The sequence below is a fragment of the Halopseudomonas pelagia CL-AP6 genome, from assembly GCF_000410875.1.
Taxonomy (GTDB): domain Bacteria; phylum Pseudomonadota; class Gammaproteobacteria; order Pseudomonadales; family Pseudomonadaceae; genus Halopseudomonas; species Halopseudomonas pelagia.
On sequence record NZ_AROI01000007.1, the window covers coordinates 1 to 107,314 of the forward strand.

Genomic DNA, 107,314 nt, shown 5'->3' on the forward strand with positions numbered 1-107,314 from the left:
GAGCGGCCGCCTGGCCGCGATGGGCTAGCCTTGCTCGCCCAACATCGCCTCCGGCCGCACCGCCTGGTCAAACTCGGCTTCGTTCAGATAACCCAAGGCCAGCGCCGCCTGTTTCAAGGTGGTGCCTTCCTGGTAAGCCTTCTTGGCGATGTCTGCTGCCTTGTCATAACCGATCACCGGATTCAGTGCCGTCACCAGCATCAGGCTGTTATCCAGATGCTCACGCATGCGCCGGGCATCGGGCTCCATGCCCTCAATACAATGCTCGCGGAAGCTGTTGCAGCCATCGCTCAACAGCCGAATCGACTGCAGCAGCGTATGGATGATCACCGGCTTGAACACATTAAGCTGCAGGTGGCCACTGCTGGCGGCCATGCTCAGTGTGACATCGTTGCCCTGGACCTGGCAGGCGATCATCGACAGCGCTTCGCACTGGGTCGGGTTGACCTTGCCCGGCATGATCGAGCTGCCGGGTTCGTTGGCTGGTAGTCTGACCTCGGCAAAGCCGGCACGCGGGCCGCTGCCGAGTAGGCGCAGGTCATTGGCCAGTTTCATCAGCGTGACTGCCAATTGCTTACAGCTAGCATGCAACTGCACCAGCGGTTCGTGTCCGCTGAGCGCGGCAAACTTGTTCTCGGCGCTGGTAAACGGCTGCCCGGTGAGCTCGGCTATTTCCCGGGCAAAGGCGTCGGCAAAACCGGCCGGGGTGTTCAGCCCGGTGCCCACTGCGGTGCCGCCTTGGGCCAGCGCATGGACGCTGGGCAGGGCCTGTTCCAACGCCTGCAGGCCCATATCCAGCTGGGCGACAAAGGCTGATAATTCCTGGCCAAAGGTGACCGGCGTAGCGTCCATCATGTGCGTGCGCCCGATCTTGATCAGCTTGGCATGTTTCCCTGCCTGTCGGTTCAGCTCGTCACGCAACGCGGTGACTGCCGGGATGAGCCTATTGCGAGCCTGCATAGCGGCGGCGATATGCATCGCGGTAGGAAAGGTGTCATTGGAGCTTTGCGAGCGGTTAACATGGTCGTTCGGATGGACTGGAGATTTGCCGCCAGGCTGACCTCCGGCCAGTTCGTTAGCGCGCCCGGCAATAACCTCGTTGGCGTTCATATTGCTCTGCGTACCGCTGCCGGTTTGCCATACCGACAGCGGAAAATGCCTGTCCAGGCGGCCGTCAATCACCTCGTCGGCGGCCCGCTCGATCAGCTGTGCAGTGTTTGCGTCCAGTTGCTTGAGCTTGAGATTGGTACGCGCGGCGGCCTTCTTGATCAGCCCCAGCGCATGCACGACCGCCAATGGGATGCGTTCTTCGCCTATGGCAAAATGCTGCAGTGAACGCTGGGTCTGCGCACCCCAATAGCGATCAGCGGGGACATCGATATTGCCCATGCTGTCGGATTCGGACCTTGTGCTCATGCTGACTCTCCGCGTTGGTGTATGGTGTCTCTGGCTGTCATTATAGGCCCTTGACCCTTATGACTCATGAAAACGGGAAAAGTCCATGCGAAGAGCGTTTCTGTCAGCTGCCGGCTGGCTATTGAGCTCGACACTGTTTAGCGCACTGCTGGTTATCGCGCCGCTGGTGCAAGCCGATGAGGCGTCCCATCGAGCCAGTGCCGAGCGCTTTCTCAAATTGGCCAATGCCGACGAAATGACCGCGCCGGTGTACCAGCAGGTGGCGCGCATGCTCACTACGCAGTTTTCGCAAATGGGCGGGTCGATGCAGTACGAGTCGATTCTGCGCAAGTATCAGCAGCGTGCGCGCGCCGAGCTGGATGAAGTCCTCGCTTGGGACGTGATGCGCGATGAGTTGATTGATCTTTACCTGCCGCTTTTCAGCGAGCAGGAGTTCGAGCAATTGGCGGATTTCTATGAATCCGCTGTCGGGCGCAAGCTGATGGAGCACTTACCGGATCTGACCCGCGACTCAATGGCGATCAGCCGAGCGCGGGTAGAGGAAAAGGTCGGGCCGCAGGTACAGACGCTGATCGAAGAGATGGGCGCAGAAGTCGAAGAGCAACAAGCCGGCCTGCGCTGAAACATCGTGCCGCGTTACACTGACGGCTTGTGCAGAGAGTAATCTGATTTCGGAGAGATATTATGACTAGCACCACAGCGCCAACCCAAAACGCGCTTCAGCAGGCCCTACAGAGTCTGGCACCTGAGTATCTGGAACTGGTCAACGAGAGCCATATGCACAGCGTGCCGCCGGGCTCGGAGTCGCACTTCAAGGCAGTGGTGGTCAGCCAGCAATTCGTCGGTCTGAATGCGGTCAAGCGTCACCAGGCGGTCTACCGTTCTCTGGGTGATCTGATGGCGAGCATCCATGCGCTGGCGCTGCACACCTATACCCCGGATGAATGGACGGCCCGAGAACAAGCGCCGGCCTCACCCAACTGCCTGGGCGGCGGCAAGGCTGATGCCTGACTTGGACCGCCCGCTCTGCTAGAATGCGCGCCTCAAAGAGTGCGCCCTTTACGGGGGCGATAACTGGTTTGCCGAGGTAATTCATGTCGCAGATTGTTGTAGTGGCGCTGTACAAGTTCGTCACGCTGGAAGATTTCGAAGCTAAACGCCAACCCTTGCTCGATGTACTGACCCGTTCCGGCGTCAAAGGCACCTTGTTGTTGGCGCGCGAGGGTATCAACGGCACCATTGCCGGCCCGCGAGAAGGAATGGATAAGGTGCTCGACTGGCTACGCGACGATCCGCGGCTGAGCGATCTGGATCACAAGGAATCACTGTGTGAGGAGATGCCGTTCTACCGCACCAAGGTCAAGCTGAAGAAAGAGATCGTCACTATTGGTGTTCCGGATGTCAGCCCCAATGAAACCGTCGGCACTTATGTGGAGCCAGGTGACTGGAATGCGCTGATCAGCGATCCGCAAGTGTTGCTGATCGATACCCGCAACGACTACGAGGTGTCGATTGGCACCTTCGAGGGCGCGGTCGATCCCAAAACCAAGAGCTTCCGCGAGTTTCCCGAGTACATCAAAGCCCATTATGATCCGGAGAAGCACAAGAAGGTGGCGATGTTCTGCACCGGCGGTATCCGCTGTGAAAAAGCGTCCAGTTATATGCTGCAACAGGGCTTTGATGAGGTTTTTCACCTCAAGGGCGGCATTCTGAAGTATTTTGAGGAAGTGCCCGCTGAGCAGAGCAAATGGAACGGCGAGTGTTTCGTGTTCGATAACCGCGTCACCGTGCGCCATGATCTGGCGCCGGGCTCATTTGACCAGTGCCATGCCTGCCGGCATCCGATTTCCGCTGAAGAAAAAGCCTCCCCGCAGTATCAGGAGGGCGTCAGTTGCCCGCGTTGCTATGACAGCCTGCCGGAGAAAACCCGGCGCCGGGCTGAAGAGCGGCAGAAGCAGGTGCGCCTAGCAAAGCTGCGCAATCAGCCGCACCCGATCGGTCAGCCACAGGCGACAGCCTCCCCGGGCGGGGCGCCCAACAGCAATTCTTGACGGAGTATGGCCATGACCCAGCGCCTGCTGTATGTAATGGATCCCCTGTGCTCCTGGTGCTGGGGCTTTGCGCCAGTGCTCGATGCGATTCAGGCGGCGCACCCCGACCTGGCTATTCATATGGTCGCAGGTGGATTGCGGCCGGGGCAGCGCGATCCGCTAGATACCGCTAGTCGGGAGGCCCTGGCCGAACACTGGGAGGCGGTTGAGATAGCTTCTGGGCAACCTTTTCTGAACCCTGAGGATCTGCCTGTTGGGTTTGTTTACAACACTGAGCCGCCATGTCGCGCCCTGGTGGTCGGTCGCGAACTGGACGTCACCCGCGTATGGACTCTGGTCAAGGCTATCCAGCACGCGTTTTACGCCCGGGCGCTGGATGTAACTCAGACGGCGCTGCTGGTTGATCTGGCTGAGCAGGCGGGTTACGGCCGGCGGGCATTCAGTGAAAGCTTTGATGCCGAAATCACCCGTGCGGCGATTGCGGCGGATTTTTCCTGGACGCGTGACCTGGGTATTGCTGGTTTTCCCACCTTGCTGGCCCAGCGTGATGGACAATTGGCACTGCTCACCAACGGCTATCAGTCGGTCAGTGAGGTGATGCCGCTGCTCAATCGCTGGCTGGCTGCGGGTGAGGCACGGCAACCGGCATGCTGAGCACTGCGCTACATCTGGCGTTACATGCACTGCTGCCCTTAGCGATGGCCTTGCTGTTTTTTCGCAGCCAGTGGAAAAAGGCTTGGCTGGTCATGATGCTGACCATGCTGGTTGATCTGGATCACTTGGTAGCGGACCCGATCTTTGATCCCGGTCGCTGCTCGATCGGCTTTCATTTTCTGCACAGCTATACCGCCATCGGTGCCTATCTGCTGATGACTCTGTGGCAGCCGCTCAGGCTGGTTGGGTTGGGACTGCTGATCCATATGTTGGTGGATGCCAGTGACTGCTGGCGAATGGCGGGGTTTCCAACGTTCTAGGCAACAAAAAAGGCCGGGGATTCCCCGGCCTTTTTATGTGTGCTGGTACTAACTAACTCAGTGGCGTGACAGCAGCGCTGGCTTGGGCTTGTCTTCGGGGGCGTGAAAGAGCAGGAACAGTTGGGTGAGAATCTCGGGGATGTGCTGCATCATGTCCTCGACCATATCCTCATCCTGAGCAATCTCGGCGAACTCGGGCTGATCATCGAACAGACCTGAACCGACCATGATGGGCAACAACAACTCGCTGACCGTCTCTTCATCCTGGCTGAACCAGTCTTCCTCACGCAGAAAGACACCTTCCAGGAAGCCCACACACCAGCTGCGCAAGTCGGACAGGTCCGGCTCCTCGCCGAGTGTCAGGTCACAGGGTGGCTCCAACTCTTCATCACTGGACAGGTCACGGGCGATCTCGGCTTTGAGTTCACGCAGTGAGCCTTCAATATCCGCTTTCTGAGCTTCATCCTGATAATTGGGTTCTTCAGCAAAGAGTTCGGCGATCCATTCCTCTTCAGGAACGTCGACAGGGCTGATGCACAGCGCGGTGAGATAACCATGGCCGGCAAGATAATCAAGCGCTTCATCGTGCAGGTCATCGGCATCGAGAAACTGCTGCAAGCGCTCGAGTTGGTCGGCAAAGGACATGGGACACCTCATAATCAGAATTGTTAACCATTGTACGCGCACGCCGGTTTTTTTGCCAAAAGCGTAGCGTATTTGTGCGCAGAAACACGGATGCGCAGCGCGGGGCTGTTATAATTCGCCACCAGCAAAAGGCCAGTCCACTTCGATCAAGGGAGACTCATGCGCGAGCAAGCTCTGGAACGACTCAAGGAAATCTTCGGTTATGCCGAGTTCCGTGGTCAGCAAGCGGATATTATCGACGAAGTGGCACAGGGCCGCGATGCTTTGGTATTAATGCCCACAGGCGGCGGCAAGTCATTGTGCTACCAGATCCCCGGTTTGCTGCGTGACGGCCTGACGGTAGTGGTTTCGCCGCTGATTGCACTGATGGACGACCAGGTCGCCACGCTGAATGAACTGGGCCTCAAGGCCGCCGCGCTGAACTCCACCTTGACCGACCAGGCCCAGCGCGAGATTGCCGAGCAGATGCGCACCGGTGATCTGGATTTTCTCTACCTCGCACCGGAGCGGCTGCTTAAACCGCGTACGCTACACTTTCTGCAGAGTCTGAAAATCAGCCTGTTCGCCATTGATGAGGCGCACTGCGTATCGCAGTGGGGGCATGATTTCCGCCCGGAATATCTGCAATTGGGTCAACTCGCCGAGCTGTTTCCCGATGTGCCGCGTATGGCCCTGACGGCCACCGCCGATGAGCGTACCCAGGGCGACATCACCCAGCGTCTGAAACTGGAAGCCGCGCGCTGTTTTATTTCCGGTTTTGATCGGCCGAATATCTTTTATCGTATTGTGCCCAAGGACAAGCCCCGGCAACAGTTACTGAGTTTGCTGGCCCGGCACAAGGGCAACGCCGGTATCGTTTATTGCCTGTCACGCAAGAAGGTGGATGAAACCGCTGCCTGGTTGAGCGGCCAGGGTTGGCCGGCGCTGCCGTATCACGCTGGCTTGCCCTCGGAACTGCGGGCCACGCACCAGAAGCGCTTTCTCAACGAAGAAGGCCTGATCATGGTCGCGACCATTGCCTTTGGTATGGGCATCGACAAATCCAATGTGCGTTTTGTCGCGCATATGGATTTGCCGAAAAGTGTCGAAGCCTATTATCAGGAGACTGGTCGAGGTGGGCGTGACGGGCTGCCAGCCGATGCCTGGATGGCTTACGGGCTGCAGGACGTATTGATGCTTAACCAGATCATGGCCAACTCCGAAGGCGATGAGCGGCACAAACGTATCGAGCGGCATAAGCTCGATGCGATGCTCGGCCTCTGTGAAATCACTACCTGCCGGCGACAGATGTTGCTCGACTATTTTGGCGAAACCATGCCCGAGCCCTGTGGCCACTGTGATAACTGCCTGGAGCCGGCAGCCACCTGGGATGGCAGCGAGGCTGCGCGCATGGCGTTGTCTTCGGCCTACCGAAGCGGCCAACGTTATGGTGTGGGGCATTTGATCGATATTCTGCTTGGCCGGGATAACGAAAAAATTCGCAGCGCGGGTCATCAGCACCTGTCCACCTATGGGATTGGCAAGCAGCTTTCCGAACAGGAATGGCGCTCGGTATTTCGCCAACTGATTGCTCGTGGCCTGGCTGAAATTGATCTGGACGGGTATGGCAGTCTGCGCCTGTCGGACAGTTGCCGACCGCTGCTGCGGGGGGAGGAAACGCTGGCCCTGCGCAAGGATGTCAGCCGCTCATCTGCGATACCCACGCGCTCGGAAAAAGCCGTGGTCGCCGACGCCGACAAGCCGTTATGGGAGGCGCTGCGTGCCTTGCGCAAGCAACTTGCCGAGTCGCATGGAGTGCCGCCCTATGTCATTTTTCCTGATTCCACCTTGGTTGATATGCTGCGTCAGCGCCCAGGCAATTTGCAGGATATGGGTTTGGTCAGTGGTATTGGTGCGCACAAGCTGGAACGCTACGGCGCCGATTTCTTGCAGGTCATGCTGGGGGAGACGGGTGCGGTTCGGGACGCGCCACTGGATGTCGCCCAGGAAGCTCAGGCGCTGGCAATGGCCGGCATGGGGGCTGAACAGATTGCTCGGCATCTGAGTCTGCCGGTCAAACAGGTTTATATGCAGTTGGCTCAGGCCGTGGGGCTGGGCAAGCTGCCGTTGAACCGGGCGATAGACTTGCCGCCTGGCCAACTGGAACGTATTCAGGATGCTTTCTTGAATCTGGCAGAGGAAGATCTGCCAGGGGTGCGCACGTTGGCCAAGGAACTTGACGAGCCAGTGGAGGAGGGCATCCTCCACTGCATACGTGCTGCCCTGGTTCACGAAATTTCCGGGGCCTGAAACCTTAGAAGGTTTGCCCCAGCTTCATATACAGCGCTCGCTCACCTTCCTGGTTGGCGCCCAGACCAAAGAACAGCGGGCCAAGGAAGGTATCCAGGCCAAGCAAAAGACTGCCGGCGGTGATATAGCCGGTATCGAAGCTGTTGTCTTCCTTGTTGTAAACCCGGCCATATTCAAAGCTGGTGCCCAGATAAACCGGAATACCGACTGGCACGTAGTTGCCGGGGTTTAACCGACGGTAATACACCACCCGTCCCAGGTTATAGTTCTGGCCAGCCAACCCGTTCTGACGGAAGCCAGAGAACTGACCAGGTCCGCCAAGCAGGAAACTACTCTGCGCCACACCCACGCCGCCGTCGGTGCGGCCAAGGAAGCCACCCACCTGGAAGCTGTTGGCACCGCTGGAAAAAGCTTTATTGGCGCGCAGTTCGAACTGTTCGTAACGCTCGTCCGCGCCCAAATCGGGCTCGGACTGACGCCAGACCAGTCGTGCCTCGTCACCCGTACGCGGGAAGTTCACGTTGTCCAGCGTATCGCGGTCTACCTGCAGGGTATAGAACGCTTCCTCGAAACTGAATGACGGCAACTGCGGATCACCTACGCGGACCCTTGATTCGCCCTTGTAACGTGACAGGCCAAAACGGACTTCACCGTTATTGGCAATCTGGCGGCCCAGGTTGAAACCGGTACCGTAACGGGTTTGTCGGTAATCGACGATCGGGTCGTTGTCGACGATGACTTCTACGTTGCGCGATTCGGCATCGATAAAGGGCGCGACGAAGTAGCGCGAGCCAAAATCCAGCGGTTGATAGAACTCGCTGTAAAGCACCTGATTTTCACCTAGCTGTAGCCGCGTCAACCACTCTGCACCGAGCGGGTTGACACCGTTAACGCGGAAGCTGGCACCAATATTGAACTGACTGCCGCCCTTGAAATCATCCACCAGGTTCAAACCCAGGCGTAAATAGTCAGTACCGGTTTCGCGGCCGCTGGTGCGCACCAGTAGGGTATTGGACTCCTCACCGTGGACAATTTCGTAGTTTACTCGACTGAAGTAGTCGGTACCGTAAATGGTGCCCATGTCCTCTTCAAGGCGCGCCAGGTTGAGTGGCTCGCCCAAGGGTTGGCGCAGAATGCTGCGCACTACTTTGTCAGACACCTTGCCACTGTTCTCAATCTCTATCGCATGAATAACCGGCTGGCGGAGTGGTCGCGTACGGGCCAGATTGCCGCCGGGTTCCGTACGCAAGAAGCGATCGGAAAATGTCTTGGCCTGCGGTGACTCACTGAGGCTGGCAGCGCCAGCGAGGACGGCCATGGCCGTTTGGTCAAAACTGCTGAAGCCCATCGAGCCGAGTTCCGGTTGCAGTAACAGGTCGTCAGGGCCCAGGGTGTCGAGCTGTTCCTGGGTGTTGGTGCGTGTCAGCAAGCTGGTGGTCTGATCCATGATGTCGATGATAGACGCCAGTTGCTCAGCCGATTTCAGCGGTGTGCCGCTGTCCACCACGATAACGCGATCCACGCCCATGCTACGGGCGATATCTACCGGGACGTTCTTCACCAATACACCGTCGACCAGCATGCGACCATCCACATTGACCGGGGCAAAGAAGCCGGGTAGGGCGATGCTGGCACGGATTGCCAGGGGCAGATGACCATGGTCGAAAACCACCGCTTCGCCGGTGGCAATATCGGTGGCCACAGCGCGGAACGGAATGGGCAGTTGGTCAAAATTGTCTATGTCGTTGGTATGCACCAATAGCGCTTCCAGGGCCAACCCCAGATTCTGACCCTGCAGTAAACCGAGTGGAAGACTTAACCGGCCACGATCAAAGCTCAGGCGTTGTTTGACCAGAAAATCGCGATCATCCTGCTTACGGCGAAAGGGGATATCTTCGCGTAGCGGGTTATCACTCAAAATGTTCTGCCAGTCCAGTTCCAGTGCGATGTTTTCTATTTCATCCGCACTGTAGCCCGCGGCATAGAGACCGCCGATCACCGCACCCATGCTGGTGCCGGCAATCGCATGAATGGGGATATTCATTTCTTCCAATTGCTTGAGTACCCCGATGTGCGCCAACCCCCGGGCGCCTCCGCCCGACAGCACCAAACCGGTGCGCAGTTCTTCAGCGTGGGCATAGGGTAGGAGGGTAACAAGCAGGAGCAAAAAAAGGCGTTTGAACATGGTGGCGGCTCGGCTACGCAAAGATGATCGGAGTCTGTTCGATATTGTATACGAGCCGGCGCCGGAATAATGATCCCCTCCTTGAGTTTCACTCCCTAACTGGGTGTCACGTTACTGTCATCGGAGTGTCACGCGAGCGTCAGGCGTCACCTCTATGGTGAAGGCAGTATCCAAGGAGATGCGATGATGACCAAGTCTGAAACTCATTTGCCGGGTAATAAGCAACGAGTACGTACGTTGTGGATTTCCGATGTTCATCTGGGCACGCGCGGCTGCCAGGCCGACAAGCTGACGGATTTTCTCAAGGAATACGAGTGCGATCACCTGTATTTGGTCGGGGATATCATTGACGGCTGGCGCTTACGCAAAAACATGTACTGGCCCCAAGCCCATTCCAATGTGGTGCGTCGCGTATTGACGATGAGCAAACGAGGCACACAGGTTACTTATGTCACCGGCAACCACGATGAGTTTTTGCGCCGCTATGCCAATCTTGAATTAGGCAATATCCGATTGGTCGATGAAGCCGAGCATCAGGCCCTGGATGGTCGTCGCTTTTTAGTCATTCACGGTGATCAGTTCGATGTCATCACCCGCTGCCATCGCTGGCTGGCGTTCCTCGGTGATCATGCCTATGAGTTCAGCCTGACCCTCAATCGCTGGCTCAATCACTGGCGCGCCCGTTACGGCTATGGCTACTGGTCGCTGTCTTCGTATCTCAAGCACAAGGTCAAGAAAGCGGTCAGTTTTATCAGTGATTTCGAGGACGCAGTGGCGCACGAGTGCGTAAAGCGCGACTACCAGGGTGTTGTTTGCGGGCATATTCATCATGCGGAAATACGCCAGGTCAACGGCATTACCTATCACAACTGTGGTGATTGGGTAGAGTCCTGCACGGCATTGATCGAACATCTTGATGGACGCATCGAACTCTATACCTGGACCGATGCACTCGCCAGCGTGTTGCCAGCGAGGCCGGCTGCTGCCGCTGTGGTCTAAATGATGACTTTGTCGCGCAACTTGCGGGCTGCCAATTCGAGTGACTTGATAATCTCGTCCTTGTCGTAATTACGGATGCCGTTGGTATCCAGATACATGGAAAACCCCGGCTTTTCATGCTCGACAAAGGTCGGGGCGGCGCCCAGATCACGGCGTAGCCCGACCACCTGGTAAATCTGTACTGGGCGAGTAAAACCTTTGACTGACACCTGCCCCTTGTCGCGGCACATGACCAGGTCCTTGACCAGTGAGAACGTTTCGTGGGGAATCAGAATCTCCCCCGGATCGGCAGCGCTTTCCAGGCGGCTTGCCAGGTTCACTTCGCGACCGATAATGGTGTAGTCCATGCGGGTATTGGCGCCAAAATTGCCTACCGTGCAGTAGCCGGTACTCAAGCCCATACGAATTTCCAGCGGACGGGTAATACCTTTGCTGCGCCACTGCTGGCGCAATACCTTCATGTGTTTGCGCATGGCTATAGCCATCGCCACGGCAGCCTGGGCATCCTGCTTGGCGCCCTGGCTGACCGGGTCACCGAAAAAGATCATTACGCAGTCGCCAATAAACTTGTCAATAGTGCCGCCGTATTGCAATGCGATACGCGACATTTCATCCAGATAATTGTTCAGCAGGTCGGTCAGGGCTTCGGCTTCCATTTCTTCGGCAAGCTCGGTAAACCCCCGGATATCAGAAAAAAACACGGTGAGTTTCTTGCGCTTGGTCTCCAATTGAACGCTTTGCTCGCCGGAGAAGATGGATTCCCAGACCTGCGGTGACAAGTACTTCGACAGATTAGTGGCCAGCCGCGCGGTTTTTTCCTGCTCGGCGCGGATCACTTTTTGTGCCTGTTCCAAGGTGCGGCCCTGGCGATAGACAAAGGCGGCCATGATCAGCATGAAAGCGCCGCCACTGACTAGGGCGCTGATGGCTACCAGTGTTGAGCTGGCAAGCACGATCTGGGGTGTTAGCAGGGCAGCAGACAGAATCAGCCCTAATAGGGCCAATAACCAGGCGGTCAGCATGAAGACGGGACCACCGATAATGATGCTGGCGAAGCTGATCAATAACACGAACACAATGCTGGCTACGGCGTTGAATTGGCACAGAGTAATAAACAGGCCGGTATGCAATCCGTCAAGCGCCAGCAGGCCCAGCCGGCTGTGCCGCGGGAGGAGGTTCTCCAGGCGTGATACACCGATACGAATAAGGTGCGGGTAGATCAACGCGTAACCTATGACGCCGACATACAGTAGGCTGATGCCGTTTTCCATGGCCAGAGCAGTGAAGGTGATGGCCACGCACAGGTAAGCTAGAACCCTGGAGTGGTAGCCCTCCAGGGGTGGTTTGACCGGCTTTACACGGTTGTTAAACTTCATGGTCAGTCGTTCCCTGGCCTAGTGGCTGGCCACAGCTGATCTGCCTTGGAAAACCGATACTGGTGATGTTTCTGGCTTGCCAGCGGATCAGCCGAGCGAGTACTGGCTGATCATAAACTGCATCAACACTCAGGGAAACCGAAAACACGGGGATTTTACCCCGCGAACAGATGCCCGGCCGGGGAGGCCGGGGTTGAGCCTCAGGCTTCGATGACGGCTGTGTAGATCGATTGCTTGGGTCGGGCAAAGACCCGGCGCAACATTGGCTCGAAGAACGACAGCGGCTCGGCTTCATAGTCTGGATCAAAGGCTGTCGCGTCATATAGAGCACAGAACTCAGCGGTACGCTGGTACAGGGGATGATCCTTGAACTGGTCGCGTAAATGCCGATCCATACCCAGGTGATGGAAAAAATAGTATCCCTGGAACACACCATGCTTCTCGACCATCCACAGATTTTCCGGCGAGACGAATGGCTTGAGAATGGCTGCGGCGATATCCGGGTGATTGAAAGAGCCCAGTGTGTCGCCAATATCATGCAGCAGCGCACAGACTACATATTCTTCATCTTGACCGTCGCGGTGCGCGCGAGTGGCGGTTTGCAGGGAGTGCTGCAGGCGGTCAATCGGAAACCCGCCGTAATCGCCATCTAGCAATTTGAGATGGGTTAAAATCCGCTCAGGCAAGCCGTGAGAAAACTCCTTGAAATGGCTGGAGATGGCAGCCCAGTCTTCAGGGGTGCCTTCCTGCATGGCGCGGAATGTGGCTTGTTGCTGACCCACTTTTTGTGGCTGGCCCATGGCTTGGCTCTCCTCTTATTCAGGCGTGTCAGAAATCTTAACCGGCTACCAGGCTGCTGACTGTCGCACGGCTGACAATCGCTGCAGCGCTGCGGAGCGGCATGGCGACCGTTAAGCTCGACGGCTAAAAGCGGATTCGCCCGGTCAGCGCGTCCTTGAGCATGACCCAGTCACCCATGAAGCTGTACAGTGGGTACTGAAAAGTGGCAGGTTTGTTCTTTTCGAAAAAGAAGTGGCCGACCCAGGCAAAGCCATAACCCGCCACCGGCAGCGCCAACAGCCACCACCCGCTCTGGGTTAGCAGTACCACCGCTAGAATACCGAGCACCAATAGGCTGCCGATATAGTGGAGCCGCCGACTGGTATCATTGATGTGTTCGCTAAGGTAATAGGGGTAGAACTCGGCGAATGAATGAAAGGCCGGGGTGGGGGGCTGGGTAGCGGCATCCTGCAGGGTCATGATGTTTCTCCCGTAACTGGGTTATTATCTGATCAGTATTACCTAATAATAGAGTAGCCAGGGACGTTGCGCCTACCTATGGCCGGCTGTGCCAAAGGCATAGCTTTTCCCGGCTGACCGCCGGGCGACCTTGAGCGTTATCGACTATTAATAAAGCGCAATGCTCCTTTGACTGCGCCCAGAGAGGTCTATGTCTTACCCCGAACGCACTACCTCATCTAGCTGGGCGACGGCTATTGTCCAGGCTCTGGAGCTTGAAGGCCTGCGCGGTACAGAATTGTTCGCCGATTTGGGGCTGGACTATTCGCTGTTATCCGATCCCGATGCCCGCTTTCCCCAGGATCAGATGACTCGGCTTTGGCAGCGGGCGGTCAGCCTTTCGGGTGATCCGGCGATAGGTCTGGGTATGGGCAAGGTGATACGTCCGGCCAATTTCAACGTGGTTGGTTTTTCGTTGTTGTCGAGTAAAACGCTCAAGGACAGCCTTGCTCGACTGGTGCGCTATCAGCGCATCATTGGTGAAGCGTCGGATATGGCGCTGGTGCAGGCACCGGACAGCTACGTGCTGGAGCTGCAGATCCACGGCGACAGCCTGCCTGCGCCAACCCAGAGCCACGATGCCGCTCTAGCCTATCTGCTGGCTTTTTTCCGCTGGATGACCGGGGAGCGCATCAACCCGCAATGTGTCGAGTTCGCTTACCCACAACCCGCTGATGTAGCGCGGTATGAAGCCTTGTTTGAGTGCCCGCTGTTATTTTCCCGGCCGCACTACAGCATAGCGTTCTCTCGCCAGGTAATGGAGGCGCCGCTGGCCACGGGAAACGAGAGCTTGGCACAGTTGCATGACCAGTTTGCCGGAGAATATCTGGCGCGTTTTGAGCAAACACGGGTCACACATCAGGCGCGTCAGGTGCTCTGTCGTTTATTGCCGCAGGGCGAGCCAAAACGTCAGGCGGTCGCCAGTGCACTGCGTATGAGTACCCGCACCCTGCAGCGGCGGTTACAGGAAGAGAACACCAGTTTTCAGCAACTGCTTGACGAAACGCGGCGTGAACTTGCCATGCAGTTCCTGCGTCAGAAACGCATGACCCTGTTGGAAATCGCCTATCTGCTTGGTTTTGCTGACCCGAGTAATTTCTTCCGGGCCTTTAAACGCTGGTTCGGTATACCGCCCGGTCAGTATCGCGAGCAGCTCCTGGCTGCGCAGTCGGTAACCGAGGAAAGTTGATGGATGCGCTGCAAGCGTTGCATAGCCGCGTGTCGGTGCCTCGGCTGATCGGCCCAGCACCTACACCAGACCAACAGCAAGCCCTGTTCAAAGCTGCTTTACGGGCGCCGGATCATGCATGGTTGCGACCTTGGCGCTTTCTGGTCGTTCAAGGCGCCGCGCTTGGCGCGTTGGGCAGGATTTTTCGCCGGGCCGCTCTCGCTGATGCGCCCGATATTGCCGAAGAGGCACTGGTGCGCTTTGAGCAATTACCATTGCGCGCGCCGATGATTATTGTCGCTATCAGCTGCCATCGCGTGCATGAAAAAGTGCCCCGCATTGAGCAGGATTTATCTTGCGCCGCAGCCGTTAGCAATATGCTGGTGGCAGCCCATGCCATGGGGCTCGGTGCCGTATGGCGTACAGGCTCGCTGGCCTATCATGAAGTGGTGCGGCAAGGCTTGGGGCTGACGGAGGATGAGCAATTGATTGCTTTTTTGTACCTTGGGCAGCCGGCCGGCAGCGTCAAAACACTGCCGGAGCTGGCGACTCAGGATTTTTTTCAGAACTGGCCAGGTAATTGAATCAGGGCTTTTAGACCCCCCATATCACTGCGGCTGAATGTCAGGCTGCCGCCATGCATGGCGATGGCGCGCTTGGCAATTGCCAGTCCCAATCCATGGCCGCTGTCGCCTGCCTGGCCAGGCAGGCGCAGAAAGGGTTCGCCCAAACGCAATAGCCACTGTTCGTCTACCCCGGGACCCTGATCTTCCACACTGATTAAGCACTGATTGCGTCTGGTAGCGAGGCTGATGCGGATCAGGCCATCCGGGGGGGAGAAGCGCAGGGCGTTGCGCAGCAGGTTATCCAGAGCGCTGCGCAACTGCTCAGGCCAGCCTTCCAATGTTGCCTGAGTACTGCCCTGCAGGACCAATTGTTGATTGTCAGCGATGAACTGATTGTCTTCAATAACGTCGGCTACCAACCGATCAAGCTCGAAGCGGCATGCGGGGTGGTCCTGAACATCCTGCCGGCTCAAAGTCAAAATATCTTCGATAAGCAGATCCAGGCGAGTGCATTCACGGTCCAGCCGCAGCCACAGCGGGTCTTCGATGGCGATGGCCTGTTTACTGCCTAATGCCAGACCGACGCGCAGCCGGGCCAGAGGTGAGCGCAGCTCATGGGAAATGTCGCGCATCAGTTGCCGTTGACTGTCGAGCAGATCCTGGACGCGTTGCGCCATGTGCACGAAGTGCCGAGAGAGGTCGCCGATTTCATCTCGCCGATGCCCAATGAGCTCGAGCTTTTCAGGCTCGAAACGGCCTTGGGCCAGGGCTTGCGCGGCGATGCCGAGCTGCCGTAACGGGCTGGTCAGATAGCGGCTGAGCACCAGGCTTAGCAAGCCTAGTAAGGCCATGGCCATGACTATATTCAGAATCAGGGCGACGGGTGTGCGCCGCCAGTTGAACAGTTCGTCGCGGGGTACGAACAGGCTCAGATGATAGTCGCCGCTGGCGGTCAGCCAGTCCAATTGAAAAAGGCGGCCATGCCAGATATCTCTGGATTCCATTTCGGAGGGTGCAGCGTTTTGAAATAGGGGTCTGCGTGGCAGTGTACCTGGGAGTAGGTCGCGGCCTTCGGTGTCATATAGCTGGGCGCGCAAACGATGCTCTTTGCGCTGATTTTCCAGCCAGTACTGCGCACCAGCCGGTCCTTCGGTTTCGTACCGGTTGACCAGTTGTTCAGCAAAATCCTTGAGTTGGGGGTGAAATTGCAGCAGAAGCCAGTCCTGCTGCAATGCCCTGCTAACCAGAAAGCCCGAGCCACCGACCAGCAGTGTGGCCAGCCAAAGTATGGCGAAGACTTTCCAGAATAGCCGCATGGTGTTTAGTTGCTACCTTTAACTTTGTCGCCATGCTTCTTCTTGCCGTCTTTCCAGCGCTCAGCCATTTTTTCACGCTTCTCTTCGCGCATTTTGGTCAATTTGGCTTGCTGTTCTGCGTTTAGAACCGCGTTGACTTCAGTTTTGTGCTGTTCGCGCAGTGCGCGGTATTGCTCACCGTGTTTCTCGTGGATAGCCTTGAGCTGAGTTTGCTGCTCGCTATTTAGATCCAGCGTCTCGGTCATGTGTTGCATGTATTTCTCGTGACGATCGCCAGCCTTGCCGTGCTGGTCGGCTAACAGGGCGCCGGAAAAGCCAGTGGCAATTACCATTACGGTAGCGAGTAAGGTCTTTTTCATGGGTAACTCCTGATTCATGACTGACCTGAGTATCAGGCCGTTGATGAAGAGTTTAGGGATTGTCACGTCAGTTGGGGCTGGTAGATGGTAAAGGCTGTGTAAAGTCACGTCAGTTGCCAATTCGCTCAACTGCTATAGAGATAACCGCGCCCGCGTAGCGCTTGGATGCGGCTGCGACCGTCTGGGTGAGGACCCAGCTTACGGCGCAGGTTACTCAGGTGCATGTCCAGGCTGCGGTCATAAGGGCCAAGAGCTTTGCCGAGTGCTTGCCGGGAAAGACCCTGGCGCTCGACCAATTGCCCGGCCTTTTCGAGAAGAGCGCGGAGGATCATCGCCTCGCTCTGGGTCAGCGGGAGCAGCTCATCACCGCGCCAGGCCATCAGGCTATCCATGTCAAGGCGTATGTCACCTACCTGCAAGCTGTTGCCGGCAGATTGGCCTTGGCTGCGGCGCAGCAGAGCGCGGAGCCGGGCGACCAGCTCGCGCGGATCGCAGGGTTTGGCCAGGTAATCATCGGCACCCAGTTCGAGGCCAAGAATGCGGTCGATGGGTTCGCCACGTGCACTGAGCATCAGCAGCGGAGTATTGCAGTTCTGCCTCAGGTTGCGCAGTACATCCAGGCCGTTCATTCCGGGCAGCATCACGTCCAGGATAATGACCTGAAACTGTCCACTTAACGCCGCTTCCAAGCCGCTGGTGCCGTCGTGGGCACAAGTCAGTTGAAAGCCTTCAGCGGCCAGCCAGTCGACCAGCAGTGCGCACAGCTCCTGGTCGTCATCTATGATCAGAATCGCATTGTCAGTCAATTGAGCCACTCATTGCGCTTGCTTCGCCGGCCCATGCTGGCCAGCAAAAAGCCAACAATCAGGCTTGCCAATACGGTGCCGCCACCGACCATGAACCATTCCTGACGCTGAGCCTCAAGAAGTGCGCTGGCTTCAACATTGCTCTGCGCTTGGCGGTCGAGTAGCTCGCGGTTTTTTTGCTTTAGCTTTTCCAGTAACTCGTTGTCCGTGCCTTGCGCAAGCTGTTCGGCCAGACGCTGGCGCTCAGCCTCGACCTGCGCCAGCTCCATCTGCAGGGTTCCTATGTCAGTGCCGAGATCAGTGCTAGCGGCGTTAGTATCCTGGCTGGCTGGCGTTCCAGCTGCAGACGGCTGCTGGGCAAGGGCCAAACTGGGGCCGCTCAGGCAAGCCAGCAGCGCAAGAAGTACGATCGGTCTGGACATTCAGGGCTCCTGACTTAGGCGGGGAAAACGCGCTTGAACGGCTTGATGGCGACGTCAGCATAAACGCCCGCAGCAACGTAAGGATCAGCATCAGCCCATTCCTGTGCATCGGCAAGGGAGGCGAACTCGGCGACTATCAGGCTGCCGGTAAAGCCCGCCGCGCCGGGGTCGGCGGACTCTATTGCTGGATGAGGTCCGGCAAGCACCAGCCTGCCTGAACTTTGCAGGGCGTTCAATCGCTCGACGTGGGCAGGGCGAGCGGCGAGGCGTGCCTCCAGTGAGTTGGCTACATCAGTGGCCATGATTACAAATAGCATGTGGGGGGTCCTTGTTTGTTTCAAAGTGAGTGCAATAACAGTAACTTATGCCATTGCACTAGGTGTTGTCAGCGTCCGGGCGGCATAATAGTAAAAATTCTTTGCCAGTGGTGCCCGTTTTGATAGCTGATCTGCACATGCACAGTACCGCATCGGATGGTTCGCTCGATCCGCAGGAACTCATGCAGCGGGCGGCCGCCGCAGGTGTGGAGCTGATTGCGCTGACCGATCATGACTGTCTGGACGGTCTGGTGACGGCTGCGCAAACGGCGCAGGCGTTGGGGATGCATTGGGTCAGTGGTGTCGAGCTGTCGGCCCAGTGGCAAGGGCATACCATCCATATATTGGGGTACGGCTTTGATCCGTCTTCGCCCGATCTGCTCAGCGCCATCAAGGCGGTGAAACAGGGTCGTTGGCAGCGCGCCGAACAGATTGACAAACGGCTGGAAGCCAAGAAAATGCCTGGGGCTTTGGCCGGCGCCATGGCTGTGCAGGCGGCTGCGGGAAGCGACATTGGTAGTCCGCCAGCGCGCCCGCACTTTGCTGACTGGATGGTCCAGCAGGGGCATGTACGCGATCGCGCTGAGGCTTTTCGCAAATGGCTGGGTTCTGGCAAATTGGGCGATATCAAACAGCATTGGCCGGAGCTGTCCGTCGCCGTGGCGCAGATTCGTGCAGCCGGTGGCATGGCGGTCATGGCGCATCCCTGGCATTACGGTTTTACCCGTGCACGGGTAAGGCGCTTGTTGAAAGATTTTGCTCTGGCTGGCGGTCGCGGCATTGAAGTGGTGAACGGACAGCAGCCGGTGGAGCAGGTCGCTTATTTGGGTAAGGTATGCTTGGAGATGGGTTTTCTTGCCAGTTGCGGTAGCGATTTCCATCATCCTGACTCACCGTGGATGGCGCTGGGAAAAATGACCGCCCTGCCGCCGGATTGTCTACCAGTGTGGAATGACCCCCTGTTTAGTCGTTAAACTGCAGCCACGACAACACCAGAGAGACCAGCGTGAGCCAATATTTTCATATCCACCCGGACAACCCCCAGGCGCGTCTGATACGTCAAGCGGTCGAGATCATCCGTCAGGGTGGGGTGATTGCCTACCCCACCGACTCGGCCTATGCGTTGGGTTGTCATCTGGGCGACAAGGATGCACTGGAGCGTATTCGCCGCTTGCGCCAGTTGGATGACAAGCACAACTTCACCTTGGTCTGCCGCGATCTTTCCGAGCTGGGCGTCTATGCCAAGGTGGATAACCCTACCTTCCGGCTGCTCAAGGCTAATACACCGGGCCCTTACACTTTTATCCTGCATGCCACCACTGAAGTGCCTCGGCGGCTGTTGCATCCCAAGCGCCGCACTATCGGGTTACGCATACCCCAGCACGCGATCACCCTGGCGCTGCTGGAAGCATTGGGTGAACCTCTGATGAGCGTGACCTTGATGATGCCCGAGGACAAACTGCCGATCACCGATCCCGAGATGATTCGCGACCGCATCGGCAAGCAGTTGGATCTGATCATTGACGGCGGCGCCTGTAATATCGAACCGACTACGGTAGTTAGTCTGCTGGATGACCAGCCGGAAGTGCAGCGTCTCGGATTGGGCGATCCTGGCCCCTTCGGTGGCAGCCGCAGCGGGGATTGATCGGGCGGGAGTCTTTGACCAAAGCATGCGTATAATGCGCGCATTCATATTATCCCATTACTTAGTATATTCAGGAGTCCCCTTTGAGTTCCGTTGATTCACAGCGTCGCGTATTGTCAGGCATGCGTCCCACTGGGCGCTTGCACCTTGGGCACTACCACGGGGTGTTGAAGAACTGGGTCAAGTTGCAGCACGAGTACGAGTGCTTTTTCTTTGCTGCCGACTGGCACGCCCTGACCACTCAGTACGAATCGCCTGAGAACATCGAGCAAAGTGTATGGGACATGCTGATCGACTGGCTCGCCGCGGGTGTGAGCAGTGGTTCCTCGACCCTGTTTATCCAGTCACAGGTGCCAGAGCACGCCGAGTTGCACTTGCTATTGTCCATGATTACGCCGGTCAGTTGGCTGGAGCGTGTGCCGACCTACAAGGACCAGCAGGAAAAGCTCCGCGATCTTGACCTGGCGACCTATGGCTTCCTCGGCTACCCGCTGCTGCAAAGTGCCGACATCCTCATGTATCGCGCCGGTTTGGTGCCGGTTGGGGCTGATCAGGTCGCCCACGTGGAGATCACTCGCGAGGTCGCAAGACGCTTCAATCATCTGTATGGCAAGGAACCGGGTTTTGAAGAAAAGGCCGAGGCTGCCGTGCACAAAATGGGCAAGAAAGCCGCCAAGCTCTACAGCAAACTGCGTAAAGCCTATCAGGAACAGGGTGACGGCGAGGCGCTGGACACCGCTCGTGCTCTTCTGAAAGAGCAGCAGAACATCACGCTGGGTGATAAGGAGCGTCTGTTTGGCTATCTGGAAGGCGGCGGCAAGGTTATTTTGCCCGAGCCCCAGGCCCTGCTGACCCCCGACTCAAAGATGCCGGGGCTGGATGGCCAGAAGATGTCCAAGTCCTATGGCAACACCATTACCTTGCGCGATACCACCGAGCAGATCGACGAGAAAATCCGCCGTATGCCCACCGATCCTGCCCGGGTGCGGCGTACCGACCCGGGTGACCCAGGCAAGTGCCCGGTTTACCAGTTGCATCAGGTGTATACCGATAAGACGACTCATGACTGGGTACAGCAGGGTTGTCGCAGCGCCGGTATCGGTTGCCTGGATTGCAAGCAACCGGTAATCGAGGCAGTAACGGCTGAGTTGGCGCCGATTCAGGAGCGTGCGAGTGATTTTGAAAGCAATCCCGATGCAGTGCGTTCGATTCTTAACGAGGGCGCCGAGCGAGCTCGCGATGCCGCGCGTGACACTCTGATCGAAGTGCGGCAGGTCATGGGCCTGCAGTACCGCCAGTAACATCATGGTCAAGTGCCGATGAATCCCCAGGATCCGCCCGACGACATCGCCCGTCAGGCGGAAACGTCTGCAGCATCGGTTGCTCCCATGGGTTCGGGTCAGCAGGAAATGCCCTTTGCCATGGTCTATGGCAAGGCCGTCACCCAGATACCCCAAGATCTGTATATCCCGCCGGAGGCCCTTGAGGTTTTTCTCGAAGCCTTTGAGGGACCGCTGGATCTGTTGCTCTACCTGATCCGCAAACAGAATATCGATATTCTGGACATTCCGGTTGCCGACATTACCAAGCAGTACATGGGCTATATTGAGCTGATGACGGTCGTGCGCCTGGAGCTGGCGGCAGAGTATCTGGTGATGGCGGCGATGTTGGCCGAGATTAAATCCAGATTGCTGCTGCCCCGTCACCAGGAAGATGAGGACGAGGAGCACGACCCGCGCGCCGAGTTGATTCGCCGGCTTCAGGAGTACGAGCGCTTCAAGCAGGCCGCCGAGGAAATCGACAGTCTTTCACGGGTTGGCCGCGACCTGTCTTTGGCCAGCGCGCAGCCCCCAGCCGTACAAAGTCACAGGGCCCATCCGGAAGTGGATATGCAGGAGCTGCTGCTGGCGCTGAGCGACGTGCTGCGCCGTGCCGATATGTTCGAGAGCCATCAGGTTACCCGGGAAATTCTCTCCACTCGGGAACGGATGGCTGATGTGCTCGACCGGCTACGCGGTCAATCCTTCGTGCCTTTTGTCAGTTTGTTCAATGTTAGCGAGGGCAAGCTGGGCGTGGTGGTGACTTTTATGGCGGTGTTGGAACTGGTCAAGGAACAACTGATCGACCTGGTGCAGAACGAGTCTTTTGCGCCCATTCACGTCAAGGTGCGAGGTGAAGATGCTCCAGCCGAAGCTTGAACATATTATTGAAGCTGCGCTACTGGCGGCGGGAAAGCCATTGTCGCTTGATCGTCTGCGAGATCTGTTCGACGAAGATCAGGCGCCGGGTCTGGATGCGCTGCGTGAAGCCCTGGGCCGTTTGGCCGGGCAGTATCAAGGTCGTTCGATCGAGCTGCGAGAAGTCGCCAGCGGTTGGCGTTTGCAGGTCCGGGAAGAATACTCCCCCTGGGTTAGCCGGCTGTGGGAGGAGCGCCCGCAGCGCTATTCGCGCGCGATGCTCGAAACCTTGGCGCTGATTGCCTACCGTCAGCCGATTACCCGGGGCGAAATCGAGGATGTGCGGGGTGTTGCGGTCAGCAGTCAGATCGTCAAGACTTTGCTCGAGCGCGAGTGGGTGAGGGTGGTGGGTCACCGCGATGTACCCGGCCGCCCCGCTATGTACGCGACCACCCGCCAGTTTCTGGATCATTTCAACCTGCGCAGTCTTAGTGAGCTACCGCCATTGGCGGCCATCCGCGACTTGGATCAGGAGCCGGAGCTGGCCTTGCAGGATGAAGGTGCGACCGATGACGTGAATGCCCCATGGATGCCAGTGGAGCCGTTGAAGCCGCTCGATGAAGGTGGCGTAGAAACCGGGTTTCACGCATTGATGGATGAGTTGGGCGCGATGGAGTCGGATCTCAAGATCGACTTCGATGATTACCTGCCCGAGAGCGCCGCTGATGGCGGCGGGTCCGATGAGCCGTCGGACGCTGGCGAGGATAACCCGCGCCGCTGAGTTTCAGCTAGCTGGGCACAGCGCTTGATGCTAAGCTGGTCGGTCATCAATATTTCAATACACCGGGAGGTGCCCCGCATGACCGATATCCCCTCAAACCCCGTTAGCGGCGAAAAGCTGCAGAAAGTACTCGCTCGTGTCGGGCTTGGCTCGCGCCGTGAAGTGGAGGCCTGGATTGAAGCGGGCCGCATCAGCGTAAACGGAAAGCTGGCCACCCTTGGTTGCCGGGTGGACAGTCTCGATCAGATTCTGGTCGATGGTCGTCCGGTCAAGCGTGATATCGAGAACGAAGAAGCCCGTCGGGTCATGCTGTATAACAAGCCGGAAGGCGAAGTCTGTACCCGTGACGATCCCGAAGGTCGCCCTACCGTATTCGACCGGTTGCCACGCCTCAAGCATGGCCGCTGGATCAATATCGGCCGTCTCGACATCAATACCTCCGGTCTGCTGCTGTTCACCACTGATGGTGAGCTGGCCAACCGCTTGATGCACCCCTCCTATCAAATGGACCGCGAATACGCAGTGCGGGTCATGGGCGAAGTGGATGAAGAGATGATCGAGCGCCTTAAGACCGGCGTTATGCTGGATGACGGCCCGGCGCGCTTCACCGATGTAGTCACCGCAGGCGGTGAAGGGATCAATCGTTGGTATCACGTGTGCCTGATGGAAGGTCGTAATCGCGAAGTGCGCCGCCTATGGGAGTCCCAGGGCATGCGCGTCAACCGCCTCAAGCGCGTGCGCTTCGGGCCGGTATTTCTTGGGCCGGAATTGCCGGTTGGTCGCTGGCGCGAAATGAAGCAGAACGAGATCGACGCGCTCAGCCAGGAAGTGGGGCTGACGCCGTTGGCGCTGCCGACCATGAAAACCAGCGAACGGGAAAAGGCTCAGCGACTTGCGCGCAAGCCCTCCATGCATCAAGCACGGACAGTCCGGCGTACCAAGGTGCCGCATAAGCCCCGTTGAGATGAGGAATTCTTCGATTTCGGGAACTTATCGAAATTTTGATTGTTTCTGGCGGAACCAGATAAATCGGGCCTCGCCGTCAATTAAGTGACTCTTCCGCCCTGATTTGCAATTAAAATGATGTTGGCCAGCTTGTATTGCAAGCTGGCCTTTTAGTATGTTAGCGCCTTCAAAATCAGTTTAATCAGTTGACAGTGAGGTCGACATGAAGGCGCCCGGTTCCAAGCTCCAGTGCAATGCCAATAACAATAGAGGCATTGCAGGGCTGGCAACACACCCCCTGACGGCCCTCATGTTTGCCACCGGTATGCTCCCCGGTTGGTCATTGGCCAATACCATCACGCCAGACCGTACCACCGCCACTACCGTCGATGTAGCCGGAAACCTCAGTGATATTCGCACCGGTACCGTACGCGGTAAGACGGGCTTCAACTCCTTCGATGATTTCAAGGTCTCCCAGGGCAATGTGGTCAATCTGCATGTGCCGGGTTCCGCCACGCATCTGGTCAATCTGGTTAACAACTCCCGCGCCGAAATCAATGGCACTCTGAATGGGGTCATGAACGGCAACATTGGTGGCCATATCATCTTTGCCGACCCCCATGGGTTCGTGGTGGGCAGTAGCGGGGTGGTCAACGTTGGCAGTCTTACCGTCACGACGCCCAATACCAGTGAAATGGCGCGTTTGCGCGATCTGGTCAAGCCCGGTGTAAATGATGACGTAGCCAATGCTCTAGTTGACGATTTGGTTGCTGGTAGGCTCTCGCCAGCGGCGTTGAACGGTGATGGCAGCAACGTCATTATTATTGACGGGTTGGTCAACACTAATGGTGCCCTCAATCTGCAGGGCGCTTCAGTTATTGTGGGGGCTACTGCGCATTTGCAGGCGGGTACCGATGCCGCGCGCACGGTGTTCGAATCGACAGTTAACACGCACGGTCTTTCTATTGGCACCGACGCCGTACGCGGAGATGGCGGTATTCGCATTACCGCAGCGCAGGATGTCAATATATCCGGTGAGCTGGCCGCGTTGATGGCCGATGATAGCGGGGCCAGCGTACGTATCGCTGGCAATCAGTCCGTCGTCCTTGCGGGTGATGCGCTGATTGATGTGCGCGGCGCGCCAGGCAAAGATGCGGGCGATGTCATCATTGAAGCGCCGTCCGTCAAGCTTCAGGACAAAGCCAGTGTCATTACCCGCGCCAGTGGGGTGGGTACTTCAGGCGACATCACCCTCAATGCCCTTAGCGATCTGAGCTGCACTTTCTGTGATGAAAGCGCAGACGCACAAACACTAGACCAACTCAAGACGGGTATTGAGGGGCAGGCCAATCCCTGGTTGTCAGCCAATCTGGGCAAAGCAGAAATTGTCGTTGCCAAAAATGCGCTACTGGATGCCGGGCATGAGGATGAGGGCGGGCGGGCAGGCGATGTCACCTTGAACGCCTTTGCTATCAATCGGCAGTTGGCAGGTTACGCCGAAGCCAGCGCGCTTATTGAGGTCGATGGCAACCTGAACGGCAAGAACATTAGCTTGCATGCCGACAGCCGTGCAGAAGTGGCGCGGGATATCCTCGGGTCGCTGCTGAATACCGATGCGCTGAAAGCTGATATCGCAGCGCTCAAGGAATTGAACAACTGGACCGAGGAAGAAACCTGGGCCAACATTCTTGATACGCTCTATGAGCCCATCGCGGCTTATGAGAACAGCGCGCGCACCGATGCCTTCCTGGACACGCCGACCAACTTTACCGAATTGACACTGCTGGTTCCTGGATTGGCGGCTTATATCGCCAAGGCAGATTCGCAGGTCATTATTGGTACCGCCGCAGATCTGGTGGCCAGCGCCGATATCCACCTTCTGGCTGAGTCTAAGCGCACGGTGGATAGCTCGACCTGGCAGATTCCCGGATTGGGCAGCAAGATCCCCTTTGGTTTCAGTGCCGCCTACGGTCAAATCTCCGGACTGACCGCAGTCGATGTACGCAGGGGCGCGCAACTCAGCGCAGGCGATGATCTGTCCGTGCTGGCGCACAGCCTCAACAAGCTGGCCGTGACCTCTGCAGCGGAAAATAGCGTCGACGGTAACGGTAACGCGTTAAAGACTATGGGTTTGGGCTTCGGTATGGCGATGAGCGATATCGAAACCCGCGCGGTGGTCGAGAACGGTGTGCTGTTGCGGGTCGGTGAAGACGTCAATGTCACTGCGCTGACCGAACAGAGCCTAAGCAATACGGTGAGTTTCAAAGCCAGCGGTGAGGGTGCCACTGGTGGTCCGGCCGTGGGTTTGTCATTGCTCGATAGCGTGACTCGGGCGGAATTCAGCGCCGACCTGGCTGACGCGCGTAATCTGAATCTGACCGCTGCCAATCTGGTGCATGCGCAGACTTTGGCGGTCACCGTGGAGGCCGGCGCTTCCGAGCCTGGTTATCTGGACAAGCTCAAGGCCAAAGCCAAGGAGCAGGTGGCCGATCCAGTCACCGATTATCTAGGTGATGCGGTCAAAGGTCTATTTGGCATCACGCCGAAGCCGGCCGACGATACGCCTGCACAGCCGACAGACAGCCAGTTCCGGCTGGCCTCGGCATTGGGCATCAGCATGGCGGACCATCGGGTTGAGGCTGTGCTAGGCAGCGCTGATGCTGCGCCGGATATTGCCCTTTCGGGGGACCTGACCGTTCAGGCTCTGCAGCAGCAGAGTGACCTGCATACTACGGTCGCAAGTAAGGTCAATGCATCAGCCAAGCGCGATGATGGCAGTGTTGACGGTGCCGCCGTCAGCCTGAGTGTCGCTGCGGCCTATAGCGAACTGGATCAGACCACCCATGCGATTATTGGCGATGGAGCCAACGTCACTGCGGGACGCATAGGCGTGGGCGCGCAAAACCGCCAGCCGTTAAACCTGCTGGGTCTTGATCGCTGGAGCTCGCTTGAGGACATTTACACCAATCTCAAACTGCTTGTTCAGCAGAAACAGGGCATCGTCGGCAAGTTGGCTACGCAGTATGCCAATTCCACCGGCGAAGCCGATTCATTGGGGATGGCAGGCTCGCTGTCGATCCTGCAGAACCGTACCGATGCCACTGCATGGGTCGGGGATAATGTCACTCTCACAGCTACTGCGCTCGATAACAGCACATGGGTCAGTAATCCGCTTAGTCTTTTGCCGGTCATTGCCGATGACGAGGCGCGGCAGGCGCTGCTCGATCTGGAGCTGGCCTGGGAGTCGCCGCTCAGTATCCGCGCTGAGAACCAATTGGAACAATTGGCCGTTTCCGGCAATTTCGGCTCCCTTTTTGGCTCTACCAGTGACGGCGGCGCCGTAGGCGCGGCGGTGAACGTACAAATCACCGATAACCGCGCGGTTGCCGGCATCGGTGCCGGTGGTGTGCTCAATGCCAAAGCGTTGGATGTCAGCGCGCTTCAGGATGAGATGATTATTGGCCTGAGTCCCTCGGCAGGCAAGGGCGCCAGCGTTGCCGGAAATGGCTCGGTGGTCGTCAGCGTCGTCGACAGCACGGTACATGCTTCTGTGCATAGTAGTACCGATGTCACCGCCGACCGGGTACGCCTTGATGCCGAGCATCAGTTGGGGGTCTGGAGCGCGGCTGGCGCGCTGGCGTCATCGGAAAACGCCGGTATTGGCGCAGGTGTTGCCGTCAATGTGGTGAACACAGATGTCTATGCTCTGGTCGGCCAGAACAATCTGCTGACCAGCGCACGGAATAGTTGGCGGCCGGCCAGCATGGGCACTGCTCTGGCTGATGCGACCCAGGGCCGCTGGTTGGTTGATGACCTGACCCTCAGTGCGCAGAGTTCGGGGCAAAGCGGTGCTTTCTCGGTCGCTGGTGCATTAGCGCGGTCAGAGGAAGAGCAACAGCAGCAGGATGCGGTCGCCGCACAGAGCGGTGGCGCAGACAAGGGCAGTCAGGACAAGGCCGGCAGTTTGAGTGAAGCGATCAAGACCTCGCTGACCAACGGGCTGGCATTGATTACCGGCGAGTTCAGCGCCGCAAAGGATAAAACCGTCGAGCAGGGCGACGCGGCGGTCAACAAGATCGGTGAATACTGGACCAAGCTGCAGGACCTGTTCGCTGGTGGCAGTTCCGGCGACGCGGGCAATGATGGTCCGGCAGAGGGTTTTAGTCTGGCAGCAGCGGCTTCCGGTAGCGTGAATGTCTCTGCGCAGAAAAACCGCAGCCACCTCGGCAATATCGTGCTGGATCCCCGTAACAGCGATGGCGGCAGTCAGGTCAACGTACTGTCACTCAACCAGACCCATCAGATCAGCGGTGCCGGTGCTGGCGCGTTGACCCTCTCCGGTGGCGGTGACAAGAGCGAATTCAGTACAGCCCTGTCCGGTGCTGTGGCGTTCAATCAGTTGAACAATGTGACCGAAGCACAAGTGGTCAGCGTGATCATGACCAGCAACGACCTGCTGAATGTGCAGGCTGCCAGCGGCGGGGATCAGATTGCTCTGGGTCTGGGGCTCTCGGTGGCCAAGGGCGGCGAAACCAATGTCGCCGTCGCGCTGTCTGGTTCGGCCGGCGTGTTCGGCAATCAAACGCGAGCCAGCGTTATCGACTCGGTCGTCAGTCAACGTGGCGACAATCCTGGCAGCATTGCCGTCAATGCCTACGACCGTTCACGCAATCTGCTCGGCGGCGGTGCCTTCGCGGTTAGCACCGATAAGGGCGGCAGCGGCGGCGGCTCCTTTGTTGTCGGCGTCATGCAGAACCAGCTGGAGGCCGAATGGCTGGGCAGCAATGCAACCGATTTTGCCAGCCTGGAGATCAAGGCCAACAGCATTTCGCGCGTGCTGGCGGGCGCCGTCGGTGTTGCTGTCAGTACCGGTTCCGAGAGCGGTGCGGGCGCAGGCTCCTTGTTTGTCGTGGTGATGGACAATCAGGTCAAGGCCAGAGTAGACAAGCGCGACCAGCGTGATTCGTCGCTGAGCGGCGGTGACGTTACTGTAGCAGCGGCAAGTGTTTCCGGCATGGATGCGCTGGCCAGCATCTTTGCCCATGACGCAGCCGCAGCGACTACTTTGTCTGCCAGTGGTCTGGATCTGGACGGCAATGCCACTATCGCGCAGATTGAGGTAGAGGCACAGACCAACGACGAGCTTTTTAAAGAAAATGACGACGGCTTCGATACCAACACCCAGGAATCCGACAGCACAGCGGATACCACGACACGCAATCTGTTCGACAGCGGCACCATTGGCGGCGAAGCGATTCTTGGTATCGCCGGTAGCTTGGCGGCAACGGGCGGCAAGACCGCTGTCGGTGGTGCTTTTGGGGTGGTTTACAACGGCAGCGATTATGCTGTCAGCATCGCTAATACCGATATTGACCTGACTGGTGACCTGCGCCTGGCTGCGCGTAACGAAACCGACGTGCTGGCCGGTGCTATAGGTGCCGCCGGCGCACAAGACGTTGCCGTTTCCGGCTCTGCCACGGCGATCATCGGTCGCGGTACCGTATCAGCCAATCTGGATATGTCTGGGCGTACGTTGCTAGCGGACGATCTGGTTGTTGAAGCCTTGAAAAGTGGTGGCTTCTATTCCCTGGCAGGCAGCATTTCAGCCAGCAGTAATACCGTAGCCGTAGGCGGCGCCTTTAGCATCAACGACATGCAACAGGGCGCCAGCGCCATCGTCCAGGGCGGCACCTATCAGCTTGACGGTAATGCCCGCATCAATGCCGCGCAGCAGAGTCGGATCATTACCGCAGCGCTGTCGGCTGCGGTGTCTGCCAGCGGCGTGGGCGTCGGTGCTGCAATGACCTACAACCGTATCGCCGACACCACCACGGCCGAGCTGCTCAGAGCCACGCTCAGCGCGCATGACCTGAATATTGCCGCCAGTCAGCCGAATCTGGGGGCGAGTATCTGGTCGCTGGCCTTCAATTTGGCGGCCGGCGGTGGCAGTGCCGGCGTAGGCGCAGGCGTCGCAGTGAATCTGATTGATGCCGAACGGGCCGCGAAGGTAACGGACAGCCTGGTCAATCTCGACGGCAATCTGCATATGACCTCGGCGCTGGACGGCGAGATATGGAGTATCGGCATAGACGCCGCTGGTGGTGGGACGGCCGGTGTCGGTGGTTCTTTTGCGTTCAACAATATCAGCGGCAAGGACGAGGTGAGCGTTTCTGGCTCCACCTTGACGGCAACGGCAACTGACCAGACTCTTTCGCTGGATGCCAGTGCTGGCAATGGCCTGACGATTGCCTCCTTGGCAGGCTCTGTGACTGGCGGCGGTACAGCCGCAGTGGGGCTGGCGGCGTCGGTCAATCGCATCGCTGCCGATCGCACGGCATTGATCAGTGATAGTAGCGTGACTGACTTTACCAGCGTGGCCTTGAAAGCCGGGGTGGAACAAGCCATCTATTCGATTGCCGTGGCAGGGGGCGGTGCGGGCAGCGTCGCGGTGAATGGCGCGACCACGACCAATATTCTCGATGGTACCGAGCGAGCAGCAGTGGTCGGCAGCTCGCTGGATGTAGGTGCTCTCAGCCTGTCCACAGCACAAGGCAAGCGTACCATCTGGGGCCTGGGGCTGGTACTCAATGGCGCTGGCAGCGTGGCTGTGGGTGCGGCCAACGTGAACAATATCATTCTGGCCAAGCGATTAGCCGAGGTCGATGACAGTGATTTGACGCTGTCAGGCGCGCTGACAGTAGCCAGTGGCGGTGATGCCTTGATCCGCTCGGCGGCGTTGGGTGCCGGCGGTGCCGGCAGTGCGGCGGTAGGTGCTTCGGTTGCCGTAAACCTGGTGAACGGCGAGGAGACCGCGCGCATCAATGACAGTAGTGTCGATGGCGCTAGCTCGCTGGTCGTTGACGTGACTCGCGGCGAAGTCGATATCAAGACCCTGGCGGGTAACGTGCAGGGTGGTGGGTCCGGCGCGGGCGCCGGCGCTGTGGCGGTGAGCACAGTCAGTCAACGTCGTCAGGCTCTGGTACAAAATACAACATTGAATTTGTCGGCTGCCGCGCCGGCGCGGGTTGAAGCGCTGACCCGTGCGCGTATCGATACTCTGGCTTTGAGTGGCGCGGGAGCAGGTTCGGCCGCAGTGGTGTTCTCCAATACCACGAACAATATCGATGCCAAAACCTATGCCAAGGTGAGCAATAGCAGTGGCACTGCAGGTCATCTGCAAATCAAGGCCACTGATCGTTCCGAGATCAATTCGTTGGCTGGCGGTGTCGCCGCTGCCGGTGCCGTGGCGGTTGGGGTGGCTTCTGCAGTCAATCGGATTGCCAATGATATCGAGGCCAGCCTTACTGGCCAGCGTACAGCTGTGGGTTTTGCGTTAAATGAGCTGGGGGTGCATGCGCGCTCGGACGCAAGCATCCGTACTGCCTCTGTATCCGGTGGATTTTCCGGTACCGCTGCGGTCAATGGCGGGGTGGCTACGAGCATTCTGCATACCAGCACCCGCGCTATGATTAATGGCGGTGCCGATGTGTTGGCGCAGAACAATGTTGCTGTGGTCGCCTATAACCGTGATGTTATTGATTCCTACGCCGGTGTGGTGGCAGGCAGCGGCAATGCTGCAGTGTCGGGTATCTTGACTGTCAACGTGGTGCAGAGCGATACCGAAGCCGCGATTCGCGGCGCGACTACGCGGGTCACTGCGCTAGGGTTGGGTGCCGGAGTGGCGGTAGACAGTGGTGTGGTAACCAATGCGCCCAACACCCAATTGTGGGCGGATGCCGAGGAATTTAACCCGGTAGCGGATCTGCAAACAGGCTCCGAGATTATCCGCGGTCTCGCGGTTCGGGCAACGACGCTACAGCAGGCCGGTCAGATGAGCGTCAGCGGCGCAGTTTCCTTAGTGCCGCTGGCCAGCGCTTCGGTGGGTGGCGTAAGTAATACCAGCGTACTCGGCGGCTCTACACTTGCGGTCATCGATCAGGCGCAGATTAATCAGGATAATGCCGGTGCTTTCGCTGCGCAGCAGGTCAGCGTTGGCGCCCATGCGCATAGTTACAGCTTCGGTGGCGTGCTGAATGCGGCGTTATCTCTGGGCGCTGCTGCCGTGGCGGTCACTGCGGACACCGGTGTCATCAGCCGTGATGTGACGGCTCAGGTAAGCGGTGCCAAGCTGGCCAGCCGTGGGGCGACCAGCGTCAAAGCGGGTTCTACCCGCTCGGCGAGCAGCATTGTGATTAGCGCGTCCGGCGCCATTGTTGGCGTCGCTGGCAGTGCCAGTGTGTTGGTGCTGGAAGGCAGCACCCAGGCACGGGTGGATGCTGCAAGTCAGCTTAATGTCGGCAGCCTGGCGATCAAGGCCAGTGCCAGCAATTACCTGTCACCCAATGCCCAGACGGTCAGTGGTGGGGCAGTGGGCGCTGGTGCCGGGGCTGGGGTGGGGTATAACAAGAGCACCGTGCGTGCCTGGTTAGGCGCGCAGCCTGGTAGCAGTCAAGGTCGTACCGGTGTAATCACTGCTGGAGCCGTATCTGTCGAGGCTGCCAGTCTGACCGACGCGAAGGCGTTGAGCGCCAGTGTCAGTGGTGGCGGCGCGGCGATGGCCGGTTCGGTCAACGTACTGATTGTTGAAAATGTCACAGAAGCGGGAGTTGGAGCAGTTGATTTAGGTAGCGCGGGTAGCCGGGCTACCAGCTTGAAAGTCGATGCCTACGACCGATTGGAGGTCAATAGCATCGTCGGCTCTGGTGCTGCCGGAGGATTGGCGCTGGGCGCCAGTGCCAATGTACTGGTGGCCAATAATGCGACGCGGGCCCGGGTGCTGAATAGTAACCTGTGGACTACCGGCGCGGTCGGAGTTACCGCCCAGCGTGAAAGTGATATCGCTCTGACCACCGTTACCGGTGGCGTTGGCGGCAGCGTAGCACTGGGCGGAAGTATCGGCTTGATCATGCTGGGTTCGGGAACCACTCAGGTGGATGACTCTAATGCGATGGACGAGCTGAATTCGGGTGATGCCGGTACGCTATCGATGATCGACGGTTTTACTGACCGTGAAACCGCCGATACCCAATATCAGACCCTGCAGTTGAACGACCAGACCGGCGAATATGAGCTGGTAATGCTCGACAACAGCACTGAAACGCAATGGCTGAATCAGCAAGGCCAAATTGGCTCGAGCAGCGACCGTTTTGCGGCCGGGGCTGGCGATATCTACCAACACGAGACCCTGGCGCAGATATCTGGCGGTCAGGTTCACAGTGGTGGTCTGGTCACAGTGTCGGCCACCGACGCCATTCGCACTCAGAACCTGGTTGGCTCGTTGCAGCTATCCGGTACCGCAGCAGTAGGTGGTGTGGTCGGCTTTACCCTCTCCAACTCCAGAGTCACAGCTGAGCTCAAGCCGGTTCTACTTAACAGTGCCAGTGTGCTGCTCAAGGCCGACAGCTTCAATTTGTATAACGACAAGCCAGCGGTGCTGGTGGATGCCTATACCGGCGCGGCTGGCTTTGGTGTCGGTCTGGGTGCGGGGGTTGGCATTGCCTTGATGAACAACCTGGTTACGGCGAGCCTGGACGGTACGGTCAACACCTCTGGACATTTCAACGCCAGTGCGCGCGACGCGCTGGACCTGGATGTGCAGGTGAAAGGCGGGCAACTGGGTGCCGCCGGTGCCGCCGGTATCGTGATCGGTGTTGGCGAGCGGGCCAGTCAGGTTCGCGTAACGGTGGCCGACGACGCCAGGCTAAATGCTGGTGGCACACTGGATTTTTCCGCGATCTCGGAAGGCGCTAGCCGCGTCAAGGCGCAAGGCGCCTCTGGCGGCATCCTGTTTGGCGTGCAAGCGGCGGTAGTCAACGCGCGTGATACCAGCGTTGCAGGCCTCACCGTTGGTCAGCGGGCGCATGTCACTGCCAATATCCTGAACCTGTCGGCCATTGCCAAACCACGTCTCGATGCCGAGGGTCTGGGTGTTGCGGTGGGTGGTTATGTGGCCATGGGTGGCACGGTGTTAAACGCCGAGGCACTGTCTTCGGCTTATCTTGATCTCAAGGCTGACAGCCGTCTGACCGCACGCGATGCGAACCTGCGCGCTGCGATTGAGCGTAACGGCAATGCCGACAGTGTCAAGGCGCACGGCGTAGGGGTGGTCGGAGGTCTAGGTCTATCTGCCAACGCGGTAGTAGCCAGTGCGCGTAACACCGCCTCGAGTTTGCTCCAAAGTGCCGAATCGACGCGATTCCAAGGTGTGTCAGACGGCAACTGGAGCTTTGTCGCCGCGACCAATGTACGCCAGCGCGCCTCGACACAGGGCATTACCATCGGACTACTGAGTGTCGGTGCGCACGTTGCTGAGGCCCTGGCCAATACCTCGACACAGGCGCTGCTGAAAGGGCATTTCAGTGGTGACATGGGTGCGCTGAACGTGTCCGCCTCTGCCGTTGTTGATAATGAAGCTCGCTCCACTGCTGGGCAGGGCGGTTTGATCAGCGGGGCGGCCTCGTTGGCCAGAACGGCTGACACCAGCACCACGAAAGCCTATTTGGATGCTCGCGGGCCACAGGGCTCTGTTGACGATGCGCTGTTCAGATCGGTTACGCTAAGCGCTCTGCATCAATCCCATTTCAATGCGTTTGTCGATAGCGTTAATGCTTCGCTGGTCGGTGCTAGCGGTGCGCATGCACTTAACCGAGTCAGGCTGAACACCACCAGCGAACTGGCCGGCACCTCGCGTTTGCAGTCTTACGCCTACGAGCAAAGTGCTCGCAGTGAAGTGACCAAGGCTGCATCCAGTGATTACAACGTCAAGTCAGGTTCCGGTGGTGTGATCGATGCCGCTGCAGCACTGAGTGAGTCGGTGATTAAAGTGAATACTCAGAGTCTGGTAGGTGACCAGGCGAAGCTTCATCTGATCGGTGATTTCCGGGTGCCACAGAACATGCTGATCCACGCGTACAACTCGGTATTCGCGCGCGATACCGTGAAGCTGGACAGTGGCGGAGCTATTGCGATTGCCAAGGCCGATTCGATCATTGATGTGGATCAAGCTATTGCGCGCGTGACCGTCGGCCAGGATGCGGATCTATTGAGCATCGGCGATATCATTCTCAGCGCCAGTGGCGGCTATGACATCGACGCGCGCTCCAACGCCAAGACTTGGGGCCTTGCTGGCGCGGCAATGGGTTATAGCCAGGCTCGGGTCAATGCCGATTACGATGTGATTATCGGCACTGATTCAACGCTGTTGGGCTACGGCGATATTCGGTTGTATGCCGGTCAGAACGTGAGCGGTAGCTCCAGTCAGGCGACGCTGACCGCGCGTACGGATCTATGGAATAACACGGCTTTCCCGGTAGTCAACAAGCCTGATGCCGATGCAGTGTTCCAGCGCGACAGCATGATTTCTGTCAATGCTGGCAGCGAGGTCAACAGTATTGGCGATATCTTTGCCTACGCTGACAAGGGCTATGGCAACTTGCTTGGTAAAGGCCAGGCCAAGGACCTCTATACCGAAGCCTTGAATGCTCTGGGGTTGTCGGTCGAGATCACCTCCGGCAAGCAGCAGAACACCTCCACTGCGGTGGTGAAAGTGGATGGTTCGCTCAACTCTGGGTATTACAACAAACGTTCTGTGCATATCACTGGCCTGGAGTACTGGGTCAATGGCACCAGGATGACGTTGGAGCAGATATCTGCTCTGGATCTGGATGAAAACAGTACCGACCAGATCGTTATCAAGCCGATTGTCACCACCAGTGACGATGACATCACCTTCAGACTGAAGGAAGGCACTTACTCTCAATATATTAGCCAGCGTGTTGAGGCGCTGAACAAACAGCTAGCGGATTACGGCTTGTCGCCTATTGAGCGTACCGCCATGCAGGCGGAGCTGAACGTGCTTCAGCGCACATTGACGGCGCTGTTCGAACAAATGGGCGGTGATGCTTCACAGGGTGCCAGCCTGGCTCGCGATCAGATCATTCAAGTGTTTGAGCTCGATCCGATCCTTGCCAAGCCCGGTAATGTCGTGGTGATTGGCGATGCGCTGATTGGCAGCGGCAGGCTGAGAGCGCCGGGTGATGCGGCTATTACCGTGACCAATGACAGCTCCGCGTTCCTGCGGATCATGGGGCTCGAAATTCCTTTCCGTGAGGGTGGGCAACTGCTGTTCAATCTTGCCTCGCTAACCTCCGTAGACGAGATCAATAATGCCAATGCGGTTGCCTACAAGGGCCAGGCCAGCTTTGGCAATGTGACGGTTTCCAGCAATTCTCCCGATCCGGTCGTGACGGTCATCAATAATTACAATCCTTCCACCGGTATCGTGGGTCAGGATGGTCTGCGTTCACCTGCGCCGGATATTTATATTGATGGTCGCATCTTCAACCAGCGTGGGCTGGTCAGAATCACTGCCAGTTACGGCAGTATCTATGCCAACAGCGATATCCGTGGCAAGACATTGGAAATCAGTGCTGGTCGGGATTTCGTTCTGAATGCTGAAGATGCTTTCTTTCATGTCGGCGGTGATCCAGCGACTAATAACAACGGCAGCAATCTAACTGCCCCTGCGGCTGGTTCCGGGGTGGTTGCGGGTAATAACGTGGTTATCAGCGCCCAGTACTTGAATATCAATGGGTTGATACAAAGCGGCGTGGCGAATTGGACGGCCACTATCCAAGACAGCGCGCAGCTTAAGACCAGGATTGATGCTGGCCGCAACCTGTATCAGCTTGGGCTCGGTGATGCGGTGATCAGTCTCCAGACTACGGACGCGCGTACCGGGGTCCTTGGCTACAATTACGACTTCCGCTCTGAAAGCGTCGTGCTCGACGCGGTCGAAGTCGCTGGCGGCTATATGGAACTGACCGGCTACATTCTGAGTACCGGCAACGGCCAGCTTAGCGTGCTGGATGGTTACAGCCAGGTGGGTATTATTAACACCAGTGATTACACGCTGAGCCTGAGTGGCATTGATCTCGGCACCGGCACCAAGGGCACGCTGCGCATCAACGACGCCCGGCGTGACGGCAATGGTAACGAATATGTCTGGTCCTCCATTTACACGCGTGGTTACGATGCGGCTGCCGACGCCTACAAGGTTTATCTGCAGCAAGGGCTGAGCAGTGCGGTTCTGAATGCGACGGCGGTGCAGGTCGGCTCTGGGCGTAACACCAGCTATAATCCTGTGACGGGGCGTTCCTATGTCTGGCTGACGGGGCAGGACCAAACTGAAACGACTGTCGCCAAGTACTACAAAGATAAGTTCTGGGGTGCCTTTAATGTGGGTGAAGGCACACTCTATGAACCGCCCAAGGTGTGGACCGGTGACCCTCGGCCGATAGATGGCGCCGACTATATGGGCAATGTCGACGGTAGTTTGGCCTCCGGAGCGGTTAATCTGGTCACTGACACCTTTGATACGGGCGAGGCACCAAAGGTCGATGTAAACACCTGGACTAGCTGTCACAAATGGTTCCTGTGGTGTCAGGTCAAGCGCAGTTGGCTTCAGACCACCACCGTGCAGGGCCAGAAGGTGATCAACCGCTATACAGTGCGGGCCGATAACCCGATCAATATCAGTTTTATCGGTTCTGATACGGGAGCGATCGACCTTAATTCCAACGGCAATGTGGTTTTGCTTGGCTCATTGTTCAACCAGAATGGCACGACCAATATCACCACCAATGGCAGCCTGACCCAGGGCGCCGACTCAGTGGTTGTGCAGGCCGCCAACCTGAATCTGCAGGCGGAGACCGGCATTGGTAGCGCGACCCAGGCCTTGACGCTACAGGTCGGTGATTTACTGTCGGCGAAATCCAGTGCCGGCGATGTCAACCTGCGTGGATTGGGCGGGCTCAAGCTGGGGGCGTTGGAGGCGCTGCGCGGCAATCTCACGCTGAGCGCGCAGGGTAATATCACCACGTACAACAACTCGGTGACGATTAAGGGCCACGCGATTAATCTGAGCACCACCAGCGGCAGCATTGGTGCCAGCGGCAACCTACTGAACATAGATACCAACACCAGCGGTGGTAGCTTCGGCACCATGCCAGCTACCCTGACTGCACGCGCCGTGGGCGGGGTGTTCCTGCAAGAAGTCAGCGGCGATCTGCTGGTGGACCAGGTTCTGGCGGGTGGCGATGTGCATTTGCGCGTGGTGGGCGGCGATCTGATCGATGCCAATACCACACAGTCCTACGACGAACGTACGCTCGATGAACTGAAGGCGCTTTGGAGCGACATGGGCCTGACCGGCCAGGCGGCCCTCGATGCGCTGGAGCAGCAAAAAACCGCGCTGATCAATGCTGGCCAGAACAGCTACGAGCGCTATTGGAATCTGCGCACCGACAAGACCACTGGTGTGGTCGGTGTGTTCGATCTGGATCAGGTTCAGCTCAGTGCTGCACAGATTGCTCAGCTCAAGGCACAGGACTGGTCGGACACGCAGATAGCGGCCGAGCAGGCGCGAATCGATACCGAGTACGACCAGCTGCACAACCGTTTTGGCAGCGTCGCCTACGATCCCGGCTATCAATACCAGCTCAGTGTCCAGGAAGCCGCTCTGCTAGATGCTACTGCGGCCTGGAGCGAAGATCAGTTGCAGTACTCGGTATCGTCGGCATTGCTGAGTCGGGGTACCAATACCCAGTCCAAGATTGAAGACAACAATATTGAGGGCGCCAATGTCACTCTGGAAGCCTATCGAATCGGTCAGGTGCTCGCTGAGGATATCTACATCGACCTGAGCGTGGGCATAGAAAACCTGACCTCGGCACAGTTGGCCGCGCTCGCTGGTGCAGAGCTTGATGATGTTTACTTCGATGACCTCAACGACAAGACCAAGATGCGGATTGTCCAGCGCGACGATCTGAACGTCTCGGCCACGGGCAATCTGGATGTAACGGCGGTCAAGGACGTCTACCTGGGGGGCAAGAACGACTTCAATATCTATAACGTGCAAGGCGATACGGTCCGCATCAAGACAGATGGCAACATTGAAAGCGCGAACGGCAGCAACGTGGTGATCACCGGCCATGATGTCGTGCTCGAAGCTTCAAGTGGCGCCATTGGCGGCCAGGGCGCGGTGCATATGAACGTCAGTGGTGACTTGGTCGCGCGGGCGGTATCTCTGAACCTCGCGCAGGCTGGCGATTTGCGGGTGTTGCGTCTGACCGGCAGCGACGCCATCACCCTGGCGTTGGGTGGTAATCTGCTTGCCAGCGGGCAGAACGGTGAGCATTTGCTCGGCGGCACCATCAACCTGACCATTGAGGGTGATCTGGGCAGTGTTGATGAGCGCATTCAGTTGAACAGTCAGACCGACGAGATTGCGCTTGACATCGGCGGTGACGCTTGGATCGGCGCAATGCAGGGCGTCATCGTCCAGCCAGGTAATTTAAACCTGGGTACGGTGATAGTGGATGGCCTGCTGGATATCGGCCAGGCCACCACGCTGACTCAGAGCGGTGACTGGTCGCTGGGCAGTTTGTTGCTGAACCTGGGCAGCAACTGGCGGATGAATGCGGGAACAAGCGTCACTGCCGGCGGCAGCTTGTCGGCGACGCTAGGCAATCTGGCGACCCTGGGTGACCTGACAGTGACCGGCAATAATGGGCTGCTGTCGCTCACGGCCAGTCAACTTATTGCCAATGAAGATGGCGTTCGCTGGGTTTCGGCGGACCGGCTGGCATTGCGCAGCACTGGCCTGGTTGGCGGGACCGGCAATATCGGTCAATCAACGCGTCATGTGATCCTCAAGGCCAAGGAGCTGGGTGTGGATGCCTCAGGCCAGCTATTCCTTGACCTGGACGGTGGTTTTGAACGTGGCAGCGTGGTCAGTGCAGGCAACCAAGCCTTGAATACCTTGGGCGACTCTACACTTGATCGTATCGAGAGCATCCAGGGCATGATCACTCTGAGCGGTCTGGGCGAGATCGCTATCGACCAGTTGCAAGCTTGGGGCGATCTGGATCTGGCCGGTAGCGGTTTGTCTCTGAGGCTGGGCTCGTTGCGCAGCCAGCAGGGTGATCTGGCGGTCGATATCGGCGGCGTCTTCAGCGCTGATACGGTAGACGCGCAGAATGGCCTCTGGAACCTGATAGCCAGGCAGGCGCTCATTGGTACCGCGACGATTGCCGGTCCCGTGCAGATGAGTATTACTGCGGATCTGCAGCTGGATCTTTTGAATGCAGGCGACGATGTTGCGATGGTGCTGGGCAGCGCCTCGCATATTGGCGAGCTGGATATCGCCGGCCGCTTTGACCTGGATGTAGCAGGCATGCTTGATCTCAAGCGGGCCAGGGTCGCGGGTGATGCGTCGCTGCATCACCGCGGGCTGGCCGGCACGCCCTTGCGTTATGACGCGTTGACGGTCGATCAGACCCTCAGCGTGACGGGTGCCGGTGACTGGGCTGGGCGCAGCACGGTGGTGGGCGGTGATGTGTTATTCGATGTGGGTACTGCGGATCTGGGTAGCCTTGAGAGTCTCACCGGTACGATCTTGCTGACGTCCAGCGGACTGTTCGCTGCAGATGAGCTGCACGGGCGTCAGCAGTGGATCATGTTGACTGCCGGATCAGCTGAACTGGGCAACGTCTCTGCGCACAGCCAACTGGCGATCGAAGCCGACGGCGATCTGAGCATCGTGACCGGGCGTAGTGGCGCAGATATGTCGCTGACCACCGTTGCGGGCTCGCTCGGAACCATTCGCTTTGGCACTTTGGCCGACCCGGATGAACTCAACGTACTGGTGCCGGCGCATCTGAAATCGGCCGAGAACCTGCTGGTCAGGACCGATGGAGACGTGTTCGGTGGCAACGCTGAAGCTGAGCAATTGCTCAGGATGGAAGGCCGTAACCTGTATTTCGGTCGTGTCCAGAGCCTGCAGGGCGATGTTTCGCTACTCGGCTCTGGCGACTATATGGATGGTCATGGCGATATCACCGGTCTGCTGGTCGAAGCTTTCCGCGACATCGGCATTATTGCCAGCGGTAACCTGGTCATGCCGGAAGTGAAGTTTGGCGGGACCTACTCGCTGAAGGCCGGGCGCGATCTGACTGTGGGTGTCAGGGGCGACCTGAATGTGCAGGGTGAGGCTGAGGCTGGCCGTGATCTGTTCTTTGATGTTGGACGTAACGTCGATCTGCGCGGTGCCAAGGCCGGGCGTGACGTGACGGTCAATGCTGGAGGCGCGATCAATTTCGATGATCGAGTGGAAGCAGGCGGTAACATCCTGTTGAATGCCAAGGGCGGGGACATCACGGTAGGTGGGCCAATGACCTCCACCGGACAGTACGAGGGCAATCCCATCTCCGGAAAGATCTCGCTCACCGCCACTGGCGACATCACCACGACGCTGGTTAGCACTGCGAGTCTCGTTGACGGCAATATTGATGTCCAGGGGCAGAATCTGAGTCTGGGCAATCTGTCGTCAAGCGAGAATATCGACTTGCTGGCCCGCGGCTCCATTCAGGTGGGCGACAGCGGTAGCGCGGGTCATCAGAACTGGTTCGCCGACGGAGATATCGACTTCCAGCGTCTGTTGGCTGAAGGGCAAGCTGTACTGGACAGTTTGCTCGATACCCGTGGTCAGTCTATCCGTGCTGATCAGGGTATTACGGCCCTCGCTGGCTGGCGTAACGGTTTTGCCAGCACGGCCGCGCTGGCGTTCGAGGAAGCTATCGCGCCGATCATGGAGCTACGCTCCGGGCAATCAATCCGCGTGCAGAACGCCAGTTTGGGCGAGTCTGCTGACCTGTATGCGCAGCAGATCGAGTTCAACGGGAGGCACACCGGAGAGGGCCTGCTGACACTGACGGTGCAGGGTTTGAATAATGCTGGCCAGCCTGGCGACAGCTTCAAGTCGCGTCTGGATGCTGATCATGTAGTCATCGACCTGCTGGATATGGTGCATACCGAGCTGGATACCACGGCACTGCTAGTGGATTTCCTGGACGCAAGCAACGTGGACTATCTGTTCCTGACCACACCGCAAGCGGTGATCATCGCTGATAACGTTAATCCGACCTATCGGCCTGCGGCCAATGTTCAGCTGCATGAACTGGACAAAGCGTTCTGGTTACAACAAAACGGCTTGGGAACGTACACCAATGGCTATGTGATTCACCGTGACTATACCCATCAGGTGCGCGTGCCGAACTTCGCAGAAGGCCATCAGGACGGCACTGTGGATTATCAAAACATCAGCGCGGCTGACTATTCCGTCATGATGATGACGCCGCAGAACATCAGGTTACGGCTGGGGCTGTTGATGAATCAGATGGCTGGGTATGTGCCACCCGTAGTGTCAGAGATTTCATCAGAGGATGACGAAGACACCATGAACATGGATTGGCAGGCGTTTTCCGAACAAACAGGGAATGAGGCACAGTCGTGGGGAATTTGATGGGTGGGAAGGGTTGTAAAAGAGCAGTTTCGGTAGGTTGGGCTTTGGGATGGTTTGCGCTGTCGGGCTCGTTGGCGGCACAGCAAGTGCTGCCGCCGGGCTTGATCGACCCTGGCCTGCAGCGTGATCAGATAGAGCAGCAGCAGCGGCAACAGCAGATTGAACAACGTGCCCGCCGCATTGAAGTGCCCGCCATGCAGGGTGAGATGCCAGAGGCGCAGGACAGCCTGCCCGATGACAGTCCTGCGTTCGTGCTTGAATCAATCAATTTTAATTCCTCGGTATTCCTTGCCGATGCAGCATTGCAGACCCTGGCGGCTGATTACATTGGTCGTTCTGTGACCTTCGCGGATATCAATCAGTTGGTTAGAGACATTAATCAATTGTACGCCGAGCAGGGACAACTGACAGCCAGAGCGGTAGTGCCGCCGCAGTCGTTGGAAGATCAAAATTTAAGAATAGTGCTGGTGGAAGCCAAGGTCGACGCCGTGGCTTTTGTTGGAGAGGATCGAAGAGTGCGTGACGATTTCTATCGTCAACGCTTGGAGCTGACCGATGGCGAGATTCTCGACAGTCCAATGTTGATGGAGAATATTCGGCGCTTCAATGCCACAACACCCGGCCCACAGATAACCGCTGGGCTGGCTCCAGGTGAGCGCTTCGGCACTACCCGGGTCGACATTGAGGCGTTCGAGCCGTCACCTTGGTCCTGGTCGCTGTTTGCCAACAATTACGGTAGTGAAGGTACGGGGACTGAGCAGCTTGGCGGTACGCTGAACTGGTTCTCTCCTACTGGCGTAGCTGACAATCTGAGCGCCGTGGTGGTGGGAACGCGCGGTACAGAGTATTTCAATCTTCGCTATGCCCGGCCAGTGACCCGCAACAACGCTATTGTCTGGGCCGATGTAGGCATGAACAGCCTTGAGATTGAACGTGGCCCCCTTGCCGATTTGGGTATCGAGGGCGAGTCCAGCAACTATGCGATAGGCTTTGATCAACCCTGGCGGGTGTCGGACAAATGGCTGCTGCTGGGAGGGATTTCCTATGGTTTCCAGAACTCGAAAACCACCATCGAGGGCTTTGAACTCAGCGAAATCGATATTCAAGAACTGACTCTGAAAGGTCAGTTCGAATACCGTCAGGAGCCTTGGTATGTGCGTTATGAACAGCGCCTACGGCAGGCTTCGAGTGACAACAAGATAACCGGCGATAGCGGTAGCTTTACACTGCTTAACGGGGATTTATATTCTGGCCGGCAGATTGGCCAGCGCTACGAGCTGGTTGGCCGTATGGGCTGGCAATATGCGACCAAGAAGGAGGAGCTGCCTTCCGCGTTGCTGAAGCAGTTTGGTGGGGTCAGCAGCATCAGAGGTTATGATCCGGGCATTATCGCTTCGCCTTGGGGCGTCAATTTGGGTGTTGAAGGGCATTGGCGCTACAGTGAGCGCTGGCAGCCCTTTGTCTTTCTCGATTACGGTCGCGCCATGGAACTGGGTACCGAAGATGTGGATCTGGCCAGCGGTGGCATAGGTTTGAATATGCGTTTTGGTAAACGTGTTTCCGCCAATCTGGTCGCTGCCAGTACGCTCAAGGACGTGGTGCCGGATCAGGATAGTGGTCAGGTTTTATTGCAAATAGTTATTCGCTGAATACTGATAAACAACGGGAAGCAAAACGGATGTCAACATTGTTGCTGTACAAGGAAATCAAAGCACTCAACCGTGACGACCACAAGTCGCTAAAACTCAAATCATCCGGCGATTGCCAGTTCGCCGCGGATACGCACATAGTGCCGCTGGCTGGCCTCGAGTTCTTCCAGGCAGCCAGGGGTTACCCGGTGGTGTTCATTGGCGAGGGTGAGTCTATAAGCCCGATTGCTTTGCTGGGTCTTAAAGAAGGGCTCAATAGTTACGTGACCGAGGATGGTCACTGGCGTGCCAATACGTATATACCCGCATTTATTCGTCGTTATCCGTTCGTATTGGCCCAGGGCGATGATGAGAACTTCACCGTTTGTTTTGATGAGGCATATTCCGGATGGAATGAAGACGAGGGGCGTGAATTATTTGCCGGAACGGGGGAGAACAGCGATTACCTAAACGAGATGATCGCTTTTTTGCAGAATTTTACTGTGGAAATGCAGCGCACCAGACAGTTTGTTACTCGTTTGCAAGAGCTTGGTCTGCTGGTACCGCGCACGCTGAAGCTGACTCATGTCAGTGGCGAGAGCTTCGTACTTAAGGATTTTCTTGCAGTAGATGAAGAAGCGTTCCTCAAGCTGGACGACGAGCAGGTTCTGTCCCTGCATAAAGCCGGTTTTCTGGGTTGGATTTACGCACACTTGATGTCGCTAGGAAATGCCAATCAGCTTTTTGAACACTATCTGTCCAGCAAGCAGTCGGTCGCTACCACGCACTGATTGACTCTTGCGCTGGTCGTCAGCAGGCGATCCTGTTGCGGCCAGCGCGCTTGGCGGTGTACATCAGTTTGTCGCCACGCTCCAGAAGGCTCTCTTCTTTTTCTCCCGCTTTCAAGGTGGCGATACCCAGGCTGGCGGTCATGGGTATGGCGTCACCATCAATTTCAAATTGCATCTGCTCTATGCTGCGGCGAATGCGCTCGGCGATAAAACGTGCGGCATGGTTGTCAGTATTGGCAAGCAGTACGACGAATTCCTCACCCCCCATGCGAAAGAGCTCATCGACGTCGCGCAAGCAGTTGCGGGTGCAGCTGACGATGGCTTTCAGCGCTGCATCGCCGTAGGCGTGCCCATACTTGTCATTGATCTGTTTGAAATGATCAATATCCATAATCAATAATGACAGGGGCGTGTGATGGCGTGCGGCGCATTTTACTTCGCGACTCAATGCCTGATCCAGGCTCATGCGGTTACCGATGCCAGTCAGGCTGTCATTCAAGGCGAAACGCAGGGCCTCCCGATACATCAGGGCGTTTCGCAGGGGGTAAAGCAGATTGCCTAATAGCGTTTCCAGGCTCTGCAGCTGGTGTTCACTGAAGCGCTTGGCACGGGTGAATTGAATCTCGCCTAGGAAGTCGCCGGCATGGGTCATGCGGTAGCTGCAACGGTGCATGCTCGAAGTGCCTTTTTGTATCTGAACACTGTGAGCGTCATGGCGAAACTCCAGGCTGTTCAACCCGATAAATTCCTGCAGTGCGTTAAAGAACATATCCAAAACGCGATCGATTTCAAGTGAGGTCTGCAACTGCTGAGTTAATCGCTGTTGCAGGCCCATCAGGGTCATGTGCCGGATAGGCTTGCTCGGCGGAACAATAAGCGATGAGCGAGCTTTCTCGTCGTGATTGAGTCGCAGGCGCGCGGAGTCAAAGTCTATGGTATTGCTGGTCGATAGGGTCATGGCGCGCCTGCAAATGGGGAAGTGATGGCTATTTACCATGCAGGGAGTGTGCCTAATATGAAAATGTGTTTTTAATCAGTTGTTTATATTTTTAAAGCGACTTTTTTATAGCAAAGCGGCAATTATTTGCCGCCTTGCTACGAGGAAGAGAGGGATAAGGTAGAGGAGGCGTCAGAAAACCGACTACTGGGCGTCCAGGGCTTGGCCGTTGACCGCTTTGCTGTCAGGCCCGAGTAGATACAGAAAGGCCGGCATAATCTGTGCGGGCTCCGGATTCTTCTCTGGCGCCTCTCCGGGATAGGCCGCAGCGCGCATGCTGGTGCGGGTGGCACCGGGGTTGAGGCTGTTGAAGCGGATGGCGCTGGTGCCGTCCTGTTCATCGGCAAATACTTGCATCATACCTTCCAGGGCAAATTTACTCACTGCGTAGGGCCCCCAATAGGCGCGACCCTTGCGGCCTACGCTGGAGGAAACGCAAACCACCGACGCATCGGGCGCGGCGCGCAGCAAGGGCATCATGGACTTGCTGAGCAGGAAGGGGGCGTTGACGTTAACTTGCATCAATTGCAGCCAGGCCTCTGCTTTCACGTTATCGAGCAACGTCCGTGGACCCAGAAGGGCCGCGTTATGTACCAGCCCGTCTAGCTTGCCAAAGGTATCGAACAGTTGGTCGGCCAGGTCCACGTAGTCTTTTTCCAGAGCGGTTTCCAGGTTCAGCGGACACAATGCGGGCTGCGGGAAACCTGAGGCTTCGATTTCGTCATAGACCGCTTCAAGTTTGGATGGCGTGCGGCCGATCAGAATGACGGTTGCTCCATGTGCGGCGCAACTCAGTGCGCAGGCCTTGCCGATGCCGTCGCCTGCGCCAGTGATCAGTATCACGCGATCTGTGAGCAGGTCCTGGGGAGCTTGATAGTCAAGCATGGGGTACCTCCTGAAGTTGCCTTTGCACCAGCCATGAGCGTAACTCGGCTGGGGATTTTATGCTGTGGGTAGCCTGCCAGCCAGCAGGATCTTCGTCCGGCGGGATATAGCCATATAGCGCGGCGATTGTAGGCATGCCGGCTGCTCTGCCCGCCAGGATGTCACGCAGGTGGTCTCCCACATAAACTGAATCGGCTGGCTTTACACCCATTTCGACGCACGCTTTGAGCAGGGGTTCCGGGTGCGGTTTGCCGTGGCTGACCTGGTCGGGGCAGACCAGGCTGCGGCAGCGACTGGCCAAACCCATGGCATCCAGCAGGGGGACGCTGAAGCGGCTGAGTTTGTTGGTAACTATGCCCCATGGCAGACCTTGATCGTCGAGCCAGTCAAGCAGCTCTGGCATGCCATCAAAAAGCCGCGTGTGAACTGCTAAAGACAGGTCATAGTGGTGAAGAAACTCTTCGCGTAGTGCGTCAAAGCCTGCATCGCTGGGTTGCATGTTGAAGGCGCAGCTGAGCATTCCCACTGATCCGTCGGACACCCGCTCGCGAATGCGTATGGTGTCCAATGACGGCAAGCCGCGTTCCTGGCGCATGCGCAAGATGACCGCCATAAAATCGTCGGCGGTATCCAGCAGGGTGCCGTCGAGATCGAACAATACGCTGGTTAGCATGCCGTCACGCGCTACGGCGGGTGTGGATCATGTAATTGACATCCACATCGGACTCAAGCTTGTACACCTTGGTCAGCGGATTGTAGGTCAGGCCAATGATATCTTGCATGTCCAGTCCGGCGTCGCGTGACCAGCGGCCGAGTTCGGCGGGCTTGATGAATTTGGCGAATTCATGGGTGCCGCGCGGTAGCAGGCGCAGGACGTATTCGGCACCGACAATCGCAAATACAAACGATTTCGGATTGCGGTTGATGGTAGAGAAGAACACTTCGCCGCCGGGTTTGACCAGAGTGGCGCAGGCTCGAATCACCGAGGCGGGATCGGGCACGTGCTCAAGCATTTCCAGGCAGGTAACAACGTCAAAGCGGCCGGGGTGCAGTTCAGCCAGCTGCTCGGCGGTGGTCTGTTGGTAATCGACCTCAACGCCGGATTCGAGTTGATGCAGGCGCGCGACGGCCAGCGGCGCTTCGCCCATGTCGATGCCCATTACTTTGGCGCCTCGCAGAGCCATCGCTTCAGCGAGAATGCCGCCGCCGCAGCCGACATCCAGGACTTCCTTGCCGGCCAGGCCAGCACGTTCATCAATCCAGTTGGTACGCAGTGGGTTGATCTGGTGCAGTGGCTTGAATTCACTGTTGCGGTCCCACCAGCGGCTGGCCAGCGCTTCAAATTTGGCAATTTCTGCCTGGTCTACATTAAGCGTCATGTTGTTCGTCCCCTATCTGAATCTGTTGAGCCCATTCATTCACTGCTTCGAGGAGGCCATCCTGGTCGGCCAACTGGAGCTGGCCGGATCTGACTTTCTGCCGGCCAGCCACCCACACATCCGACACCTGCGAAGCGTTGCAGGTATAGAGTAGTTGCGATACCGGATGGTAGACGGGTTGCAAGGGTAGGGCGGAGAGGTCCACTGCGACCATATCAGCGAATTTGCCCGGCTCCAGTGAGCCGGTCTGTTCGGCAATACCCAAGGCCTGAGCGCCGGACAGCGTGGCCATGCGCAAGGCGCTGTGAGCATTCAGAGCAGTGGGTTGCCCGGAGACGCCTTTGGCTAGCAAGGCCGCTGTGCGCAACTCACCAAACATATCCAGATCATTGTTACTGGCGGCGCCGTCAGTGCCCAGCGCGACATTGATGCCGTTATCCAGCAAGCGCTGGACCGGACAGAAGCCGCTGGCCAGTTTCATGTTGGACTCGGGGCAATGGATGATCTGCACGCCAAAGTCGTCGAGAAGCCGTAGATCCTGATCATCGATCTGGGTCATATGTACCGCTTGCAGGCGCGGACTGAGCAAGCCGAGCTCACGCAGACGCTGCAGCGGACGCATGCCTGATTGGCGCACGGCTTCTTCCACTTCGAATGCGGTTTCGTGTACATGCATATGCACGGGCAGCTCAAGCTCATCCGCCAGAGTGCGTACGCGAATAAGTGTCTCGTCGCCGACTGTATAAGGGGCGTGGGGCCCAAATGCGATACTGATCAGCTCGTTATGTTTGCTGTCGTCATGCAGGCGCAGGCCTTTGGAAATAGCTTCAGCGCTGTTCTGTGCGCCGGGGATCGGGTTATCTACAACCGGAAATGCCAGTTGTGCGCGCATGCCTGCTTCTATGGCTACCTGGGCCGCAGTCTCGGGGTAGAAATACATGTCGGCAAAACAGGTAGTGCCGCCGCGCAACATCTCGGATACCGCTAATCGTGTGCCGGTGCGCACAAAGGCTTCACTGACCCAGCGACCTTCGGCCGGCCAGATATGATCGTTGAGCCAGCTCATCAGCGGCAAATCATCGGCCAGCCCACGGAATAGGCTCATAGCCGCGTGCCCATGGGCGTTGATCAGCCCGGGAATAAGCACATGATTGGGTAGTTCGCGGCGTTCGCGGGCCTGCAGCTCGGCTGCCCGCGCCTGGCTGACGATGCCGAGAATGCGGCCTTGGTGCACGATAATCGCGTGGTTCTCCAGCACCTGGTCGGCGGGCACAACGGGTACGATCCAGCGCGCCGAGATCAGCAGGTCGATGGAGTCGGGCAGAGACAGCATGGGGAGTTCATCTTGAATCATGCGCAGCAGTATAACGTTTGCCTTCGATTGGGTGCAGTGACATTTCATTTCTGTGTTCGTCAGGCCGCTCCGTGGATGGGTATAATGGCGGTTTAGGAGGGACATCATGCAGCCTGCTACACAATCAGCCACAGTGGACAAAGTGAAAGCCCTCGAATGGCGCGGCGGGGTATTGCGTCTGCTGGACCAGCGGCTGCTGCCGGCGCGCGAAGATTATATTGAATGCGCCGACGCCGATCAGGTCGCGGCAGCCATCCGCGATATGGTGGTGCGTGGTGCGCCGGCGATTGGTATCGCCGCAGCTTACGGCGTTGCGTTGGCGGCCCGGCGTGTGGCTCAGAGCGATAATTGGCTGCAGGCATTACAGGCTGATTTCGATCTGCTGGAAAGCGCACGACCCACGGCGGTCAACCTCACCTGGGCGTTGAAGTTGATGCGTGACCGGCTGGCGCGGTTGGGAGCGCATGCGGATGTGCCCGCACGCCTGCTCGAGGCTGCCCAGTCCATTCATCAAAGCGATCATGAAGCCAACTTGACCATGGGCAAGCTCGGCATGGAACTGATTCGCAAGCATCAGAAAACCCCGCAAAATCTGCTCACTCATTGCAATGCCGGTGCGCTGGCTACCGGCGGCTATGGTACGGCGCTGGGCGTGATCCGCGCCGCGCATGCCGCCGGGCTGGTCGACAAGGTGTTTATTGATGAAACCCGTCCCTGGCTACAGGGCTCGCGGTTGACTGCCTGGGAGCTTGAGCGCGACGGCATTGAGGCGAGCATCAATGTCGACTCGGCCGCTGGCCACTTAATGAAGACCCAAACCATTACCTGGGTCATCGTGGGCGCGGACCGTATTGCCGCCAATGGTGACGTAGTGAACAAAATTGGGACTTACTCGCTGTCAATTCTGGCCATGCATCACGGTCTGCGGTTTATGGTCGTTGCGCCAAGCTCGACTATCGATATGGCGCTGGAGCATGGCGACGAGGTGGTTATCGAAGAGCGGGGGGCGGCCGAGCTGTTGCAGTTGGGCGGCCAATCACTGGATGTCGGGGTGCCCGTGTTCAACCCGGTGTTCGATGTGACGCCTGCGGACTTGATTGATGCCATCATCACTGAAAAAGGGGTGATCGAACGTCCGGATGCGCGCAAATTGGCCGATTTAATGAGTCACCGGCATCTGCACTGATTGGTGGCATCTACCGGTGGGAATGACCCGTTCGTCCTTCTTGTTGAAATGGCAGGCTCAGGCTCGCGTTTCGCCTCCCTCCCTGCCTCGCTCTGTGGTATCCTGTCGGGCTTTAACCGGGCGCCCTGCGGCCCCGCGCTGACTGACTACTTCTTAACGGAAACAGCAGCCCCGCAGAGCCCCTGAGTACGCCGAATAACTGTCTACAGGCATCGTCAGGTTGCCGACAATAAAAGGAATGCCGTTTCATGGGTGAACTGGCCAAAGAAATCCTTCCAGTCAATATCGAAGATGAACTGAAGCAGTCCTACCTCGATTACGCCATGAGCGTGATCGTGGGTCGGGCCTTGCCGGATGTTCGCGACGGACTCAAACCGGTGCATCGTCGCGTGCTGTTCGCGATGAGCGAGCTGAACAACGACTGGAACAAGCCCTACAAGAAATCGGCCCGTGTGGTCGGTGACGTGATCGGTAAGTATCACCCGCACGGCGACTCGGCTGTCTACGACACCATCGTTCGTATGGCGCAGCCGTTCTCGCTACGCTACCTGCTGGTTGATGGTCAGGGTAACTTCGGTTCGGTGGATGGCGATAACGCCGCCGCCATGCGTTATACCGAAATCCGCATGACTAAGCTGGCGCACGAGCTGCTGGCTGACCTGGAGAAGGAAACCGTTGACTGGGTGCCCAACTATGACGGCACCGAGCAAATTCCAGCGGTACTGCCGACCAAGGTCCCGAATCTACTGATCAACGGCTCCAGTGGTATTGCCGTGGGCATGGCGACTAATATCCCGCCGCACAACCTGACTGAAGTGATCAATGCCTGCTTGGCGCTGATCGAAAACCCGGATCTGACCATCGATGATTTGATGGAGTATATTCCTGGTCCGGATTTCCCCACCGCCGGCATTATCAACGGCCGTGCGGGTATTGTTGAGGCGTACAAGACCGGCCGCGGCCGTATCTACGTGCGGGCCCGCTGCATTATTGAGGATATCGACAAAGTCGGCGGCCGCCAGCAGATCATCATCAACGAGCTGCCCTACCAGTTGAACAAGGCGCGGTTGATTGAGAAGATCGCTGAGCTGGTCAAAGAGAAAAAGATTGAAGGCATTACCGAGCTGCGTGACGAGTCCGACAAAGACGGCATGCGTGTGGTTATCGAGATACGTCGGGGTGAAGTGGCCGAGGTTGTGCTCAATAATCTGTATACCCAGACACAGATGCAGAACGTGTTCGGTATCAATATCGTTGGTCTACTCGACGGCCAGCCGCGCATTCTGAACCTCAAGGAATTGCTCGACGCCTTTATCCGTCACCGTCGTGAAGTGGTTACCCGCAGGACCGTATTTGAATTGCGCAAGGCGCGAGAGCGTGGGCACATTCTTGAGGGTCAGGCGGTCGCACTGTCGAATATCGATCCAGTGATCGCCATGATCAAGGCCTCGCCGACCCCGGCTGAAGCCAAGGAGCGCCTGATCGCCAACGCCTGGGAGCCCGGCGCGGTGGTCGAGATGGTCGAGCGTGCCGGTGCCGAGTCCTGCCGCCCCGATGGCCTGGACGAACAGTTTGGTCTGCGTGACGGCAAGTATTATCTGTCGCCGGAACAGGCCCAGGCGATTCTGGAGCTGCGCCTGCACCGCCTGACGGGTCTGGAGCACGATAAGCTGTTGGCCGAGTATCAGGAGATTCTGCTACAGATCGGTGAGTTGCTGCGCATCCTCAATAGCCAGGAACGCTTGATGGAAGTGATTGTCGAGGAGCTGGAGCTGATTCGCACCAACTTCGGCGACGCGCGGCGCACCGAGATTCTCGCTTCACGCCTGGATCTGAGCATTGCTGACCTGATTACCGAAGAAGAGCGGGTAGTGACCATCTCCCATGGTGGTTACGCCAAGAGCCAGCCGCTGGCCGATTACCAGGCCCAGCGCCGTGGTGGTCGCGGTAAAGCGGCGACGGGCGTCAAGGATGAGGACTATGTCTCTCACCTGCTGGTTGCCAACAGCCACACCACGCTGCTGCTGTTCTCCAGCAAAGGCAAAGTGTACTGGCTGAAAACCTATGAAATTCCAGAGGCTTCGCGCACGGCGCGGGGTCGGCCGCTGGTCAACCTGTTGCCGCTGGACGAAGGCGAGTTCATCAGCGCCATGTTGCCGGTCGACGAATATACCGAAGGCTGGTTCATCTTTATGGCTACTGCCAACGGGACCGTGAAGAAGACGCCACTTGAGCAGTTCAGCCGCCAGCGGACGGTCGGTCTGATTGCACTGGATCTGGATGAAGGCGATACGCTGATTTCCGCGGCCATCACCAATGGTGAGCGTGAGGTCATGTTGTTCTCCGACGGTGGCAAGGTGACGCGCTTCAAGGAAACTGACGTACGGGCCATGGGTCGTACGGCGCGCGGTGTACGCGGTATGCGTCTGGCGGAAAAGCAGCGCCTTATTTCGATGATTATTGTTGAAGAAGGCACGCAGATTCTGACCGCTTCGGCACGTGGCTATGGCAAGCGTACCGCCGTCGAAGAATTCCCGCAGTACAAGCGCGGCGGCCAGGGCGTCATCGCCATGGTCAGCAACGAGCGCAACGGTCCGCTGGTCGGGGCTGTCCAGGTGGTCGATGGTGAGGAAATCATGCTGATCTCCGACCAGGGCACGCTGGTGCGTACCCGCGTCGCCGAGGTGTCCAGCCTGTCGCGTAACACCCAGGGTGTGACGCTGATCAAGGTCGCTAGCGACGAGAAACTGGTGGGTCTGGAGCGTATTCAGGAGCCGTCCGAGGAGGAGCTTGCTGAAGAGGAGCTTGCTGCAGGCGAGCTGGATGAGTCCGATACCGACGTGGAAGTGAATGCAGAGCTTGGTGCAGCGCAGGACGAGTCTCCGGCTGCCGATACGGAACAGGAGTAAAACGCCGCCGTGAGTAATCGACTGTTCAACTTTTGTGCAGGTCCTGCAGCATTGCCTGAGGCGGTGCTGAAGCAGGCCCAGACTGAACTGCTGGACTGGCAGGGCAAGGGTCTGTCGGTGATGGAGATGAGTCACCGCAGCGAGGAGTTCACCCGGGTCGCCGAGACCGCCGAGCAGGATCTGCGTGATCTGCTCGGCGTGTCGGACAACTATAAGGTGCTGTTCCTGCAAGGCGGTGCCAGCCAGCAGTTTGCCCAGATTCCGCTGAATTTCATGGCCGAAGGAGACCGCGCTGACTATATCGATACCGGCATCTGGTCGGCCAAGGCGATCGAAGAGGCTCAGCGTTTTGGTCACGTGAACGTCGCTGCGAGCGCCAAGGGCTACGATTATTTTGCCATCCCGGGTCAGAACGAATGGCAGTTGTCGGATGATGCCGCGTACGTGCACTACACCCCGAATGAGACTATTGGGGGTCTGGAGTACGGCTGGATTCCCGAGGTCGGCGATAAACCGCTGATTGCCGACGTATCGTCGACCATCCTCTCTCGCCCGTTGGAGGTGTCGAAATTCGGCATGCTTTACGCTGGCGCGCAGAAGAACATCGGACCCAGTGGTCTGGTGGTGGTCATTGTGCGTGAAGATCTGCTGGGCAAGGCACGCGCTAGCTGCCCGACCATGCTTGATTACAGTGTCGCTGCCAAGAACGGCTCGATGTACAACACGCCGCCGACCTTCGGCTGGTATCTGGCTGGCCTGATCTTCAAGTGGGTTAAGGCGCAGGGTGGGCTTGAAGCGATGGAGCGCATCAACCAGGTCAAACAGCGCACGCTTTACCAGGCGATCGACAGCAGCGAGCTGTACAGCAACCCGATCAATCCTGCGGATCGTTCCTGGATGAATATCCCCTTTCGGCTGGCAGATGATCGGTTGGATAAGCCGTTTTTAGCTGGCGCTGAAGAACGAGGCCTGTTGAACCTCAAGGGGCATCGTTCGGTAGGCGGTATGCGCGCGTCCATTTACAACGCCGTGACGCAAGACGCAGTTGATGCGTTGGTGACCTATATGGCCGAGTTCGAACGGCAGCGGGGTTGATGGCAATGTCTGATGAAGACCAACTCAAGGCACTACGTAAGCGTATAGATACTCTCGACGAGAAAATTCTCGAGCTGATCAGCGAGCGCGCCCAATGCGCGCAAACCGTAGCCCAAGTAAAACAGAAGTCTCTACCTGAAGGCAGCAAGCCGATATTCTATCGTCCAGAGCGCGAAGCCTGGGTGCTCAAGCACATCATGGAGCTGAACAAAGGGCCGCTGGACAACGAAGAAATGGCACGGCTGTTTCGCGAGATCATGTCGGCCTGTCTGGCTCTGGAAGAACCTCTTAAAGTCGCCTATTTGGGGCCGGAAGGGACCTTCACCCAGGCCGCAGCGATCAAGCATTTCGGCCACTCGGTGATCAGTGTGCCGATGGCGGCGATCGATGAAATATTCCGTGAAGTGGCGGCAGGGGCGGTGCAGTTTGGTGTGGTGCCGGTGGAAAATTCCACCGAGGGCGCAATCAATCATACGTTGGACAGTTTTCTCGAGCATGACATGGTCATCTGCGGTGAAGTGGAGCTGCGCATCCACCATCACTTGCTTGTTGGTGAAAACACCAAGACTGACAAGATTTCCCGGGTCTATTCTCATGCCCAGTCGCTGGCCCAGTGCCGCAAGTGGCTGGACGCGCATTATCCGAATGTCGAGCGGGTCGCCGTGGCCAGTAATGCCGAGGCGGCCAAGCGGGTCAAGGGTGAGTGGAATTCCGCAGCGATTGCAGGCGACATGGCCTGCGAGCTATATGGTCTGACGCGTATTGCTGAGAAAATCGAAGATCGCCCAGACAACTCTACGCGTTTTCTGATTATCGGCAGCCAGATGGTGCCGCCCACTGGCGACGATAAAACCTCGATTATCGTTTCCATGCGCAACAAACCGGGAGCGTTGCACCACCTATTGCAGCCGTTCCACAACAACGGGATCGATCTGTCACGTATCGAAACCCGCCCATCGCGTAGCGGTAAATGGACCTATGTGTTCTTTATCGACTTCTTCGGTCACCAGCATGATCCTCTGATCAAGGACGCGTTGGAGCAGATTAATGAAGAGTCGGTGGCGCTCAAGGTGCTGGGTTCCTATCCGAAAGCGGTACTCTGAATCATTAGCGACAAGCCGCAAGCCGCAAGCTGCAAGTAATGGCAGTCTGGTGCGGCTTGAGGCTTGCCGCTTATAGCTTGAGGCGTTTGTGATGACCTGTGATTTCCTCAGCCTGGCGTTGCCGGGTGTTCAAAAGCTGTCTCCCTATGTGCCGGGTAAACCGGTTGAAGAGCTCGCCCGCGAGTTTGGCTTGCGCGCCGAGGATATCGTCAAGCTGGCCAGCAATGAAAATCCGCTGGGTCCTAGCCCTCGCGCGCTTGAGGCGATACACAGCGCTTTCGCCGAGCTGACGCGTTATCCGGATGGCAATGGCTTTCTGCTCAAGCAGGCGCTGGCCGAACGCCTGGGTGTTAGCACCGCAATGATCACTCTGGGTAACGGCTCGAACGATATTCTTGAGCTGATTACCCGTGCCTTCGTTAGCCCGCAGCACGAGGTGGTGTTCAGCGAGCACGCCTTTGCGGTCTATCCGATTGTGACTCAGGCCGTCGGCGCCCGGCCGGTGGTCGTGCCAGCGCGCGAGTGGGGGCATGATCTGGACGCCATGGCTGCGGCGATCACGCCGGCGACACGACTGGTGTTTATTGCCAACCCGAACAACCCGACCGGCACCTGGATTGAACGTCCTGCGCTGGAGCGCTTTCTGGCCCAGGTGCCGGAAGACGTGATTGTGGTGCTCGACGAAGCCTATACCGAATATGTCGAAACCGGGGATGTGCCCAATGGGCTTGATTACCTGACGACCTATCCGAATCTGCTGGTGTCGCGAACCTTCTCCAAGGCCTACGGCCTGGCTGCGCTGCGCGTCGGCTATGGCATCTGCCAGCCGGCCATTGCCGATGCGATGAATCGCGTGCGGCAGCCGTTCAACGTCAACAGTCTGGCTCAGGCAGCGGCGCTGGCCACCTTGGAAGATGAGGCCTACCTGGCGGAAAGCCGCAGAAATAACCGTGAAGGAATGGCGCAGTTGGAGGCGGGCTTTACTTCGCTGGGTCTGAGCTGGATCTTCTCGCGGGGCAATTTCATTGCCGTGGACCTGGGGCGTGATGCTGCGCCAGTCTTTCAAGGCCTGCTGCGACAGGGTGTGATCGTGCGCCCCGTGGCCAATTACGGCATGCCCAATCACCTGCGCGTATCCATCGGTTTGCCGGAAGAAAACCAGCGTTTCCTTGAGGTCTTGGGGCAGGTGCTGGCGAGTGAGTAATGTAAAGACGCTGTCACCTTCGAGCGCGACAATCGGGCGCCTGGCGGTGATCGGTCTGGGATTGATCGGTGGGTCCTTTGCCAAGGGTATTCGTGAATCGGGTGTGTGCCGCGAGGTAGTGGGGTGTGACGCCAATCCAGGAACGCGCAAACAGGCTTTGCCGCTCGGTGTGGTGGATCGCGTTACTGACAGCTTGGCTGAGGCGGTACAGGGGGCCGACGTCATTCTGCTGGCGGTACCGGTGTTGGCGATGGAAAAAGTGTTAGCTGAGCTGGCGGCACTGGAGCTAGGTGACGCGGTCCTGACCGATGTGGGTAGTACTAAAGGTGCTGTAGTCAAAGCTGTTGAGCAGGCGTTTGGTCGTGTGCCGGCACGATTCGTTCCTGGCCACCCGATCGCTGGCTCGGAAAGAAGCGGTATCGAAGCGGCAAGCGCAGCGTTGTTTCAGCGTCACAAGGTAATTCTTACGCCGCTGGATAGCACCAGTGATGCGGCGCTGATACGGGTCACTGCCCTGTGGCAAACGCTGGGCGCAGACGTGGAGCATATGCCGTTGGCCGATCATGACGAGGTGCTTGCGGCGACCAGTCATCTGCCGCATTTACTGGCGTTTTCGCTGGTCGATACGCTGGCTGGGCGTAGCGAAAATCTGGATATTTTTCGTTATGCCGCTGGCGGATTCAGAGATTTTACCCGGATTGCTGCGAGCGATCCGGTGATGTGGCGGGATATATTTCTCGCCAATCAGGACGCGGTTTTGCGCAGCTTGGACGCCTTTACTCACGATCTGGATCGGTTGCGTGATGCGATAGCGTCGGGCGATGCCAATACCTTGCTTGGGGTATTTACCCGGGCGAAGGCGGCGCGCGAACACTTCAGTACTATTTTGGCCCGCAGGGCGTATATGGAACCTATGCAAACACAAGTCTGTAATTTTATTGCCAGCCCGGGTGGACGTGTTCAGGGCGCTATCCGTGTGCCCGGCGACAAGTCTATTTCGCACCGCTCGATCATGCTCGGCTCTTTGGCTGAAGGTGTCACCGAGGTCGAAGGTTTTCTTGAGGGTGAAGACAGCCTGGCCACCTTGCAGGCCTTTCGCGATATGGGTGTGGTCATTGACGGACCCAATCAGGGTCGCGTGACCATTAACGGCGTTGGTCTGAACGGACTCCAGGCGCCTCCCGGGCCGCTCTATGTAGGCAATTCAGGTACCTCCATGAGGCTGCTGTGCGGCTTGCTCGCCGGTCAGATGTTTGACAGCGTGCTGATGGGCGATGCTTCTCTGAGCAAGCGGCCCATGGGCCGCGTGGCCAAGCCGCTGCGGGAAATGGGCGCGCGGATCGAGACGGCCGACGAGGGGAGGCCGCCATTGCGTATCATGGGCGACAGCCGGCTGATGGGTATGGACTACACTATGCCCATGGCCAGTGCTCAGGTGAAATCCTGTTTGCTACTGGCGGGGCTGTATGCGGCGGGTAGTACCTCGGTGGTCGAGCCAGCGCCCACGCGCGACCATACCGAGAGAATGCTCAAAGGCTTCGGCTACCCGGTCAAGGTCGAAGGCGCCAAGGTGACCATCGAGCCCGGCCACAAGCTCAGTGCGTGCAAGATCGACGTGCCGGCGGATATTTCCTCGGCGGCCTTTTTTATGGTGGCCGCGAGCATCGCCGAGGGTTCTGATCTGGTGCTTGAGCACGTGGGCATCAACTCGACCCGGATCGGGGTGATCAATATTCTGCGCGCCATGGGTGGTGATCTGACTCTGGAGAACGAGCGCGAAGTAGGTGGTGAGCCGGTGGCGGATATTCGCGTGCGTTACGCGCCCCTCAAGGGTATCGACATTCCGTTGGACCAGGTACCGCTGGCTATTGACGAGTTCCCGGTGCTGTTTGTGGCTGCCGCCTGTGCCGAGGGTCGTACCGTGTTGCGCGGCGCAGAGGAGCTGCGGGTCAAGGAATCCGACCGCATCCAAGTGATGGCCGATGGCTTGCAGGCGTTGGGTATCAAGGCTGAGCCAACCCATGACGGCATCATCATTGAGGGTGGGCAGATGCAGGGTGGGCAAGTCGACAGCCACGGTGACCACCGCATCGCCATGTCTTTCAGTGTCGCTTCCCTGCGTGCTGCGGGAGATATTCTAATCACTGATTGCGCCAATGTGGCAACGTCATTCCCGGGCTTTGTGTCGCTGGCCAGTTCGGTCGGCATGCAGGTTCGGTTGGAGGAGGACGCGTGACAGATCAAGTTATTCCGGTTATCACCATCGACGGCCCAGGCGGGTCCGGTAAGGGCACCATCGCTGGGCTGTTGGCCAGTCGGCTGGGCTGGAAGTTGCTGGATTCGGGGGCTTTGTACCGGCTGCTGGCTTACGCCGCGCAGAATCATGGTGTGGACCTGACTAACGAAGAGGGGCTCAAGGCTCTGGCCGCTTATCTGGATGTGCAATTTATCGCCGAAGAAGGTCAGCGCGATCAGCGCATTATTCTTGAGGGTGAAGATGTCACTCGTGCTATCCGCACCGAGACCATGGGCACTGGCGCATCACAGGTAGCGTCGATCCCTGCGGTGCGCGATGCGCTGCTCAGTCGTCAGCAGGCATTTCGCGAGGCGCCGGGGTTGGTGGCAGACGGGCGTGACATGGGTACCGTGGTGTTCCCCGATGCGCAGTTGAAGGTGTTTTTGACCGCCAGCCCGCATGAAAGGGCTGAACGGCGGCACAAGCAGTTGCTCGGAAAGGGTGAAACTGCTAATCTTGTGAGTCTTCTCGATGAGATTATGGCTCGTGATGAGCGCGATATGAGTCGTAGCGTGGCGCCACTGCGTCCCGCTGATGATGCCATATTGCTCGACTCGACTCACTTGTCGATTGAAGAAGTACTTGAATCAGTGCTGAAAGCGGCGCGCGAGCGCGACTTGCAGGGCTGATCAGGGCATCCGCTGCCGGGAAACCAGCCTGGCCGGCAACGGGCATTTAATAACCAACCCACATCAGCTGGTGATGTGGCGGGTATGTGGGCTGCAGGGCGCGCGATACAAGCGGCCAGGCGGTTACTGCCTAAATAACCATTTACAGGATTCCAAATGAGCGAAAGCTTTGCCGAACTTTTTGAAGAAAGTCTAGTAACCCTCGACATGCAGCCGGGTTCCATCATCACCGGTATCATCGTGGACATCGACTCCGATTGGGTCACCGTTCATGCTGGCTTGAAGTCCGAAGGTGTCATCCCGCGTGAGCAGTTCCTGAACGATCAGGGCGAGCTGACGATCAAAGTGGGTGATGAGGTTCACGTTGCACTGGAAGCCGTTGAAGACGGTTTCGGTGAGACCAAACTGTCCCGTGAGAAGGCCAAGCGCGCCGAATCCTGGAAAGTCCTCGAAGCAGCTTTCGCCGCAGAAGAAATCGTCAAGGGTGTTATCAACGGCAAGGTCAAAGGTGGCTTTACCGTCGACGTCAACACCATCCGCGCGTTCCTGCCTGGCTCCCTGGTCGATGTCCGCCCTGTGCGCGACACCACGCACCTGGAAGGCAAGGAACTGGAATTCAAGGTCATCAAGCTTGACCAGAAGCGCAACAACGTTGTCGTTTCCCGTCGTGCCGTCCTCGAAGCCGAGAACAGTGCAGAGCGTGAAGCCCTGCTGGAAACTCTGCAGGAAGGCCAGGTTGTCAAAGGTATTGTCAAGAACCTCACAGATTACGGCGCATTCGTCGATCTGGGCGGCGTAGACGGCCTGCTGCACATTACCGACATGGCTTGGAAGCGCATCAAGCATCCTTCCGAAATCGTCAATGTTGGCGACGAGATCGACGTCAAGGTGCTGAAGTTCGACCGCGAGCGCAACCGCGTTTCTCTGGGTCTGAAGCAGCTGGGTGAAGATCCATGGGTCGCCATCACTGGTCGTTACCCTGAAGGTACTCGTGTTACCGCCAAGGTCACCAACCTCACCGATTACGGCTGCTTTGCCGAGCTGGAAGAGGGCGTTGAAGGTCTGGTACACGTATCTGAGATGGATTGGACCAACAAGAACATCCATCCTTCCAAGGTTGTCCAAGTGGGCGACGATGTGGAAGTCATGGTTCTGGATATCGACGAAGACCGTCGTCGTATCTCCCTGGGCATCAAGCAGTGCAAGATGAACCCATGGGAAGAGTTCTCCAGCAAGTTCAACAAGGGCGACAAGATCTCCGGCTCCATCAAGTCGATCACCGATTTCGGTATCTTCATTGGTCTGGACGGCGGCATCGACGGCCTGGTTCACTTGTCCGACATTTCCTGGAACGAAGCTGGCGAAGAAGCCGTGCGTCGTTTCAAGAAGGGCGACGAGATCGAAACTGTCATCCTGTCTGTTGATCCCGAGCGCGAGCGCATTTCTCTGGGCGTCAAGCAACTGGAAGACGATCCGTTCTCCAACTTCGCTTCACTGAACGAGAAAGGCACCATCCTCAACGGTATCGTCAAGGAAGTGGATGCCAAGGGTGCAGTAATTACCCTGGCGGAAGAAATCGAAGGCACTCTGAAAGCCTCCGAAATCAGCCGCGACCGTGTTGAAGATGCGCGTAACGTGCTGAATGTTGGCGACGAAATCGAAGCCAAGATCATCAGCATCGATCGCAAGAGCCGTGTGATCAGTTTGTCGATCAAGGCCAAAGATGTTGAAGACGAGAAAGAAGCCATCCAGGACCTGCGCAAGCAGGAAATGCAGGCTTCCGGTCCGACCACCATCGGTGATCTGATCAAGCAGCAGATGGAGAACAAGGGCAACTAAGCCTTTGTGACCCACCAGAAAAAGGGCGACTTCGGTCGCCCTTTTTTGTGGCCGTTGATTAGCGGTGCGCCGCAAACTTCGAGCGCTAAGAGCTCCTCGCGGCGTGCAAGAACAGCCCCGTATTTTCAGCTGCCTCGCAGAATCCGGTTAACGCCGCAAGCGCATCAGATTGTAAGGGCTGCTTGCCGCTTTTAGCTTGTAGCTTGCGGCTTGCCGTCAGGCATGGTAAAACCGAGTGAAACGGATCTAGCCGCTTGATAAAAAAGGAAAAACCATGACCAAGTCGGAGTTGATCGAGCGCATAGTGGAACAGCAGGGGCAGTTGTCGTCCAAGGATGTAGAGTTGGCGATCAAGACCATGCTGGAGCACATGTCTCAGGCACTGGCTACCGGTGAGCGTATCGAGATTAGAGGCTTTGGCAGCTTTTCTCTGCATTACCGTGCGCCGCGTGTCGGCCGTAACCCCAAAACCGGTGATTCGGTGGAGCTTGAGGGTAAATTTGTGCCGCACTTCAAGCCCGGCAAGGAGTTGCGTGATCGCGTCAACGAGTCTTTGCAAATGGTCTGAAGCGGTATCAAGCGGCGTTTACCCTGCGCTATACTGCTCCCCACACGAATGGACTGGAGTCTAGTGGCATGCAATGGCTAAAGCGCGCGATACTGATTGTTATTCTTTTGCTTGTGGCCCTGGCGACACTGGATTTCATGTTGGAGAACCAGCAAGGCATTCGACTGCAGTTTCTTGAGCTGCAATCCCCTGAACTACCCCTATCCCTGTATATCGTTATTGCCTTTATTCTCGGCAGTCTGCTGGGCGTGTTTATTGGTTGGTTGATGACCACGCGCCTACGCCTGAAGTTGATGGTGCAGAGCAATGAGCTGAATCGTTACCGCAAGGAAGTCGACAAGCTGCGTACCCAGCCCATCAAGGACTGATTCCCATGCAGGAATTGCTGTTCCTTGGACTCTTTGTGCTGGCCCTGGGGATCGGTTGGTTTCTCGGCAGGCGTGAGGCAATCAAGGTCGGCTTTATGCTGGAGCCGCATGGCAGCGCGCTGGATCGACAGTATTTTATCGGTTTGAATTATCTGCTTAACGAACAACCGGATGAAGCGATTGAGACCTTCATTCGGGCTCTGGAAGTCAATCCCGAAACCGTTGAAACGCATATCGCCATTGGTAAGCTGTTTTGCCAGCGTGGCGATGTGGAGCGGGCGATCAAGGTGCATCAAAACCTCCTCGCACGACCCAATCTGAGTCGTCAGCAGGCTGATCGAGTGCAGCTGGAGTTGGCTCGCGATTACCTCGCGGTGGGCATGCTTAACCGTGCCGAGCGGCTACTCGAAGAACTGGTGGAAGCCACGTCGCCGTTGCGCGCCGAGGCATTGGTAGATCTGGTTAAGGTGCATGAGCGTGAGCACGAATGGGGCAGGGCCATTGTCGTTGGCAGCAAGCTGGTGCTGGAGCGCCCGGCTTTTGCGGTGACTTTGGCACATTATCATTGCGAAAGGGCCGCAGGTTTATTGCGAAGTAACGATCAGTCGGCAGGGCGGCGGCACCTCAACCAGGCACTGGATGCTGATGCAGCGTGCATTCGCGCCATGTTGATGCTAACGGATCTGGAGTTGAATCAGGGGCACGCCAAGGCAGCGCAGAGATGGCTGCAGCGGCTTGCCGAGAAAGACGCCGATTTTGTACCCGAAGCCTTGCCGCTAATACGTCGCTGCGCTGATAATGACGCGCTGGACATGCAGCAGTATCTGGATCAAGTGATCGCCAATAACCCTCAGCCACAAGTGCTGAGCGTATTGGCCAGAGCCGATCAGATGCAATTCCAGGCTAGCTTGCATGAAGTGAGTCTTTTTGTGCTGGACCATATCCAGCAACAACCGTCCCTTAGAGGACTGCTTTATCTGATCGACCTGCATCTGGATCATGTCGAGGCCAAGGGCCGAGACAATTTATTGGTCCTGCGCGGCATCGTCGAGGCTCTGGTAGTGGACAAGCACCAGTACCGATGTGCTTCTTGCGGCTTTCTGGCCAAGAAGTTGCACTGGCAATGCCCTACCTGCCACGGTTGGTCAACCATCAGACCCCTGAAGGGGCGTGAGGCTGCCTGAGACAGTCACCATGGACGTTCTTCAACAGGATAAATGCATGCCCTGTCACACCCCCGTAATTGTTGCCCTGGATTTCCCTGACGCATCAACCGCCATCGCGTTGGCCAAACAGCTTGACCCGAGCAAGTGTCGTGTCAAGGTCGGTAAGGAGCTGTTTACCAGCAGCGGTCCATCCATTGTCGAAGCGCTGCATCAGTTGGGCTTTGAAGTCTTTCTCGATCTCAAGTTTCACGATATCCCAAATACTACTGCCAGCGCTGTGGTGGCTGCGGCGGAGCTGGGCGTGTGGATGGTCAACGTGCATGCCGGAGGTGGTCGGCGGATGATGGAAGCCTGTCGCGAGGCATTGGATAGCCGCCGAGGTCACCGTCCTTTATTGACTGCGGTGACCGTTCTCACCAGTCTTGAGCAGGAAGATTTGCTCGAGGTAGGGGTCGATATTGAACCCATGGTGCAGGTTCAGCGGCTCGCTCGTTTGACCCAGGAATGTGGTCTGGACGGTGTGGTGTGTTCCGCCCGTGAAGCCAAGGCGCTGCGCAGTGCTTTGGGTAATGAACTGCTGCTGGTCACCCCAGGCATTCGGCCAGCTGACGCCGCTGCCGATGATCAGAGGCGCATTGTGACGCCGCAGCAGGCTGTAGAGAATGGTAGCAGCTACCTGGTTATAGGTCGCCCGATCACTAGGGCGGAGGCGCCAGCAGAGGCGCTTGCTGAAATACTAGCCGAGCTCTCTGCCAGCGCGTGATTCAGCTCAAGGCGTGATGGCTATCTTCAGAACACCGTCGCGCTGATGACTGAACAGGTCGTATGCGGCGACAATGTCGTCCAGCTTGAAGCGGTGTGTCACCATCGCTGTCAGGTCGACCCGGCCTGATGCGACCACCTCCATCAACCGGCGCATACGTTCTTTTCCGCCCGGGCACAGGGTGGTGATGATTTTGTGATCGCCCAACCCGGCCGCTATCGCATCCAGCGGCATTGACAGTTTGCCTGAGTATACGCCCAGGCTTGACAGCGTACCCCCGGGCTTGAGTGCCCGCAGGCAGGACTCGAAGGTTTGCTGAGTCCCCAGGGCCTCGATGGCCACGTCTACCCCTTTGCCGGCGGTAATGGCCATGATCTGTTCCAGCGGGTCTTGTTGCTTGAAGTTGATGGTGATGTCGGCGCCCAGGCGCTTGGCGATTTCCAGGCGCTCAGCAACGCTATCTACTACGATGATCCGCGTGGCGCCCATCAGTTTTGCGCCCGCCGTGGCACACAGGCCGATTGGCCCCTGGGCAAAGATCACCACGGTGTCGCCTATGCGAATACCACCGCTCTCTGCGCCACCAAAACCGGTGCTCATGATGTCTGGGCACATGAGCACCTGTTCGTCGCTGAGGCCGTCCGGTACCGGCGTCAGATTGGCCTGGGCGTTGGGGATCAGCACATACTCGGCCTGGCAGCCATCAATGGTGTTGCCTAATTGCCAGCCGCCCATCGCTTTGCCGCCGCACTGGCTGGAGATGCCGTCCAGACAGGGGTGACATTGGCCGCAGGGGGTGATAGCACCGGCGATGACCCGTTGACCTATCTGATAATCGCGCACGGCGCTGCCGAGTTTCTCGATGACGCCTACCGGCTCATGACCTATGATCAGGCCAGGCGTTACCGGATACTCACCCTTGAGAATATGCACGTCTGTGCCGCAGATAGTGGTAGTGGTAACGCGCAATAGAGCATCGGTAGGGCCGGGTTCAGGAATCGGGCGCTGCTGGATTTCTATGCGGCCAGGTTCGAGCCAGACGGCTGCTTTCATGGTGGTCATGGCGGGGGGCTCCTGCTAATCAGGGGAATTAGGTTAGTTTCTGAGTCTAGCCCCCCTGGTCGGGCAGGCATTGATCTGGATCAAGCCTGACTCGGTGGGGCGCATTGCAAACGCTGAAGATCCCTATCAAGTTGCTCGAATTGCTTGTCCATCCGAGCGCGCTGCGCATCGGTGGCCATACCGAGTACATCGCTCAGCATGGCCGCACCCTTGCGGCTGGTTACCTTGGTGCTTTCCCTGAACGCTTCGGTCCAGTAACGCTGCCGCTCCACCAATAGGTCGTTGATGTGCGTAGTGAAGCCTTCTTCATAGCGGCTATTCAGCGCGACAACAAGTTGCTGTTGCCAATGTTGACGGTTTTCCAACCAGATAGTGTTTTGACCCTCCAGTTCAGCAGACCAGCTATCAATTCGGCTGCGCTGTTCTTCGCTAAGACGGCCGAGCCAGCGGTTCAGGCGCTTTTCCAGACGCTCGGCACGTTGCTGTGCCTGGGCTGCTGGATCGGGAGCAACGAACTTGGCATGCATGTCCTGCTGTTGCTCAGCCAAATTGGCTTGCAGGGCGGCGATTTGTGAGTGGTCCAGCTTGCGGAAAAGTTCAGCTAGCGTCGGGGCTATTTCATGCAGCACTCGATCAACGGCAGGCATCAGCTGCGGAACTTGTTCCAGTAGAATGCTGGCCGGCAGATCATGGGTGTCAAGGGTGTTCTGCAGCCCTGCCAGCAAGGGTCTATAACGGGGGATCTCGGTACTGCAATGCCAAGCCAGGTGCTCATCTATCCGTGCCGAGAGCCAGCTTTTTTGCGTGCGACTCAGGGGGACATAATCGCTGGTTTTCCAGTTGATAAGCCAGTTCAGATTGTTGTAAGCCAGGCGCGCGGAACTGCAAGAAGACAGTGCCAGCAGGCATATAAGAAGGAGGAGGGATCGAAACAGGTACATGCCAGGCCCAGTATTCAAATTGGATCTTTTCCAGAGTAGCGCCATCACGGATTTGACGGCGAAGAAAAGCATGTCCTGAGGTGTCGTAGCCCCCTTGCTAATAAGCTAGTTCCGCGTTTCTTTATTCCAGTATGTTGAGCAGAATTGCTTCGACAATACCGGTGGTTGCAGTGACCAGCACGGCGTCGGTGCCTACCTGGCGCCAGTCGTAACCGGGATATTGGGGCAGGCGCGACTCCAGGCGTCCGTCAAAGCGTTTGGCGATACCAGGCGGCAGCGGCTTACCCCGGGCCACATTTTTGCGGATACCGGGCGGTAGCGGCTTTGCCGGCTCGAGGTAGTTACGCTGATCTCTGAAGATGCTGCGAATGACGCTTTCCTCAAGGGTCACCGACTGCTGGTCTTGTTGGTGATGGTCGGGTTTTCCAGCTTTGTTGCCCTTGGCGTGAGGTGGTGGTTGGGCAAGCACACTGGTCGAGGCCAGCGCCAGTATCAGCGTAATTGCAGAAAGTTGGGTAAAGACAGTTGAAAAAGGGGGCATGTTGTTTCTCCTGTGTTCAATTAGAGCATACGAAGATCGGGAGGTTCCTAGGGCGTGCACTAATGACGTATATCAGCGACTTTCAGCATGCAGATAAAGCTGATTAACAAGGCCGCGGCACCAAACCAAAGACTGCCTTGCAAGGTGATGCCATAGTCAAATCCCACGCGCACCAGCCACGGGCCGATCAGTTGAGTAAAGCCGTACAGGGCAATCAGTGCTGCGGAAAGCCGTGGCCCCTGAGTGGGTTGCAGGCTGCGCGCCAAGCGCTGGGTCAGGAGTACTGCGCCGAGAAAGCAACCGCCGATCAACAAGCTGCACAGTGCCAACCCCCATTGCGGCGGAAGTAACAGTGCGCAGAGCACGCCCAGCAATTGCAGCGCATAGTTACAGATAAGCATATTGCGGTCGCCAAACTGGCTGCCCAATCGGTTCCATAGCCAGGTCGAGGGCAAGGCGGCAATTGAAACGATAAGCCAGCTTTGACTGACCATCGGTGATCCTTTGCCCAATTGCAGACTGGCGAGCATGGGCAGAAAGGTCATCGGCAGGATGTAACCCAGTCCGGCCCCGGCATATGCGAAGAACAGCGTCTGGCTGTGGCGATCAAACAGGGCCTGGCGCTTGGGTGCTATCGCATGATCGGTTTTTGCTGGCGGTATGGGCAGTCTGCTCAAGGTCAGCCAGCTCCAGTAGCCCAATGGAATGCTCAGCAGGGCGGCAGGCCACCAGCGCGCTGCGCCGGTAAGCCAACCATCTCCCAGGCTTACCAATGCACTTGATAAGAGTAAGCCGAGGCCTACCCCCAGGTAGATCAGGCCGCTGGCGCGTATGCGTCCGTTGACTGCCAGCCATTCGAGGATTAGCGCGGGCACCAGTACGAATACCATCCCGTTACTAATCCCATTTCCCAAGCGCAACATGCCAATGGCCCACAAGGAATCGGATTGGGTCAGACTGAGCAGCGTTACGCAATGCAGTGCCAGTGCCCAGGGGATGGCCCGGTGGATGGCAGCCGGTGTCGCCCAGCGGATAGCCAGTAGTGCGCCGAGCAGATAACCCACATAGTTCCAGCTGGCAATATCCGCAGCCTGGCCGAGCGCCAATTGGCCGTCGGCAACCAGACGTGGCATCAAGGGAGTGTATACGAACCGGCCCAAGCCATGTACCACCAACAGTAACAGGGCGCCTGCTGAAACGACTCGGATGATGGACGGATGGTGAGATGGCACGTTGCGCTCCTGGGTTGGGAGTATCTTACCGGTCCTGGGGTGTCGCTTCCATTGCTCATTGCAGCCGTCATAAGGGAGCTGAATAAGGTTAATCGGGTCTGCATATAATGCCGGCAGGGCTCATGAATCCTAGCTTTGCGTGAGACTGGAGCGTTGCTCCCGAGGCCGCTTTGCCGACTCATGCTTGGCTGCCCCCGAGCATGGTTGTAATGGTGGCGCACTGGCATAGAATCGGGTGAGCAAAAGGCGTCAGTGTTGCGCTAACGCGCCATAAGCGGTGTTTTCTCAGCCATTGCGGCTGAGTTGATAAGAACAAAAAATCACCAGGCTTTTTCCAGGTCTGAGTGGTTCTTTACAGGGGTGAATAATGAGTCAGTCCGGCATTCTCAAACGTTCCACCATCCTTATCCATGGGTCAGTAGGCATGCCACTGGCCATCATCGGTTATCCGCTCGTGGTTTACCTGCCACCCTTCTACGCCCAGGAGGTTGGATTAAACATGGCGCTAATGGCGCTGGTGTTGGTGTTCGCACGTATGACCGACGTGATCACTGATCCGCTGATTGGTACCCTCAGTGATCGTTGGCAGACGCGCATCGGCCGTCGCAAGCCGTGGCTGATTATGGGTGTCCCGCTCATGTTGATAGGCACTGTCATGATCTTTATGCCGCCAGAGGGAATAGGCATTGGCCATCTGCTGATCTGGACAGTGATCATGTATCTCGGCTGGACCATGGTCACCTTGCCTTACGGTGCCTGGGGTGCAGAGTTATCGCCGCTGTACCATCAGCGCAGCCGGGTCACCGCTTCGCGGGAAGGTTTTGTGCTGATTGGCCTGTTCCTGGCAGCATTGGCGCCGGCCATTGTGCAGTCGATGGGTACCCGGTTTCAGGCTGGTGAGACTGACGGTTTCTGGATGGGAGTGGTGGTCTGGGCAGTGGGTACCGACGGGCAATTGGGTACCGGTTACGGTCCGATTCTGGCGGGGATGGCTTGGTTGTTACTGATCCTGCTGCCGTTAACAGTCCTTCTGGTCGTGACCAAAGTCAAAGAGGCTCCACCGCAGTCGGTTCAGCGCACCGACTGGAAAAAGGGTATGCGGGTGTTGAAGAACAATGGCCCGTTCAAGCGCATGATGCTGATGTTATTGATCGTAGTGACTGGCGAATCCTTTCGTAACGCCTTGTCGGTGTTCTTCATGCAGCACGTCATTCAGATTCAGGCGCAGATCGGTTTGATGTACCTGCTGTATTTCGGCGTGGGTATTCTCGGTATTCCGTTCTGGTTGATTCTCGGCAAGCGCATTGGCAAGCACAAGGCGTTCTGCGTCGCGGTGGGTGTTTCCAGCGCCAGCATCCTGGGTATGTTTTTCCTCCAGGCCGGACAGATAATGCCTTTTGCGATCATGTTTGCGCTGAAAGGCTTCTGTTTTGCCGCGTTCCAATTCCTGCCTTTGTCGATGCTGGCGGATATCGTCGATCTGGATACCGCGCGCAGCAAGGAGCATCGCACTGGGCTGTTTTTCGCCATGTCCGGTATGGCGCAGAAGTTTGCTATGGCTATTGGTCTGGGCCTGTCGCTTGGGCTGCTGGCGCTGGTCGGCTTTGACGCTACCGCGTCCACCCATTCGGATGCTCAACTGATGGCACTGCGGCTGCTGTATATCATCGGCCCAGTCGTGCTCTATATGCTGGCCTTTGCTGTCGCCTGGAAGTATCCGCTCACCGCAGTCCGGCAGGAGCGTATTCATCAGTGGGTGATGCGGCGCAATGCGCGGCTGCAGTTGGAACCTCAGCAACCCTGAAGCCAGGCCGCCCCCCTCGGCCCAAGGGACGGGCGGCTGGCTTGACGGCGATATCTGCTGGGTCTTTGTTCCGCTATGCTGTGATCTCATATGAGTAACAGCTGAAAAGGAATGCTCGGCACATGTCCCATCCCTCGCCTTATCCGCAGTGCATTGTTGTGTTCCATTCGCAGAGCCTGAGAGGAGGGTGCTGATGCCGTTAAGTCTGCAGCAGCGCGACCTGCTTTTGAATTGGGCAGAAAGACAGTATCTGGATAGGCAGCAATTGAGCGCCTTGGCTGGTGAGGGTCAGCTTGCTCCCGCTAGCAGTCAGTGGCAATACCTGCTGGATCGTTTGCTGGCTGGCGCCGGCGTCTTGCTGGTGAGTATAGGTGTCGTGTTTTTCTTTGCCTGGAACTGGGACGAGTTACCGCGTTTTGCCAAATTCGCAGTTGCCGCTGGCGTGCTCAGCAGTTTTACCGTATTGGCCTTGTTCAGTGTGCATCGCTCGGTAGTGCAGCAGTCAGCGTTGCTGGGATGCTGTATCGCCACCGGTGCTTTGCTGGCGCTGATTGGTCAGACCTATCAGACCGGCGCGGATATCTGGCAGCTGTTCGCTGCTTGGGCCGTGTTGATGCTGCCATGGGTACTGCTGTCACGCTCCACTGCGTGCTGGGCTTTGTGTTGGGCAGTGGCCAATCTGGCGTTGCTACGCTTTTTCGCGGCCTCCATGTGGTTTGGTCTGTTTGCTGGATTCAGTGGGCAGCAGGCGTTGTTAACTATTGCCTTGGCGAATCTTGCTGCCCTGCTGCTGTTTGAAATCGGGGGCGGCAAACTGCTTGGCCACCGGGGTAGGAGTCTACCCAGACTTTGCGCACTGGCCGGCCTGAGCGCGCTGCTGCTGGGGGCGATCATGGGTTGGTGGCAGGCAGCCTTCGCGCCGCTGCTGATTGGTTTTGCGCTGAGCGTCGCAGTGGGTGTGCCATTGTACCGCTGGTGGCGCCTGGATTTGCCGATTCTGGCGCTGCTGCTGTTTGGGCTTGTCGCGCTGGGGGCAGCTGGGTTGTTCAGGGTACTGATAGAGCACGAGGGCTTCTTCGCTTTTAATGCCATCGGCCTCTTTGTGGTGGTCAGTAGCGCGCTGGCCTCGCTCTGGCTGCACCGGGTCTACCGGGGAGGGCGCTGATGGACAAGGCTGATCTACAATATTTGCTGGCTCATATCCAGCAACGTACCGGTTTGAGTGAGGAGCAGCGTACACGCTTGCTGGCGGGGGTTGATTCACCCTGGTGGTTATCGGTCTTGCTGGGGTTGGCTGCCTGGGTCTCGTCCTTGTTTCTTATGGGCTCATTGCTCGGCCCCTCGGCATTGCTGCTGGACGGGCCGGTGGGCATAGGCTTGGCAGGCCTGTTGATGTTGTGCGCCGGGCTGTGGTTGTTTGGCCGTATGGGGGTGTTCTTCGAGCAAATGGGACTGGCTTTTGCGCTCGGAGGCCAGGGCCTGTTGGTGTATGTGCTGGCCGATGCAATGGGGTCGAGCGAGGCGCTCCGGTCTGCGGCTATTGTTTGTCTGCCATTGTCAGCCATTCTGCTGCTAGGGCCAGGGTCGATGCTCTACCGGCGCATTTGTGGGTTGCTGGTATTGGGCAGCATTGCTGTCCTGCTCGAGAGTGGGCCAGGGCTGGCACTGTACGGGCTGCTGCTGGCCTGCGTGGCCACAGTCTCATGGTTGCGGCGTTTGCATTGGGCTGGCGATGGCCTTGCATTACATCTGCGTGCGCTGAGCGATGCAGCAACGCTCATGGCGTTATTACTGGCGATGTATGGCCATCAAGGTGTGCTCGACGCGATGACAGGGCACATGTCCGTGCTGACAGTATCGCCTGGAGTGTGGCTGCTGATTCACGCCGGGCCTGGTTTGTTATTGCTATTGACGCTTGCGTGGTTGCTGCGCGGTCAACCGGTAAAAGCGCGCAGTGCTGGGTTGCTGGCCGCCGGGCTGTTAATACTGCTTACCTACCAGGCTCCGGGTTTGCTGATCAGTTTGGCGCTAGGTTTGTGCGTTTATCATGCGGGCAGCCGCAGCTGGTGCATGGTAGTTCCGGCTTTCGCCCTGTTTTATCTCGGGGAGTTCTATTACAGCCTGCACCTCTCGCTGTTGCACAAGTCATTGCTGCTCTGCGCTAGCGGTTTTTTGTTACTGGTGATCAGGCTCGGAATGAGACGTCTGTTTTGGAGCCCACTATGACGCTGACGCGGTGGTGGCCGGCAATGGTAGGAGCGTGGCTACTGGTAATGGTAGCGGCCACCATGGCAATCATCGGCCATGAGCGCACCCTGCGCGACGGTCAACTGGTGTATCTGGAGCTGGCTCCGGTGGATCCGCGCTCACTGATGCAGGGCGACTATATGGCGCTGGAGTTTGCGTTGAATCGCGAATTGGAAGCGCAGATGACACTGCAGAAAATGGAAGGCGGGGAGCAATCTGCTTTCGCGCTGTTGGCGGTGGATGATCTGGGTCGGACGTCCTTGGTTGGCTTGGCAGATGCCGTCGATAGCGCAGATGATCAAGTAAGCATGCGTGTACGCCAGCAAGGCAGCCGGTTCAGCCTGGGACCCAATGCCTTTTTCTTCCAGGAGGGCACTGCAGCTGTTTACGAACAGGCACGTTGGGGCGGCTTTCGCGTAGCGGAAGATGGGGCGGCGTTATTGGTGAGCTTGCATGACGAGGAGCTGAAGGCGCTGGGGTTTAGCCGGCGCTGAACGGTGGGCTGGACTCAATGAGTAGCGGTCTAGCCCTTACCGTAATGCAGTTGGATGATGCTCGGCGCTTACTTGGCCGGACGACCTGGACGAGGGGCACCGTAAACCTGGCCACTCTTGCCATTGGGAATTTTCTGAATCTCACCGCCAGAGGCGATAAAAGCATCAATCTGGTTATCAATGGATTTGCTAGTGGCGACGGCTGCGTCGGCCTTGCGTTTGCTTGGGGCGGTTTTTGCTGACATGTTTACCTGCCTGAGTAAAAGTAGTCGAGCATTCTACACTTTTTTGTTGCATTTTGCTAAACAATTGATTAGGGCTCCTGCAACGAGCCGATGACCGGCCATTGCAGTTTGTCATGAACGATCATGTTAGTGGTGATGACCGCCAGCGCCGTGGGCATGGCCATGGGCCAATTCTTCTTCGCTAGCCTCACGCACCTCCAGAATCTCGATAGCAAAGGTCAAATCCTTGCCCGCCAACGGATGATTAGAATCCACTTCGGCCTGGGAGAGACCGACTTTGACAATGGTCACCTGGCGCTGACCTTGTTCGGTTTCGATGACTGCAATCATCCCCGGCTTCCATTTTTTTGCGCCTTGCAGGCGCTTGACCTGGACTTTCTGGACCGCATCGTCCAGTCGCGGGCCGTAGGCTTTATCGGCAGTCAGCGTGATACTGAAGTTGTCCCCTGCTTTATGGCCTTCAAGCGCTTCTACCAGGCCATCAATCAGGCCGGGCTGGCCGTGCAGGTACAAGATCGGCTCGTGTTTGTGCGAGCTTTCAATCTCGCCATTGGCGTCAGAGAGGGTGTAGTGAAACTGGACTACGCTGTTGTTGCTGATCTGCATCTTGATGGTTTCCGCTCGGGGCTGAATAGGTTGAGCGCATTATCAGGCCCCGAGCGATATTTTCCAACTCGGTTGCAGCGCTTAGTGTGCGCCCCAGAGTTCTTTCAGTCGATTATCTCGCCCACAACGACTCCGATAGAAATGGTAGCGAACGGGATTTTTCGAGTAGTAGTTCTGATGATAGTCCTCGGCCGGGTAGAAGGCCGTCTGCGGAAGAATCTCAGTGACGATCGGATCGCTGAGCTTGCCTGAATTTGCCAGCGCTTCTCTGGACTGCTCAAGAATCTGTTGCTGTTGCTCGTCGGCATAGAACAAGGCACTGCGGTATTGCGGGCCGCGATCGCAAAACTGAGCGTTGGGCGTGACCGGGTCGATGGTCGGCCAGAATGCTTCTACCAGCGCGGCGTAGTCGGTTTCGGCGGGGTTATAGAATACCGCCACCGCTTCAATATGCGGGGTTCCGCCTGCCGATACCTGAGGGTAGTTGGCCGAGACTGCGTCGCCGCCAATATAGCCTGAAACGGTATCCACTACGCCCGGCACCTTGTCGAAATCCGCTTCGGTACACCAGAAGCAGCCTCCGGCAAAAACCGCCATTTCGGATCCTGCGGGGCCTTGCTCAAGGGGCTGGTTGGCGCTGACCGCAGCGCTGAGCACGCTGAGCGCGAGCATGGATAGCCAATGATGTCTTTTCATCCTCTTAACTCCGGCAAGGCATCTGCTTCTGCAATGAACCGCAACGCGACCCCATTATTACACCAGCGCTCGCCTGTCGGCTCTGGACCATCCTTGAATACGTGGCCTTGATGACCGCCGCAGCGTGCGCAGTGATATTCGGTACGAGGCCAGATCAGCTTGAAGTCCTGTTTGGTACCTATATTGCCGTTAAGGGGCTGGGTAAAGCTTGGCCAGCCGGTTCCGCTGTCAAATTTTGATTCGCTGGTGAACAGGGGCAGGTAACAGGCTGCGCATACATAGGTGCCAGGATCATAGACCTTGTCTAAAGGGCTGCTGCTGGGCCGCTCGGTGGCCTCCTCAAAGAGCACGTCGAAGGCTTCAGCGGATACCTTGTCTTTCCAGTAACTGGGAGGGTGATCCAGCGGAGTAAAACGCATGGCCGCCTCGTGCGTTTGATTCTCTGCCAGACTCAGTCGGCTGATTAATGGCAGAGCGGGAAGAGCGATAAAGCTGGCCAGAAGAGTTCTGCGGTTCATGTTGAGTCCTGTAATCGTTGTCGCTTACCTCTGATAAGACTATGCCTTTTGGCAAAAATTACATGGGTACATCGTTTCAGAACATGTGGCTGATCCGTTATATTTATTCGCCGTATAAGTTGGCCGTATAAGTTGGCCGTATAGCGGTTGCCCTATATGAACTGCTCCTTGTACGGATAAGGTCTAATAACAACATCAGGGGTGACATCATGAGCACAAGAGTTGACCGGCTGACCGGTTTGAGCTGGATCCTGGCGGTTCTTTTTGGCGTAGGCAGTTCTGCTGGCTACGCCCAGGAGGCTGAAGCATACCGTATCTCCGAACCTCGACTGCAGACGTTGGCTCAGGCCATGCAGGCCCAGGTAACGGGCAAACAGCTCGCCGGGATCGCCACGCTAGTGTGGCAGGATGGGGAAGTCGTCCATCGCCAGCAGAGCGGTTATCAAAACCTGGAAGAGAAGAAGCCGCTGACCAAGGAGACAATTTACAAGATTTTTTCCCTGACCAAGCCTATCACCGGCACAGCCTTGTTGATGTTATATGACGAAGGCAAGTTCCAGCTTGATGCTCCAGTAGAGCAGTACCTGCCTGAACTGCAGAGCCTGCGGGTGGCAGTGGCAGACGGTCCCGATGGGCAGCCAGAAACCGAGGCGGCCGACCATCCTGTGACCATTCGTGAATTGATGACGCATACCGCTGGCCTGACCTACGGTCGCTTTTCCGAGTCGCAGGTGGACTCGCTCTATGCTCGTGAAGGAATTCAAAACATCGACACTAGTCTGGCTGACATGATCGCGAAGCTAGGCAAGCTGCCTTTGCGTCAGCAACCGGGTAGCCAATGGCATTACAGCGTGGCGGTCGATGTGCAGGCGCGGCTGGTTGAGGTTCTGTCAGGTATGGCCTTTGATGAGTATCTTCAGGAGCGTATTTTTACCCCGTTGAACATGATTGATACTGGCTTCTATGTACCACAGGACAAACAAGGTCGTTTGGCAGTGTCTTACACCCCTGATCCTGAGAAGGGGCTGCAGCCTTTTTCAAATCAGCCTTGGTTGAGCAAGCCAACATTTCTGAATGGCGGTGGTGGCCTGGTATCGACCATGGACGATTATTTGCGCTTTGCGCGCATGCTCCTAAACGAGGGTGAGCTGGATGGTGTACGGCTACTCAAAGCAGAAACGGTGCGGATGATGCGCAGCAATCAGCTGCCAGAGGGCGTGGCCGGACCAGACTGGGCGCCAGGTAATCTGTTTGGGCTGAATGTGGCGGTGGTGACCGAGCCCGAGCCAGCGGGCTTTTTGCCTGAAGATGTCTATTGGTGGTGGGGTTTTCATGGCCCCTGGATGTGGGTGGACCCCGCTAACCAGATCATCGTGCTGGGTATGATGCAGAATACCGATTATCGGCATTCTCGCGTGGTGCACGGCACCGTCAGCCAGATTCTCTATCGTTCGGCAAACTGACTCTATGTTGATAGGCGCGCGACTGCCGTGCCTCTCAGGGGGGCGGAAAACGCGGTAACAGCCTAGCTGGAAGCGGTGCTGGCGCTGGTATCCAGCACTTGCTCCAGTGGCAGTTGGGCGTGCAAATTCACGCTGCCCTGCGCAGCAAAGACCACCAGGTGGTCAGCGGCCACACGGATGCCCAAGGATTCGCCCAGCGCATGATCGTCATGACTGGGGAAAATGGTTTCCAGAACACTACCGGTCGCCAGCTTGAGCCGGTATAACGTCGTAGCGCCGAGGAAGGTCTTGCCAATGATAGTGGCGCGCAGGCTGCTGTGCTGCTCGCCGACTATATCGTCTGGCCGCAGCAACACATCCACGGCGCTGCCGGGCGGCAACTGGTAGGCACGATTGCCGCGAATGACGCCCAGTTCAGTCTGTACCGTATCTGGTGATATGAGCTGGCCGCGAATAAAATAACCCTGGCCGATAAAGCTGGCAACGAAGGGGGTGGCCGGCTCATGGTAGAGGTTATAGGGCGTGTCCCACTGCTGCAGATGGCCTTCCTTGAGCACACCGACATGATCGCTGACGGCGAAGGCTTCGTTCTGATCATGGGTCACCAGCATGGCGCTGGTGCCACGTAGCTTGAGAATATCGCGCACCTCGCCCGAGAGCCTGCGACGTAACTCACCGTCCAGATTGGAAAAGGGTTCATCCAGCAACAGTAGCTTGGGATCGGGCGCCAGTGCCCGAGCCAGAGCTACACGTTGTTGCTGTCCACCAGACAGCTCGTGGGGGTAACGCTTGCTTAGCGGAGCGAGTTTGACCAGTTCCAGCAGCTCTGCGACCTTGGCCTTGCGCTCAGGATGCTTGCTGATGCCGAAAGCCACATTTTCCTGCACCGTCAGGTGCGGGAACAGCGCGTAGTCCTGAAACACCATGCCGATACGGCGATCCTCCGGCGATACGCGCTTGGTTGGGGTCGACAGGCTGCGCCCATCCAGACGAATTTCACCGCCAGTGATCGGCTCGAAACCAGCGATAGCGCGCAGAGTCGTGGTCTTCCCGCAGCCGGAGGGGCCAAGCAGGCAACCGATATCGCCACTGCGCAAATGGATATTCAGATTCGAGACGACTGGATGGCCGGCGTAGCCGCAGGCCAATTGGTTTAGCTCCAGAACAATGCCGTGGCTGTCAGGCATGCAGTACCCCGTGGTTGAACAGTTCGGAGAGTTACTCGACCAGCAGAAACTCGACCAAGGCTTTTTGCGCGTGCAAACGGTTCTCGGCTTGAGCCCATACTACGCTGCGTGGGTCGTCCATCAACTCGCTGCTAACTTCCTCGCCCCGGTGTGCTGGCAGGCAATGCATGAATAACACTTGTTCGTCAGCTAGATCGAGCATCGCAGGCGTGACCTGGTACGGCGCAAAGCGCTTCAGCCGGGCTTGCGCTTCATCTTCCTGGCCCATCGACGCCCACACATCGGTGTTGACCAGATGAGCACCGCGCACGGCTTCTTTGGGATCGCGCATTACGGTTACTCGGTCGCCAGCCTGGGCCAGGAACTCTGGGTCTGGGTCGTAGCCTTCTGGGCAGGCAATGCGCAGTTGAAAATCAAATTGCATGGCGGCCTGGATGAAGGTGTTGCACATATTGTTACCGTCACCGATCCAGGCCACGGTTTTGCCCTGAATATGGCCGCGGCGTTCCAGGTAGGTTTGCATGTCCGCGAGCAACTGGCATGGGTGCAGGTCATCACTCAGGCCGTTGATAACGGGAACGCGGGAGTACTGGGCGAAAGTTTCCAGATCGGCATGATCAAAAGTACGAATCATTATTGCGTCGCACATGCTGGACAGCACCCGAGCACTGTCTTCGATAGGCTCGCCGCGACCCAGTTGCGTATCGCGCGGTGACAGGAAAATAGCCTGGCCGCCGAGTTGAATCATGCCCGCTTCAAAGGACACGCGGGTACGGGTCGACGCTTTCTCGAAGATCATTGCCAGTACGCGATTTTTCAACGGCTCATAGATAACGCCCTGCGCATGCAGTGACTTGAGCTCGATGCCGCGTTTGATCAGGCTGATTAGTTCCGCCTGAGTGCAATCCATCAACGAAAGAAAGTGCCGTACTGTCATGTTGACTACCTGGAAAATGGGAGCGGCCAGTGACCGGAAACACAAAGGCCTATCGCGACCCAGAGGCCCGATACAAGCCATACCAAAAAAAGAGAAGGGCCGATCTTATCGGTAAAATCCGTTGCAAGGCAAATAGGCACGCGGTGTCTGCGGGACGGGGCAATCAATTCAATTACTGAATGCCAGCGTATTTTGCTCCTTGCGGGCCCGGCTGGCGGGGCCTAGAGTGCATGACTGAGCATGTACTTAAGCATAAAAACCAACAGAGTCACTGCCATGCCTGTAACCCATTATCGTGCCTGTCATCTGTGTGAGGCCATTTGCGGCCTGGCCATCGAAACCGAGGGTGAGCAGATACTCTCGATCAAAGGTGACCACGATGACCCGTTTAGCCGCGGACACATTTGCCCCAAGGCCATTGCCTTGCAGGATATTCAGAACGACCCGCAGCGTCTGCGTATGCCGGTCAAGCGGGTAGGTGAGCAATGGCAACAGATTGGTTGGAGCGAGGCGTTCGAGCTGGTCGCCAACCGTCTGGCTGACATTCAACAAGAGCACGGACAGAACGCTGTAGCGGTGTATATGGGTAACCCCAATGTGCACAACTATGGCTCCATGACACACAGCAACTACTTTCTTGGGCAGTTGCGCACCAAGCAACGTTATTCCGCCACATCGGTGGACCAGTTACCGCATCATCTGGTGTCGCTGTGGATGTATGGGCATATGCTGGCGATCCCGATTCCTGATATAGATCACACCGATTTCTTTCTGATGCTGGGCGCCAACCCCATGGCGTCCAATGGCAGCATCATGACCGTGCCGGACGTAGGCAAACGCATCAAGGCGCTGAAGGCACGTGGCGGTAAACTGGTGGTCATCGATCCGCGCCGCAGCGAGACCGCCGAGCAGGCTACCGAGCATTTATTCGTGCAGCCCGGTACGGATGCCTCCTTGTTGGTGGGTTTGCTGCATACCTTGTTTGACGAGTCGCTAGTCAAGGATAGCCCCGCTTTGCAGGCGACTCTGGGGCTAGATCAGGTCAAGGCCGCCATCGCCCCGTTCAGTGCCGAGGCCATGGCCGAGCACTGCGCGATTCCGGCAGCCAAGATTCGTCAGCTTGCGCGCGATTTTGCCGCAGCCGATAGCGCCGTCTGCTACGGACGCATGGGCGTTTCAGTGCAGCGTTACGGCACGCTCTGCCAATGGCTGATCCAGATCATTAATCTGGTCACCGGCAATCTCGACCAGCCGGGTGGGGCACTCTGCACCGAGCCAGCCTTTGACGTGGTGGGTATGGGCAAAGGCGGTCATTTCGATAAATGGCGCAGCCGAGTATCCAACCTGCCAGAGTTCAATGGTGAGTTGCCGGTGGCGGCCTTGGCGGAAGAAATGCTCACGCCCGGTGAGGGGCAAATTCGTGCCTTGGTGACTTCGGCAGGCAATCCGGTGCTATCCACGCCGAATGGCCGCCAGTTAGATCGCGCGCTGGAGGGGCTGGAATTCATGGTCAGCGTCGATCTGTATATCAATGAGACGACTCGGCATGCCGATGTGATCCTGCCGCCGACTGCGGCGCTGGAGCATGATCATTACGACATCACCTTCAATAACTTCGCAGTACGCAACGTGACCCGGATCAATCTGCCGATTCTGCCCAAGCCTGAGGGCAGTCTGCATGACTGGGAGATTTTCGTAGGCCTAGGCCGGGCTTTCTCCACGGTGACCGGTCAGCCACCCAGGCAGACCATGGCGCCGGAGATGATGGTCGATGCTGCCTTGCGCAGTGGTCCTTACAAGGACCGTCTGAGCTTGGCGGTGCTCAAGGAGCATCCGCACGGTATCGATCTGGGTCCGCTCAAGCCTAATCTGCTACCACGCCTGCAAACCGCGAGCAAACAGATAGAATGTGCACCTCAGGCCATGCTTGATGACCTGCAACGTTTTGCTGATGATAGTCAGGAAATGCGCCCTAAACAGGGTGAACTGCGCTTGATTGGCCGCCGGCATGTGCGCAGCAACAACTCCTGGATGCACAACTATCAACGTTTGGTCAAAGGCAAGGCGCGTGACCAATTGCTCATGCACCCTGATGATTTGGCCCACCGCGGCCTGAGCGACGGCCAGCAGGTGGTCGTGCGCTCCCGGGTTGGCGAGGTGACCGTAGCGGTGGTTGCCAGTGACGAAATGCTCGCTGGCGTAGTCAGCCTGCCACACGGTTGGGGGCATAATCGCAAGGGCGTTGAACAGGATGTTGCCACCGCCCACGCGGGCGTCAGTGCTAACGATCTGACCGATGAACGCTTTCTTGACCCGGTCACCGGTAACGCTGCACTCAATGGCGTCACCGTGGAAGTGGTCGCGGCCTGAAGCATCACGGCCATCTTGGGGGCCACCGCCATTCTGCTGCGGCCCCGGTATTGCCACAGGTCTGAATGGGTTACACTAGGCCGATTCGGTCCTGCTACAGAGGAAGCACCATGGATACCATCGATACGATCAAAGAACAGATCGGCAATAACCCGGTCCTGATTTACATGAAGGGTGCGCCTAACGCGCCCCAGTGCGGTTTTTCCGCGCGCGCCGTGCAGGCTCTGATGGCCTGCGGCGAGAAGTTTGCCTATGTGGATATTCTGCAGAATCCGGATATCCGCGCCGAACTGCCGAAGTACGCTAACTGGCCGACCTTTCCTCAGCTGTGGATTGATGGTGAGCTGGTTGGCGGTAGCGATATCATTGCTGAGCTGCACGAATCAGGTGAGTTGGCGACTATGATCAAGGCCGTCCTTAAGGCCTGATAGCGTCAGAGCCTACAAAACCCGCAGGGTGCAAGCCATGCGGGTTTTTTTGTCACTGAAACAGTCCGTCAAAAGGCAAGAACGCTAGCGGCTGGCCGAGCTTTACCACGGAACCAGCCGGTATCAATATCAGCCCAGTGGCCTCGCTGGCGCTACTCAATACGCCCGAGCTCTGATTGCCAGCAGGCACGACCTGGCCGTTTTGCAGGCAGGCGCGCAGATATTCATCGCGATTCCCTGCCTTGCTTGATTCGAACCCGGCCGGTACCGACAATTGCAGTGGCTCGGTCTGTTCCATGCCAAGCCGGCGCAGCAGATAGGGGCGGACCAACAGCAGGAAAGTTACCAGCGTTGCTGCGGGGTTACCTGGCAGGCCGAGCACCGGTACATCGGCAAAGCGGGCCAAGGTAAAAGGTTTGCCTGGTTTAATCGCCAGCTTCCACATATCCAGTTGGCCGTGTTCGCGCAGTGCCATCCCCAGATAATCTGCTTCACCTACTGATACGCCGCCGGAGCTGATGATCAGATCAGCCTGCGCGGCCAGTTCATGCAGCCGGGTCTGGGTTTGATCGGGATCGTCCGGCAGTATGCCGCCATCAATGATCGTCTGGCCCATGCGTTGCAGGCAGCCGATCAGGGTGTAGCGGTTGCTGTTGAAAATCTGCCCCGGCCCTAACGCTTGGCCGGGCTCGACCAGCTCATCCCCGGTCGATAGAACGGCCACGCGCAAGGCGCTGCGCACGGAAACCGCGGGAATGCCGGCTGAAGCAATCACGCCCAGGTCCTGAGCGCGCAGCCGTTGGCCGACAGGCATGATGGCTGCTCCCTGGCGTATGTCCTGGCCGGCGGGCCGCACATTCTGGCCGGGTTTCACTGATTGTGTGAAGCGTGCAATACCAGCGTCTAACTGGATATTCTCTTGCATTTCAACGCTGTCTGCGCCGGCTGGTATAGGGGCGCCGGTAAAGATGCGTGCACAGGTGCCTGCCTCCAGTGGCGGCGGTGCCATACCGGCGGTAATGCGCTGGCTGATACGCAGACCGGTGCTCAACGCTTCAGTTAGATCCGCTGAGTTGAATGCGTAGCCGTCCATCGCGCTGTTGTCCCAGGGCGGTACGTCGTGGGCGCAGTACAGGGTTTCGGCGAGAATACGATTCAGCGCATTGGCCAGCGGCACCCGTTCAGCAGGTTGCGGCGCTTCTGCCGACGCGGCCTGCAGCAATCGCTGCAGGGCATCCGCAACTGGTAGCAGGCTCATGAGCGGCTGCCGCAGGTCGGGTCAGCGTTCGCATCGACAGCCAAGTGCTGAACAAAGTTACAGGGTCGTGTCCGGCTATCGAGCTGTTCTTCAAGAATGCGACCCCATGCGGTACGACAGGCGCCGGTCGAGCCTGGCATGCACACGACCAGGGTACGATTGGCCAGCCCCGCCAGCGCCCGCGACTGCAATGTTGAGGTGCCAATCTCTTCCCAGGAGACATGCCGGAACAGCTCGCCAAAACCCTCGACCACCTTGTCCAGCAATGGTGTTATCGCCTCAGGAGTGCTGTCACGGCCGGTGAAACCGGTGCCGCCAGTGATTAGCACAACCTGCACATCAGGACGGGCGATCCAGTCCGATACCACCGCACGAATGCGGTAGATATCGTCCGCTTGCAACTGACGATCCGCGATCTGGTGGCCTGCTTCGGTGGCGCTATCGACCAGCACTTGACCGGATGTGTCGGTCTCCGCCGTGCGTGTGTCGCTGACAGTCAATACGGCAATATTCAATGGGGAGAATGCAGTGGCGTTATGGGCCATATAAGGCGATCCTTTGGCAGACAATGCGTCCGGTGTTATAACACAGCGCAGTGGATAATCAGAGGGCAGCCAGTGACGGTGATAGGTAAAACGCAGCTCAGCTTATTGCTGCTCGCGGGCGGGCAGGGCAGCCGCCTGGGGGGGCGCGACAAAGGGCTGATGGCGTGGCAAGGGCGGCCGATCGCGGCACATCTGGTGGCAATGATCAGGCCGCTGGTGGGTGAGGTGATCATCAGCTGCAATCGCAATCACAGCGAATACCAACGCTGGGCCGATCAACTGGTCAGTGACCAGAACGCTGAGTACCCCGGCCCGCTAGCAGGTATCCTTAGCGGGTTGAATGAGTGTAAAAGCAGCCATTTGCTGGTTGTGCCCTGTGACCTGCCGCAACTGGATCAGGCGCTGCTCATCCAACTGCTCGAACAGGCCGCCAGTCAGCCGACGATTCCCTGGTTGATCAAAGTCGGTGATGCCTGGCAACCGCTTGTCTCGGTGATCCCTCAGCAGCGGTTGCCCGAGTTGCAGTGCGCTTGGGATCAAGGCCAGCGCAGTCCGCTGCGTTGGCTGCTGAGTCAAAACCACGGCGTGTTGACACTGCCCGCTGACGACCTGCGGCTGCACAATGCCAACTGCCTGGAAGATTGGCAATAAATCTACCTAAGCCTCTGCTGGCGCTAAATATTATTTGAGTCAGATACTTGAGAAATTAATGTCGTGCGGTAAAATGCGAGCACACAATCGGAGTGTAGCGCAGCCTGGTAGCGCGTCTCGTTCGGGACGAGAAGGTCGCTGGTTCGAATCCAGTCTCTCCGACCATTTCATTGCTTCTAGTAGCCTCAGCAATACCTGAAAAGCCCGCTTTGTGCGGGCTTTTGCTTTTCTGGGTGTTTCCCCTCTTTTTCTCTAGGTAGTTGCTCACCGAGCACAACTACAACGATATGCTCACTGTTGAGTGGGCGAGTGATGGGGTGAAACGATCCGCCACGGACTAGAGCGTGAAGGCTATCGGTATGCTGATTCTTAGCGGATTACCCCTCACCTGCGGCGGTGGAAGAGGTAATGGTTCGGCGCGCCTGGCGAGTAACAAGGCCTCACTGTCGAGGGTTCGGGCTCCGCTACTGTGGATTAATTCGACCTCCAGCACCTGACCGTTGCGGTCCATGGTCAGGGCGATGATGGGCATACCCTGTTGGTTTGCGCGCAATGCCTGGCGCGGGTAGCGCTTATAGTGTTCCAAATGAGCATAGAGCAGCTGTTCCCACTGCTGGCGCGCATCAAGTTGCTGCGGGCTGATGGCCCCGACGGTTGGTGCGTTGACGGTCTCGCTCCGCTGGACGTTCTCGATGCTCGGTGGTGCGCTGGTTTCGGAAGCGGCGTTCTGGTCGGCGCTCTCGTTGACGGGTTCCGGCAGTTCATCCGGGGTATCTTCTACTGGCGGCTCCATTGCCTCTACTGGGTCTGGCTGCCTGGCTGGCAGGCTGACCTCGGCTTTGGCCACCTCGGGCCGCGCGGACGGGCTCTCTTCAATAACTACTGGCCGGGGCTTGGCGGCGGCGGATTCAGTTTGTTCCGGGCCGGGCGGAAGCTCATTTGGCGGGTTGGGCGGAGCCGCCAACGGCATAGCCAGTTCTATGACCATGGGAGCGGATAGGGGCTGCAGATCCTGCGGCGGGCTCGGTTGCCACAGATAAATAGCAAGCGCTGTTGCGTGCAGACCAATTCCGGCTAGCGCCGCGCTTAGCCAGAAAACCACCCCGCTCCTACTGCGGCTGCGCTGCGGGCCTGCCAACGGAGTCATTGAGCGCGTTCCAGGCCGACCAGTGCAACTTTGAGGTACCCCGCATCGCCGAGAGCATTGATTACCTCGGTCAGGTCGCCGTAGCTGATGCCTTTATCCGCCCGCAGGAAGATGCGTTGTTCGATGTCTGGCGCGGTGCGCGCCAGCGCAGCAGGCAGGTCGGCCAGATTTACCTGTTGCTCCTCACCAAGGGTCAGACTGAGATCTGCCTGCACGCTCAGATACAGTGGGTCCTCGGCGGGCGGTTGCGGTTTGGCGGTGGAGGCGGGCAGGTCGACCGGCACGCTGACGGTGGCCAGCGGTGCGGCGACCATGAAGATGATCAGCAGTACCAACATCACGTCTATGAAGGGCGTGACGTTGATCTCGTGGTTCTCGCCCAACTGCCCGTCATCGCCACCGGATAACTTGAAGCTCATCAGTGCCGCCCCATGCTGATCGGCCGCACGGTATGCAGGCCGTCAGCGTCTGGCTTGTCGGTGCCGTGCTGGCGATCGAGGTCGCGGCTGACCAATGTCAGCAGTGCGGTAGCGATGTCTCCCAATTGTGCGCGGTAGCCGTTGATGGCGCGGGCGAAATGGTTGTAGATCACCACCGCCGGGATCGCCGCGACCAGGCCGAAGGCGGTGGCCAGCAGTGCCTCGGCAATGCCGGGCGCGACGACAGCCAGATTGGTATTTTGCGACTGGGCGATGCCGATAAAGCTGTTCATGATGCCCCATACGGTGCCGAACAGACCGACAAAGGGTGCTACCGAGCCGATGGTGGCGAGGATGCCGGTGCCCTTGTTCATCTGGCTGCCGGCATGAACCTGCACACGGTCCAGGCGGGCGCCAATACGCTCCTTTATGCCTTCGTCGCTGGCCGGCCCGCGTGCGGACAGGGCCAGCTCATGGGCGGTGGCCTGCAGCAGGTCCATGCCGGCACCGCGCTGGTCCTTACTCTGCTGGCGGGCATAGGCAAAGTGTTCCGACTCGACCAGCAGGTGCAGCAGGCGGTTGGCGCGCCGGCGTGCTTGCGTCAGTTGAATCAGCTTGCCAACCCATACTGACCAGGTCAGCAACGAGGCCAGCAGCAGACCGATCATCACTCCCTTGACCACCCAGTCTGCGGCCAGATACATGCCCCAGGGGGAGAGGTCTTCCGGCAGTGCCGCGCCCAGGGGAGAAGCGGCTTCAGGTTCGACTGCGGACAATGGGTCAGCGGCCACGGCGCCAGCCGAGTCTTCCGCGGTGACACTCAGTTCAGCGTTGCTCGCCGGTTCGGTTGCGGCTGGTTCGGCGTCCTGGGCTAGCGGGGCGGTGCTGAGCAACAGGCTCAGCAACAGAGTGGATAGTAAAGTGAGGGGACGCATGGGTTCGATCCTCGCGCGTTTGGCGCGGTTCAGGGTTGAGGGCAGGGTGGTTCCGGACGGCTGCATAGCCAGAGCAGCACCAGACACATGCTTGATGGCACCAGCCACTGGACCCAGGTGCTGGGCGCGCTCAGGCAGATCAGCGGCATGCTGATGAACATGCTGATGCCGGCCAGCCATTTGGCGCGACGGGGAATGGCTCCGTACTCGTGCCAGTTGCGTATCGGCGGGCCAAACCGCGGATGGTTGAGTAACCAGATGGCCAGTGGCGGCCAGCCTTTGCCAGCGGCCCAGACCGCCAGCAGCATGAATACCGTGGTGGGCATGCCGGGCAGCACTGCACCAATCAGCCCTAGGGCGACAAAAGTGAGTGCCAGCAGGCGCCATGCGAACCGCAGCAGCATTAGACCGCCGTGGCCGGCTGATTGTCAGCCATCAGTTCTTCCACCGAGGTTCGTACAAAGGTAAAGGCCGCACGGGCACCCTCAACCGCTTCGGTACGGGCTGCCGCTGTCAGTTCCAGGTCATCCAGCGCCTGCTTGAACTGTCGCCAGTGCAGGCCGCGACCGTCAGTGTGACCGGCCAGATGGCGGGCGCCGAAGGTTTCCGATAACCCCAACTGCTCCCGGGCGTGTTTGAGTAGAAATGCGGCGCCCAGCGTCGAGCCCTCGTGGGTATAGAGCCAGCCGAGGGCTTCGTTGGTGCTGGCTGGATTGATCATGCTGCCGGTTTCCCGGTCGATCTCCTGCTCCTCGGGGCTGATGTTGAAGTCGGTGCAGTCCTGCAGTATGGCCTGCAGCCGACTACGCTCGGCCAGACCTGGGAGCATGGCCTGCAACTCCGGGTTCTGGTACAGCGGCGAGGTGGCGTGGTGCAGGCGCAGCTGCATGCGCAGGAAGCAGGCGAAACGCTCACGGCTTGAGAAGGGTGCCAGGGCCATAATGCGTCGGTCGAGGCTCTCGTGGGTCGAGGTGGTCTGCTCTTTCAGGTAGCTGCTCAGGGGCAATGCGGTACTGTCTGCCGGGTTCATGGCGGGTCCTTGCATAACGGGATATCTTCGAAAGTGCTTGGGCGCCGGGTGGCGCGGTTCAATACGTTCTATTTACATAACGAATGAGGCAGTGCTTTTCCGTAATGAAATTAAGATATTTTTTTATTCGTATTTGAACTGGGGCGCTCTCGGCTTGGCTGTTGCTCAAAACAGTTTTTCCAGACGGAAACTGGTCTGGGTGCGCTGGTAGGAGTAAAGCCAGTCGACGCTACTGCGCACTTCGGTGTGCTTGAGACTGAGGCTAGGGGTAATACCCTGCCAAGCTAGTCCCGGCAAGCTGACGATCAGCGTGTGATTAGTCTCGCCATCACGGCGACGGGCGCCGAGCAGTGGGCTGTACTCGGCGTATTCGCGGTGTCGGAACGAGCTGAACAGGCTGGCGCGAATCCCGCTTTGCAGGGTCAGCGCGGCACCCAATCTCGCGCCGCCCTGCTGATAACCGTAGACCGGCTCCTCGGTGCGCCTTTCGCTCAGATCGAGGCCGCCGAACAGCGTCCAGCGCGGCGAAAGCACATGCCAGCCAGTGGCATAGAGTGCGCTGTTGCCGCCGTTGTTGTAGCGGTACAGCGGGTCCTGATAGCGCATGTCGCGGTAGGTCGCTTCCAGCTTTACCGCGCTGCGGCGGCTGAGCTGATGCAGCCATTCGGCGCGGGCGCCCCAGGCGGAATACATGCCATCGTTGCCGATGCGATTGGTTTCGAAGGAGGGAGCCAGCGAATACTGATTGCGCGCGCTGCGGTAGCTGTAGCCAAGATTGGCGATCAGGGTGCTTTCGTTGTACTCGCTGTAGTTGCGGTAGCTGTAGCCATACAGCAGGGCGCGGGCGTATAGCCCGTGATGGCCCGAGAGCGCAACACGACGGTTGAGGGTGGCCTCGTAATCGAGGCCTGTGGCGCTGATCGCCTCGGGCAGGGTGCGGCGCACAATACAGGTGCCGCCGTTGGTGGCCAGCAGGCAAGTATTGCTTTCCGAACTCTGGTTCAGATTGTCGACCCAGGTCGGGCCCAGGTTGATTGAACCTTGCCAGTCCTGACGCTGATCCAGTGCTGCGAGAAAGCGCTCGACGCTGGTGCGTACGCCCAGAGTGTGGGCGTCGTCCGCGGGCAGGCCGGCGCGGATCTGCCGAAACAGGGTTTCGGCTGCCTGGTCCTGCTGGTTTTCAAACAGCACGCGGGCCAGCTCCAGTTTCCCGGGCAGAAAGTCGGGCTGGCGCTGCAGCAGTGCGCGGAACTGTGTCTCGGCATTGCCTAGTTGGCCGCGAACGCGCTGCAGCACGCCGTCGGCGTAGTGCAGCAACATGGGGTCGGCGTTGGGCAGGCCGCGGTAGCGTAGCAGGAAGGCGCTGGCGGCCTGCCATTGCTGATGGCTGAGCGAAAGATAGAGCGCCCGGCCCAGATCATTGGCATTGTTGCCGATGGCGAGGGTTTCGCCATTGAGGGTAATGGTCGGTTGGTCATCCAGTTCGCCTTGTAGCAACTCCTGCTCCTGTGCGTTAGCGTTGCCTTCAATGTGCTGATTGAGACGCAGGGTGGTGTCTTGGTCAGCGGCGTGTATGGCCGCACTGCCGAGCAGCAGTAGCATAATGAGGATCAGATGCAATGGATGGCGGGTCATACGGGCTCGTTGCTGGTTGGCCGTGTTGCGCGGCCGGAAAGGGTAGGGCCGAAGCCACCTCTGCAGCGGTGGCTCCGGTCCGGTTTCAGCTTCTGCCCTGGCCGGGACAGTCTGGTGCGATCAGTCTTTGGTGCCGCCGAAGGCGGTGTCGTAATCGCGGTTGCTGAAAGTAGCAATGCCGGCCAACGCAGCGGCGTCGCTGCCAAAGAAGTTGCCGGTCACGCTACCATTGGTTACCACACCGGCGGAGCCATTGGCAGACGCGTTTGAGCTGCTGATGTTGCCCGCGCTGTCAAAGCTGGCGCTGCCGATATTGACCGCCAAACCGCTGTTGGCCAGGCTGCCCGACAGGCTGTTGGTAGCGAAGTTGGCGGTAAAGGTGCCGCTCATCAGATTGCTGCCGGAGTATTCATTGATGCCGTTGACGCTATAGGTAGCCGTGCCGCTGGTGGGTACGCTGGTGCCAGTATCATCGCCGACGTAATACACGGTGCGGCTGCTGTCACTGCTGGTACCGGTTTGTGACCACTCGCCAAAGTAGACATTGGCACCGCTAACCTGGGCGAAGTTGAATACGCCCATGCCGCTGTGATCCGGTTCGTCGATGTCGATTGGTGAACTCAGAGTGTAGACACCGTTGCTGACGCTGCTGTAGAGGCTGAGGCCGGCGAAATCAACTTTGTCGCTTAAACCAATGGTGTAAACGCCGATACCCGGAAGTTCATCATTGTGAGGTCCTGCATTAACGGTAGATTCGCCAACCTCTACGTAGGTATTGTAGCTTTCAGTGCCAACAATGTCGGCCTGGGACAGGGCACTGACACTCAACAGGCTGGTGGCCAGAACAGACAGATAGATTGCTTTCATGTGAATCACCTTCATGTTTGATGTGTGAGTAGTACTGCGCTTGCTGGGGTGTTCCGCTTGCTTTTTCTGGTAGTGCACCTCCTGGTTGTGGGGTTGATCAGAACTGCGCCGTCAGGCTCAGTTTCAGCGCGCGGCCGGGGGCCGCGACCGCAGAACGCGAGGTCGGGTCTATGTAGTACTCGTCGGTGAGGTTGCTGCCGACCAGCTCCAGGGTAAGGTCGTCACGGGGCTGGTAGCTGACGTAGGCGTCGTAGGTGGTGACGCTGCCCCAGGACAGCGGCAGGTTGTAGATCGCCAACAGGTTGGTTTCGGCGTTAGCCTTGTAGTCGTCCAGATCGCTGTTTTCGTGTTTGCTGAAATAGGTCGCACGGCTACCCAGTTCGAGCTTGTCATTGAACAGCCGACCGCCAATATTGAGGTTGGCGGAGTAGCGGGGAATAGCATGGGCAATCAGATAACCGCCCATAAAGCCGTTCTCGACACAGTCGGGTACCGAGCCAAAGCGAGGATCTGCCAGCACGGCGGAATTCTTGTCGCAGACTTCGTTTTCCAGATTGTAGGCCAGGCTCAGGTCGCCGAAAAAGCCGCCGTTGTCGTAACGAGTCTGCAGCTCGATGCCACGCAGGGTCTGTTGTTCTATGTTGTAAAACATGAAATTGTTGCTGCGCTCGATCAGGTTCTTGGTGCGGTGCTGGTAGTAGGCCAGTTTGATATCCGCAAAGCGTTCGGGGTTGAGCAGCTCGGTCAGGTTGTGCACGTACCCGACCTCGTAGTTGAAGGCGTGCTCTGGTTCCAGGGTGTAGAAGGGATTGAGCGAGGCGGAGAAACCGATGGTGCTCTCGAACATGCTGGGGTAACGTAAGGCCTCGCTGTAGCGCAGGTACACACGGCTGTTGTCGGTTACGCGCAGGGCGGCAGAGGCAACTGGGGTCCAGCCGTGACCGTGGCGGGTTTTAGCGGGAGTGGCGATGGCGCTGGTGGTGCCGGTTCCGATAGTGCAGTCGCCGGTCAGATTGTCGACACTATCCAGCGTGCCGTTCAGGCAAGCGTTGGTATCGCGACTGTAGCGACCTTTGCTGTCAGGCAGCCAGTCGACCCTGTGAGTTGCGGTATAGGTGGTGCTCAGGTTGGCGATTGCTTCCGCAATCTGCTCCTCGGAGAACCCCCATGTGTCCCGCAGCACATTGGCTGTATCTTCCCTCCGGGTAGTCATTTCCTCTTCGGTGTAGCTCTCTGTAGTGCGGTAGGTAGCGTTGCGGCTAGTAATGGCATTGGTGCTGATCAGGTTGCCTGCCGCCTGCTGCTCGGCAAGAAAGTCATCCTTGGCCCAGAACGAGGAGTAGCGCATGCCCAGGTCCAGGGTGAGAAAGTCGGTGGGGCGCCAGTCGAAGTTGAAATTGAACTCGCGCTCTTCGCGGCGGCCGGCACGCGGAAACATGCGCCAGCCATCATCCACGCCGCCGTATTCGTCGCCTGAGCGCAGCTTTTCGTGCTGATAGCTACCGCCCAGGGTCAGGTCCAGGCTGCTGGCCAGTTGCAACTGGTTGCTTAGTGTCAGGCCCGTGCGATTCTGGTCGGCGTTGGCCACGGCGGTATTGCGCAGAACGGGGTCAGTCCAGGTGGCGTAGTTGGGGAAGCCGCCGGCGCTGTAGGTGTCGCTTTCGGTGCGGGTGGTCCAGAGGTTGGCGTAGAGATCTATCCAGCGGTTGTCCGGGTTGTACTGGTATTCCATGTTATAGGCTTTGGCATCAACATGGCTGAGGGGCCACTGCACGGCGCCCTTCTCGTCGGCATTGGCCAGTCGGGTGGGCAAAATCTCGCCATACAGGCTGTCGGTGTCGCGGTAGCCGAAGGTCAGGTTGTGATTGTCGTCGAACTTCCAGCGCGCCTTGAACAACCAGGACTCCATCTTGCTGGAGGTATTGGGCACCTCATCACCGGGGTGGAAATCCAGGGCCATGGTCTGCGAGTATTCCTGCACCCGCGAGCCGGTGTCTTCCTGCGAGTAGTAGCCGGCGCCGTTCTTGCCGGAGAAGTAGTTGCCGTGTTCGCGGAAGGCGTAGGCGCCCAGCAGCTCGAACTTCTCCTGCCGGGTGCCGAGCGCTAGTCGGTAGGCGTGGTCGTTGGTGGAGAGCACTTTGTCGTCGCTGCTGCTCTTGAGGTTGATGCGCAGGGTCGGATCGCTGCTGGGCACGCTCGGATTCATCGGGAAGCCGGGTACGTCATAGTAATTTTCGCCGCTGCGCAGCTTTGGGATGCGCGGCGAGGTGGTGTTGTTGCCGGCCTCCAGCTTGAACTCGCCGCCGAAGCTGTCGCCTGCGGCGAGAATGTCATCCACATCGATGGTGCTGGCAACCACGGCACCGCCCACCGAGCTGTTGACGTTGCGTTCGATGTTCGGCCCCTTGATGACCTTGATGCCGCCGATCAGGTTGGGGTCGATGTAGCTGCGGTTGGACGCGCCGTTGTAGCCGCGCCAGACCGACATGGCCTGTTCGGTACCGTCGATGGTCAGTGGCACCCGGCCTGGCCCCTGGATGCCGCGAATGTTGGGGTCGAGTGCGCCGCTGTTGCGGGCGTCTCCGGTGTAGACGTTGAGCATGCCCTTGAATACGTCCGCTGGGTTAGTGCCCTTGTAGCGCTCGATCTGCTGCTTGCCGGAGTAGACGCTGGAGATGTTTTCGTCATAGATCGCGTCGTAGCCAGCTTCGTCACGGCTGGGCCGGTACAGCGCGGTGCCCTGCACATTCAGCGGCGCCAGTTGAATGGTGCTGGCGTCGGTCTGCGGGCGGTACAGCCGCCAGGCATCGTCGGCCTGGCGCTGCGCTCTGAGCCCGCTGTTGGCGAGCAGGGTGTCGAGCCCCTGGTCGACGCTGAACCGGCCCTGCAGGCCAGTGCTTTGCAGGCCATTGGTGAGTGCAGCATCTAGGTAAAGCTCGATGTCGGCTTCCAATGCGAACCGGTTGAGCACTTGATCCAGACCGCCGGCGGGAATGTCGAATGACCGGATGGCCGTGCTCTGGGCATGAACCGTCGTGGGTATGGTAACGGCACCGAGGCCAAGGCCCAGGTGCAGGGCTAGCGCCAGAGATGTGTGGCGTAATGCAAAACCGCGTGGCATGGGTTTCCCTATCTCGTTGTGTTGGTAGTGTTTCCCTGTACACCGAACGAGAGACCAAAAACCATAATGCGAATGCGAAATATTTGTATTTAAGCTTTGCTAAGGGCTCAGACCGCTTCGATGCTGACCCAGTAGCGGCTGAAGTAGCGAACCCGAACCGGCAGCGCCTGCGGCAGGCGAGCCAAGGTGGCGTCGGTATCGTGCAGAGAAAACACACCAGTGATCTGCAGCGACGCCAACGCCGGATCAATACGCAAGATACCTGCGCGGTAGCGATCCAGTTCGGCGATAAAGCGGGTCAGCGGCAAGCGTTCGGCCACCAGTTTGCCTTCGGTCCAAGCTTGCCTGTTGAGATCGGCGCGCTGCGGTGCCTGAATCAGGTGGCGGGAAAAGCGGCTGGCTTCACCGGCGCTGAGGCTGGTGCCGACGCCGGTTGCTCGCAGAGGTTCAACGCGGGCACTGCCTCGAAACACTGCCAGCTCTGTGTCTTGGTCATACTGCCGTAAGCTGAAGCGCGCGCTTATTGGTCTGATCGCACCATCACGGCAGCGTAGTAGCAAGGGGCGGGAGTTGCTGCTGCTATCGACCAGTAGCTCGCCCTGCAGCAAGTGCAGCTCTTGTCCGCTGGCGCCAGGATAGATATCCAGGCTGGTCGCGGTATTGAGGAACAGGCGGGTACCGTCAGCTAACTGCAGCTGGCGGATTTCACCAGTGGCAGTGCGCTCATCGGCGGTGAGTGGTTGCCACTGATCTCGGCTGCCCATTGCAGCGAGCCCGGCACCGCCGCAGACTAGCCCGGCGAGGGCAAGTACTTGCCGTCGTGACAGGTCGGTACGGCGAGCGAGAATGCGACTGGCACTGTCGGCGGGTACGCCATCGAAGCGGGTTTGCAACTGCTGCAATTGCTGCCAGGCATATTCATGCGCCGGGTCGGCTTCGCGCCATTGAGCACAGGCACGGCGGTCCTGCTCCGTAGCATTATCGGACCATAGTCGCGCCATCCAGATAGCCGCCTGCCTGATCTGCTCGGCAGATAGTCGTCGGGCGCCCTTCACTGCTCCATCTCCAGCGCTGCCAGCAGACAGGCTTGTAGTGCGCAGGCAACGTACTTTTCTACCGAGGACACGGAAACACCCAACTGCTCAGCAATCTCGCGGTAGCTGAGGCCATCCAGACGCCGCATCAGCAGGGCGCGGCGCACATTGATCGGTAGGCCGTGCAGCAGACGGTCGATAGTTATCAAGGCCTCAACGGTCTGTGCATGTGTTTCCGGCGAGGGATGTACGGCTTCGGGCTGGTGCCCCAGCTCTTCAAGGTAGGCATTCTCAATTCGCCGTCGCCGGTAGAGGTCGATCATCAATCCCTTGGCGATGCGCGTCATATAGCCCCGCGAGTTATCGAGAGGAGGCAGCTTGCCGCTGGTTAGCAGACGTAGGTAGGTATCTTGTACCAGATCGGCAGCGCTGTGGGAGCAGCCGAGGCGTCGCTGTAAAAAACCGGACAGCCAGCTGTGATGCTCGCGGTAGAGCATATCCATTTGCTGCTGTACAGAGGGGTCGCGAGCGGTCATGGGTAACGGGTCCGTGGTAGAACTAGCAAATGAGAATCGTTACTATTTATGCTGGGCGATCATGCGCTGTCTGTCAATCCCTGCGCTGGCGGAAGGTTGGTACTTGACAGCACGGCGAGAGTTATTGCGATAATGATAACTATTCCGTTTTGTTGTTTGTTCTTGTTTCCGTGCATGGTCGATCAGGCTGTGCGTTGTCGGAGGTTCTTGTGTCCAGCCATACCCCTGTACTGTTGGTAGGTCGTCTGTGACTGATAGGTCTGGGCCGCTTGGCGCGTCTGATTTCAACGGACTGAGGTCCGAGCTACGGCGCTTTTTGGGCAAGCGCATGAACAATGCAGCCGACGCCGATGATCTGGCGCAGGACGTGTTCGTCCGTTGGCTGGACAGCGCCACGTCAACGCCAGTGCAGCAGTCCCGCCCATTGTTGTTTCGCATTGCACGCAATCTCATGGTAGATCACTGGCGTCGCCAGCAAGTGCGTGGTGGCAGCGGTCTGGTAGAGCTGGATGAGCATGAAGCAGAGTTGGATGATGCACTACAGACAGAGGGGCCGCTGGCGATGGTAGAGCAGCAGCAACGCTTGCATATGCTTGCTGAGGCATTGGAAAATCTGCCTCCTAAACGTAAACAGGCTTTTGTGCTGCACAAGTTCGACGGCTTGTCGCAGGCGGCGGTGGCTCGGCAGATGGGGATTTCATTGAGCATGGTGGAAAAGCACATTGCGCTGGCAATGCTGCACTGCAAGCGCCATGCGCAGTCCCGACTTCACCAGGGAGCTGAGCATGCTACACAGCGTTGAACGGCCCCGGATTGACATTGATGAGCAAGCTGCAGACTGGTTTGCCCGCCGTTGTGGCGAGCGCTTCACCGAGTCTGACGAGGTGCAATTCCAGCATTGGCTGAAGGCTGATACAGCTCACGCCCAGGCCTTTTCTGATCTCGAACTGCTGTGGGATGACATGAACCTGATTGAGTCGCCCCATGCTGCAGTGCCATCTTCTCGGCGGGCTGCGGTGGTGCCGCTGCAGCAGCACTGGCCGCATAAGCTGCTCGCCATGGCCGCCAGCGTATTGCTGCTGGTTGGGCTGCTGTCATTTGTGCTGCTGGTTGAACGGCCGCAGTTGGAATTGGCGGCGCAGGCAGATCCAGGGCAGTTGCACGAGCTTGCGCTCGCCGATGGCAGCCATGTCACCCTGAATATGGGCTCGCGCGTCGAGGTGCGTTATTTTGAAGATAGTCGCGAGGTGACGCTGTTGGAAGGCGAGGCGTTTTTTTCGGTGGCAACTGATGCGCGGCGTCCGTTCCTGATTCAGGCGGGCGCCGGTCGAGTCAGAGTGGTGGGTACGCGTTTCAACGTTCGGCTGAGCGAGGATGTGCTCAATGTGGCAGTAGAGCAGGGTAAGGTCTTAGTAGATGCTGGTGCTGCCAGTATGCCGCCGGTGCTGTTGTCCACCGGCGAAGTGGTACAGGCGGACTATTTGCATGGCCAGCAGCAGATCAGCCGCGTTGCGCCCGACGGAGTGGCCAGTTGGCGTAATGGTCAACTGATCTTCCACGAACGTTCACTGGCTCAATTGCTGCAGGAACTGTCGCGCTATCTGGGTAAGCCGGTTGAACTCACTGATGCGAATCTGGCTGAGCGCAAGCTCTCTGGCAGCCTGGATATCTATCAGCCGCAAGATTTTCTGACATCACTGCCGTTGCTGTTGCCGGTCCGTGTGGATACGGCCGAGGATGGCAGTGTGTCTGTTAACGCGTTGTGACCCCTGTTCCTTACACAGTCAAATCTAAATGAAAATATTTTTCATTTAGGAGGTGTGGCTTTCTCGTTCTGTTGCGTTCTCTGGATGTAAGCAATTGAGCATGGCATCAGGAGAGCACGATGAGCATTCGCAATACCCGATTTAGTTTATCCCGTCTGGCGCTGGCCGGGCTGCTGGTCAGTGGCAGCCTGCAGGCGGCGCCGGTTGCCTTGAGTCTACCGGCTCAGCCACTCGCCGCCTCGCTAACTGAGTTGGCGCGGCAAAGTGGTATGCAGGTGTTGTTCGACGGGTCGCTGATCCGTCAGGTACAAGCGCCAGCGCTCGCGGGGGAGTATGAACCGGTTGATGCGCTACGCCTGCTGCTGCAGGGCTCTGGCTTTGAAATGGTGCCATCTGCACAGGGTTACGTTATTCGTCCGTTGGCAGAGGGCGGCAATGGCATTACCCTGCAGGCGCTGACCGTAGTGGGCAACGGTTCACAGGTCAATTCGAGCAACGTAGGCCGATCCACTCTGACGCGGACAGACATTGAGCGGCAGCAGGCCAACAATGTGCCTGCATTGTTGCAGACCCTGCCTGGCGTCAATATGGGCGGTTCGGTCAAGCCCGGTGGCCAGACGTTGAATATTTGGGGGTTAGGGGACGCAGAAGATGTGCCTTTCACCCTGGATGGTGCACAGAAAAGCGGTTTTGAGCGCTACCAGCAAGGCACCATTTTTATTGAGCCGGAGCTGATCAAAAGCATCGAGGTGGAGAAGGGGCCGCACTCGGTGTTCAGCGGCAACGGTGGTTTTGGCGGCACGGTACACATGGAGACCCGTGACGCCGCCGATATGTTGGAAGAGGGTCGCAACACGGGCGCCTTGGTCAAGTACGGTTACCAGAGCAACGATCAGCAGCAGACATACAGTGGCGCCGTTTATGGCCGCACCGATGACGCTCGTCTGGATGGTCTGATCTATCTCAGTCAGCGTGACAGCAACGATATCAAGCTGGCAGGCCACATCGATCAGGATGAGGGCTATCTCTATCCCAAGCGCTACCCCTTTACCGCCCAGGATCAGGACTCGGTGCTGATCAAGGGCAATTTCCATCCTACGCTGGAACACAGCTTCGGACTGACCTACAGCCGCACCAAGAGTGAGCTGCGTTCGTCTTTCAGTGCGGTGACCTTTCTGGTGCCCAGCAAGTGGTCGATTGATCGTTACGGCAGCCTGGAAGCGGCGATGAACCGCTTGCTGTCGAACCGTGAGCTGGTGGATACCACCTGGGCTGGTAAGTATCAGTTTCAGCCCACCGACAACCCGCTGATTGACCTGGAAATCACTTATTCGCTGTCCGATACCGAACAGACCGATACGCGTGATGACGACGCCAGTTATAGCTCCACCACCGGCGGTAAGTACATCAACACCGAATACCGCGACAAGGTGCTGGAGGCGCGCAATATCAGCCTGTTTAATACTGGTCCGCTGGAGCACGAAGTGACCGTCGGCGCGCAGTGGCGCGAACATACCCGTGATGTAATCATGTATTTGCCGACCTTCGACAGCAACCCTGAGTACAACTATGGTTGGTATCAACCGCATTTCATGCCCGCCGGTGAGCAGGAAACGCGCAGCGCCTATGTGCAGGACGCTATCACCCTGGGTGACGTGACTATTACGCCGTCGCTGCGTTTCGATCATGTGCGTAATCAGGGTGAGCGCAATCTGGCCGAGCGTTACAACAATCCGGATATGAATCATGATTATCGTGCACAGACCTACTCTGGCTGGTCACCGCGGCTGGCGGTGTTCTGGCACGCAACCGATCAACTTGGGCTGTTCTTCGATTACGCCAAAACCTGGCGCGCGCCAGTACTGGATGAACAGTATGAAGTGCAGAGTAGCTCCACCTTTGGCGGTACGAGTCGTGATCTGGATGCCGAAAAGATTCGTGGGCTGCGGGCCGGTGCAGTCGTCAGTCTGCCCGAGTTAATCGTCAGTGGTGACAACCTGCAGGTCAGGGCCACGGCGTACCATAACAAGATCGAAGATGAGATCTTCAAGTTCCGTTCGGTAGCCTGCGCAGCGCAAGCCGAGAATGGTGGTTCGATTGCCGACAACTGTGGCGATCTACTGCCGCTGTCCAACTATCGCAATCTGGAAGGCGCGACCATTCGCGGTTTTGAAGTGGAAAGTTTCTATGATAATCGTCGTCTCTTCGCCAGTCTGTCCTACTCCTGGATGGAGGGTAGACACAAGGGTGCCTACAGTAACCCTTGGGCAAAGGATGTATGGGCGCGGGATATTCAGCCGGTCAAATGGGTCGCGATGTTGGGTGTAAAGATCCCGCAGATTGACGTGAACCTGGGCTGGCAGGGCGAGTTCGTACGCAAGTCGGATCGTCTGCCTAGCGACTTGTACGATGGTAGCGGCGAGGTCTACTGGAACCACTACGGCAACGACAGTTACGACGTTCACCGGCTGTTCGCCGATTGGGCGCCGCAGCGTGGTGCGCTCAAGAATGTCAGCGCCAACCTGACCGTAGACAACGTGCTGAACCGCTTTTATCGCCCGGCGCTGTCTGGTGACAACGCCTACTCACAGGGCCGTAACGCCAAGCTGAGCGTGAGTTACCGCTTCTGATTCAGCGGTATCGGCTGAGTCTGCTCTGCTCTGCTCTGCGCTGCCGGTAGCGCAGGGCAGGATGGTCTGTGGTGCTTATCTATTGACGATCTGTACCTGTACTCCTTGGTTCCTTCCTGACTACCATGACCATCCATTAACTGCATCGAGTAGCCATGCATGCCAGTCTCGTTATCATTTCAACAGGTCGATGTATTTGCCGAAAGGCCGTTGCAGGGTAATGCCTTGGCGGTAGTCAGTAACGCGGACGCGCTGACTGACGAGCAGATGGCTGCATTCGCCCGCTGGACCAATCTTAGCGAAACCACTTTTCTGCTACGCCCAACATCTCCTGACGCCGACTACCGCGTCAGGATCTTCACCCCACGGCGGGAGCTACCCTTTGCCGGTCATCCCACCTTGGGTAGTTGCCATGTCTGGCTGGACAACGGCGGACTTCCTCAGGGCAAGGAAGTTGTACAGGAGTGTGGTGCAGGGCTGGTACGCATCCGTCGCGACGGCGCTCGCCTGGCTTTCGCCGCGCCACCGTTAATGCGTAGTGGCAAGGTGGACGATGCAACGCTCAAACAGATTGCCACAGGTTTGGGTATTTCGTTGGAAAGCGTGCTGGACAGCAACTGGGTGGACAACGGGCCAGGCTGGGTCGCGGTGCTGCTGTCCTCCCGAGAAGAGGTGCTCGCCATCCGTCCGGATTACCCTGCGCTCAATGGCTTGAACGTCGGCGTGGTTGCCCCTTGGAACGACGTTGGCGCTGAGGCTGATGTCGAAGTGCGCGCTTTTATGGGCGATGAGTACGCCGAGGATCCGGTAACCGGCAGCCTGAACGCCAGTCTGGCGCAGTGGTTGGTCGCGGGCGGTAAACTGCCGCAGCGCTATGTTTCTAGTCAGGGCACGGTGATCGGACGGCGGGGCAGGGTGCATATCGAGGAAATTGATGGTGATATTTGGGTGGGTGGGGAGGTGCAGCGTTGTGTAGCGGGGGAGGTTTGGTTTTGATCTGGGGGAGCCAGTTGCATTTGCTGCACTTGTACCGTTTTGACACTCACCCTTCAAATTCAACTAGGTAGTCAGCCATAGCTGTTTTGAGGTTTTCCTGCTTCCACAAAAAGCATTTTTTCACCTCCCGGGCGCGGGAGGTCATGCCCTTGCGGCTGATGTCGGCGGCAGACTGAGTTATGCTGTTTCGAGCCCATGCGCCAGATCGGCTTCACGCTTAGCAATCGCTTGTTCCAGTTCTGGGGAACGCTTGGCCGCACTGTTCGGGCGGAAGAGGTTTTGACCATTCGACAATGGCGGGATCGGTCAGCTCGGGGGGGGGGGTGATGTAGTGGTCTACTAATCCCGGACACCGAAATGGGTGGTAAATTTACCGCCATAGCTGAGGTGTTCCATGACAAGACAACGTCGTACATTTTCAACCGAGTTCAAACATGATGCAGCGTTGCTGGTTCTAGACCAGGGATACTCGGTCATAGAGGCAAGCAAGTCGCTGGGGATTGGAGAAACAGCACTACGACGCTGGGTCGACCAGTTACGAACCGAACGTGACGGCGGTACGCCCAAGGGTAAAGCTTTAACCCCAGAGCAACAGAAGATTCAGGAGCTCGAAGCCCGGATCAATCGGCTTGAACGGGAGAAAGCGATATTAAAAAAGGCTACTGCTCTCTTGATGGCGGACGAGCTCGATCGTTCGCGCTGATAGACCGGTTAAGTGAGCATGAGCCTGTTGAACTGGTCTGTGAAGCGTTCGGCATCTCCCGATCCAGCTACTACGATTCCCGGCGTCGCCGGAAGCAAATTGATCCCGAGAAATTGATGCTGCGCAGTAAGGTAAATCAGCTGTTTAACGAGAGCCGGAGCTCTGCGGGTAGCAGAACAATCATGGGATCGATGCGCGAAGAAGGGTATCAAATCGGCCGGTTCAAGGTCCGAAGTCTCATGCGCGCTCTCGGGCTGGTATCCAAGCAGCCAGGGCGTCATGCGTACAAGTCGGCCACTGTCGAGCGACTGGATATCCCGAATCATCTGAACAGGGAGTTTGCTGTGCAAGCGCCTAACCAAGCCTGGTGTGGCGACATTACCTATATTTGGGCTCAAGGACGCTGGTGTTATCTTGCTGTCGTCTTGGACCTGTTTAGCCGTCGTGTTGTGGGCTGGGCGCTATCGAGTCACCCAAATGCAGAGCTGGTCATAAGAGCGCTGGATATGGCTTATGAACAGCGAGGCCGGCCTCAGAATGTGATGTTCCACTCGGACCAGGGAAGCCAGTATGTCAGCCGCAAATTCAGGCAACGGTTATGGCGCTACCGTATGAGGCAAAGCATGAGCCGACGGGGCAACTGCTGGGACAACGCGCCCATGGAAAGGCTGTTCCGCAGCTTGAAGTCAGAATGGATACCAAGCACCGGATACACCACGTTCAACCAAGCACAACGAGACATCAGTTATTACCTAATGACACGCTACAACTGGCTGAGACCACATCAATTCAATGATGGCCTGGCTCCTGCAAAGGCAGAGGAAAAACTTTATCCACTGTCCGGAATCAGTTGACCACTACATAGCATTAAACAACACACAGCCGACACCCACCTCCCATAAAAGCGCAAAAGTTAGGCCGCGTTTCTCACGTGTTTTGTTAAACGTCTCAATGAATATATCTTTTATGCTTTTGTCCCGAAGGTCCTTGAGAGGCTCAGGAACAGCCTGTGGGCCACTTTCCATAAAACTGCGAATGCACTCCCATTGTCGCATTGCGGCGATACCCGGCCCTGGGCTCACCATCATCAGCCACCCCTCTTTATCCTCATGGTAAGGAGCATTAATCTCGTGCGCGTATGGAAACCACAGTATCAGCCCACCCATTTGAGCCGCACCGAATTGGCCGACCATGGTTGCGCTTGGAGCGATGGCATGAACACGCTCCCAGGGTACTGTCCACTCCTCACCATCGGGGGTGGTGATGCGAACTTCTCTGCGATGGCGGTGAAAACGCAAAGGGGGGGGGAGTGGGCGGAGATAGAGTCTGATAAAAACAATCCACAGAAACCCCATTAATACTCCCCCCCCGAGGAAGATCATTAAAGCAAGCAAATGGAGTCCCGTGGCCATTGGGTAAATTATCAGAGACAAAATAATGATTGAAAGTAAATGGTAAGTTGCCCATGCACCTGCCAAGGAAAGACTTCCAACATCCATGTACGTATCATTCTTGCGCCATATAAGATTTAACACATCGGACGCAGGCTCGCCGGTAGGAATAGGTAGTGGGGAGAGGTATTCTTGCTTCCACAAAAAACCTTTTTTTACCTCACCCGCTCGGGATGTGGTGCCCTTCCGACTGGCAACAACTTGAGGCTGCGTCACGCCCTTTCTGGCTCTATTGCCAAGTCCGCTTCACGCTGAATAATGGCTTGTTCCAGCTCTGGGGAACGCTTGGCCCACTGCTCGGGCGGGAGAGGTTTGGACCATTCGATAATGGCAGGGTCGGTCAGATCGGGTGGGGGCGAAAGCTTTATTCTTTCCACCAGGTCAATGAGCGGAGTGTTGAATAAAATCAGACCGCAGGCCCCCTCCCACAATAACGCCTTGAACCAACCTTTGCGCCTTGCTGCTTCGATAACATCGTCAATGTAGGTTGCCCATACACCCCTGGGTCGATGAAACCTTCCTGTATTGTCGGCAACTGCCTCTGGACTGACTTCCATAAAGCTACGCATGCACTCCCATAAGCGCATGGCCGTGGTTCCGCCGCCGCAACTGAAACCAATGCTGTAGTGCTTGTTTTCCTCTTTTGCACCCGGGTCAGGGTTTGTAAATCCAATCACCAACATCCCCTGCGTGGTTTTGCCATGCTGGCCGATGCTGTTCACTGCAACAGCCTGCGCCTCGACCTGCTCCCAAGGGACTATCCAGTAACTGCCGTCCTTTTGCGGCACGCAGACTTCTCGGCGTTGGCGGTTGAAGCGTGTTGGGAGAGGAGCGGGTTGGGACATGATGTAAAAGAGCATTAGTACAGGGAAAATTACAAAACAGAAAAAGGCATACCAGTACATCCCATGAAATGCTTCAGAACCAAACGGAGGCATCAGCCATAGACAGAGCAGGATAAGAGGCCACGCAATCATCACAAACGAACCAATGCTGTAGTCACCGATATCAAGGAACACTTTGTTTTTGCGCCAGATGACGTTGAGGACATCTTTGGGCGACTGGCCGGTGGGGATATGCGGCGGCGCTAAATAATCGTCTCGGGAAAACACTCCTTTGCGAGTACTGCCGGCTTGTAGCTTGTTCATGCACTTAATCCTTAGGTTGCAAGTACTGTGTGCCGTCCAAGCGCACGGCCGTGGCGAGATCCAGTTCCGGGGTAGGGTCACCCGAACGAAGTTCGACTATCGTGCCGTCGGTGAATAGTCCGTCTGGTCCTAGAGCGTAAGCAACTCCTCGAGGCCCGCCGATCAATGTTTCCATACCAGCTAGCAGGGCGACTGGACTATGATAGCGCAGCCGAAGCGAAGCGCGGGTGAGCGGCCGGTTAAAATCGCCCGTTAGACGCAAGCCCTGCCCCTCTGTCGCCGGTATCCAGGTGCAACGGCTGTCCTTGAGCCATGTGGTGCCCAGATCGGTTGGCACACCCAGATTCTCTTTTCCAAAGAATTCGAGGGCAGGTGGGTTGGGGTTGCCACGTAGTGTCAACTCAAGCAATACACCATTGGGGTCAGCCCCCGGCAGATCAATAGTCAGGCTAGTGATACCGTTCCTCTTCACGGTATCGCCCATCCAGCCGGGAACTCTTAAACTGATCGTCTGCATGCCCAGTCGCGGCTGATAGAGTAGCGCGAGCAATTGCTCGAATTCGGCAAGCTGGGTTTGCGGCGCTAGTTTTTCCTGCCTTGAGGCTCGCTCGCGCGACCAGCAGCATCCAGCCAGGTAGTTTTGCAAGGGCGTGGCTTGACGCGACCAAGCGTAAATATAGAGGCTGCCTAGCCCCAGCAGCAATAGATTGAGCGGCCCCATGCTCAGCCTGAAGCGTCGGACGGCAGTCGCAGTGTCGATTTGGTTGGCTAGCCGCATTCCGGTAAGGGCTAGCCCTAGCAGCCCTTGCGCTCCGTAAACCGCTACTTGCCCGGTGACAGCCAAGCGACGAATGTCCAACCACGGATCGATGTGATCTTGAGCGTTTTCGATTTGCACCTTCAAGGAATCCAGCTCATTGAGCGCCGCAAATAAAGAAAGCCCTCCCACTATTCCGCCGAACAAGGTCAGTGTCGGAGCAATAGCCCTAGATAGAACTACTTCATTCGCCCCTTTACCAATAATCATCCAGTTCTGAACCACCGCTACCAGCGCCGCAGCAGTGAAAAGGGCCGCAGACAGCCGCTCAGCGCGGCGCTGATCGCCTTCTTCTTCAAGCAGATTAGACTGGCTGGCATAGTTGCTGGCATTGAGGGCGTTGAGCAACAGTGCTGCCAACGGCAGCAGGCCCCCGCTATTTCTGACGATTGGCGCCTGTAGAATACTGGCAGCATTGCCATTGCGAATGGCCTGCGCTGTAGTGCGAGTCCACTGGCTCAGGGCGTCCGCTTTTTCGCCCGCCAGCCGCCAGACCGTTACGCCGTTTTCCAGTACGCGCATCAGGCGCGAGTCGTGGCCGAAGCGTACTACTGCCATCAGGCTCATCCATTGCCCGGCCTGGGTAGATTCGGGCCTCAGGGCGAGCAGTGCTGCACCTAGGCGAGATACGGTGGTGGCCCAGTACCCGTCGACCTCGCCGGCAAGTCGCTCAAGACCCCGCAGAGCAGCCTCATCCAAAGTATGGCTCAACGCATCACGAGTATTGGCCAAGTTATCGAGATTAAGCGCAGCCACTAATTCGTTTAAACGGTTGGTGCTGTTGACTGCAGCCTCGAGAGAGGGGCTCCAAGCATAGAATACCAAACGCAGGCTGCCAGCATCGTCGGAGCGTACGTAACCAGTGAACTGCTCAACGCCCTGTTGCCGGGTACACTGAGCGCTGAGGCAGGCCGCGGCCAGCTCATCGAGCCAGCGTTGATGGTCGGGTTCGCTATAGTCCACAAACCAGGTCCCGGCCCCATGAAGGGGCAAAAACCGGGCTCGATCTGCATATAGAACTTGGTGGCGATCGTTCACTTGCTGATAGTGTGCGGGTGCTTCTAGGTCCAGCCAAGTATTCATACGGTCCAGATCGACATGCCTTGCAACCTCGGCACTGGCCCGATCACCAGACAGGTTGGTGGCCTTTTCCCTGCGGTATGCGCGCACTACTTGTTCGACCTCGCTGTACAGCTCGGGCGGCAGCATTTCGCGCACGGGCGCGGTTGCGGCTGCGACCTCGGCATGTACGTCGGTCAGCAGTGCATCTGCTTCCCGGTGCCCGTATTCACGACCACGCTCATGATTAATTCGCGTTTCCTCCTTAAGCAGCTCCTCCAAGCGGCTCTGGCTCTGCAGAATGCTCTCGCTTTGGGCGGCGGTAAGCTCAATATCGTGTTCTCGATAACGATAGTTGAGCAGGTTGGCTACTTCGGCGCCGTCTTCGGTGATCAGGCTGCGAATAAAACTACCGACGTTTTGACGCAGGTTGTTGTCGGCGATCCAGCTTTCGTGGCGGGCTTCTACATATTCCTGTTCATGATTGATGTCTCGCAACACCCCCAACTCGTCATTCAGAGTCGCAAATACCCCGTGCAATGCTCCTGCTTCGGATTTCGCTTTTGCAACCCAGCTGTCGGTCGCGGGCACATCCCATTCCACGCTACTCCAATAGCCCGGAGGAAAATCTGCGGCATCAGGGTGCCTGTGTGCGGCCTGTTCGCGTTCATGCAGCCATGTGCTTGCATCGACGTACGCTTGGACGCGTACCGGGTTGGGGTCAGACATCATCTGTTGGCCCAGGGTCTCTACTCCACCCCGGTATTTGTCACCATTTTGATGGTAGTCCTGAGCCAGTGACTGATCACGCACCTCCGGCATGAACTCAGCAACCACCACCTCCGCCTGGTCCAGGGCCGGACAGTGGGTGGTTTCCAGCGAGGTGGCGATTTGGGGCATGGGGATCAAACGCATGCGCTTGCTGCGTTCAGCCGCAAAGTTGGTTAACTCTTCGCATGTGGCCTCAAGAAGTGGTATCTCGGCGTACATAAGCCACGCTGAGTGTTGCTTGTTGAGTATTAGTCCAGCCTGGTTGCCCTGTTCGAGTTCAATCTTCGGATCGCCCAAACCTTGCTCTTCCAGCAAGCCGTCCTTGGCTATGCCGAAGCGCCGCAGCGGGCCGTCGCCGTGCCAGAGATACAAGTAGCCGGGACGCAAGCGACGCAGCGCAATCGGGTGACTCTGGGGCGTGACGCCAGGCTGAACACACTCATGCTCAGCAATCTGCTCTGACAACGCATAGCGTGAGGGTAGAATGAATATCTCATCCTGCGTCGCCGGGCAGGGAGCCACCGGGCTGTCTATGGATTGTTGCTCGAAGTTCTGCTGCGCAGATTGATCTGCTTGTGCAAGCGCTACGGATTGTTGCTGATTGTTGGTGCTCACGCGACGGGTTCCTTGTCTTGGGTCAGCAGTTGCCGCTGAATTTCCATCATTACCTTATCCAGCCGCTGCATGGGGGTGGCCTGTGGCTGAGAGAGCAGGGTGCGAAAGACTTCATGTTCCGCAGCCTCCGGAAAATGAGTACCAAGCAGCGCAACACAGCCGGCCCAGCGGGCCACTTCATTGGCTGAGCTGTAGCCATACTCAGCAGCGCGGCTTCGGCACTGTGCCGCCCATGCTTGTCGCTCCTGCTCGTCAGCACTGGCCAGGCAGGTTGGAAACCACTGGTTCACATGCTCGATTAAACGCTGGTCAAAGCACTGCTGCCTGGCGGCGTTGAGCAAGGCCAACTGATCGCTGTCCAGCCGTAACCATGGCCTTTCGTCATATACCTGACCCTGGGTAAGGGTTGGATTGTGGTAAGTCTGTACTGGCTCGGTTGCAGACGGGCGCAAATGGATATTGGCAACGGGACCCATGATGCGAGCACGCTCTGCCTCACCCAGGCTAGCCAACCATGTTCTGAGGATACGAGGATCGTAATAGCGGAACAGCAATACCACGTCTGCGTTGCTACGCAGGTGGATTAGGCTGCGTAAATGACTGACGAGATTGGATTCCGGCATGGAGGAATCAAGAGCAATCCCAGCACTGGCTTCCCAGAGTGACTTGAATTCACTGAGTAGTGCGCTACTCGGCTCAGCGCGCACCAACACAGGGCCCACATCAGCCAACTCCGCATAACGTGTTTGCTGATAGAGCAGATGGAATTCGGGGGCTGGCTCCAGTTCGTATATGCGTTTTCGGACGTTGTCGATCTGAGCGCCGTCGAGGAGCAGATAGCTCTGTTTTATAGTTGCCATGCCGACCTATTTCCCCTGCTCACAGACTTCACATACCGGCTGCGCCGTTATCGCTGCACGCCGAAGAGCCTGTTTTTGTGCTGCTAGCAAGGGCTTGCCTGCGACATCAGTATCCGCTGCCAACACATCCCCCGGTAGCAGCGGCGCTGCGCCAGACCCACTACCCGGCGAGCCACCCGCATTTTGCCGAATCGTCGGTCCTACTACGGTCACACCACTGGCATCGATCTTGATAAAGCTGCCGTTGGCTTTTAGCGTGAGTTCGCTACCCGCTTCGATAACCATTTTCTGT

84 protein-coding genes, 1 tRNA gene and 2 pseudogenes are annotated in these 107,314 nt (G+C 57.7%); 44 read left to right on the top strand and 43 right to left on the bottom strand.

Translation table 11 applies throughout. From position 1 onward, the window contains the following. Nucleotides 1–24: 24 nt before the first annotated feature. The gene (fumC, locus tag K787_RS0106040) at nt 25–1,416 is read right to left on the bottom strand and encodes a class II fumarate hydratase (protein ID WP_022961897.1); all 1,392 of its coding nucleotides are present in this window, start codon (nt 1,414–1,416) and stop codon (nt 25–27) included. Between the two features lie 85 nt (nt 1,417–1,501). On the opposite strand from fumC, the gene K787_RS0106045 reads away from it, so the two are divergent. From K787_RS0106045 to K787_RS0106065, 5 genes are all read left to right on the top strand, one after another. Next, the gene (locus tag K787_RS0106045) at nt 1,502–2,038 is read left to right on the top strand and encodes a DUF2059 domain-containing protein (protein ID WP_022961898.1); all 537 of its coding nucleotides are present in this window, start codon (nt 1,502–1,504) and stop codon (nt 2,036–2,038) included. Nucleotides 2,039–2,100: 62 nt separating this feature from the next. Next, the gene (locus tag K787_RS0106050) at nt 2,101–2,427 is read left to right on the top strand and encodes a BolA family protein (protein ID WP_022961899.1); all 327 of its coding nucleotides are present in this window, start codon (nt 2,101–2,103) and stop codon (nt 2,425–2,427) included. An 83-nt stretch (nt 2,428–2,510) separates the two neighbouring features. Beyond that, nucleotides 2,511–3,467: an oxygen-dependent tRNA uridine(34) hydroxylase TrhO gene (gene trhO / locus K787_RS22350; protein WP_022961900.1), complete on the top strand. Its 957-nt coding sequence runs from the start codon at nt 2,511–2,513 to the stop codon at nt 3,465–3,467. Between the two features lie 12 nt (nt 3,468–3,479). After that, on the top strand, nt 3,480–4,121 hold the full coding sequence (locus K787_RS0106060) for a DsbA family protein (RefSeq protein ID WP_022961901.1): 642 nt from the start codon (nt 3,480–3,482) through the stop codon (nt 4,119–4,121). Next, complete coding sequence (locus K787_RS0106065) at nt 4,115–4,441, top strand: DUF6122 family protein (RefSeq protein WP_022961902.1); 327 nt, start codon at nt 4,115–4,117, stop codon at nt 4,439–4,441. Before K787_RS0106060 ends, K787_RS0106065 begins: the two co-directional genes overlap by 7 nt. 57 nt (nt 4,442–4,498) lie before the next feature. Here the strand turns inward: K787_RS0106065 and K787_RS0106070 are convergent, their stop codons facing one another. Then, on the bottom strand, nt 4,499–5,086 hold the full coding sequence (locus tag K787_RS0106070; protein ID WP_022961903.1) for a UPF0149 family protein: 588 nt from the start codon (nt 5,084–5,086) through the stop codon (nt 4,499–4,501). 159 nt (nt 5,087–5,245) lie between these two features. Between K787_RS0106070 and recQ the strand changes: the two genes are divergently transcribed. Beyond that, nucleotides 5,246–7,375 (top strand): DNA helicase RecQ, encoded by a 2,130-nt coding sequence (gene recQ, locus K787_RS0106075; protein ID WP_022961904.1) that lies wholly within the window; start codon nt 5,246–5,248, stop codon nt 7,373–7,375. A 4-nt stretch (nt 7,376–7,379) separates the two neighbouring features. On the opposite strand, the gene K787_RS0106080 is transcribed toward recQ, so the two are convergent. Beyond that, nucleotides 7,380–9,560 (bottom strand): patatin-like phospholipase family protein, encoded by a 2,181-nt coding sequence (locus K787_RS0106080; RefSeq protein ID WP_022961905.1) that lies wholly within the window; start codon nt 9,558–9,560, stop codon nt 7,380–7,382. Nucleotides 9,561–9,746: 186 nt separating this feature from the next. Between K787_RS0106080 and K787_RS0106085 the strand changes: the two genes are divergently transcribed. Then, on the top strand, nt 9,747–10,559 hold the full coding sequence (locus K787_RS0106085) for a UDP-2,3-diacylglucosamine diphosphatase (protein WP_028614662.1): 813 nt from the start codon (nt 9,747–9,749) through the stop codon (nt 10,557–10,559). On the opposite strand, the gene K787_RS0106090 is transcribed toward K787_RS0106085, so the two are convergent. The 3 genes from K787_RS0106090 to K787_RS22355 all read right to left on the bottom strand — a co-directional run bounded on the left by K787_RS0106090 (nt 10,556) and on the right by K787_RS22355 (nt 13,195). Next, nucleotides 10,556–11,935: an adenylate/guanylate cyclase domain-containing protein gene (locus K787_RS0106090; protein ID WP_022961907.1), complete on the bottom strand. Its 1,380-nt coding sequence runs from the start codon at nt 11,933–11,935 to the stop codon at nt 10,556–10,558. The genes K787_RS0106085 and K787_RS0106090 overlap by 4 nt on opposite strands. Before the next feature lie 200 nt (nt 11,936–12,135). Further along, nucleotides 12,136–12,735 (bottom strand): HD domain-containing protein, encoded by a 600-nt coding sequence (locus K787_RS0106095; RefSeq protein WP_022961908.1) that lies wholly within the window; start codon nt 12,733–12,735, stop codon nt 12,136–12,138. A gap of 124 nt (nt 12,736–12,859) precedes the next feature. Further along, the gene (locus K787_RS22355) at nt 12,860–13,195 is read right to left on the bottom strand and encodes an Mpo1-like protein (RefSeq protein ID WP_022961909.1); all 336 of its coding nucleotides are present in this window, start codon (nt 13,193–13,195) and stop codon (nt 12,860–12,862) included. 190 nt (nt 13,196–13,385) lie between these two features. Between K787_RS22355 and K787_RS0106105 the strand changes: the two genes are divergently transcribed. Next, nucleotides 13,386–14,423 carry an AraC family transcriptional regulator gene (locus K787_RS0106105; protein WP_022961910.1) on the top strand — a complete coding sequence of 346 codons (1,038 nt, stop codon included), beginning with the start codon at nt 13,386–13,388 and terminating at the stop codon, nt 14,421–14,423. Continuing rightward, complete coding sequence (locus K787_RS0106110; RefSeq protein WP_022961911.1) at nt 14,423–14,986, top strand: nitroreductase family protein; 564 nt, start codon at nt 14,423–14,425, stop codon at nt 14,984–14,986. Before K787_RS0106105 ends, K787_RS0106110 begins: the two co-directional genes overlap by 1 nt. On the opposite strand, the gene K787_RS0106115 is transcribed toward K787_RS0106110, so the two are convergent. The 5 genes from K787_RS0106115 to K787_RS0106135 form a co-directional block, all read right to left on the bottom strand. Next, the gene (locus K787_RS0106115; RefSeq protein WP_022961912.1) at nt 14,965–16,284 is read right to left on the bottom strand and encodes a sensor histidine kinase; all 1,320 of its coding nucleotides are present in this window, start codon (nt 16,282–16,284) and stop codon (nt 14,965–14,967) included. The genes K787_RS0106110 and K787_RS0106115 overlap by 22 nt on opposite strands. 5 nt (nt 16,285–16,289) lie before the next feature. Beyond that, on the bottom strand, nt 16,290–16,643 hold the full coding sequence (locus K787_RS0106120) for a hypothetical protein (protein WP_022961913.1): 354 nt from the start codon (nt 16,641–16,643) through the stop codon (nt 16,290–16,292). A gap of 125 nt (nt 16,644–16,768) precedes the next feature. Then, nucleotides 16,769–17,458 carry a response regulator transcription factor gene (locus K787_RS0106125; protein WP_028614665.1) on the bottom strand — a complete coding sequence of 230 codons (690 nt, stop codon included), beginning with the start codon at nt 17,456–17,458 and terminating at the stop codon, nt 16,769–16,771. Beyond that, nucleotides 17,446–17,871: an SH3 domain-containing protein gene (locus K787_RS0106130; protein WP_022961915.1), complete on the bottom strand. Its 426-nt coding sequence runs from the start codon at nt 17,869–17,871 to the stop codon at nt 17,446–17,448. The genes K787_RS0106125 and K787_RS0106130 overlap by 13 nt, the downstream gene beginning before the upstream one ends. A gap of 14 nt (nt 17,872–17,885) precedes the next feature. Next, nucleotides 17,886–18,188 carry a YciI family protein gene (locus tag K787_RS0106135; protein ID WP_022961916.1) on the bottom strand — a complete coding sequence of 101 codons (303 nt, stop codon included), beginning with the start codon at nt 18,186–18,188 and terminating at the stop codon, nt 17,886–17,888. A gap of 119 nt (nt 18,189–18,307) precedes the next feature. Here K787_RS0106135 and K787_RS0106140 point away from each other — a divergent pair, with 119 nt between their 5' ends. The 9 genes and pseudogenes from K787_RS0106140 to K787_RS22370 all read left to right on the top strand — a co-directional run bounded on the left by K787_RS0106140 (nt 18,308) and on the right by K787_RS22370 (nt 44,516). Further along, nucleotides 18,308–19,162, top strand: a complete 855-nt coding sequence (locus K787_RS0106140) for a PHP domain-containing protein (protein WP_022961917.1) — start codon at nt 18,308–18,310, stop codon at nt 19,160–19,162. A 32-nt stretch (nt 19,163–19,194) separates the two neighbouring features. Beyond that, on the top strand, nt 19,195–19,833 hold the full coding sequence (locus K787_RS0106145; RefSeq protein ID WP_022961918.1) for an L-threonylcarbamoyladenylate synthase: 639 nt from the start codon (nt 19,195–19,197) through the stop codon (nt 19,831–19,833). Nucleotides 19,834–19,916: 83 nt separating this feature from the next. Then, complete coding sequence (locus tag K787_RS0106150; protein WP_022961919.1) at nt 19,917–21,134, top strand: tryptophan--tRNA ligase; 1,218 nt, start codon at nt 19,917–19,919, stop codon at nt 21,132–21,134. An 87-nt stretch (nt 21,135–21,221) separates the two neighbouring features. Then, nucleotides 21,222–22,031, top strand: a complete 810-nt coding sequence (locus K787_RS0106155; protein ID WP_028614666.1) for a segregation and condensation protein A — start codon at nt 21,222–21,224, stop codon at nt 22,029–22,031. Next, complete coding sequence (scpB, locus tag K787_RS0106160; RefSeq protein ID WP_022961921.1) at nt 22,006–22,791, top strand: SMC-Scp complex subunit ScpB; 786 nt, start codon at nt 22,006–22,008, stop codon at nt 22,789–22,791. The genes K787_RS0106155 and scpB overlap by 26 nt, the downstream gene beginning before the upstream one ends. Before the next feature lie 78 nt (nt 22,792–22,869). Beyond that, nucleotides 22,870–23,745: pseudogene (rluB, locus tag K787_RS22360) on the top strand (23S rRNA pseudouridine(2605) synthase RluB); the annotation flags it as partial. 301 nt (nt 23,746–24,046) lie between these two features. Beyond that, entirely contained in the window at nt 24,047–42,097 is an 18,051-nt protein-coding gene (locus K787_RS22365) for a leukotoxin LktA family filamentous adhesin (protein ID WP_161785937.1), read from the top strand. A gap of 44 nt (nt 42,098–42,141) precedes the next feature. After that, the gene (locus K787_RS0106175; RefSeq protein ID WP_022961924.1) at nt 42,142–43,746 is read left to right on the top strand and encodes a ShlB/FhaC/HecB family hemolysin secretion/activation protein; all 1,605 of its coding nucleotides are present in this window, start codon (nt 42,142–42,144) and stop codon (nt 43,744–43,746) included. Nucleotides 43,747–43,775: 29 nt separating this feature from the next. Next, a complete protein-coding gene (locus tag K787_RS22370) occupies nt 43,776–44,516 on the top strand; it encodes a SapC family protein (protein WP_022961925.1) in 741 nt (246 codons plus the stop codon). A 19-nt stretch (nt 44,517–44,535) separates the two neighbouring features. Here the strand turns inward: K787_RS22370 and K787_RS0106185 are convergent, their stop codons facing one another. The 5 genes from K787_RS0106185 to K787_RS0106205 form a co-directional block, all read right to left on the bottom strand. Then, entirely contained in the window at nt 44,536–45,474 is a 939-nt protein-coding gene (locus K787_RS0106185; protein WP_022961926.1) for a GGDEF domain-containing protein, read from the bottom strand. A 183-nt stretch (nt 45,475–45,657) separates the two neighbouring features. Next, entirely contained in the window at nt 45,658–46,398 is a 741-nt protein-coding gene (locus K787_RS0106190) for a YciK family oxidoreductase (RefSeq protein WP_022961927.1), read from the bottom strand. After that, the gene (locus tag K787_RS0106195; protein ID WP_022961928.1) at nt 46,391–47,071 is read right to left on the bottom strand and encodes an HAD family hydrolase; all 681 of its coding nucleotides are present in this window, start codon (nt 47,069–47,071) and stop codon (nt 46,391–46,393) included. The genes K787_RS0106190 and K787_RS0106195 overlap by 8 nt, the downstream gene beginning before the upstream one ends. 4 nt (nt 47,072–47,075) lie before the next feature. After that, nucleotides 47,076–47,777, bottom strand: coding sequence for a bifunctional 2-polyprenyl-6-hydroxyphenol methylase/3-demethylubiquinol 3-O-methyltransferase UbiG (gene ubiG, locus K787_RS0106200; RefSeq protein ID WP_022961929.1), 702 nt, complete (start codon nt 47,775–47,777; stop codon nt 47,076–47,078). Continuing rightward, nucleotides 47,767–49,110, bottom strand: coding sequence for a TRZ/ATZ family hydrolase (locus tag K787_RS0106205; protein ID WP_028614668.1), 1,344 nt, complete (start codon nt 49,108–49,110; stop codon nt 47,767–47,769). The genes ubiG and K787_RS0106205 overlap by 11 nt, the downstream gene beginning before the upstream one ends. A 127-nt stretch (nt 49,111–49,237) precedes the next feature. On the opposite strand from K787_RS0106205, the gene mtnA reads away from it, so the two are divergent. The 12 genes from mtnA to pyrF all read left to right on the top strand — a co-directional run bounded on the left by mtnA (nt 49,238) and on the right by pyrF (nt 64,257). Next, complete coding sequence (mtnA, locus tag K787_RS0106210; protein WP_022961931.1) at nt 49,238–50,317, top strand: S-methyl-5-thioribose-1-phosphate isomerase; 1,080 nt, start codon at nt 49,238–49,240, stop codon at nt 50,315–50,317. Nucleotides 50,318–50,565: 248 nt separating this feature from the next. Then, complete coding sequence (gene gyrA / locus K787_RS0106215) at nt 50,566–53,226, top strand: DNA gyrase subunit A (protein ID WP_022961932.1); 2,661 nt, start codon at nt 50,566–50,568, stop codon at nt 53,224–53,226. 9 nt (nt 53,227–53,235) lie between these two features. After that, the gene (serC, locus tag K787_RS0106220) at nt 53,236–54,321 is read left to right on the top strand and encodes a 3-phosphoserine/phosphohydroxythreonine transaminase (protein ID WP_022961933.1); all 1,086 of its coding nucleotides are present in this window, start codon (nt 53,236–53,238) and stop codon (nt 54,319–54,321) included. Between the two features lie 5 nt (nt 54,322–54,326). Beyond that, nucleotides 54,327–55,424, top strand: a complete 1,098-nt coding sequence (pheA, locus tag K787_RS0106225) for a prephenate dehydratase (protein WP_028614670.1) — start codon at nt 54,327–54,329, stop codon at nt 55,422–55,424. 91 nt (nt 55,425–55,515) lie between these two features. Next, the gene (gene hisC / locus K787_RS0106230; RefSeq protein WP_022961935.1) at nt 55,516–56,628 is read left to right on the top strand and encodes a histidinol-phosphate transaminase; all 1,113 of its coding nucleotides are present in this window, start codon (nt 55,516–55,518) and stop codon (nt 56,626–56,628) included. Next, complete coding sequence (locus tag K787_RS0106235) at nt 56,621–58,864, top strand: bifunctional prephenate dehydrogenase/3-phosphoshikimate 1-carboxyvinyltransferase (protein WP_022961936.1); 2,244 nt, start codon at nt 56,621–56,623, stop codon at nt 58,862–58,864. The genes hisC and K787_RS0106235 overlap by 8 nt, the downstream gene beginning before the upstream one ends. Next, entirely contained in the window at nt 58,861–59,553 is a 693-nt protein-coding gene (cmk, locus tag K787_RS0106240) for a (d)CMP kinase (protein ID WP_022961937.1), read from the top strand. Before K787_RS0106235 ends, cmk begins: the two co-directional genes overlap by 4 nt. A gap of 156 nt (nt 59,554–59,709) precedes the next feature. Continuing rightward, nucleotides 59,710–61,392: a 30S ribosomal protein S1 gene (rpsA, locus tag K787_RS0106245; RefSeq protein WP_022961938.1), complete on the top strand. Its 1,683-nt coding sequence runs from the start codon at nt 59,710–59,712 to the stop codon at nt 61,390–61,392. Nucleotides 61,393–61,666: 274 nt separating this feature from the next. Beyond that, nucleotides 61,667–61,960: an integration host factor subunit beta gene (gene ihfB / locus K787_RS0106250; RefSeq protein WP_022961939.1), complete on the top strand. Its 294-nt coding sequence runs from the start codon at nt 61,667–61,669 to the stop codon at nt 61,958–61,960. A 68-nt stretch (nt 61,961–62,028) separates the two neighbouring features. Next, the gene (locus K787_RS0106255) at nt 62,029–62,328 is read left to right on the top strand and encodes a lipopolysaccharide assembly protein LapA domain-containing protein (protein WP_022961940.1); all 300 of its coding nucleotides are present in this window, start codon (nt 62,029–62,031) and stop codon (nt 62,326–62,328) included. A 5-nt stretch (nt 62,329–62,333) separates the two neighbouring features. Next, nucleotides 62,334–63,512, top strand: a complete 1,179-nt coding sequence (lapB, locus tag K787_RS0106260) for a lipopolysaccharide assembly protein LapB (protein WP_022961941.1) — start codon at nt 62,334–62,336, stop codon at nt 63,510–63,512. Between the two features lie 37 nt (nt 63,513–63,549). After that, entirely contained in the window at nt 63,550–64,257 is a 708-nt protein-coding gene (gene pyrF / locus K787_RS0106265; RefSeq protein ID WP_022961942.1) for an orotidine-5'-phosphate decarboxylase, read from the top strand. 6 nt (nt 64,258–64,263) lie between these two features. Here the strand turns inward: pyrF and K787_RS0106270 are convergent, their stop codons facing one another. From K787_RS0106270 to K787_RS0106290, 4 genes are all read right to left on the bottom strand, one after another. Continuing rightward, nucleotides 64,264–65,319, bottom strand: coding sequence for an NAD(P)-dependent alcohol dehydrogenase (locus K787_RS0106270; RefSeq protein ID WP_022961943.1), 1,056 nt, complete (start codon nt 65,317–65,319; stop codon nt 64,264–64,266). A gap of 80 nt (nt 65,320–65,399) precedes the next feature. Next, nucleotides 65,400–66,278 carry a DUF6279 family lipoprotein gene (locus K787_RS0106275; RefSeq protein WP_152486791.1) on the bottom strand — a complete coding sequence of 293 codons (879 nt, stop codon included), beginning with the start codon at nt 66,276–66,278 and terminating at the stop codon, nt 65,400–65,402. Between the two features lie 103 nt (nt 66,279–66,381). Further along, nucleotides 66,382–66,801: an anti-virulence regulator CigR family protein gene (locus K787_RS0106285; protein ID WP_022961944.1), complete on the bottom strand. Its 420-nt coding sequence runs from the start codon at nt 66,799–66,801 to the stop codon at nt 66,382–66,384. A gap of 59 nt (nt 66,802–66,860) precedes the next feature. Continuing rightward, nucleotides 66,861–68,033 carry a YbfB/YjiJ family MFS transporter gene (locus tag K787_RS0106290; RefSeq protein WP_022961945.1) on the bottom strand — a complete coding sequence of 391 codons (1,173 nt, stop codon included), beginning with the start codon at nt 68,031–68,033 and terminating at the stop codon, nt 66,861–66,863. 367 nt (nt 68,034–68,400) lie between these two features. On the opposite strand from K787_RS0106290, the gene K787_RS22375 reads away from it, so the two are divergent. The 4 genes from K787_RS22375 (at nt 68,401) to K787_RS0106310 (ending at nt 72,578) form a co-directional block, all read left to right on the top strand. Further along, nucleotides 68,401–69,837, top strand: coding sequence for an MFS transporter (locus K787_RS22375; RefSeq protein ID WP_022961946.1), 1,437 nt, complete (start codon nt 68,401–68,403; stop codon nt 69,835–69,837). Between the two features lie 193 nt (nt 69,838–70,030). Further along, a complete protein-coding gene (locus K787_RS0106300; RefSeq protein WP_022961947.1) occupies nt 70,031–71,002 on the top strand; it encodes a DUF2157 domain-containing protein in 972 nt (323 codons plus the stop codon). Continuing rightward, nucleotides 71,002–72,063: a DUF4401 domain-containing protein gene (locus K787_RS0106305; RefSeq protein WP_022961948.1), complete on the top strand. Its 1,062-nt coding sequence runs from the start codon at nt 71,002–71,004 to the stop codon at nt 72,061–72,063. The genes K787_RS0106300 and K787_RS0106305 overlap by 1 nt, the downstream gene beginning before the upstream one ends. Continuing rightward, complete coding sequence (locus K787_RS0106310) at nt 72,060–72,578, top strand: GDYXXLXY domain-containing protein (protein ID WP_022961949.1); 519 nt, start codon at nt 72,060–72,062, stop codon at nt 72,576–72,578. The genes K787_RS0106305 and K787_RS0106310 overlap by 4 nt, the downstream gene beginning before the upstream one ends. 68 nt (nt 72,579–72,646) lie before the next feature. Here K787_RS0106310 and K787_RS25300 read toward each other — a convergent pair whose 3' ends face one another. The 4 genes from K787_RS25300 to msrB all read right to left on the bottom strand — a co-directional run bounded on the left by K787_RS25300 (nt 72,647) and on the right by msrB (nt 74,643). Beyond that, complete coding sequence (locus K787_RS25300; RefSeq protein ID WP_022961950.1) at nt 72,647–72,823, bottom strand: PFL_1563 family small protein; 177 nt, start codon at nt 72,821–72,823, stop codon at nt 72,647–72,649. A 126-nt stretch (nt 72,824–72,949) separates the two neighbouring features. Further along, nucleotides 72,950–73,429, bottom strand: a complete 480-nt coding sequence (locus K787_RS0106320) for an FKBP-type peptidyl-prolyl cis-trans isomerase (protein WP_022961951.1) — start codon at nt 73,427–73,429, stop codon at nt 72,950–72,952. An 81-nt stretch (nt 73,430–73,510) separates the two neighbouring features. Continuing rightward, the gene (gene msrA / locus K787_RS0106325) at nt 73,511–74,125 is read right to left on the bottom strand and encodes a peptide-methionine (S)-S-oxide reductase MsrA (RefSeq protein ID WP_022961952.1); all 615 of its coding nucleotides are present in this window, start codon (nt 74,123–74,125) and stop codon (nt 73,511–73,513) included. After that, entirely contained in the window at nt 74,122–74,643 is a 522-nt protein-coding gene (msrB, locus tag K787_RS0106330) for a peptide-methionine (R)-S-oxide reductase MsrB (RefSeq protein ID WP_022961953.1), read from the bottom strand. The genes msrA and msrB overlap by 4 nt, the downstream gene beginning before the upstream one ends. A gap of 209 nt (nt 74,644–74,852) precedes the next feature. Here msrB and K787_RS22380 point away from each other — a divergent pair, with 209 nt between their 5' ends. Further along, nucleotides 74,853–76,106: a serine hydrolase domain-containing protein gene (locus K787_RS22380; RefSeq protein ID WP_022961954.1), complete on the top strand. Its 1,254-nt coding sequence runs from the start codon at nt 74,853–74,855 to the stop codon at nt 76,104–76,106. 62 nt (nt 76,107–76,168) lie between these two features. On the opposite strand, the gene K787_RS0106340 is transcribed toward K787_RS22380, so the two are convergent. Beyond that, the gene (locus K787_RS0106340) at nt 76,169–77,293 is read right to left on the bottom strand and encodes an ABC transporter ATP-binding protein (protein WP_022961955.1); all 1,125 of its coding nucleotides are present in this window, start codon (nt 77,291–77,293) and stop codon (nt 76,169–76,171) included. Between the two features lie 31 nt (nt 77,294–77,324). Beyond that, nucleotides 77,325–78,230: an ornithine carbamoyltransferase gene (argF, locus tag K787_RS0106345; protein ID WP_022961956.1), complete on the bottom strand. Its 906-nt coding sequence runs from the start codon at nt 78,228–78,230 to the stop codon at nt 77,325–77,327. Nucleotides 78,231–78,506: 276 nt separating this feature from the next. On the opposite strand from argF, the gene K787_RS0106350 reads away from it, so the two are divergent. Further along, nucleotides 78,507–80,600, top strand: a complete 2,094-nt coding sequence (locus tag K787_RS0106350) for a molybdopterin oxidoreductase family protein (RefSeq protein ID WP_022961957.1) — start codon at nt 78,507–78,509, stop codon at nt 80,598–80,600. Nucleotides 80,601–80,710: 110 nt separating this feature from the next. After that, nucleotides 80,711–81,028 carry a Grx4 family monothiol glutaredoxin gene (gene grxD, locus K787_RS0106355; RefSeq protein ID WP_022961958.1) on the top strand — a complete coding sequence of 106 codons (318 nt, stop codon included), beginning with the start codon at nt 80,711–80,713 and terminating at the stop codon, nt 81,026–81,028. 52 nt (nt 81,029–81,080) lie between these two features. Here grxD and K787_RS0106360 read toward each other — a convergent pair whose 3' ends face one another. Continuing rightward, nucleotides 81,081–82,286, bottom strand: a complete 1,206-nt coding sequence (locus K787_RS0106360; protein ID WP_022961959.1) for a molybdopterin molybdotransferase MoeA — start codon at nt 82,284–82,286, stop codon at nt 81,081–81,083. After that, the gene (gene moaB / locus K787_RS0106365) at nt 82,283–82,831 is read right to left on the bottom strand and encodes a molybdenum cofactor biosynthesis protein B (protein WP_022961960.1); all 549 of its coding nucleotides are present in this window, start codon (nt 82,829–82,831) and stop codon (nt 82,283–82,285) included. The genes K787_RS0106360 and moaB overlap by 4 nt, the downstream gene beginning before the upstream one ends. 72 nt (nt 82,832–82,903) lie before the next feature. Between moaB and mobA the strand changes: the two genes are divergently transcribed. Next, on the top strand, nt 82,904–83,482 hold the full coding sequence (gene mobA, locus K787_RS0106370; protein ID WP_022961961.1) for a molybdenum cofactor guanylyltransferase MobA: 579 nt from the start codon (nt 82,904–82,906) through the stop codon (nt 83,480–83,482). A gap of 88 nt (nt 83,483–83,570) precedes the next feature. Beyond that, nucleotides 83,571–83,647, top strand: a tRNA-Pro gene (locus K787_RS0106375). 172 nt (nt 83,648–83,819) lie between these two features. Here K787_RS0106375 and K787_RS24255 read toward each other — a convergent pair. From K787_RS24255 to K787_RS0106425, 10 genes are all read right to left on the bottom strand, one after another. Further along, on the bottom strand, nt 83,820–84,629 hold the full coding sequence (locus K787_RS24255) for an energy transducer TonB (protein WP_022961962.1): 810 nt from the start codon (nt 84,627–84,629) through the stop codon (nt 83,820–83,822). Continuing rightward, nucleotides 84,626–85,048 carry a TonB system transport protein ExbD gene (gene exbD / locus K787_RS0106385; protein WP_022961963.1) on the bottom strand — a complete coding sequence of 141 codons (423 nt, stop codon included), beginning with the start codon at nt 85,046–85,048 and terminating at the stop codon, nt 84,626–84,628. Before exbD ends, K787_RS24255 begins: the two co-directional genes overlap by 4 nt. Then, entirely contained in the window at nt 85,048–85,983 is a 936-nt protein-coding gene (exbB, locus tag K787_RS0106390; RefSeq protein WP_022961964.1) for a tonB-system energizer ExbB, read from the bottom strand. Before exbB ends, exbD begins: the two co-directional genes overlap by 1 nt. A 29-nt stretch (nt 85,984–86,012) precedes the next feature. Continuing rightward, nucleotides 86,013–86,387, bottom strand: coding sequence for a YbaN family protein (locus K787_RS0106395; RefSeq protein WP_022961965.1), 375 nt, complete (start codon nt 86,385–86,387; stop codon nt 86,013–86,015). Beyond that, nucleotides 86,387–87,013 (bottom strand): biliverdin-producing heme oxygenase, encoded by a 627-nt coding sequence (locus K787_RS0106400; protein WP_022961966.1) that lies wholly within the window; start codon nt 87,011–87,013, stop codon nt 86,387–86,389. The genes K787_RS0106395 and K787_RS0106400 overlap by 1 nt, the downstream gene beginning before the upstream one ends. Before the next feature lie 165 nt (nt 87,014–87,178). After that, nucleotides 87,179–88,648: a surface lipoprotein assembly modifier gene (locus K787_RS0106405; protein WP_022961967.1), complete on the bottom strand. Its 1,470-nt coding sequence runs from the start codon at nt 88,646–88,648 to the stop codon at nt 87,179–87,181. 120 nt (nt 88,649–88,768) lie between these two features. Further along, complete coding sequence (locus K787_RS0106410; protein ID WP_022961968.1) at nt 88,769–89,515, bottom strand: Slam-dependent surface lipoprotein; 747 nt, start codon at nt 89,513–89,515, stop codon at nt 88,769–88,771. Nucleotides 89,516–89,612: 97 nt separating this feature from the next. Next, on the bottom strand, nt 89,613–92,636 hold the full coding sequence (locus tag K787_RS0106415; RefSeq protein ID WP_022961969.1) for a TonB-dependent receptor: 3,024 nt from the start codon (nt 92,634–92,636) through the stop codon (nt 89,613–89,615). Between the two features lie 107 nt (nt 92,637–92,743). After that, nucleotides 92,744–93,691, bottom strand: coding sequence for a FecR domain-containing protein (locus tag K787_RS0106420; protein ID WP_022961970.1), 948 nt, complete (start codon nt 93,689–93,691; stop codon nt 92,744–92,746). Beyond that, nucleotides 93,688–94,206: a sigma-70 family RNA polymerase sigma factor gene (locus K787_RS0106425; protein ID WP_022961971.1), complete on the bottom strand. Its 519-nt coding sequence runs from the start codon at nt 94,204–94,206 to the stop codon at nt 93,688–93,690. Before K787_RS0106425 ends, K787_RS0106420 begins: the two co-directional genes overlap by 4 nt. A 247-nt stretch (nt 94,207–94,453) precedes the next feature. Between K787_RS0106425 and K787_RS22390 the strand changes: the two genes are divergently transcribed. From K787_RS22390 to K787_RS0106455, 5 genes are all read left to right on the top strand, one after another. Continuing rightward, complete coding sequence (locus K787_RS22390) at nt 94,454–95,008, top strand: sigma-70 family RNA polymerase sigma factor (RefSeq protein ID WP_022961972.1); 555 nt, start codon at nt 94,454–94,456, stop codon at nt 95,006–95,008. Then, nucleotides 94,992–95,972 carry a FecR family protein gene (locus tag K787_RS0106435; RefSeq protein WP_022961973.1) on the top strand — a complete coding sequence of 327 codons (981 nt, stop codon included), beginning with the start codon at nt 94,992–94,994 and terminating at the stop codon, nt 95,970–95,972. Before K787_RS22390 ends, K787_RS0106435 begins: the two co-directional genes overlap by 17 nt. Nucleotides 95,973–96,091: 119 nt before the next feature. Further along, nucleotides 96,092–98,602, top strand: a complete 2,511-nt coding sequence (locus tag K787_RS0106440) for a TonB-dependent receptor (protein WP_022961974.1) — start codon at nt 96,092–96,094, stop codon at nt 98,600–98,602. 159 nt (nt 98,603–98,761) lie between these two features. Continuing rightward, nucleotides 98,762–99,598: a PhzF family phenazine biosynthesis protein gene (locus K787_RS0106445; RefSeq protein ID WP_022961975.1), complete on the top strand. Its 837-nt coding sequence runs from the start codon at nt 98,762–98,764 to the stop codon at nt 99,596–99,598. Nucleotides 99,599–99,992: 394 nt separating this feature from the next. After that, nucleotides 99,993–101,155, top strand: a protein-coding gene (locus K787_RS0106455) for an IS3 family transposase (RefSeq protein WP_152486792.1) whose coding sequence is annotated in 2 segments (ribosomal slippage) — nt 99,993–100,248 and nt 100,248–101,155 — 1,164 coding nt in all. Because the reading frame shifts where the segments join, the coding sequence is not laid out codon by codon here. Between the two features lie 3 nt (nt 101,156–101,158). On the opposite strand, the gene K787_RS22395 is transcribed toward K787_RS0106455, so the two are convergent. From K787_RS22395 to K787_RS0106480, 5 genes and pseudogenes are all read right to left on the bottom strand, one after another. Continuing rightward, nucleotides 101,159–101,968 carry a hypothetical protein gene (locus K787_RS22395; RefSeq protein ID WP_022961978.1) on the bottom strand — a complete coding sequence of 270 codons (810 nt, stop codon included), beginning with the start codon at nt 101,966–101,968 and terminating at the stop codon, nt 101,159–101,161. Next, a complete protein-coding gene (locus K787_RS0106465) occupies nt 101,965–102,900 on the bottom strand; it encodes a hypothetical protein (protein WP_022961979.1) in 936 nt (311 codons plus the stop codon). The genes K787_RS22395 and K787_RS0106465 overlap by 4 nt, the downstream gene beginning before the upstream one ends. Nucleotides 102,901–102,904: 4 nt before the next feature. Next, nucleotides 102,905–106,162, bottom strand: a complete 3,258-nt coding sequence (locus K787_RS0106470) for a toxin VasX (protein ID WP_022961980.1) — start codon at nt 106,160–106,162, stop codon at nt 102,905–102,907. Further along, complete coding sequence (locus K787_RS0106475; protein WP_022961981.1) at nt 106,159–107,022, bottom strand: DUF4123 domain-containing protein; 864 nt, start codon at nt 107,020–107,022, stop codon at nt 106,159–106,161. The genes K787_RS0106470 and K787_RS0106475 overlap by 4 nt, the downstream gene beginning before the upstream one ends. 6 nt (nt 107,023–107,028) lie before the next feature. After that, nucleotides 107,029–107,314 (bottom strand): annotated as a pseudogene (locus tag K787_RS0106480) (type VI secretion system tip protein VgrG); the annotation flags it as partial.

Excerpts from the sequence above, each read along its gene's own strand:
- K787_RS22375 (WP_022961946.1), top strand. The coding sequence starts at position 68,401 with ATGAGTCAGTCCGGCATTCTCAAACGTTCCACCATCCTTATCCATGGG.
- mtnA (WP_022961931.1), top strand. The coding sequence starts at position 49,238 with ATGCAGCCTGCTACACAATCAGCCACAGTGGACAAAGTGAAAGCCCTC.
- K787_RS0106130 (WP_022961915.1), bottom strand. The coding sequence starts at position 17,871 with ATGTCCAGACCGATCGTACTTCTTGCGCTGCTGGCTTGCCTGAGCGGC.
- K787_RS0106110 (WP_022961911.1), top strand. The coding sequence starts at position 14,423 with ATGGATGCGCTGCAAGCGTTGCATAGCCGCGTGTCGGTGCCTCGGCTG.
- K787_RS22370 (WP_022961925.1), top strand. The coding sequence starts at position 43,776 with ATGTCAACATTGTTGCTGTACAAGGAAATCAAAGCACTCAACCGTGAC.
- K787_RS0106080 (WP_022961905.1), bottom strand. The coding sequence starts at position 9,560 with ATGTTCAAACGCCTTTTTTTGCTCCTGCTTGTTACCCTCCTACCCTAT.
- K787_RS25300 (WP_022961950.1), bottom strand. The coding sequence starts at position 72,823 with ATGTCAGCAAAAACCGCCCCAAGCAAACGCAAGGCCGACGCAGCCGTC.
- K787_RS22380 (WP_022961954.1), top strand. The coding sequence starts at position 74,853 with ATGAGCACAAGAGTTGACCGGCTGACCGGTTTGAGCTGGATCCTGGCG.
- K787_RS0106415 (WP_022961969.1), bottom strand. The coding sequence starts at position 92,636 with ATGCCACGCGGTTTTGCATTACGCCACACATCTCTGGCGCTAGCCCTG.
- moaB (WP_022961960.1), bottom strand. The coding sequence starts at position 82,831 with ATGGCCCATAACGCCACTGCATTCTCCCCATTGAATATTGCCGTATTG.
- exbD (WP_022961963.1), bottom strand. The coding sequence starts at position 85,048 with ATGAGCTTCAAGTTATCCGGTGGCGATGACGGGCAGTTGGGCGAGAAC.
- msrA (WP_022961952.1), bottom strand. The coding sequence starts at position 74,125 with ATGAAAAGACATCATTGGCTATCCATGCTCGCGCTCAGCGTGCTCAGC.
- K787_RS0106190 (WP_022961927.1), bottom strand. The coding sequence starts at position 46,398 with ATGCTTGACTATCAAGCTCCCCAGGACCTGCTCACAGATCGCGTGATA.
- K787_RS0106270 (WP_022961943.1), bottom strand. The coding sequence starts at position 65,319 with ATGACCACCATGAAAGCAGCCGTCTGGCTCGAACCTGGCCGCATAGAA.
- recQ (WP_022961904.1), top strand. The coding sequence starts at position 5,246 with ATGCGCGAGCAAGCTCTGGAACGACTCAAGGAAATCTTCGGTTATGCC.
- K787_RS22365 (WP_161785937.1), top strand. The coding sequence starts at position 24,047 with ATGTTTGCCACCGGTATGCTCCCCGGTTGGTCATTGGCCAATACCATC.
- K787_RS0106360 (WP_022961959.1), bottom strand. The coding sequence starts at position 82,286 with ATGAGCCTGCTACCAGTTGCGGATGCCCTGCAGCGATTGCTGCAGGCC.
- fumC (WP_022961897.1), bottom strand. The coding sequence starts at position 1,416 with ATGAGCACAAGGTCCGAATCCGACAGCATGGGCAATATCGATGTCCCC.
- K787_RS0106195 (WP_022961928.1), bottom strand. The coding sequence starts at position 47,071 with ATGCTAACCAGCGTATTGTTCGATCTCGACGGCACCCTGCTGGATACC.
- ihfB (WP_022961939.1), top strand. The coding sequence starts at position 61,667 with ATGACCAAGTCGGAGTTGATCGAGCGCATAGTGGAACAGCAGGGGCAG.
- K787_RS0106120 (WP_022961913.1), bottom strand. The coding sequence starts at position 16,643 with ATGAAAAAGACCTTACTCGCTACCGTAATGGTAATTGCCACTGGCTTT.
- ubiG (WP_022961929.1), bottom strand. The coding sequence starts at position 47,777 with ATGACGCTTAATGTAGACCAGGCAGAAATTGCCAAATTTGAAGCGCTG.
- exbB (WP_022961964.1), bottom strand. The coding sequence starts at position 85,983 with ATGCGTCCCCTCACTTTACTATCCACTCTGTTGCTGAGCCTGTTGCTC.
- K787_RS0106060 (WP_022961901.1), top strand. The coding sequence starts at position 3,480 with ATGACCCAGCGCCTGCTGTATGTAATGGATCCCCTGTGCTCCTGGTGC.
- K787_RS0106400 (WP_022961966.1), bottom strand. The coding sequence starts at position 87,013 with ATGAACCCGGCAGACAGTACCGCATTGCCCCTGAGCAGCTACCTGAAA.
- gyrA (WP_022961932.1), top strand. The coding sequence starts at position 50,566 with ATGGGTGAACTGGCCAAAGAAATCCTTCCAGTCAATATCGAAGATGAA.
- K787_RS0106095 (WP_022961908.1), bottom strand. The coding sequence starts at position 12,735 with ATGGGCCAGCCACAAAAAGTGGGTCAGCAACAAGCCACATTCCGCGCC.
- K787_RS0106340 (WP_022961955.1), bottom strand. The coding sequence starts at position 77,293 with ATGCCTGACAGCCACGGCATTGTTCTGGAGCTAAACCAATTGGCCTGC.
- K787_RS0106445 (WP_022961975.1), top strand. The coding sequence starts at position 98,762 with ATGCCAGTCTCGTTATCATTTCAACAGGTCGATGTATTTGCCGAAAGG.
- K787_RS0106050 (WP_022961899.1), top strand. The coding sequence starts at position 2,101 with ATGACTAGCACCACAGCGCCAACCCAAAACGCGCTTCAGCAGGCCCTA.
- K787_RS0106465 (WP_022961979.1), bottom strand. The coding sequence starts at position 102,900 with ATGAACAAGCTACAAGCCGGCAGTACTCGCAAAGGAGTGTTTTCCCGA.
- K787_RS0106405 (WP_022961967.1), bottom strand. The coding sequence starts at position 88,648 with ATGACCCGCCATCCATTGCATCTGATCCTCATTATGCTACTGCTGCTC.
- K787_RS0106135 (WP_022961916.1), bottom strand. The coding sequence starts at position 18,188 with ATGCTATTTGTAATCATGGCCACTGATGTAGCCAACTCACTGGAGGCA.
- K787_RS0106310 (WP_022961949.1), top strand. The coding sequence starts at position 72,060 with ATGACGCTGACGCGGTGGTGGCCGGCAATGGTAGGAGCGTGGCTACTG.
- K787_RS0106435 (WP_022961973.1), top strand. The coding sequence starts at position 94,992 with ATGCTACACAGCGTTGAACGGCCCCGGATTGACATTGATGAGCAAGCT.
- K787_RS0106115 (WP_022961912.1), bottom strand. The coding sequence starts at position 16,284 with ATGCGGCTATTCTGGAAAGTCTTCGCCATACTTTGGCTGGCCACACTG.
- K787_RS0106425 (WP_022961971.1), bottom strand. The coding sequence starts at position 94,206 with ATGACCGCTCGCGACCCCTCTGTACAGCAGCAAATGGATATGCTCTAC.
- K787_RS0106065 (WP_022961902.1), top strand. The coding sequence starts at position 4,115 with ATGCTGAGCACTGCGCTACATCTGGCGTTACATGCACTGCTGCCCTTA.
- pyrF (WP_022961942.1), top strand. The coding sequence starts at position 63,550 with ATGCCCTGTCACACCCCCGTAATTGTTGCCCTGGATTTCCCTGACGCA.
- K787_RS0106185 (WP_022961926.1), bottom strand. The coding sequence starts at position 45,474 with ATGACCCTATCGACCAGCAATACCATAGACTTTGACTCCGCGCGCCTG.
- K787_RS0106155 (WP_028614666.1), top strand. The coding sequence starts at position 21,222 with ATGGGTTCGGGTCAGCAGGAAATGCCCTTTGCCATGGTCTATGGCAAG.
- K787_RS0106475 (WP_022961981.1), bottom strand. The coding sequence starts at position 107,022 with ATGGCAACTATAAAACAGAGCTATCTGCTCCTCGACGGCGCTCAGATC.
- K787_RS0106305 (WP_022961948.1), top strand. The coding sequence starts at position 71,002 with ATGGACAAGGCTGATCTACAATATTTGCTGGCTCATATCCAGCAACGT.
- K787_RS0106105 (WP_022961910.1), top strand. The coding sequence starts at position 13,386 with ATGTCTTACCCCGAACGCACTACCTCATCTAGCTGGGCGACGGCTATT.
- lapB (WP_022961941.1), top strand. The coding sequence starts at position 62,334 with ATGCAGGAATTGCTGTTCCTTGGACTCTTTGTGCTGGCCCTGGGGATC.
- msrB (WP_022961953.1), bottom strand. The coding sequence starts at position 74,643 with ATGAACCGCAGAACTCTTCTGGCCAGCTTTATCGCTCTTCCCGCTCTG.
- argF (WP_022961956.1), bottom strand. The coding sequence starts at position 78,230 with ATGACAGTACGGCACTTTCTTTCGTTGATGGATTGCACTCAGGCGGAA.
- K787_RS0106090 (WP_022961907.1), bottom strand. The coding sequence starts at position 11,935 with ATGAAGTTTAACAACCGTGTAAAGCCGGTCAAACCACCCCTGGAGGGC.
- K787_RS0106410 (WP_022961968.1), bottom strand. The coding sequence starts at position 89,515 with ATGAAAGCAATCTATCTGTCTGTTCTGGCCACCAGCCTGTTGAGTGTC.
- K787_RS0106320 (WP_022961951.1), bottom strand. The coding sequence starts at position 73,429 with ATGCAGATCAGCAACAACAGCGTAGTCCAGTTTCACTACACCCTCTCT.
- K787_RS0106205 (WP_028614668.1), bottom strand. The coding sequence starts at position 49,110 with ATGCTGTCTCTGCCCGACTCCATCGACCTGCTGATCTCGGCGCGCTGG.
- hisC (WP_022961935.1), top strand. The coding sequence starts at position 55,516 with ATGACCTGTGATTTCCTCAGCCTGGCGTTGCCGGGTGTTCAAAAGCTG.
- K787_RS0106300 (WP_022961947.1), top strand. The coding sequence starts at position 70,031 with ATGCCGTTAAGTCTGCAGCAGCGCGACCTGCTTTTGAATTGGGCAGAA.
- trhO (WP_022961900.1), top strand. The coding sequence starts at position 2,511 with ATGTCGCAGATTGTTGTAGTGGCGCTGTACAAGTTCGTCACGCTGGAA.
- K787_RS0106070 (WP_022961903.1), bottom strand. The coding sequence starts at position 5,086 with ATGTCCTTTGCCGACCAACTCGAGCGCTTGCAGCAGTTTCTCGATGCC.
- K787_RS0106350 (WP_022961957.1), top strand. The coding sequence starts at position 78,507 with ATGCCTGTAACCCATTATCGTGCCTGTCATCTGTGTGAGGCCATTTGC.
- K787_RS0106285 (WP_022961944.1), bottom strand. The coding sequence starts at position 66,801 with ATGCCCCCTTTTTCAACTGTCTTTACCCAACTTTCTGCAATTACGCTG.
- K787_RS0106085 (WP_028614662.1), top strand. The coding sequence starts at position 9,747 with ATGACCAAGTCTGAAACTCATTTGCCGGGTAATAAGCAACGAGTACGT.
- rpsA (WP_022961938.1), top strand. The coding sequence starts at position 59,710 with ATGAGCGAAAGCTTTGCCGAACTTTTTGAAGAAAGTCTAGTAACCCTC.
- K787_RS22355 (WP_022961909.1), bottom strand. The coding sequence starts at position 13,195 with ATGACCCTGCAGGATGCCGCTACCCAGCCCCCCACCCCGGCCTTTCAT.
- K787_RS0106395 (WP_022961965.1), bottom strand. The coding sequence starts at position 86,387 with ATGCTGCTGCGGTTCGCATGGCGCCTGCTGGCACTCACTTTTGTCGCC.
- K787_RS24255 (WP_022961962.1), bottom strand. The coding sequence starts at position 84,629 with ATGACTCCGTTGGCAGGCCCGCAGCGCAGCCGCAGTAGGAGCGGGGTG.
- pheA (WP_028614670.1), top strand. The coding sequence starts at position 54,327 with ATGTCTGATGAAGACCAACTCAAGGCACTACGTAAGCGTATAGATACT.
- grxD (WP_022961958.1), top strand. The coding sequence starts at position 80,711 with ATGGATACCATCGATACGATCAAAGAACAGATCGGCAATAACCCGGTC.
- K787_RS0106440 (WP_022961974.1), top strand. The coding sequence starts at position 96,092 with ATGAGCATTCGCAATACCCGATTTAGTTTATCCCGTCTGGCGCTGGCC.
- K787_RS0106045 (WP_022961898.1), top strand. The coding sequence starts at position 1,502 with ATGCGAAGAGCGTTTCTGTCAGCTGCCGGCTGGCTATTGAGCTCGACA.
- K787_RS0106255 (WP_022961940.1), top strand. The coding sequence starts at position 62,029 with ATGCAATGGCTAAAGCGCGCGATACTGATTGTTATTCTTTTGCTTGTG.